Source organism: Litchfieldella anticariensis FP35 = DSM 16096 (genome assembly GCF_000409775.1).
Classification (GTDB): Bacteria; Pseudomonadota; Gammaproteobacteria; order Pseudomonadales; family Halomonadaceae; genus Litchfieldella; species Litchfieldella anticariensis.
In genome coordinates, this window is record NZ_KE332377.1 from 344,125 (window position 1) to 459,467 (window position 115,343).

Consider the following 115,343-nt stretch of genomic DNA (forward strand, 5'->3'; position numbering starts at 1 on the left):
CATCGATGGCATGAATTCTCAATCCGAACGAGGGGAGTCGCAATGTCCTTCATCCACACCATTCCGCCTGAGCAAGCCTCGGGTGAGTTGCTCGAGATGTACCAGCGTCAGCAGGCTCACTTCGGGTACTTGCCCAACTACGCCAGGATCTTCTGCCATCGGCCCGAAGTCTTGGCAAGATGGGCGGCCTTGCTGGCAGCCATTCGACGCCATGTCGAACCCCGGCGTTTTGAATTGGTGACGCTTGCCGCTGCCCAGGCTCTGGGAAACGCCTATTGCTCACTAGCCCATGGCAAGGCACTGGCGGAGTTGCTCGGCACGGAAAGTGTTCAGGCCATCGTCGATGATACCGAGCCAAACCCACTGACCGCAGCGGAGCGGGCAATGATGGCGTTTGCGCGTCAGGTGGCACACGATGCCAGCAACGTGACTGCCAGCGACGTCGACCGGCTGCACTCGCACGGCTTCGCTGACGACGAGATATTCGATATCGTCGCGGTGGCAGCGGGACGAGCCTTCTTGACCAAGATACTGGATGGCCTGGGCGCCGAAGTGGATTCTGCTCTGTTGGAGATGGATGCCGAGCTGCGCGAAGTCCTGATATGGGGCAGGTCGGTATCATGAACGGTTAGCGTTGGTATGGCATCCGGGATAGCATCGGCACCATAAACCCAAGCCCGAGGGTGCCGATGGCGGTATTACTGTTCAAGCTCAGCGATGTGCCGGAGGAAGAGGCCGAAGACGTCCGGCAGTTGCTGCGCGACCACCACTTCGATTTCTACGAGACCAGTGCCGGGCGCTGGCGATTGTCGGTTGCCGCCATTTGGCTCTCGGACGAGTCCCAGGCGGCGGCTGCCAGGGCAGTGCTGGATGAATACCAAACCGAACTCTCTGCCCGCGTTCGCCGGGAGTTCGCCGAATTGGAGGCACAGGGCAGGGCGCCGACACTATGGCGCTCATTGACGCGACACCCGATACGTTTTCTTTTCTTCACCGTGGCCGCCGTCCTGGTGTTGGCGTTATCGATCCTGCCGTTTCTCAGCTTGTACTGACCACGGGACTCGTCCATGACGCAACATCGATACGATTCCCTGCGCCACGAGTACGCGAAACTGGCACCGCATTACGACATCCGCTGGAAAACTTATATCGACGCGTCGGTCAGAGAGGCACGTCGTAGTCTGCTGCTGGCCGCAGGCGATAGCGTGCTTGACATCGGCTGTGGAACCGGGGTGCTGCTGGCCGAGTTGGCACGTGAAATACCAGGAGTACGGTTGGCCGGTATCGACCTCTCCAACGAAATGCTGGCGATCGCCCGTCGCCGTCTCGGCACGGATGTCGAACTGAAAGAAGCGTCCGCCGAAGACTTGCCCTTTGGTGACGCGACGTTCGATGCCGTGGTATCGACTAGTGTCTTCCACTACATCCGTGAGCCTCAGCGTGCCTTGCAGGAGATGCGCCGGGTCCTGAAATCAGGAGGACGTTTGGTTATCGTCGACTGGTGCGACGACTACCTGACGTGCCGCGTTTGCGATGCGTTTCTGCGAATCTTCGATGCTGGGCATTTCCGCACCTATCGCAGCGATGAACTTTGCGAACTGCTTGTCGATGCGGAGTTTTCAGACGTCAAGGTCGAGCGTTACAAGGTTAGTTGGCTATGGGGAATGATGACCGCCGTGGCCAACCGTCCCGATCATTTGTGAACACCCTCCAAGGAAGCGCTGTATAAATCGACGGGCAGCGTGAAGCATAGGCGTATCAGCACCTCGCACACAGCGCCGTGTTATGCGTCATTAGCCATTGCGTTGTAGGAAATTGGCTATTGTCCAGAGCGTGGGAAAAGATAAGCTAATAAAGATTATTCAAAAGCACGCTGCACATAAGTACGTCAGGGATGATCATGGATCTCAAGCGACGCTGGGACGTCAAGGACGTCGACTTGCCCTTCATCGAATCGCCTGTCTTTGCCAAAAGCAAGGTCGAGCGTGAGCTGTCGGGGATGCGTTACATCAGCAGGGAAGCGCTCAGCCAACTCTATGAAAAGGCTGGCGGTAGCCGCTACTCTTATGTGGACGACCGCACGATGATCAAACGCATCATCGAGGCGGTGGCCGATGGAGACTTGTACCTCGTCCTCAACAACGGTTTCGAACGCCTCTCCAGCCCCTTGGTCGAATGGGACGGCCAGCAGTGGCGGGCGCGCTCCTTTGGGTTGACAGAGATGGGCGCCCAACACCTAGTGGAATCGAAACTCCCACGCCTCAATGCGCGCGGCCTGGGCCCGGGCGAAGTGGCGGCTCAGCGCGTCGGCAGCTGGGGGGTGACCCGCCCGGCATCTGCACCACTCCCCAAGCGCACGCCGGAGCCAGTGGTTCCCGAACCTTCTGAGGAGACGCGCACCTTGCAAATCGGGGTGTTCTTCGATGGTACCGGCAACAATATGGCCAACGACCGGCGCCTGACCGATCGCGATATCACCAATGTGGCCAAGCTGCGTGACCTGTACCGCTACGACGGCGACGATGGCGATTACCATCGCGTTTATATTCACGGCGTGGGCACCATCACCGGCCTTGAGGGCGAGGATGGCTTCGTGGCTCCCGAAAGCACCATCGGCCTGGCGCTTGGCCTCGGCGCGGAAGGTGGCCATGCGCGGATCGAGCTGGCCTTGCAGCGTGTTCGCCGGATACTCAAGGCCAACGAGGGCGCCGAGGTGGTGTTCGATGTGTTCGGCTTCAGCCGTGGCGCGGCGCTGGCGCGGCACTTCGTCAATCTGATTCACCGCTGGCCGGACTTTATGTCGATACCGGATGCCTACCCCCGTACGCCAACATCGCATATCCCGGCCCGCCATATCCTGGGCTTCCCAGACATGCCGCTCGCCGACCGGCAGGTGCGCTTCGTGGGGCTGTTCGATACCGTGGGCAGCTTCTACTGGCCCGGCAACGATGACGACGGCGATTTCGACCTGTACATGGCGCCGGGCAGCGCGCGGCGGGTCGTGCATCTGACCGCCCATCACGAGATTCGCCACAACTTCCCGCTCAGCAGCATTGCCGATGCCCTGGGTAATCATCCCGGCAACTTCGCCGAACTCGCCCTGCCCGGCGTGCATGCTGACGTGGGTGGCGGCTACGAGAACCCCGAGGTGGACTTCGCCAATTACGAAGAGTTTATCGTGCGGCGTCGAGGAGGGCTGGGGCTCAACGAACGCACCATCCGCCTGGCCCAGATGGATGCTGAGAAGCGCGGCTTGACCATTCGCGTGGAGTACCCGGACGTGGTCGAGATCGAACGGCGTGCCACACGCAAGGAGCTGGCCATCTACGCCTTGCACCAGATGCATCGGGAAGCGCAGCAAATGCGTGTACCGCTACGAGATATGGATGATGCCGACCCGGACCATGCCATCCCCGCCGAGCTGCAGGCGATCATCGACGCCTGGGAACGGGAAGGCATGCGGCGCAAGCGGCCATGGATGCTCGACGTGTCGCGCGAGCGCTTCGCTGGTTATATCCATACCTCGCACCGCCAAGAGAGCTTGCCGCATGCGCCGGAGCCTTCCGGTGTGCGCCAGGTGTATCCCAACGTGTCGCGCCGTTCGTACCTGCCGGCACGGGAGGTGCAGGATGCTTAAGCCATGGCGATATGTTTTCCGGCTGGGGCTGCTGGCTCTGCTGCTAGTACTCACCGCCTGCGAGGCAGAGCCCCAGCGTTATGAATTCGCGCTCGGTGCCAACGGTGGCCCCACCGGGTGGCCGGTCTGGGTAGAAGAACTGACCTTCGATCACACATGGTCATCGCCAATGGGTAATCTAGGGGGAGGGTTCGATATTCGTCCCCCTCGCAGTGGCTCAGCCAATATATTGGCGCACCCGGTGCCTGCTCCTAAGTCGATGCAGGCGCGCTGGTTCTCCTACCGCACCCAGACGTTTTACGAAATCGACCTGGAACTGCCGGATACGGAGGCCTTGTTACGCCAGTGGTACCGCGAGTATCCGCCGCCGAAGTACGAGCATGACCTGCTTGTCGGCTTCTCCGGCAAGGGGGAGGTCTACGTATGGTGGCAGGCCTGGTGCAGTGAGTGCAGCGATCGCAGCCAGGACTTTCACGCGCCGATCGTCGAGTCGGCGTATGGCGAAGAGGCTGAGGGTGACCCGGTCCGCTATCGCAACCGAACCCAGGAATATATCGATGAGGGCGTGATGCCCTCGCCGTGGCAATGATATGACTGACGCATTGAAGCAAGCCGGCAACACGTCCGTCTCGCACCACCAAGAGAGCCTGGCGCATGCGCCGGAGCCTACCGGTGTTCGCCAGGTGTATCCCAACGTGTCGCGCCATTCGTACCTTCCAGCACGGGAGGTGCAGGATGCTTAAGACATGGCGATATGTTTCCCGGCTGGGGCTGCTGGCTCTGCTGCTGGTGTTCACCGCCTGCGAGGCGGAGCCCAGGCGTTATGAGTTTGTCGTACAGCCGGTTGGTGGGCCACGCGGATGGCCGGTATGGGTTGAGAAACTGACCTTCGATCATACGTGGGAGACGCCAGTGGGAAATTTAAGCGCCGGCTTCGAGCATCGTCCTCCACGCAGCGGATCATTCAACGTATTGGCACACCCTGTAGTCGCCCCCCAGTCGATGCAGGCTCGCTGGTTCTCCTACCGCACCCAGACGTTTTACGAAATCGACCTGGAACTGCCGGATACGGAGGCCTTGTTACGCCAGTGGTACCGCGAGTACCCGCCGCCGAAGTACGAGCATGACTTGATCGTTGGCTTCTCCGGCGAGGGTGAAGTGCTCGTATGGTGGCAGGCCTGGTGCAGCGAGTGCAGCGATCGCAGCCGGGACTTCCACGCGCCAATCGTCGAGTCGGTGTATGGCGAAGAGTCTGAAGGCGATCCATCCACCTTTCGCAGCCAAACTCAGCGGCGGGTGGATGAGGGGATAATTCCCTCGCCGTGGCAATGATATGACTGATGCATTGAAGCAAACTGGCAGCTCGTCCGTCTCGCACCGCAAGGAAAGCCATGCGCCGGAGCCTTCCGGTGTGCGCCAGGTGTATCCCAACGTATCGCACCATTCGTACCTACCGGTACGGGAGGTGCAGGATGCCTAAGCCATGGCGATATGTTTCCCGGCTGGGGCTGCTGGCGCTGCTGCTAGTACTCACCGCTTGCGAGGCGGAGCCCAGGCGCTATAAGTTTTCACTCGGTGCCAACGGCGGCCCTACCGGGTGGCCGGTATGGGTAGAAGAACTGACCTTCGATCACTCATGGTCGTCACCGGTCGGAAATTTGGGAGGAGGGTTCGACATCCGGCCGCCTACCGGTGGAAAAACCGCCATCTTGGCACACCCTGTAGCCGCCCCCCAGTCGATGCAGGCGCGCTGGTTCTCCTACCGCACCCAGACGTTCTACGAGATCGACCTGGAGTTGCCGGACACGGATGCCTTGCTACGCCGGTGGTATCGCGAGTATCCGCCATCGAAGTACGAGCATGACCTGATCGTCGGTTTCTCCGGTCAGGGCGAGGTCTACGTATGGTGGCAGGCCTGGTGCAGCGAGTGCAGCGATCGCAGCCAGGACTTCCACGCGCCAATCGTCGAGTCGGCGTATGGCGAAGAGGCCGAAGGCGATCCGAATTGGTATCTCGAGCAAACCCAAGAGTACATCGATGAGGGCACGATGCCTTCGCCGTGGTAAATAACAAGATGCAGGGAAAACGTTTCCATGATCTCCGTCTATCGACTCAAGCCGCGTTTCCAGAACCTTCTGCGCTCCAGCGTTCGGCGCCTGTTCGAAAAGGGGGTTACGGCCAACCAAGTCACCGTGGGTGCTTGTCTAGGTTCACTTCTGGTCGCGGCTCTCGTTGCAGGCTTTGCCAGTCATCATTGGCTATATGCCCTAATCCCCCTCTGGATGTTGTTGCGCATGGCGTTCAACGCCATCGACGGCATGCTCGCCCGTGAATTCGGTCAGAAGAGCCGATTGGGCGCTTACCTCAATGAGCTCACCGATGTCATCGCCGATAGCGCACTGTATCTGCCGTTCGCCCTGCTACCGGGGGTGAACTCGCTATGGGTGGGGCTGGTGGTAGCGCTCGCGATAATCAGTGAGTATGCCGGAGCGCTCGGGCCGATGATTGGCGCTTCGCGTCGTTACGATGGACCGATGGGCAAGAGCGACCGGGCGCTGTGCTTCGGTGTACTGGGAGCGGGCGTCGCCACCGGCTGGTTACCACTGGACTGGATCGATTGGCTGCTGATTGTGATCGCCGTACTGCTGCTGGCCACCTTGCACAACCGTGTTCGGCAGGGCCTGGCGGAGGTAGAGAAACAATCGGCCAAGGAATAGGGATATGTGGTGAGCCAATCCTTACTCGTATCTACTAGTCAATAAGAAGAGAAGCTCCATGCTAGAAACCCTCGTCGCCTATAGCGTCATTGCCGGCGCCCGAGCCGTCACCGGGATGCGTAGCTTATGGCTGGGCACTACGCCGATAGCAAGACAGCGCATCTATTATGCCAACCATGCCAGCCACGGTGATTTCGTCCTGCTGTGGGCCTCTCTGCCGCCAGCACTGCGCAAACATGCCCGGCCGGTGGCCGGTGCCGACTACTGGGGCAAGGGAACGTTACGCCGCTTCTTGATCGACAAGGTATTCAAGGGTGTCCTGATCGATCGCCAGCGCACTGATCCCAGTCGCAATCCACTGGAGCCGATGTTCGAGGCCTTATCGGCGGGAGACTCGTTGATTCTGTTTCCGGAAGGCACTCGCAATCTCGATGATGAAGTGAAGCTTCTGCCATTCAAGAGCGGCATCTATCACCTGTCCAAGGCCCATCCACAGGTCGAGTTGGTGCCAGTGTGGATCGACAACCTCAAGCGGGTGATGCCCAAGGGAAAGGTCCTGCCACTGCCCTTGCTGTGCACCGTTAGCTTTGGTGCACCGCTGACGGTCGGGGAAGACGAAAGCAAAGAGGCATTTCTCGACCGCCTGAGCCAGGCGTTGCTGGAACTGGCACCAAAGGAGGAAATCTGACATGGACCAGCATACCGTGATGCTCTTCGCCGGCATTGGCGGCTTACTAGTGCTGGCCTCGCTGGTAGGCTTCGTGCTGAAGTGGCGGGCCGGACCCGATTCGAACGCGGTGATCGACAACCTCAATGCGCGAATCAACGCGTGGTGGGTAATGGTGGCGGTCATCGGCTCAGCATTCCTGCTTGGCCAAACGGCGGTGATCCTGCTGTTCTACGGCGTGTCGTTCTATGCCCTGCGCGAGTTCATTACCCTGACACCGACCCGGCACAGCGATTATCCAGCACTGGTTGCTGCGTTCTACGCCGTCCTGCCGGTGCAATACCTGCTGATCGCCTTCAACTGGTACGGCATGTTCTCGATCTTCATTCCGGTATATGTGTTTCTATTGCTGCCGACCCTGGCTTCGCTGGGAGGCGATACCACACGCTTTCTGGAACGGGCGTCAAAAGTTCAGTGGGGATTGATGCTGGCGGTATTCTGCATCTCTTTCGTCCCCGCCTTGATGACCCTCGATATTCCCGGTTTCGAAGGCCGCCACCTGCTGTTGATCGCTTATTTGGTGATCGTCGTGCAGCTTTCCGATGTGCTGCAGTACGTTTGCGGCAAGCTGTTCGGCAAGCGCAAGATCGCACCGAACCTGTCACCCTCGAAAACCGTCGAAGGCTTCGTCGGAGGCCTTGCCTTGGCGACCCTGATTGGAGCAGCACTCTGGTGGATCACCCCGTTCACCCCCTGGCAGGCCGGCCTGATCGCGTTGCTCATCAACCTGCTGGGATTCTTCGGTGGACTTGTGATGTCGGCAATCAAGCGCGATCGTGGCGTGAAGGACTGGGGGCACATGATCGAAGGCCACGGCGGTATGCTCGACCGCTTGGATTCAGTGTGTTTTGCGGCTCCCATTTTCTTCCATGTGGTGCGCTATTGGTGGGTACGCTAGAGCGATGACGACCATGTCTTAGGTACGGAGGACACCTATTCAAGCGCTCAACAGTAAGCAGTCGCTATCTGGAGACATTTTCGCTGAGCCCCCCCATTCGCTAGAATGAATAGACTACCTGCATAGCACGAAAGTCTATAATCAAAGCGAAAAGGATCATTCATGTATAAGCCCCTACTAGTTCTGAGCGTTGCGCTGTTGTCAGCGCTGCTCATCGCTGGCTGCAGCTATCAGCCGGCGCGTATCAAGTCCGAACCGCTGATCGTGATCGATGATGACCGTGGTGGGCATCACGGTGGCGGCTTTTGCCCACCTGGCCAAGCCAAGAAAGGCAATTGCTGAGGTCAAGTTTCATGTGGCCTGACCTGCACGAGGGCATGCCAGTGGCGTGCCCTTGATGGTTAAAGAGGGGGTTTGTCGGAAGGGAAGTGAAATTGCGCAATTATTGCGCATTGTGTGCTGGGTAGTTTTCCAGCATGCGAATATACTGTAAAAAAACACTGTTCGAATTGCCCGGTGCCTTGAGGCACGCTGCCTGACACGGCACATAAGAAGGCAACCGATGGGAAGCGCAGGGGACAGGAGTTATTTCCATGATCCTCGTGAGGCATTCATTGATGAAACGTTCCATACGGCTGATTACCTTACTCGTTGCGTTTAGCAGCGTGCTGTTGATGGCCGGCTGTAGTTACAGTCCCGCCCGGATCACGCCGGAACCGCTGATCGAAATCGATGGTCACGGTGGTCACTCTCACCACAGTCGCCGCTACTACTACGATGATGACGATTGGGACCATGATCATTACTACGAAAGACGCCGCGGTGGATTCTGTCCTCCGGGGCAGGCGAAAAAAGGGCGCTGCTAGCGCCCCAATTGGCATCGGCCGCTGGCTGGCGTATGGTGAAAGGGTACAAAAGATAACAATGACACCGGAAAACTCCATACGCCATGTCATTCTTCCATCTGCGTGCCTGCACCCTGACACGACAGCATATTTCGCATGAGCACGGCTTTCACCAACTGATCCTGGCGACGTCGGGGTGCACGGAGCTAAGTATCGAAGGCCGTGGCGAGTTCGTAACCAGTGAGCGGGGCTGTCTGATCCCGACCACTTATCATCACGAATACAAGGGAGATGACCGCAACCGCACGCTGGTGCTGGATGTGCCGTTGGCCAGCCTGCCGGTCCTCTCCTGTGGCGATGAAATCAACCGGCTTTTCGCGCGACCGTGCTTTTTCAGCGTGTCACCGAAGCTGAATCGGCTCGCCGATTCATTGATGCAGCAAGTCGAGCACTTTCCCGAACTGCAAAGTGAAATTGCCACACTGATCCTGCGTGCGATCTATCTGGGGCTCCATGATGAGCGTCTGCCCGCCGATATGCTCGGTTCGCCGGTTGGTGTGCGGCATCGACGCCGCATCGATCTGTCGCGGATCGATGCGTATATCGATGCTCATCTGGCTGACGAGATTCGTGTCGAGACCCTGGCCAGTCTATGCGCACTGAGCGCTGGTCATTTCCATGCATGCTTTCGCGACGTGACGGGTACGACGCCATTGGGTTACGTGCAGGGCCGCCGGCTCGATCACGCCTTCTCCCTGGTTCGGCACACCGACCTGGCACTGGGGCAGATCGCCTCGCTGGTCGGCTTTCGCGACCAGGGCAGCTTCTCGCGTGCCTACCTCCGACGTTTCAAGATGTCCCCCCTGGCAGATCGCCGTGCTGCGAACTGAACGACCCCCTTCCTGTTGAGTTCCCTGGATACGGCACAGTGCTGAGCCTGGGGCAAATCTTTCGTAGTCATGGGCAAGCAGCTCCGAGACTGGCGTCATAGCCTGATAGGAATAGGCGTAAGTTGTCGTCTGCACTCCCAAAAACAAAAGAAGGGAAGGGATCATGAGCATGAAATCGGTTTTGCCCAAGACACTGGCATTGGCGGCCTTGCCGCTGGCGTTTGCCGCCACCCAGGTCCAGGCACAGTCCTATGAAATGGTCATTGCCACACAGTTGCCGGAAAGCATGAGCAACAACGCGATCTACCCGGCCCTGGTGCATTTCAAGAACCTGGTGGAAACCCGTACCGACGGTGACGTCGAGGTGTCGCTCTTCGGTGGCGGGCAGCTCGGGTCCGAGGTCGAGAACGGTTCCGAAGTGCAGGGTGGGCGCACGCTGCAGTCGACCATCATGTCGGCCGGGGCAATGTCATCCTTCTACGACGACTACCAGCTCGTCACGGCGCCCTTCCTGTTCAACAACTGGCGACAGGCCTGGGCCTTCTTCGATGGGGAATGGTTCGCCGACTTCATGTCCGGGACCATCGAGGAAGCCAACATGCGCTACCTGGGCACCTTCGATGACGGGGGCGGCTTCGTGGCCTTCACCAACAACGAGCATTTGATCCGCACCGTGGAGGATCTGGAAGGGCTCAACATCCGTACCGAGGAAAACCCGGCGCATGTGGCGATCATGCGTTCGCTGGGGGCTTCGGCTACCCCCTTGCCCTGGGGTGAGTTGATCACGGCGCTGGAAACCGGGTTGGCGGATGGCCAGTTCAATGCGCCGGTGCTCAACACCACCTTCAACTTCGATGCGGTCACCAATTACACCACCTTGACCGGGCACGTTTACAACAGCGCCCCGTGGGTAGTCAGCGAGTCCTGGTATCAGGAACTGCCGCAAGAGCACCAGCAGGCCATCGTCACTTCGGCGAGGGAAGCCATTGCCATGAGCCACGGGATGTCCGGTGCCCTGGCCACGGCGAGCTGGGAAGAGTCCTGCGAGCGCTTCGAGGAGTGCTACATCATGCCCCCGAGTGAACGTCAGCAGATGGCGGAAATCGCTCGTCCCGCCTGGCGGGAATGGATCGTCCAGGACTTCGGCATGGACGCGCAGCGTGTCGATGACCTGCTGGCAGAAGTCGAGCGCGTCGGAGAAGAAGTCGCCACCCAAGACTTCCAGCATTATGGCCAATGACTGGGTCAGTCGGTCTATCTGGGGCCAGTAAGCCTCTCTGCCGATGTCACGATCTCGGCGATACGTCAGTAAGGTTGGCGTGTTGCCGAGACATTACACGACCTTCTCCGGTATCTCGCCATGTCGCTTCTCGCCCCCCTGCGTCGCCTGAGCGATGGCATCAATCAGGTAGCCATCGTGCTCTCCGTGGCCTGTATCCTGGCCATGCTGGGCATTTCCTTCACCGGTTTCCTCTACAAGCTGATGACCGGCAGTGCGCTTAGCTGGACCTATTCCCTTGCGCGCATCTTCCTGCCGTGGATCGGCTTCCTTTCCATGACCATTTCCTTGCGCTATGGCGAGCATGTCGCCATGACGCTGTTGGTCAGAAGCCTGCCCAAGGCGCTGATCAAGGTGGCGGCTGCTGTCTGCCTGGCGGTCATCGCCCTGTTTGCGATCATGCTGGTCTGGTATGGCTGGGGCTATTTCCTGAATGCCACCCAGCTGTACATGATCTCGGACAACATCCAGCTCTCCAATCGCTTCACCGCGATCGTGGTGCCGGTCAGTGGCGTGATCATCTTGTTTCATCTCGCGCACGGCTTCGCGCTGCTGGAGCATTTCGTCGACGAGGATGAATTCATCGACGAGATGATCGAGACCACCGACATGGAGGAGGAGCGCTCATGACCTCGGCAATCATCGTCTTCGTGGTGCTGTTGTTGATCGGTGCGCCGGTGGCCGTTGTGATGGCCATGTCGGGGCTGGCGGGTGGCTTCGCCCTTGGCGGCGAACGCATGCTGGGCATCATTGCCGATCGCATGTTCTCTGGTGTATCGGGCTTTCTGTTGATTGCGGTGCCATATTTCATCTTCACCGCGGAATTGATGAACCAGGGCGGGCTGACCCAGAAACTGATCACCTTCAACAATGCCTTGTTCGGTCGGATTCGTGGTGCGCTGTCGCATGTCAACGTGACGGTATCGGTGTTCTTTGCCGGGCTGACCGGCGCGGCGATCACCGATACCGTCGCCATTGGCAAGCTGATGATTCCCGAAATGAAGAGGCAGGGCTACGACGCCGAATATGCCGCTGCCATCACTGCCTGCTCGTCGATCATTGGCCCCATCATTCCGCCCAGTGTGGTGATGGTGGTCTATGCGTCCTTGCTGCGCGACATATCGGTCATCGACCTGTTTGCCGGTGGCATCATTCCGGGGATCCTGATGGCGGCAGCGCTATTGGTCACCAGCATGGTCATCGCCTGGCGCCGAGGCTATCCCAAGCAGGCGCCGATTCCCTTCAAGGTCGCGATCTTCTCCTTCCTGGCGGCACTGCCGGCACTGATCGTACCGCTGATCATCCTCGGCGGTATCCTGTCCGGGCTGACCACCATTACCGAAGCATCCGGTTTCGCGGCGGTCTATGCGCTGCTGATAGGATTCTTCTTCTACCGTAACCTGACGCTCGCCAATGTCTGGCATGCCTTGGTGGTGACGGTGCGCTTCTCGGGGGTGGTGTTCTTTCTGCTCGCGACCTCGGCAGTGCTAGGCTGGTTCGTCACCCGGTCGGGCATCGCCCGTGATGCGGCGTCGATCATCACCACGTTCAGTGATGCGGCGTTCGTGCAACTGATGCTGGTGTGCCTGCTGCTGATTCTCATCGGCACCGTGATGGATGTGCTGCCGGCGCTGGTGGTCGTGGCACCGGTGATCGTGCCGGCGATGATCCAGCTCGGCTTCGACCCCCTGCACTTCGCTATCCTGATGATCGTGGTATTGAACATTTCCAATGTCACGCCACCGGTGGGAATGACCTTGATGACGGCGGCACGTATCGCCCAGGTGCCGTATGAACGCGCGATTCTCGCTTCGCTACCGTTCTACCTGTCGTTCATTGCCGTGATCGTATTGTTGGCAGCGTTTCCGATATTGTCGACCTGGATTCCGTCGCTACTTCACTAACGCTGTAGGAGCCCATTGCCATGAAGCTATTCTATAGCGAATCCCAGGATGCCCATGCCCCGGCGACGTTCCTGTTGAGAGGCGTGCCGGCACCGTCTCCAGAACGCCCGGAGCGCGCCGAGCGTTTGCGTGCCGCCATTCACGGTCTGGGGATGGAACTGAGTGCACCGGCGACGCTCGACACCCCTTTGTTGCGTGAACGCCTGGCACGAATCCATACGCCGCGTTACCTGACCTTCCTCGAGACCATTCACGCACGCTGGCGAGAGTTGCCGGGTGCCTCTGAACTGGTGGCGCCCAATGTACATCCTTGCGGTGGTGGCCATCATTATCCGACACATCCGGTCGGGCAGACCGGCTGGCACCTGCACGACATGGCCTGTCCAATCGGGGCCGACAGCTTCACCGGCATTCTGGCCAGTGCGGCGACGGCTCAGGCGGCGGCGCAAGCGGTGCTGAATGGAGAGAACGTGGCTTACGCATTGTGCCGCCCGCCGGGGCACCATGCCGGACCGGAACGTGCCGGAGGGTTCTGTTTCCTGAACAATTCAGCACTTGCTGCTACGGTGCTGCGTGAAGAACACGAACGGGTCGCTATCGTCGATGTGGACTTGCATCACGGCAACGGCACCCAGGACATCTTCTATGCCCGTGGCGATGTGTGGACCGGCTCGTTGCACGCCGATCCTTCCGAATTTTATCCCTTCTTCTGGGGAGGGGCGGACGAATGCGGTATCGGCCAGGGATTGGGTACCAACGTCAACCTGCCGCTGCCACTGGGCAGTGCCGGGGCCGACTTCATGTCCGCGCTCGAAACCCTGTTGAACCGTCTCGACGATTTCTCCCCCATGGCGGTCGTAGTGGCCTTGGGATTGGATGCCCACAAGGACGATCCGCTGGCCGGCTTGAAACTCGAGACCGAGGATTTCACCCGTGTCGGCGAGCGCCTGGGGCAACTCTCGACCCCCGTGGTGCTGGTACAGGAAGGGGGTTACCCCACTGACAGCCTGGGGCACAACCTGGCGGCGTTCCTCGAAGGGTTTCGCCGCGCTTATTCATTTCCCAACTGAGGAATCGGCCACATGACCATTACCTATACTGACGCCAACAACCGCATGAGTCAGGTCACGGTTCACAACGGTACCGTCTATCTGGCCGGACAAGTTCCGCATGACACCGATGCCGATATGCGTGGTCAGACTGAACAGGTACTTGCCACTATCGATCGCTTACTGGCGGGCGCCGGAACGGCCAAGGACCATCTGCTATCGGCACAGATCTGGGTTAGCGACATGGCCGAATTCAATGACATGAACGCTGCCTGGGACGCGTGGGTGGTGCCGGGGCGACCGCCGGTGCGTGCCGCTGTCGAAGCCAAGCTGGCCAAGCCCGAATGGAAGGTCGAGATCATGGTGGTCGCCGCGCTACCGGGAGTCTGATATGGGCATGCAAGACATCCACATGATCGGTGCCGACCAGGTGGCCGCCGCCTTGCCGTGGACGGCATTGGTGGAGCGCCTGGGGCGCGTTTTTCGCGAGGGTGTGGAAGCGCCACCACGTCATCATCACGCCATGCAGCGCCACGACGGCGAAGCCACCATGCTGCTGATGCCGGCCTGGGAAGCGCGTGGCTATATCGGCGTGAAGATGGTCAACGTGTTCCCGCAGAATGCCGAGCATGGGCTGCCGGCGATTTCTGGGGTCTATCTGCTAAGCGAAGGCGAGCATGGGCGCCCGCTGGCTTGCCTGGAAGGCAGTGAGTTGACCCGGCGCCGCACGGCAGCGGCCTCGGCCCTGGCATCCCGTGAACTGGCCAGGGAAGATTCCAAGACACTGCTGGTGGTGGGTACCGGCAAATTGGCACCGATGTTGATCGAGGCCCATGCCGCTGTGCGTCCGATCAAACGGGTGCGGATCTGGGGGCGCAATCCGGCCAAATCCCAGGAGCTGGCAACCATCTATGCCGATCGCTTCGACTGCGCGTCAGTCGATGACCTGGAAGCCGCGACCCAGGAGGCCGATATCGTCAGTTGTGCCACGCTATCCAGCGAGCCATTGGTCTGTGGCGCCTGGCTCAAGCCCGGAGCACACCTGGACCTGGTGGGGGCGTTTCGTCCCACCATGCGCGAAGCCGATGCTGCCTGCTTCGAGCGTGGCGAGGTATTCGTCGATACCTATGCCGGAGCCAAGGGTGAGGCGGGCGATATCCTGCAGGCCATCGATGAGGGGCGCTTTGCCTTCGACAAGATTCAAGCCGAACTGGCGGAGCTGATGCGCGGCGACAAGCCAGGACGCAGCGGTCCGGAAGCAATCACCGTATTCAAGTCGGTAGGTGCGTCGCTCGAGGACCTGGCCGCTGCCATCGAGGTCTGGGAGCAGCTCGAGGGTCGGCGATGAGCGAACGGGCAGGAAAAACCACCGGGTTTTTCTGGCATGAACGCTGTTTCTGGCATGATCCTGGTGCCATCGGTGTGTTTGCGGCGCCAAACGAATTCCTGCAACCGCAACCCGCGTCGGAGAGTCCGGAAAGCAAGCGGCGCTTGAAGAACCTGCTCGAAGTCTCGGGGCTGATCGACGAACTCGAGGTACGCAAGGCTGCCCCGGCCAACCGTGAGGCGCTGGAACGCTTCCATACTCCGCGCTATCTCGGTGCCTTGGAAGCCGGCAGCCGCTTGGGTATCGGTGATGGCGGCGACTGTGCCCCCTATACTGCGGGCAGCCTGGCGGCAGCCAAGCAGTCGGCAGGGCTAGCCATCGCGGCCGTCGACGCCGTGGCCAAAGGCGAAATGACCAACGCCTATGCATTGTGCCGCCCACCTGGCCATCATGCCGAGGCCGATCGCGGGCGCGGCTTCTGCCTGCTGGGCAATATTCCGCTGGCAGTGATGCAGGCACGTGCCCTGGGCCTGGTGCGGCGAGTGGCGATCCTCGATTGGGACGTGCATCACGGTAACGGTCAACAAGCCGCCTTCTACACCGCCCCCGACGTGCTAACGGTCTCGATCCACCAGGCGGGTAACTATCCACTGGAGACCGGCACGTTCCAGGAACGGGGCGAAGGTGCGGGGCAGGGGACCAATCTCAATCTGCCGTTACCGCCAGGCAGTGGGATCGGGGCCTATCGATATGCCATGCATCAGCTAATATTACCGGCCATCGAGGCCTTTGCCCCGGAACTGATCGTAGTGGCCTGTGGTTTCGATGCCGGCGCCAAGGATCCACTGGGCAAGATGATGCTCAACAGTGCCGCTTTCGCCGAGATGACCGCTCAACTCAAGGCCTTGGCGGAGCGATGCGGCGATGGTCGACTGGTCATGATCCACGAAGGAGGGTATTCCGAAGGTTACGTGCCCTTGTGTGGCCACGCCGTGATCGCCGCTCTGGCAGGCAGCGATAGCGTCGTGCCCGATCCACAGAATGAGGAAATCGCCGCCTGGGGCTATCAGGAACTGCAGCCACATCAGCAGGCGCTGATCGATGGTTGGGTGAAAGAGTCGGGAGTCATGCCATGCATATCGCCGTGATCGGTGCCGGAGTGGTGGGGGTGACCACCGCCTACGCCTTGGCCGAACGCGGTCATGAGGTCACTGTCATCGAGCGCCTGGACGCGGCTGGCATGGAAACCAGCCGCGCCAATGCCGGTCAGCGCAGCTATGGCTATGTGTATCCCTGGGCATCGCCGGCAATGATCAAGAAAGCGCTGCCGTGGTTGTTGCAACAGGATGCACCGCTGAAGATGCGTTTGCCGCCGACACCCGATACATTGCGATTCCTGGTCGCCACCTGGCGCTTTGCCCAGACGCCGGGGCTCTTCGATATCAACAAGCGCGCCATGCTGCGCTTGGGCAGCTATAGCCGGCAATGCTTCCAGGCGCTGGAGGATGAACTGTCGTTGGATTTCGATAGTGGTCATCGCGGCTTGATGGAACTGGCCAGCGATGCGAAGACTGCCAAGCAGTTGCAGGTCAACGCCGGGCTGCTCAACGAGCTGGGAATCGAATACGAGTCGCTGGACGCCGAGGCGACCCTGGAGCGAGAACCGGCACTTACCGAACATGGCCCTCTCGTCGGATCGTTGTGGCTACCCGGCGATGGCACAGGCGATTGCTATCGCTTTACGCAGGCACTGGCCAGGACCTGCGAGGCGCGTGGCGTTCATTTCCAGTATGGTGCCCAGGTCGTCGATTCCATACGCGACAAGGGGCATATCCGCGCGTTGCGCCTCAAGCCCTGCGCCGATGATCAGGCGGTGCCGGAGCGCATCGATGCCGATGCCTTCGTGCTATGTGCCGGAACGCAGTCGCGGCGCTTGGGCGAGTTGTTCGGTGCCAGGTTGCCGATCTATCCGGTCAAGGGCTATTCGCTCACGGCGCCGTTGCTCGATGCCGAGCGGGCACCACGCTCCACGGTCATCGACGACCGTTACAAGGTAGTGGCCACTCGCTTGGGTTCCCGGCTGCGTGCCACCGGCTTCGTCGAACTGGCGGACATGGACCGGCGCATTCCCGGCAGCCGCCTGGCGACGATCCGGCGTGCCATCGAGTCACGCTTTCCCGGGGCGGCGGATTTCGAAGCCGCCGAGTCGTGGACCGGTTTTCGCCCCATGACGCCAGACGGCCCGCCGGTGATCGGTGAAGGCAAGCGCAACAACCTCTATCTCAACACCGGCCACGGCACGTTTGGCTGGACATTATCCGCCGCCAGTGCCCAACTGATTGCGCAATTGATCGATGGTGAAACGCCGGCCGTGCCACTGGAACCGTTCCGTCCCGGCCGTTTTGGGCGTTGATGTCGGATGTTGAAGACAGCAAGCAAGGAGGCCTTTGGATGACACCGATCTGCGATCGCGATGGCTGGCTCTGGAACAACGGTGACTGGCTCCCCTGGCGCGAAGCCAATACCCATTTGCTGACGCATACCTTGCACTATGGCATGGGCTGCTTCGAAGGCGTGCGGGCTTACGATGGCCCGCACGGGGCACACTTGTTCCGCGTTGCCGAACATACGCGGCGGCTGTGCGATAGCGCCCATGCTTTGGACATGCCGCTCGATTGGACGGCGGAGCAGTTGATCGAGGCCCAGCGCGAATGCCTGGCGCGCAACGGCTTGACCAATGCCTACCTGAAGCCGACGGTTTACTTCGGTGCCGAAGGGATGGGGTTGCGCGCCCAGGGCCTGACCACCAACGTGATGATCGCCGCCTGGGACCTGGGCGACTACATCTCGCCCGAGGCCGCCTCTATCGGCCTGCGGGCACTGACTTCTTCCTGGGCACGGCACCACGTCAACATTAGCTTGTGCCGCGCCAAGACCAACGGCCATTACGTCAACTCGATGCTGGCCCTGAATACCGCGGTCAAGGCCGGTTTCGACGAGGCATTGATGCTCGACCCGGAGGGTTATGTCGCCGAAGCTTCGGCAGCCAATGTGTTCCTGCTGCGCGATGGCGTATTGCACACCCCCGAGATCACTTCCTGTTTGCAGGGCATCACCCGCGATAGCGTGATCCAACTGGCGCGCCAGGCACTGGGAATCGAGGTGCAGGAGCGCCGTATCACCCGCGATGAATTGTATACCGCTGACGAGGCCTTCATGACCGGTACCGCGGCCGAGATCCTGCCACTGCGTGAACTCGATGGACGTCATATCGGTGCTCGAGCGGGTGCCCCACGCCCCGGCCAGCCGATTTCCGAGGAATCGGTAACCGCCCGGCTGCAGCGACTCTATCGGCGTGTCACTCGCGGCGATCTTGGCGACGATTTGTGCGAGTTTCGCTACTGGCTTACCCCGGCCTAGGCCAATGAATTGGGAATGTCGCTTCTGATTACCCTGCGCATGACACGAGCCCTCTGAGATGGCTTGGCTTAACGGGCTATTGATGATTCCGATGCTGGCCTGTGCCGGCTGGGGGGCGATGGCACTTTACTTCCGTCTCGCGCTGCCCCATGTGGGTCGATGGCTCGTGGCTGGCCTATGGCTGGCGACTTGGCTGGTGTTGGTGTTCCTGCTCTGGCGGGGTATGCCCTGGTTCGCGCTGGCTGGCATCTCGATACTCATGCTCGGGCTGGCGTGGTGGTGGCGAAGCCTCAAGCCGCTGCATGACCGACCCTGGGCCGACGACGTGGCGCATCTGGCCAGTGGCGAGGTGCAGGGCAATCGCCTGGTGCTGCACCATGTCCGCAATTTTCGCTGGCACACTCGGCATGAATTTACGCCGGCCTGGGAAACCCGAACCTACGAGTTGGACCGGCTCACGTCGCTGGACTTGTTCATCTCCAACTGGGGGCGGCCGGCCATCTCGCATGTCATGCTGTCGTTCGGTTTCGACGATGGGCAGTTCGTGACGTTCTCGGTCGAAGTGCGTCGCGAGAAGGGCGAGCGTTTTTCAGAATTCGGCGGTTTTTTCAAACAGTATGAGCTGGCCATCATTGCCGCCGACGAGCGCGATGCCGTCCAACTGCGCAGCAACGTGCGCGGTGAACAGGTCACGCTCTACCGCGTCGATATCTCTGGTGACGCCATGCGCGAACTCCTGTTGGCGCTGGTCGAGGAGGCCAACCGCCTCGAGTACGAGCCGCGCTTCTATCACACCATTACCGCCAACTGCTCCACGCTGGTGTTCGTCATGATGCGCAACATCATCCATGGCCTGCCGCTGGATTATCGGCTGCTGCTTACCGGGCTGCTGCCAGGTTATGTACATGCCCGGGGCGGGTTGGTCGAGGGGCATGAGTTGGCGGAACTGAGGCGTCTTGGGCGGATCAACGAGCGTGCCAAGCAGGCACATGGCGACCCAGCGTTCTCTCGACATATCCGTCAGGGGGTGCCGGGTTGGGCGATGCAGGACAAGCCTACCTGACCATCAAGATCGGCCTACAAAGAAAAGCGCCACGGAGAAAGACTCCGTGGCGGCTCATGCCCTCCTTGGGGCATCCTTCCCGATACCGTGACTTCCGTCACTCCTTCTGGCACTCCCTGTGCCCTCGCTTCCTTGACGTGTGAATGACAGTATCCCTTGTCTCGCATCGGGATAACGCCAAGCAGGCGATGAACCCGAGCACAATCTTTATAGCGTAGACGGATGACAAAAAAATGGCGACTTCATGACGCTCGGATGACAGCGTTCTTGACGTGTTTCCGTGGGAGATCGCTCCGACACCAAGACGAGAATCTGGTAAGATCGCCGCCTTTTCTTGGCTCTCACATCAGGGTTGACGGTAAAACAGCATGAATGCGGTGATTTTAGCGGTTTTGGTGATGGTCGGCTTGTCCTTGGCCCGGGTGTCGGTGGTATTCGCCCTGGTCGCGGGCGCACTGGTAGGCGGCCTGGTGGGCGGCTTGTCGCTCAGCGAGACACTATCGGCCTTCTTCCTGCACTACAACATTCCGTTGGTCGTGTTCGGCTGGCTGGCGGCAATGACGTTGTAGGGAAATGGGCAAGCGTCGTCACTCCATCTTGCCCCCGGTATATGTCAGCCCCGGTATTCGCGTTTTCCGCTCCAGGAAATCCAGTGATTGCGCGACGATGCCGGTCAGCACCAGGTAGATGATCGCCACCAGGGTAAAGGCTTCCAGGAACTGGAAGGTCTGGTAGCCGACCTGTTCGGCGCGGGCGGTCAGTTCGGTGAGGCCGATGGCGTAGGCGATCGAGGTGTACTTGAGTTCGACGATGGCTTCGTTCGACCACTGCGGGATCACCCGTCGGCCCGCCTGGGGCAGAATGATATCGCGCAGCGCCTGGAAGCGGCTCATGCCCATCGCCCGCGCGGCGACCATCTGCCCAGCCGGCAGCGACTGGATGGCGCCCCGAAAGTACTCCGCCTGATAGGCAGCGGTATTCAACCCAATCGCCACCGCGGCGGCAGTGAACGGGGCGAGCACGATGCCGATCTCCGGCAAGCCCAGATAGATGAAGAACAACTGCACCAGCATCGGCGTGCCGCGAAACACCTCCACATAGGCCGTAGCGAACAGGTAGATGGGCTTAGCCGCATAGACACGCCCCCACACCAACAATAGCGCCAGGCAGAAGCCCAATACCATGGCTACGACCCACAGCCCCAGGGTCACGCCCACGCCTTCGAGCAGGAAGGGCATCCAGGTCTTGCCGAATTCAATGAACTCCAGCATGGTGCGAATCCTTCCTCTCAGGCTTCCTGATGTTCGTGGCTGATCATCCGCAGAAACTGCGACGTTCGTGCATGCTCTGGGCAGGTGAATAGCGTGGAAGGCGGACCTTGCTCGACGATGACTCCGCCTTCCATGAAAATCACCTCGTCGGCGGCGGCCCTCGCAAAGCCCATTTCATGGCTGACCACCAGCATGGTCATGCCAGCATTGGCCAAGTCCTTCATCACCTGCACCACCTCGCCGGTCAGCTCCGGGTCGAGTGCTGAAGTGGGTTCGTCGAACAGAATCAACTTGGGGTCCATGGCCAATGCCCTGGCAATCGATGCACGCTGCTTCTGACCACCGGAAAGCTCGGCAGGGTAGGCTTCCAGCTTGTCGGAAAGGCCCACCCGCTCCAACTCCTCCATGGCCCGCCGCGTGGCTTCTTGCTTGGAACGGCCCAGCACGTTGCGCTGTGCCAGGCGCACGTTATCCAGCACCCTCAAGTGGGTGAACAGGTTGAACTCCTGGAACACGAAGCCGATCTGGGCGCGTATCTGGTTGATGCCCCTTTCCTCCACCGTCACGCCATCGAGGACGACATTTCCGCTATCGGGCGGGCTCAGCAGGTTGATACAGCGCAGCAGGGTCGATTTGCCGGTACCCGAAGGGCCGATCACGATCTTCGACTGGCCGCGCTCCAGGTCGAAACTCACGCCCTTCAGGACCTCCACGCCGCCATAGGTCTTGCGCACATCGCGCACGCTCAGAATCGGGTTGTCGCTCATGACTCGGCCCCACGTCCTTCGAATCCCGGAATGGTCAGCCGGCGTTCCAGTGCATAAAGCCCGGCGTTGCCTAGGCGGTTGACCACGAAATACATCGCCGCCACCACGGCGAACACAGTCAGGGTGTTGCCCTGCAGGTTAGAGACGATATAGCTCGCCTGGCGGGTCAGCTCGACCACCCCGATCACATAAGCCAGTGAGGTCGCTTTCAACTCCGCGGAATACTCATTGGTCCATGGGCCAATCGAACGCCGCAGCGCTTGTGGCAACACGATGTGCCAGATCGCGCCCAACCGTGACATGCCCAACGCACGGGCTGCCATTACCTCGCCACCGGCCACCGATTGTATCGACCCACGAAAGATCTGTGCCTGATACGCCGTGGAACGTAGCCCCAGCGCGAGCACCGCGGCCACGAACGGGGAAAGCGGAAGCAACTCGCCAATACCATAGAAGAACAACAACAGCAGCACGATTTCGGGAATGCCACGGAAGATCCGCTCGAAGACCACCGCGAACAAGCGCAGGCTCCAGTGGCCGTAAACGCTCATCACCGCCAAGGTGATCCCCAGCACGAAGCCCAGGGCGAGTAGGGCGGCCAGCAATTGAATCCCGATCCACAAACCGCGCAGCAAGAACGGGAATTCGGCCACCAAGGTGTCGAAAACCATGTCTTGGACTCCAATCGCATGTCAGGAAGCCCCGCCGGCTGCAGCCGGCGGGGAGGGGAGAAAACCTATTCTCCATTGAGGCCGGGAATCGGCTCCTCATAGGTCCTGACATAATCGGGCATGGTGGCGGGAATCTGTCGAATGGTGGCGTAAGGGGCGTAGGAGTGGACGATCTCCTGCCACTGGCCGGACTCGTACAACTCCATGATGCCCTGGTTCAAGGTGCCCAGAATGTCATTGGGGTCGCCACGGGATACCGCCAGTGCTTGTGGTTGCCCTTGGGTGATGGTGCCCGCGATACGTACCTCGCGGCCCTTATTGATGAAATCCTCGGCGGTATCGGTGCTCACCACCACCGAATCGATACGCCCCACGCGCATGTCCTCGATCGCGGTCACATAGTCCTCGTAGCTGCGCAAGGTCACATCGATGTCGCTATTGTCCACCAGGTTGGCCTGTACCCAACTGTTCTGGGTCGAGCCGCCTTGCACGCCAATGGTGGCCCCGCAGCACAGCGCGGTGACGACATTGAGGTCGGAATCGGCATTGACCAGTACCTCGTCGTCGTTTTCCCACCAGGGAATGGTGAAATCCAGCACCTCGTTGCGCTCTCTGGTCACGTTCAAGCCCGTGACCAGCAGGTCGATACGCTCGTTAGCCAGCGCCGGAATCAGCGACGGCCACGGCATATCGCGAAACTCCACCTCTAGCCCCTGGTTCTCGGCGATGGCGCGCATCGCATCCACCGCGATGCCCTTGTACTCGCCGCCTTCGGCATAGGCCCAAGGCGGGAAGGCCGCCTCGATGCCCGCCACCAGCGGATCGTCCTGGGCATGGCTCAGGGTGAAGGTACCGCCCAGCAGTAGGGCAACGAATAGTCCATATCGATACGCGTTGTTGTACTTGGTCATGGAAGCCCTCGTGATGCTCATGTCGTTGTTATTGGAAACATGCGGTCACAAGGTTCAGCCTAGCGGCGCCCTGCAGGGTCTGCAACTTCATGATTTTTCGGTCAATGTTGGCGTGAGTTTAACAGGCGTTAATTTGATGAAATCGTTGGTTATCTTGCTATCGTTTGCGCGAGGGTGCCTCGGAACGTTGGGCAGATGAGTCAAAACGGTTACAATGCCCCGCAGCGCGACACGAAGAGGTCGCGCTTTTTTTATGGCATAACCAATAAACGAAAACAGCACTGCCGATAGAGCGGTGCAGACCGTGATAGCAGGGAACGACATGACACCTTCATACGCCGCCAGTGACAACGTTTCACTGATCGATCTCACCGTCTTGCTGGTCCGACGTTGGAAAATCATGCTAGCAATATGTCTTGCCGTGATGCTTGCCACGAGCGTTTACGCCTTTGCTCGCCCTACGTTGTACCAGTACACCTCGCTCTACCATATCGCTGAGAAGTACGTTACAGACGAGGAAACGTCAGGAGAGTTGGAGCCACTTAGTGGTGTGATTGCCCAACTTCAGACGCTGGTGTTGCCCACCGCCATTCGCGCCTTTCTTGCTGATCAGGGGCTCGATGCCATGCCTTTTGACGTCAATGTCAGCCAGGTCGGTGACAATGAACAGTTGGTGGTTCTAAAGTCCGAGTCCACCGAAGCGCAGTCTTCTGATGTAGAAACCTTGCACCGTAAGGTACTGGAGGGGATCCAAGCACTCCAGAATGAGCGAGTCGAACGCCTGCAGCACAGTTTGGAGATGCGCTTGGCCGGTACCAAAGACGCCGTGGCCAGTGCGGAAGGTAACGCTGGCCTGGGCGTGACTACCAGTATCATCGAGCTGGAATCTCAACTCGCCGCCCTGGAAAAAGGGCAGATCTCTCAACTTGCCGTCATCTCCTTGGAGCCGGTAGGCGTCAGCAATGGGCTGATTCTGGCATTGGGCATTATCTTTGGCATCATATTCGCCACAACCAGCGTGTTCTTCCTGCACTTCGTTGGTTTAGTCAATCAAAGTATGCAAAAGGATGGTAACTAAATGTCTCGGGATTGCGACAAGATGTGTCTTATTTAAGCGACTGGCATAACACAAAAATCATACGCGGTTAATCTAGTGCCTTGGTGCTGGGTTCTCTAAAATGGCCCTTTTGCGGCAATGGTTTGCTCGCACTCAAATGGCAGTGTGCCCCCCTTTGCTTTGCCGGCAGTGGATGTCGGTAGGGGAACGCTGAATAAATCGACGAGCATGCTCAAGCGCAAGGCGCACGGAGCACAGGAACCGGAGCCTATGGGGTATAGGTGAGGCTTCCGCGCACCGCGCAACGCAGCGATTGATCTGCGCAGGCATTTATTCAGTGTTTCCTTGAGCGTTGGGAGCAACCTGTTACCAACATGGAGCATGGCAAGGGCCTTGAGAACTGCCCGGAACAATCTCTGGGCGGTAGCGTGCCCAATTCCGACCATGCCAGGAATCTAATGCAGACAGGAACGGATACCATGACCCAGCCGTCTTCCCAGCCACCATCCCAGCCAAGCCGGCCCGAGTACGACGACGAAATCTCGTTAGTCGACTTGGCCAAGATCCTGGTGAGGCGCTGGAAGGCCTTGGTAACAATCTTCGTACTGGTGGTGGGGGTGGCGCTTGCCTATGCGCTGCTGATGCCACGTACCTACCAGTATGCTTCGATCTATAATGCTGCTGAACAGGCGCCAGCCCAAGTCTCAACCCTTTCTCCAACCAGAGCTCTGGAAGCACCGTCGTCGTTGGTCGCCAAGGCCAGTAATCTCTACTTAGGGCCGTTGACCCGAGAGCTGATTGCTGAACAAGGCTGGGAGAACCTGCCGTTTGAGGTAACGATCGATAATCCCCCGGATACCCTGTTGATCACGCTTTCCAGTGAAGCTAGCCCTGACTATGTTGAGCAAGTGAAAGCGCTACATGAGCGTTTGCTGGAGCGCTTGCAGCAAGGGCAGCAGCAGTTGGTAGAGCGACGCCGGGAAACGCTGCAAGGCCAGTTGGAAAGTACAAAAGACTCGCTGGAAGTCTTGCGGAATGCCGATAGCCCCAGTGCAGGGGAGCTGATTGCGACCTATACGGCGCGGATTGCCGAACTGGAAGCCAACTTGGCCGATTTGCAGGAGGGCGAGGTTAACCAGGTCGCGGTGCAGAGCCTGGAGCCGGCCGGTACCAGCCGTGCACTGATTGTCGCCTTAGGGCTGGTGTTTGGCGCCATGCTGGCCATCATCGGCGTGTTTGTCATGCAGTTTGCCAGTCTGGTGCGTACTAGCCTGAAAGAAGATAAATCGTAAAGCCAAGGGACCGCTCATGAACGTCACGATATTCGGAACCGGCTATGTAGGGCTGGTGCAAGGCGCGATTCTGGCCGATGTAGGCCACCACGTGGTATGCGTGGATGTGGATGCCGATAAGGTCGAACGCCTGAAGAAAGGCATCATCCCCATTTACGAACCGGGCCTGGAGTCGCTGGTCAAGGAGAACCATGCGGCGGGACGGTTGGATTTCACCACCGACGCCGCCGAAGGGGTGAAACACGGCGAAGTGCAATTCATTGCCGTGGGCACACCGCCGGATGAAGATGGTTCCGCCGATCTCAAGTACGTACTGGCCGTGGCCGAAACCATCGCCCAGCACATGGAAAGCCACCGTATCGTGGTCGACAAATCCACCGTGCCGGTGGGTACCGCCGACAAGGTTCGCGCCAAGATGATGGAAGTGCTGGCCAGTCGCGGGCGCGAGGACCTCGGCTTCGATGTGGTCTCCAACCCGGAATTCCTCAAGGAAGGTTCGGCGGTCGCCGACTGTCAGAAGCCCGACCGCATTATCATCGGTACCGAAAGCGAAGACACCGAAGAAGCGATGCGCGAGCTGTACGCACCGTTCAACCGCAACCGCAACAAGATCATGGTCATGGACGTGCGCAGTGCCGAGCTCACCAAGTACGCCGCCAACTGCATGCTGGCAACCAAGATCAGCTTCATGAACGAGATCGCCAACCTGGCCGAGCGCTTGGGGGCGGATGTCGAACTGGTGCGCCAAGGCATTGGTAGCGACCCACGTATCGGCTATCACTTCATCTATCCTGGTGTGGGCTACGGCGGGTCTTGTTTTCCCAAGGACGTGCAAGCGCTGATTCGTACCGCCGGTGACATCGATTATGACGCCAAGGTCCTCAAGGCCGTGGAAGCGCGTAACTATGAACAGAAAACCACTCTGTTCCAGAAGATGCGTACCCACTTCGGCGACGACCTGGCCGGCAAGACCTTCGCCATATGGGGGCTCTCGTTCAAGCCCAATACCGACGACATGCGTGAAGCGCCCAGCCGGGTACTGATGGAAGCGCTGTGGGAAGCCGGTGCCAAGGTGCAAGCCTATGACCCGGAAGCCATGGAAGAAGCTCAGCGAATCTACGGTACGCGCGACGAGCTGACACTGTGCGGCACCAAGGAAGCTGCCCTGAAGGGTGCCGACGCCTTGGTGATCGTGACCGAGTGGCAAAGCTTCCGCGCGCCGGACTTCGACCTGATCAAGCAGAAACTGAGCGAACCGACTATCTTCGATGGCCGCAACATGTTCGAACCCAAGCGCATGGCCAAGAAGGGGTTCACTTATTATTCAGTTGGCAGAAGTACTCAAGGTCGCTAATGTAGCTAATACAGACATAGCAATATCGATCCGGCTGAATGGCCGGATCACATAATAATTAGACAGAAAATGAAAATGACAGCAGGGAAGCTGAAACTATGACACGCAACCTCGTGGTGTGCTGCGACGGCACGTCCAATCAGTTTGACGCTATCAATACCAATGTCGTGCATCTGTTCTCACGACTGATCAAGGATGACGAAACCCAGCTTACCCATTATGAACCCGGTGTGGGCAGCTTTCCCGCTCCGGGGCGTTGGGGCCCTCGCATGGGGATCACGCTGGGTAAGCTGTTCGGTTATGGCATCACCCAGAACATCGAAAACAGCTACCGTTTTCTGATGAAGCACTACCAGCCAGGCGACCGCATCTTCCTGTTTGGCTTCAGCCGTGGTGCCTACACGGTACGCTGCCTGGCCGGCATGCTGTACAAATGCGGCTTGTTGTACTCCTTCATGAACGACATGGTGCCCTATACCAGCCGGTTGTACCTCGAGAAGAACAACGAGGCGGCGGCGGAGGGTTACAAGAATCTTTACGGTCGCCCGTGCCCAGTGCATCTGGTCGGTATCTGGGACACCGTGGACTCGCTGGGCTATCTCTATACCAAACGGCGTTTCTTCAACGCCAAGCTGAATGAAGAGGTCAGCTTCGGCTATCATGCCCTGGCTATCGACGAACGCCGGCCCAAGTTCGAGCCGTTGCTGTGGGACGAAAGCTTGAAAGCCGACCACCAAACCATCGAACAGGTATGGTTTCCCGGGTCTCATGCCGATGTCGGTGGCGGTTATGCCATGCGGGGGCTGGCTGAAATATCCCTGCAATGGATGGTCGAACGTGCCAAGGCGCAAGGGCTGCGTTTCAATGAAGACATCAAACCCCTGCAACCGGCCGACCCTACGGCGATGCTTCACGATTCGCTCGCCACACCCGGCGGTAGAATGCTCAAGTGGCTACACTTGGGGGCAAGGCCAAGAATGATCCCCGAAGGCGCCCTGATACATGAAGGCGTGGACCAACGTTTGGCCCATTGCGACTACCAGCCCAGCTCACTGCCAGGTCACTACATCACGGTAGCTGCACAAACGCCGGTTTCGACAGCCAGGGTAGAAGCATCGGATACCGTGACATATGGCCATGCCGGATAGCACTTGGCTGGGTAGGGTTAAAAAAACCATTGTAGTCGGGCCGAAAGTGAAAATTTTGTTGGCTGAGTGAAGAAAAAATTGATCCAATGAGGAGTAGTGAACCTCAAGAGGTAGGCGCTACATGACCCCGGTGGGTTACGAGTACCTGCGGCAGACACTGAATCTGAGTGCCTTTCGACCTGAGCTGCCTGCTCAGGTGCGGCCAGTGACGCGGATCACGAGATTGAGTGACTGTCTCGCGGTACCTCCTCATCGGGCACCGCGAGACGAGGCCTTGGCCCATCTGTTGTTCGCGCTGAAGCATGAAGGAATCGACCTAGCCATCCTGGCCGAAGCGCTACCCAAGCTTGACCCAGACAGGCTAATCGAAGCATTGCGTGAAGCGCCAAATGGGGCATATCTACGCAAGCTCGGCTTTCTCTATGAAGCGTTCACCGGGCGACTCTTGGATTATCAGCCCGAGGTTCGTGGCAGAGTGGTGCCGCTGTTCGACCCTCAGCAGTACGTTACCGGGCCCAGTCGGCGCGATTCACGTTGGCGTATCGATTTCAATGGTCTGGGTTCGCTGCGGTGGTGTGCCACGGTGCGGCGAACGGCGGAGGTCAAGCGGCTTTTGGCTGAAGAGGTACTGACCAAGGCAGTCGACTTCATCGACTCGCTGCCTGCCGAGATGCTGGACCGGGCAATGCAGTGGGCCTATCTCAGCGAAACCCAGTCGTCGTTCGCGATCGAGCGCGAAGCTCCTTCGGCCGACAAGCAGCAACGCTTCGTGCAACTACTACATCAGGCTCATGAACCAAGGGAACTGGACGAGCCTTATCTGGTGCAGTTGCAGAACACCACGCTCGATAACCCGTTCGAAAAAGCTTACGGCTTTCGCGGTGAACAGAATTTCCTGCATAACGGGCTACGTGGCGCCATTGGGGTCAGTTATTTGCCACCTCCGCCTGAGCTATGCCGAGAGCTCATGGCAGGGTTGATCGAGTTTGCAAACGATGCACCACGGCATGTGCATCCGCTGGTGGCTGCGGCGGTAACCTCTTTCGGATTCGTATTGCTGCACCCCTTCATGGACGGCAATGGTCGAATATCGCGGTTTCTCGTCCATCAGCAGCTTTGCCAGTCTGGTATGCTGAAGAAGGGCTTGTTGTTGCCTGTCTCGGTGGCCATGAAGCGTCATGAGGCTGAATATCTAGCAGCCTTGGAAACTTTCTCGCAACCTGCCCGTGAGCGCTGGCGCGTGAACTGGATCGATGCCGAGCATCATGACTTCGAATTCATGGGTAGTGAGGCCATCTATCGCTATTGGGACGCAACGCCTGCTGTAGAATTCCTACTACGGATGGCCCAGGCGGCTCTGGAAACCGATCTCAAAGAAGAAACGCGTTACCTTCAGCATTTCGACCAAGTGTATCGGGCCGTGGATGAGCGTTTCGACATCAGAGGAAGCGATCTGGCGAGGCTGGTCATGATGTGTTTAAGCCATGATGGACGGCTATCGCAGAACCGCCGCAAGCAGTTTCGCTACCAAGTGCCCGAAGACGCCATGGACTTTCTCGAGCAACAGGCTCAACAGGTAATGCGCGAAGCATGAATTGCATCGCCAGGCCCGTGGAGTGGTGGGAGCGCAGCTTGCTGCGCGATCCGGCCGTCAGGCCGGCTATCGACACTTAGCAGAGAATTCGTCTCGTTATGAAAATTCTTGTTACCGGCAATGCTGGCTTTATCGGCTTCCATACCGCCAAGAAACTGCTGGAGCGTGGCGATAATGTGGTTGGTTTCGACAACGTCAACGACTATTACGATGTCGACCTGAAGGAAGCGCGCCTCAAGATCCTGAAGGAAACCGCTAAGCGCTTCGGCAGCGACTATCATTTCTTTCGTCACGATCTTGCCGACCGGCAAGCCGTTGAAGACTGCTTTACCGATCACAAGTTCGACCGGGTGATCCATCTGGCTGCCCAAGCCGGGGTACGTTACTCACTGATCAACCCGCACTCCTATGTGCAGAGCAATATCATCGGCTTTACCAATATCATCGAAGCGTGCCGACATGCCTGGACGCCACACCTGACCTATGCCAGCACCAGCAGCGTATACGGCGCCAACACCAGCATGCCATTCAGCGAGCATCAGGGAGTGGACCATCCGCTGCAATTTTATGCTGCCACTAAGCGTGCCAATGAGTTGATGGCGCACAGCTACAGCCACTTGTACAAGCTGCCGACCACCGGGCTGCGCTTTTTCACGGTATACGGTCCGTGGGGCCGGCCGGACATGGCGTTGTTCCGGTTTACCCAGAACATTCTCGAAGGCAAACCGATTCCGGTATTCAACGAGGGTAACCACACCCGCGATTTCACCTATATCGATGACATCGTGGAAGGGGTGATCCGCGCCAGCGATGATATCGTTAGGCCCAACCCGGAATGGAACAGTGACCAACCGGACCCGGCAAGCAGCAACGCCCCTTTCCGTATTTTCAACATCGGAAACAACAACCCAGTGCAGCTAAACGCCTACATAGAAGCGATCGAGGAAGCCGTAGGCAAGAAAGCGCAAAAGGAACTGCTACCGCTGCAACCCGGCGATGTACCGGATACGTACGCCGATAGCACGGCATTGGAACAAGCCGTTGGTTACAAGCCCAATACGCCGGTGACAGAAGGCGTGGCCAAGTTCGTGGAGTGGTACCGCGGGTTTTATGATGTCTGAACAGCCCAGACACTCCCCAGCTTTTGTGGGATCGCAGCTTGCCGCGCGATGACAGCGTTATGCCGGCCGCCAATCGCGCAATGAATTGCGCTCCCACAGTACTTGGCACCATGCCAGCGTCTTTGTGGGAGCGCAGCTTGCTGCGCGATAGCCAACCCCACCCAAGCCAGTCTAATGGAACCTTACAGCCCGCCACTCATCGGGCGGACCTGAGTTAAATGGAATTATCCGCACTCATCACACTTGGTGTCGTTGTCGCTGTCTTGGCGACGTTGGCATCCACACGCATCGCGCCGGATGTCGTGCTCATGGCCGCGCTGGCGTTCCTGGCCATTTCCGGCATTCTCACTCCGGGCGAAGCGTTGTCAGGGTTCTCCAACCCCGGCGTAATGACCATTGCCGTGCTGTACGTAGTGGCGGCGGGGCTGAAGGAAACAGGAGCGATCCAATGGGTCGCTCATAGCTTGTTAGGGCAGCCCAAGCGGCTCAAACATGCTCAACTCCGAGTGTTGCTGCCGGCATCCGGCCTTAGCGCTTTCATGAACAACACCACCGTGGTCGCCATGTTCATTCCCGCCGTGCAGGAATGGGCACAGCGGCTTAGGTTGCCGCCTTCCAAGTTACTTTTACCTTTGAGCTATGCCGCCATCATCGGTGGTACCTGCACCCTGATCGGCACCAGCACCAACCTCGTGGTGGATGGCTTGCTGCAAACCCAACGGGGGGTGTCGCTCGGCATGTTCGACCTTGCCTGGGTCGGGGTGCCGCTGGTGCTGGTGGGGGGGGCTTTCCTGTATTGTTTTGCCGACCGCTTACTGCCTGACCGCCTGGGGGTACTCGAACAGCTCGAGAGTGCTCGCGAATACAGTGTGGAAGTCAGCGTGGAGCCCAAGGGGCCCCTGCCGGGCAAGACGATTCAAGAAGCTGGGCTACGTAGCCTCAGCCATGGCTATCTGGCGGATATCGAACGCGAAGGGCGCTTGATGACGGCCGTACCACCGGACACTCAACTTCTGGCCGGCGACATTTTGGTGTTCATCGGTGCGCCGGAATGTGCACGAGAGCTGCGTCGTATCCATGGTCTGAAGCCCGCCACCGGCGATGTGCACAAGCTGGATATCGCACATCATAACCGCTGTTTGGTGGAGGCAGTGATCGGCCCGGATTTCGCTGGGCTGCGGCAAACCGTCAAGCAGTCGCGCTTCCGTAGCCGCTACCAGGCAGTGATCCTTTCCATTTCGCGGGCTGGGAACCGCTTGCCTGGCAAGGTGGGCAACATCAAATTGCAGGTCGGCGATACGCTGCTGATGGAAACCGGACAGGAGTTCGTTGAGCAGTACCGCTATCGTAAGGACTTCCTGCTGGTTAGCGCGCTCAACGACTCCACGCCGCTTAACTTCCGCAAGGCCCCGTGGGCGTTGGCGATTCTCGGCGCCATGGTCGTCTCCAGCGCCGTGGGGCTGCTAAACATTCTGGAGGCAGCGTTTCTCGCCGGTGGTGCCATGCTGGCCACCCGCTGTGTGACTGCCAGTAAGGCCAGGCGTTATGTCGACCTTACCGTGCTGATTGTGATTGCTGCCTCGTTTTCGTTGGGGGCGGCAATGAACAAGACCGGCGCCGCCGCGCAAATCGCCCAATGGCTGATGTTCGCTGACGATCTTTCGCCCTGGTTGGCGTTGGCACTGGTCTACGTGATGACAGTCATGTTTACTGAACTGATCACCAACAATGCCGCTGCGGTGCTGATGTTCCCCATCGCCACGGCAGTGGCCGACCAGTTGCAAGTCAATTTCATGCCTTTTGCCCTGGCCATCATGTTTGCGGCATCCGCCAGCTTCATGACCCCATTGGGCTACCAGACTAACCTGATGGTGCTGGGGCCTGGCGGTTATCGCTTTACCGACTACATGCGCCTGGGAGCGCCACTCAGTTTGCTCGTGGCGATAACGGTGGTGGGGTTGGTTCCTTTGGTGTGGAGTTTTTGAGACGGAAGATGCCGCTTCGCGGCATGAAGAAGGAAGGTGGAAGATAAACGGTAGCTAACGTATTCCTCCTGCTTCAAGGTGCGAAGCACTGTACTTCTCTCTTCCCACTTCCTTCTTTTTAAAGGAGTCCCCGTGACGGATTTCGTAACCGCCGACATGCAAGAACGTCTGATCCAGGGTGTGCATGACGCCGGCGAACAGGTGCTGAAAGTCTACCAGGAAGATTTCGAGGTCGAGACCAAGGCCGATGAAAGCCCGCTGACAGAGGCGGATATGGCCTCTCATCATGCGCTGGTGGCGTTGCTCGAGGAACTGACGCCTGAGGTACCGGTGTTGTCGGAGGAGTCTGGCGAAATACCTTTCGAAGCACGCAAGCAGTGGCAGCGTTACTGGTTGATCGATCCGTTGGATGGCACCAAGGAATTCATCAGCAAGAACGGCGAATTCACCTTAAACGTGGCGTTGGTGGAAGAGGGTGTGCCGGTATTCGGCATTGTGTATGCACCTGTGCTCGATACCACCTGGTGGGGGCAGCAGGGTTTGGGCGCCTACAAGATCGAAGGTGGCGTCAAACGGGCCATCCAGGTGCGTGAATTACCGGATCCCGAACAAGAACCTTGGAAGGTCGTAGGTAGCCGCCGCCATGGTGCCGCTGAGTTCGAGACATTCTGTGCAGAACTTCCCCATCACGAGCGGGTCTCCATGGGTAGTTCGTTGAAATTGTGCCTGGTAGCGGAAGGCCAAGCAGACCTCTATCCGCGCCTGGCGCCGACCAGCGAATGGGATACCGCCGCCGCTCAGGCCGTGGTGACCGCTGCCGGTGGTGAAGTGCTCGATGCCCAAACGCTCGAGCCACTGCGTTGCAACCAGCAGGATAGTGTTCTCAACCCCTGGTTTATTGTCTGTGGGCAGCGGGATGGACGTTGGGAAAAGGCGTTGAAAGAGGCGCTACGCGCCTAAAGAGGGAAGACGACGCTTCGCGTCTTGAAGAAGGAAGAAAAGTCTAGATACTTCGCATCTTCCATCTATCTTCCCACGAACGATTTTTCTTCAAGGAATGATCGATGACTGAGTTATCGCCCGATCGCCAAACCCACCTGAAACAGCTGGAAGCGGAGTCGATTCATATCATCCGCGAAGTCGCTGCCGAGTTCCGTAATCCCGTCATGCTGTACTCCATCGGCAAGGATTCCTCGGTGATGCTGCACCTGGCGCGCAAGGCCTTCTATCCCGGCACGCCGCCGTTCCCGCTGATGCACGTCAACACCACCTGGAAGTTCCGCGAGATGATCGAGTTCCGCAACCGCATGGCGGCGGAGGTGGGCATGGAACTGATCGAGCACATCAACCAGGAAGGCGTGGCGGCGGGCATCAACCCCTTCGATCACGGCAGCGCCAAGTACACCGACATCATGAAGACCCAGGCGCTCAAGCAAGCACTGGACCAGCACGGCTTCGATGCCGCCTTCGGCGGTGCGCGGCGCGACGAGGAAGCCTCGCGGGCCAAGGAGCGGGTCTACTCGTTCCGCGACAAGTACCACCGCTGGGACCCCAAGAACCAGCGCCCGGAGCTGTGGAACGTCTACAACGCCAAGGTCAACAAGGGCGAGTCGATCCGCGTGTTCCCGCTCTCCAACTGGACCGAGCTGGACATCTGGCAGTACATCTACCTCGAGTCGATCCCCATCGTGCCGCTGTACTACGCCGCGCCGCGCCCGGTGGTCGAGCGTGACGGCATGCAGATCATGGTCGACGACGAGCGCCTGCCGCTCGAACCCGGCGAAGTGCCCGAAGAGAAGTGGGTGCGCTTCCGCACGCTGGGCTGCTACCCGCTGACTGGCGCGGTGGAATCCAAGGCCGCCACGCTGCCCGAGATCATCCAGGAGATGCTGCTCACACGGACCAGCGAACGCTCCGGCCGCGCCATCGACCATGACCAGGCTGGGTCGATGGAGAAGAAGAAGAGGGAAGGGTACTTCTGAGCAACGAGCTACGAGCTACGAGCTACGAGCTACGGGTTGATTGTTGACGGTTGGTGCAACGGATGCGAAGCACCCCACAATGGATGTCAAGGAAGGACAAAATGCGTCATGAGCAGCTTGAGGTCTGGCAGCGAAGCAAGCAACTCAGCGTTGAGGTGTATCAGGAGCTTATGACTTTGCGGGACTTTGGCTTCAAGGATCAGATAACCCGATCTGCTCTTTCCATACCGAGCAATATTGCAGAAGGGTTCGAGCGTTTTACGGAGAAGGAAAAATTCCGGTATGTATCCATCGCCAAAGGGTCTTGCGGTGAGTTTGCGACCCAGGCACTTATCGGTATTGAAGTCGGCTACATACCCGAAGCTATTGGCCAGCACTGGCGACAGGAAGCCATGAGCTTGTCTCGTATGCTGGGGGCTTTGCTCAAGTCTCTGACAACGTGTTCTCGGATCTAGACACCAAACATGAAGAGAGCACAGCCTGCTCGTAGCCCGCAGCTCGGAGCTCGCAGCGCTCGTGTTCTTCACCAGGATGGAGAAACCCCGTGTCCCATACATCAGCGATGATTTCGGAAGATATCGAAGCCTACCTGCGCGAACACGAGCAAAAAGACCTGTTGCGTTTCATCACCTGTGGCAGTGTCGACGACGGCAAATCGACCCTGATCGGGCGGCTCTTGCACGATTCGAAGATGATCTACGAGGATCAGCTCGCCGCGATCACCCAGGCGTCGAAGACCAGTGGTACCACTGGCGATGCCGTGGACCTGGCGCTGTTGGTCGATGGGCTGCAGTCGGAGCGTGAGCAGGGCATCACCATTGATGTCGCCTACCGCTTCTTCTCCACCGACAAGCGCAAGTTCATCATCGCCGACACCCCAGGGCATGAGCAGTACACCCGCAACATGGCTACCGGGGCCTCGACGGCGAGCCTGGCGGTGATCCTGATCGACGCGCGCTACGGGGTACAGACCCAGACCCGGCGGCACAGCTTCATCGCCGACCTGCTGGGTATCCAGCATTTGGTGATCGCGGTCAACAAGATGGACTTGGTCGATTTCTCGCAAGAGCGTTTCGACGAGATCGTCGCCGACTACCGGGAATTCGCTGACAAGCTCAATGCCCGCGACCTTCGCTTTGTGCCGATGTCGGCGCTGGAAGGCGACAACGTGGTCAATCCGAGCGAGCGGACCCCCTGGTACTTCGACGGTGGCTATGAAGGCGTGCCCTTGCTCGAACTGCTGGAGACGGCGGAAATCGCCCACGACAGCAACCTCAGCGACCTGCGCCTGCCGGTGCAGTACGTCAACCGGCCCAACCTGGACTTCCGCGGCTACTGCGGCACGCTGGCGGCCGGTATCCTGCGCCCAGGCCAGGCGGTCAAGGCCTTGCCGTCAGGCAAGACCTCGACGGTCGAGCGCATCGTCACCTTCGATGGCGACCTGGAAGTGGCCTATCCAGGGCAAGCGATCACCGTGACGCTCGCTGACGAGATCGACATCTCGCGTGGCGACTGGCTGGTCGAAGACGAGGCCAACATCCCCTTATCCAACGTGTTCGAAGCCGACATCGTATGGATGCACGACACGGCCCTGGAAACCGGCAAGCTTTACGACTTCAAGCTGGCGACCCGTGACGCGGCAGGGCAGATCAGTGCCATCGACTACCAGATCGACGTCAACACCCTCGAGCACCGGGTGGCCGATCACCTGGACCTCAACGCCATCGGGCGTTGCCGGGTGGAACTGACTACGTCGGTCCCATTGGATGACTACCGCCGTAGCCCCGGTACCGGCAGTTTCATCGTCATCGACCGCCTGACCAATGTGACGGTGGGGGCGGGGATGGTCCACCAGATGCTGGAAACCGAACTGCCCTACGAATTCCGTGCCCACGACAGCAAAGCCGACGTGGTATGGAACCGCAGCAGCGTCACCCCAGCGATGCGCGCCCAGATCAAGGGCCACCGTGGCAAGTGCGTGTGGTTCACCGGGCTTTCTGGTTCGGGCAAATCGTCGCTGGGCAATGCGCTGGAAGTCGAGCTCAACCGGCGTGGCTACCACACCATGCTGCTGGATGGTGACAACATCCGCCATGGGCTGTGCAAGGACCTGGGCATGAGTGAGGCGGATCGTACCGAGAACATCCGCCGCGTGGGCGAGATCGCCAAGCTGTTCGCCGATGCCGGGATCATCGTGATCACCGCCTTCATTTCCCCGTTCCGCGCTGACCGCGATGCCGCCCGCAAACTGTTCAATGACGGCGATTTCATCGAGGTGCATGTCGATACGCCAATGGATATCTGCGAACAGCGTGACCCGAAAGGCCTGTATCAGAAGGCGCGCGAAGGCAAGATCAAGGACTTCACCGGCATCAATAGCCCCTATGAGGTGCCGAAGGCCGCTGAGCTAACGCTCAAGACGATGGATCATGATCAGAAGGAACTCGTGAACCAGGTTATCAAACGGCTTTCTTTGTGATGAATAGCACTCAAAGAAAGATCCTTGGTTAAAGCTTGGTAGTTGAACTTTTTGATTTCTGAATTTTGCGGCGGAACCTATTATGCCCGAAGAGTAGTTGTAAATATTTTTTTAGTCAGCAGTGTATGGCTATTTTAATATAAAATAATCTGATGCATTGTGTGAGGATAAGGTTTTTGTATTATATTAAGCGTAATATTTTGACCTGATTCCTTGTCTTTAGTAAGGGCTGGGGATTGGCTGCAGCTACAATGTTAATGAGAAATACGGAGCTCAATTTCTTGAGAGAATCAAATATTTCATTACGTTGACATCATAATGATGCTAAGAAGCTGGACTTCAACATTGTCAGCTTTAACAATAGCAAACCATGGTTCAATATCAGTAGAATCCTTCGGAACGTAACCGGCATCTACTTACATTCTTATCGCTCCCTGTGCTATGGCTGGGTTGCAAGGACCAGTTTAGAAAAAGCAGTGTTTTGCGATTTCAAATTTTTCGTCTTCATTGCCAAATAGTATTTGGGATTACATTTTTTCAACCACCACCCAGGAACACATATGTGACCTTGAGTAGCAACAGTAGATGCCATGTTTAGGCGGTACACTGAGATAAGATAAGTCATGAAAAAATAACACTCCGCTGAGAAAAGGTTTTTGTCTGCAATGGCTAGTTTCGAACGTGTTCACTCTCTTGATTATCTTCGTGGTGTCATGGCTATATCAGTCATGCTGTACCACTTCATGGGTTGGAGTGTAGGTGTTCCAGAGAGTGAGACGCTTATCGGGCGTCTAGGTGTGTATGCAGTTTCTAGCTTTTATATAATTAGTGGCGCTTCTCTATATTTGGTTTACCGCCGAAAGACATGGAATGTAGGGGAGGTTGGGTTTTACATTGCTAAGCGCTATCTTCGCATAGCTCCAGTGTTTTGGCTTGCTACTTTATTGATGATTGTTTTTTATATAATAAAGACAGGAGCGTTTGATCCTGATTGGCCAAGATATTTTTCGAATTTTTCGCTAACTTTTGGTTTTTATAGCCCTCGTGACTATATCCCTGGTGGTGGATGGTCGATTGGCAATGAAATGACATTTTATGCAATCTTTCCACTGATGATTATGGCTACTGTGAAACCAAGAGTTTTTCTTAGTGTCTTGGCGTTTTCTTTTTTAATTTATTGCTACTTTGCTTTCTTTGTGCTTTCTAATGAGTTTACGCTGGCCGAGCAATGGAATATTTATATTAATCCTCTGAATCAATCTTTTTTGTTTGCTTCTGGGATCGCTATTGGCTGGTTTCGTGATAATTCAAGAAACCCTTCACAGGTAGGCGTTTGGGTTATAGGAGCAGTATCTCTTTTATTTATGATGTTCTACCCGGCCAGTGGAAATCAGATAAATATTGTGGCAGGTATAAATCGGATTCTTTTTACTGTGTTTTGTATTGGGCTGTGCTATTCGGCTATTAATTGTAATATTGAGAAAGATTTAGTGTTGACAAAGATTTTAAAGTTCTTTGGCGACATTTCATATTCTCTTTACTTGCTTCATAGTGTTGTGGGTGTTTATTTTTTGCAGTTGGTGCTGCCTAAAATTGGTCAGTTTTCTCCCATGGCAAAGCTTTATATATTGTTTTTAGTGGTGCTGCCAAGCATTATTTTTATATCTTTTTTGATATATAGATTTATCGAGATTCCATTTATGAAAATGGGAAAGCGACTTGCAGTAGTAAGAGGTGATAAAACGGCTGGAGTGTATAATTTAGGGAAGTTGCGTGATGGGTATTAGAGTTAGACTTAAGACTGGTGCTGGCAGTCTGTGAATGTATCTGGATTTGACAGCAGGAGTTGTAGTGACTGTTGCGTAATTTGTTTCACCTTGACTTCTAGAGTTCTTTTCTGTGTGGTTAAGGATAAGACTTTGGGAATTGGTAGAAATGTGCTTCTACTAAATAATGAAATATAGGGAAAGTTATGTTTGATAATTCATCAATCTTGGTCACTGGCGGTACTGGCTCTTTTGGCCACACTTTCATTCCGATGTTGCTGGAGCGCTACAATCCCAAGCGGGTCATCATCTTCTCGCGCGATGAGATGAAGCAGTGGGAAATGGCCAAGAAGTTTGATGGCGATTCGCGTGTTCGCTTCTTCATCGGTGATGTGCGCGACCGTGAGAGACTCTATCGCGCCCTGGATGGGGTGGACTATGTGGTGCATGCGGCGGCGACCAAGATCGTGCCCACCGCGGAGTACAACCCCTTCGAGTGCGTTAAAACCAATATCAACGGCGCCATGAACTTGATCGATGCCTGTATCGACAAGGGTGTCAAGCGAGTGGTGGCACTTTCTACCGACAAGGCCAGTAGTCCGATCAACCTCTATGGTGCCACTAAGCTGGCCTCGGACAAATTGTTCGTATCCGGCAACTCCTATGCTGCTAGCCACAACACGCGCTTCGCCGTGGTGCGTTACGGGAACGTCATGGGTTCGCGAGGATCGGTGATCCCGTTCTTCATGTCCATCAAGGACAAGGGTGTACTACCAATCACCGACGAGCGCATGACGCGCTTTATGATCTCGCTGGAAGAGGGTGTGGAACTCGTCTGGCACGCCTTCGAGGACATGGAAGGCGGCGAGATTTACGTGAAGAAAATCCCATCGATGAAGGTGACTGACTTGGGGCGTGTGGTTGCACCTGACGCCAAACAGGAGGTTGTGGGGATACGCCCTGGCGAGAAACTCCACGAGCAGATGATCGGTGCCGAGGACTCGCACTACACCTACGAGTATCCCGAGCACTTCAAGATCCTGCCGGCGATCCATAATTGGAGTGCCGATGCCAACCGCATCAAGGACGGCAAGAAGGTAGCGGAAGGCTTCGTCTATTCCAGTGATACTAACGACGAATGGATGAGCGAGGAAGCACTGCAGGCGTGGATCGACGCTAACCGCGAAAAAATTGGGAGTATCTAATTTTATGATTCCCTATGGTCGCCAGGACATTCAGCAATCGGATATTGACGCTGTTCTTCAGGTGTTGCAGTCCGATTTTCTGACTCAGGGGCCAGTGGTGCCACGCTTCGAACAGGCGGTAGCAAACCACGTGGGAGCTAAGTACGCTGTCGCGGTCAATAGTGCTACCTCTGCATTACATATCGCGTGCCTATCGCTTGGTCTAGGGGCTGATGACTGGTTGTGGACCAGCCCGATTACCTTCGTTGCTTCGGCGAACTGCGGCCTCTACTGTGGGGCTAAAGTTGATTTTGTGGATATCGACTCTCGCACATACAACCTTTGCCCTAAGGCGCTTGAAGCTAAGCTGGAGCAAGCCGAGCGAGAAGGAAAATTGCCCAAGGTCGTCGTGGCCGTGCATCTGTGCGGACAGCCCTGCGATATGCAAGCGATCCATGCTTTATCGCAACGTTATGGGTTTCACATCATCGAAGATGCGTCGCATGCCATAGGTGGCAAGTATCAAGATGAGTTCATCGGCAATGGTCGCTACAGTGACATTACTGTGTTCAGCTTTCACCCGGTGAAGATCATCACTACTGCGGAAGGCGGCATGGCATTGACCAATGACGAGCAACTGGCCAATCGCATGAACTTGCTGCGCAGCCATGGTGTAACCCGTGATCCGGCGCTGATGACTCAAGATCCTGATGGTCCTTGGTACTACCAGCAAGTTGACCTGGGCTTCAACTACCGTATGACCGAGCTACAGGCGGCGCTCGGGCTGTCCCAACTGGAACGCCTGGATGGTTATGTAGCAAGCCGTCATCGCTTGGCGAGGCGCTACGACGATCTTTTGGCTGAGTTGCCCATTACAACGCCTTGGCAGCATCCTGAGAGCCATTCGGGGTTGCACCTATATGTGATTCGCCTGCGACTGGACAAGATTAGTCAAACGCATCGGCAGGTGTTCGAAGCGTTGCGTGAGCAGGGGGTCGGCGTCAATTTGCATTATATCCCTGTGCATACACAACCCTACTATCAGCGGATGGGTTTTGTCGCAGGCGCCTTCCCCAATGCGGAGCAATATTACGCGGAAGCTATTAGCCTGCCGATGTTTCCCACTATGACAGAGGCTCAGCAGGATGAAGTCGTCGAGGTAGTGAGACAGGCTGTGGGGGCTGCATGAACGTTGCCATCATACCCGCCCGAGGCGGGAGTAAGCGCATTCCCCGTAAGAACATCAAGGTGTTCTGCGGCAAGCCAATGATTGCCTGGTCAATTGAGGCCGCGCGTGACAGTGGCTGTTTTGAGCGGATCATTGTGTCGACGGATGATGAGGAAATTGCCGGCATTGCGCATCAGTGGGGTGCGGAGGTTCCCTTCGTGAGGCCCGCTGAACTGGCCAATGACTACGCGGGAACACTTCCTGTGATCCGGCATGCCGTAACCTGGATTCAAGACCAAGGGCAGACGTTCGAGGCGGTCTGCTGTCTATACGCCACTGCCCCGTTTGTCCAACCGGAAGATCTGCGACACGGGCTGGAATGTCTTGAGACTAGCGACGCCGATTACGCCTTCTCGGTGACTAGCTATGCTTTCCCCATTCAGCGTGCGATTCGCCTTACTCCAGACGGACGGGTGGCCATGTTCCATCCTGAGCACTACCACACGCGTTCACAGGACTTGGAAGAAGCTTTTCATGATGCCGGCCAATTTTATTGGGGCCGTGCCGACGCCTGGTTGGCGGAGAAGCCAGTTTTTGGTCATGATTCGACACCAGTTGTTATACCCCGCCACCGGGTCCAGGACATTGATACTTTGGAAGATTGGCAACGGGCCGAGTGGTTGTTCCGTGCCCTGCAAGAAGATAATGCATGAGCAACGCCATGTCAGAATCTAGGACAATTGCCTTTCGCACTGATGCCTCACTTGCCATCGGTAGTGGTCACGTCATGCGATGCCTGACGCTGGCCGAAGCGCTGAAAGCCCAGGGTGCCGAGTGCCAGTTTCTGTGCCGTGAACATCCGGGTCACCTGATTGATCTGATCGAAGCGCGGGGATTTCGCGTGCACCGCCTAGCGGCGAGCGCCTGGCCCGCCAGCGATTCGATTCGGAGCCAAACGCCAAATGCCAAGCCCTGCCATACCGACCCCCCCCATGCCCACTGGCTTGGCGCCTCATGGGCTCAGGACGCCGAGGCCTGCCAATCGCTGCTGGCCGCCTTGGCGCCGGACTGGCTAGTGGTAGACCACTACGCTCTCGACGCGCGCTGGGAGCATGAGGTTGCCAGAGTAGTGGGGCGAATCATGGTAGTTGATGATCTGTCTGATCGAGATCATCAGGCAGATATCCTTTTGGACCAGAATGTGTTGAATCATGAGGGAGAAGATCGCTATAGAGTGCGGGTTAATTCTGAATGCAAACTTCTCCTGGGGCCTAATTATGCATTGCTAGGGCAGGAATATACTTTTTTGGCACAGGCTCTGCCGGAACGCGATGGTCATGTATCTCGGATACTAATATTTGTGGGTGGTAGTGATCCTCATCACCTTACAGAGCAATATTTGAAAGCTCTCAGCGCCCCAGAATTTCAGCAGCTTCAGGTTGATGTCGTCATTGGGAAGAACCACCCAAATCCAGATTCCGTCGCAGAAATAGTCTCTCAAAGAGATACTACAAGACTCTATTCAGGATTACCCAGCTTGGCTGCACTTATGGTAAGGGCGGATCTAATGTTGGGTGCAGGTGGCACCACAAACTGGGAGCGCATGTGCCTAGGCTTGAATTCGATTGTGGTAAGCGTGGCTCGTAACCAGGACGAAATCAACCGTGAGCTGGCAGACCAAGCGTTAATACACTTTCTCGGGAAAGCTGAAAGTATCTCTGTTGACAATATTCAAGCCACCGTTCGGTTTGTATTGGACAACTCTAGTTACAATTGTACGCAATCCAAAGCGATACGGAAGGTTGTAGATGGCTGTGGAACAAAGCGTGTTGCCCAACTGTTGATGGAAGAAGCAAACTATGCCATTGCGTAAGATCCAAGAAGAAGACCTCGAGCTAATGCTGAGTTGGCGCAACCATCCTTCAGTCCGTGCCAGCATGTTTTCTCAATCGATTATCGAACCGGATCAGCACCGAGCTTGGTTCTGGCGTGAATCTCAGAAAGAAAACTCATTATGGTTGTTATTCGTGGATTCAGTGAAAAAACCGACTGGCGTTGTGTATTTCACCGATATTGATCGACTTGCTCGTAATGCCTTCTGGGGATTTTACACTGCGCCAGGGTCAAAACGGGGAATAGGCACACAGATGGGTGTGGAGGCGCTGGACCACTTTTTCTCTGAGCAAGGCCTTCATAAATTGAATGCCGAAGTTCTGGAGAACAATGAACGCAGCCATAGATTTCACCGAAAACTCGGGTTTCTGAAAGAGGGAATTTTCCGGGATCAGTATTTAGGAAAAGACGGTTATCAAAGCGTAACGCGTTTTGGATTACTCGAATCCGAATGGGCTGAGCACCGTAAGATCCTTAAAGATATTTAGATTCACCAGATTTGTTATTCCGGATCAACACATTGCAAAAAGCTACCTATATCCTCGCCACATCCAAGCCTTGGCATAAGCCCATGTTAGCCAAGTATCTGACCAATGAGTCGCAATTTCTGTGGGCTAATGATCCTGAGCAACTCAACGACCTGGTCAGTAAAGAAAAGAATATTCGTTACATCTTCTTCCTGCATTGGAACTGGCTGGTGCCCGAAATTTTATGGAAAAAAATCGAATGCGTTTGTTTCCACATGACAGACGTGCCCTATGGAAGGGGAGGCAGCCCATTACAGAACTTGATAGTCCGAGGCCACAAAGAGACCAAACTGTCAGCGCTCAGGATGGTGCAGGAAATGGATGCCGGCCCGGTTTACACAAAGCGACCATTGCCACTTGAAGGAACCGCACAAGAGATATATCTGCGTGCAGGGAAACTGAGTTTCGAGATTATTCAGTGGATGATAGATAACCATCCGGAGCCTGTGCCCCAGCAAGGCGAGCCTGTGATATTCAAACGACGTCGGCCGGAACAAAGTGAATTGCCTGAGACCGGAGATATCGGTACTTTGTATGACCATATCCGAATGCTGGATGCGCCAACCTATCCACTCGCTTTTATAGAGTACGGTGAGTTTATTGTTGAGTTTTCTGATGCCGATGTTCAGGGAGACGAACTGAGCGCATCCGTACGTATTCGCAAGAAACAGAATCAGGGGGAGATATGACAAACGTTACGATTGATGGAGTCCAGGTTGGGCCGGAGCATCCGCCATACATCATTGCAGAGCTGTCGGCCAACCATAACGGCTCGCTGGAGCGGGCGTTGGAAACCATCAATGAAGCAAAACAACGGGGTGCTTCTGCCATCAAATTGCAGACGTACACGGCAGATACCATGACCATAGATAGTGACCGTCCCGAGTTTCTGATCAAGGGGGGGCCTTGGGACGGATACAAATTATATGACCTTTACAAATGGGCTCAAACCCCGTTTGAGTGGCATAAAGCCATGTTTGAGCATGCCCGTAAAATCGGTATCACCGTATTCTCAACTCCGTTCGATGAAACCGCTGTTGATCTGCTTGAGGAACTGAATGCGCCAGCCTACAAAATTGCGTCTTTTGAGGTAACAGACCTCCCGCTCATTGAATATGTGGCGAAAACCGGAAAACCGATGATCATGTCGACCGGCATGGCGAGCGAACAGGAAATTGAAGAAGCAGTAACTACAGCAAGAAATGCCGGTTGCAAGGAACTGGTATTGCTCCATTGCATCAGCAGCTATCCGGCGCCTATAGAACAGGCAAACCTGGCTCAGGTGAGGGAACTGGGACAGAAGTTCGCTGCTGTCCCTGGTTTGTCTGACCACACCTTGGGAACGACAGCTTCTGTGGCAGCGGTTGCACTAGGCGCATGCCTTATCGAGAAGCACTTCATCCTGAACCGGGAAGACGGTGGGCCTGACAGTGGCTTCTCAATAGAACCGGAAGAACTGGAGCGCCTGTGCCAAGATTCCAAGGATGCTTGGGCCGCGGTTGGCAAAGTGGGTTACATGCGGCAGCAAGCCGAGAAACCCAACCGAATATTCCGAAGGTCAATCTACTTTATGCGAGATATGAAAGCGGGAGAAACAGTAAGAGAGCAAGATATCCGCCGTATTCGGCCTGGGGTTGGTATTGAGCCAAAATACTTCAACACACTTATCGGCAAAAAATTGAGTGTTGATGTGACTAAGGGTACCCCCACAAGCTGGGAGCAGTTCAATGAGTAAAATTGTTCTCGTAGTTGCAGCTCACACGGACGACGAAGCGCTTGGCTGTGGTGGCACCATTGCTCGGCACGTCGCTGAGGGCGATACAGTGTACGCGTTATTCTTGGCCGATGGTGTAACTTCCCGCCCAGGTGCAACAAGCGCGGAGCTGGAGCAGCGCAATTCGGCCGCAGCCAGGGCCCATGAGATACTTGGCATCGAGGAAACCTATATGCTGGGTTTTCCCGATAACCGGACAGACAGCGTTCCGTTACTGGATATCGTTCAAAAACTAGAAAGCGTACTGAATGAAGTACAGCCCCAGATAGTATATACGCATCACTCCGGTGATCTTAACGTCGACCATCGGATCACTCACCGGGCAGTGCTCACTGCCTGTAGGCCAGTGCCTGAGGCCTCGGTAAAGAAAATTTATGCATTCGAAGTGCTCTCCAGTACTGAATGGAATACTCCTGGTGCTGTTCCATTCATCCCGAATGTTTTTGTTGATATTTCATGTTATCTGGATACAAAGCTTGAAGCTTTAAAAGCTTATGAGTTGGAGATGCGAGAAGAGCCTCATTCGCGCTCGATCAGTAACGCGAAGAGGCTAGCTGAGCTCAGAGGAAACTATCTAGGTGTGAAAGCAGCAGAAAGTTTCAGTTTAGTTAGAGCTTTGATATGATAGCGATTGATGATTTGTAACTATTATCAGGATTGGCTAAAAAATGTAGCAGTGTTGCAATGCAATGATTATTTTTACTGGTATGCTCGATGAAGAAGAGGAAGTTAAAACAATAAGTGCAGCGACTAGGGAAGGGTGACGCAAAGAGCTAGCTATCCTTCACAGTGTTAGTGGTTATCCTGCACTTATAGATATGCAGGATGTGAGATATCTGCGGTGGATGCGATACGTAGTGTTTGGTCATGTATGGGTTGTTTCCAAAATATTTAGGTGAGATGTTTGAAAAGAAGGTCGTGTCTGATGTTAAAAAGTGCTCACATGTGGAAATGAGCCACGTTGGATAAAATTAAAATCTTAAGGTTAAGATAGCCGTGCTTGGAAGAAAGGTTTTTTTCATTTATTTTTCATTTTTTTACTTTATCCCAGCAGTGCTCTCTTTCTGGATTGGGTGGCATAGAAATTTTATAAATCCTGATGATGTATGGTTAAAAATTACTTTGATTTTGTCATTGTATCTTGGTTTTATTTTCATCTTTTACAAAGCAATGAATGTCAATGTTAAGGAGATAGTTTTTCTTTCAGAACTTTGTCACAAATTCTTTTACCAAAGAAAGGTGTTTCTAATAATTTCGGTTATATTTCTAGTGGTGGCGATATTTTTCAAAATAAACTATGGTTTATCTTATAGACAGACGGGCCCAAGAATTTCAGACTCAGGCTTTGTCGCATGGCTTATGCTGATAGTAAAACCACTTTGCTTCTCATTTGTGGTTTTTCATGGCCTGTCAATGAAGTGTCCAAGTCGGCTGGATCGATTTTCATTATTGGTTACGTCGTTCGCTACCTTGTTAGCATTGGTTGGAGCAATAGAAGTCGTTATTTTAATGGTTTCAAGCCTTCTTTCATTATTCCCTAGGCTATACATGATGCTATCTAAAGTTGATAATAAAAGAGGAAGAAGGATAGTAAATGTGATCATTAGGTGTGTATTGATAGCTATTGCTTTTGTTGGTTTGGTTTTTGTTGGGTTGGCTAATAAAATAGGAATAGAAGAAGCCTTTCATAGAATGACTACTCAGGATGGGATTTTTGAGATTATATACTATCTCTATTTTAGAATTTCTGTCCATGTTATTTCTCTTGCCTATGTTGCCCAAGATGTCGTGTTTTCTCTAACTGAGCAAGCTAAAAGTATGCTAATTTCTGCAGATGCCATCTTCTATAGGTGGGGTATATTGACTTTGTCAGGAGTTGAACGGCCGGAAATTACTAGTCTTAATGTTTTAAATTATTTTAACACTTACGCCAATCCTCATCCTACAAAGGAAATTGGATCATCTCCTGGTCCGCTAGCTTCGTTTCTATATATACCTATTTTTCCCATATCACTCATTGCTGCATCCTTATATACGGCAATATTTATATCAATGTTGGATAGAGTGGGTAGAATGCAGGTAAGTGTATTAAGTCCAAAAATGGCATTGGCTTTCTTTCTTCTGATGGTTTTTCTCTACAGTCCAATAGACACGCTGACACTAATTGGCCCTGCTCTTATATCTTTTATATTATATGGTCTTGCTATTTTGGGAGCTACTGTCGTGCCAAGGAATAGATAAATGCAAGCAGTATCTTGGTTTGGGAAAGAAAAGACAACAAGGCTAGTGTCATTTTTATTTGTCCTAGGGTCATCTATCGGATTTTCATTGTTACTGCTGTCAGTGCGCTATTATGGAGTGACAAGCCAAGTATCAGAGATTATTGATTATCAAAGTAAAGTTGTTTTTTTTAGTTTTTTATTTCAGGCAGGCCTCAGGAGCGCAGTACGTAATCTTATACATTTTGGTAAAATAAAGTCTGCAGACTTGTCCGTATCTGTTTTGATCACACTCTTATCCTTAATAATGGTTTTCTATTTTCTTTCTTTGCCATTTAACAGCAGTCATTTATATTTAACTACAGCAGGTCTGGTGGCTGTAACAACATTAACTATGAGTGTGTCAATAGCAAAGTCTGATAATAAAAAAATCGTTATATCTTCTGTCTTTAATATTCTTGCTATTGTTGTGCCGGGGTTGATGGTTATAATTTTTGATGCTAAAGAAGAGTTATTTTCCGAGCTGGCTTCTATTTTTCTGGCAATTGTTTTTTTGCTATTTATTGGTTTTTTCCCTAGTTTAAAACTAAAAAGGGCTAACCCTGTTTTTAAGTATGGTTTCCCTATGCAGTTAGGTAGCTTTTTTATTTATTCTTCAATTTTTTTATTTGCACAAATTGTAGTCAATTTTTCTAAAGAAAATCAAGTGCTGCCATTAGTTTATGCGGATGCGCAAATAGTTTCAGGGGTTATTTTGCTTCTATTAAGCAAGAGCTTATTGTTTCTAGAAGGGCGCATCTATAAAAATAATAATTTTTCTTTTATATACGGTTGTTCTATTGTATTACTTCTCTTTGTGTCTCTTGTTTTTTCTATAGTTGAAACCACCTTAATAGAAAATGATAGTGCATTGATGATGGCCTTTATGGTGTTTTTGATTTTATCATCTCGACTGCCAGCAGGATATTTAGTACAGTACCTTAAGTCCACTACAAGAAATGTCTCACTAATATTTCTTTCACTTAGCTCTTTGGTTTTTCTTTCCATATATATTTCTCGGCTGAGATTTGATAGCTCTATTCTTGTAATATGTTTTGTATTTTCCTTGTATACCGTATGCGTTGGCTATCTGTTTTATAGTTTAACTAAAAAAGAGATTTTTATCTCCAAGGCTAGTCATGAATAAATTTTTGCTGGATAACTATTTTAAGTCGAAAAGTCTTAATTATGATATAAGCAATCCATATTGGAAACAGGTTGATATTTATGAAAAAGGTCAAGAGGGAGTAATCTATTGGCTTTTTTTAACAATGAAAGGCTTGTCTAGATTTTTCTACAAATTGTTAAAGACCACCCGATATGGAAGGGAAGATGGTGTAAGAGAAAGTGGGAATCAAGTATGGTTTCTCTTGGGAAGTGATAATAATAGAGAGGCAATAAGAAAGGTCTATGACGAGTTAAAGAGAGTAGGTATAAGCTCTTCCCTCGTTTCATATAATGGTTATAAGTCGGATGGCGTAATTTCACTTCCTGAGATGAGTCTGTATATACGTGCCATCTTTTATTTGCCAATATTTTTATGCTTGGCCTATTCTAGAAATGTATCTAATTATAAGAGGAAGTCATTCCTATCAAGGGTCGATAGGTGGGCCATTGGTGCTGTTAGTGTTGAATACTGGATAAATATTTTTAGTAAGTTTCGGCCGACAATGATAGTGATTTCTAATGATCATTCCGTCTGGCCAAGAGCCGCTCTTGTTGCGGCTAACAAGCTAAATATTAAGTCGGTTTTTATACCGCATGCCCCAACTGGAAAAAATCCGGCTGATCCTTTATATGACTTGGCTTTTTTAGATGGGGTTGTCCAATATCATATGTATAAGCATAAAGATGATGTAACGTTCCTGACAGGGGCGATTAGATACGAAGACTCAATTTTAACATATGCCGATCAAGAAAATAGTAGTACTGGTGGAGTGTTGATTTGTTTTAATAGAGCCGACTCTTTAGAGAGGGTGCGAGATATTCTTGTTAAGTCATCGGCCCTTGTCTCTCATGGCTATAAAGTGTATGTGAAGCCGCATCCAGCAGATACAGGTAGATACGGAAAGATAAAGTCAATATGTGACAAGAATAATATTTTCTTTGTTGATGGTAAAGTCAGAGTAAGTGATCTTCTGGAAGTGATTGATGTGGTTGTGGCTGGGTTTTCCGGAGTTCATCTGGATGCGACACTAGCTGGAAAAACGTCTTTGACATATGAAACTTGGTACGGAGAAGAGGATTATTATGGTTTTATTGAAAATGAATTGATAAAATGCTTCTCAGACTATGGCAGTCTTGTTGGTCATATAATAAGCACTGTTGATTTGTCTTCTGATAAAGTTAGAATATCGACTTCATCTATAAAGTATAATATACATAAGAAAAGCCCCAGCGTTACTCCAAGTGATTTGGCCTCAAGAATATTACTTCATATTTTATGCAATAGCAGTGAGGCCACCATGGAAGAAATATTATTTACATATCAAGATGCTTGTCGTTTACCTGAGGTTGGTGTGAATTGCTTTACCAGTAAATTCTACTTGGGGGAAGTGAAAAATGATGCTAGTTGATTTTTTGAAAGAAGCATGGGCATCTACTGATTATTCATATCATAAGATTTTCGGTCACACAAAAGAAGAAATCGTTAATTTAATCCAAAAATACGGGGCCGTGTCGCAGTCGAAAGCTTTAGGGAACGATGAGTGCAAGATAATTAGAGAGGCGATTGATGATCATATAGGGAACAATACACACCACAATACAAGAGTGTGGCAAGACGAAGTTTGTTCTGATTCTCGTATTTATGGATTTGAGGCCGTATACCCTGATGTCCTAAAGCTGGTTGATTATAAGCGATTCGTGGAGTTGGGGGAAAAATATCTTGGAAAGAAAATAGATAGTTTTTTTATTCTTGCTGCACGGCTAGACTATAAAGAAGGAAATATTGGTTCTGGAGGTGGTTGGCATAGAGACTCTCCCTTTCGTCATCAATTCAAGTCTATTGTTTATTTAAATGATGTTGATGTGGTTAATGGACCCTTTGAATATCTTATTGGAAGCCACCTGTCTTCTCATAAGCTTTCTAATTTTGGTTTGTCCTCTTTGAGAAAGATGAGATTTGATGAAGATGAGTTAAAAGGCTTTAGTGATAGAAAGCTGTTCTCTGGAAAAGAAGGGGATGCAATTCTAGTCGATACTAGAGGTATACATCGTGGCAACCCTATCGCATCGGGTACAAGGTATGCGCTGACATTTTATTTTTGGACAACAGCGATGCCTTCTCACTTTGATAATGTGATAAACGGTCAGGGTGTTAAGTTGTAATTCCCGAAAGGAGATAGTAGTGAAGGTTAGTATTGTCATGCCGGCGTATAACGCTGCTTCCTTCATTGGGAAATCCATTGAGAGTGTTCTTTCTCAGACCTATGAAGATTGGGAGCTTCTTATAATAGATGATGCTTCTAGTGATGGGACATCAGAGATTATAAAAGAATATTCGGAAAGCGATTCACGTGTTTTTAGCTTTTCTCAGGTGAAAAATATGGGGGCCGCTGAAGCTAGAAATTTAGGCATAAGGCATGCTTCTGGAAAGTATATTGCTTTTTTGGATAGTGATGATTTTTGGTATCCGGATAAACTGGAAAAGCAAGTGAGCTTCATAAGGAAAAGTGGTTCTCCCTTTGTTTTTTCAGCCTATCAAAAGGTAGATGAGCATGGGAATAAGCTTGGCGTGATAGGGGTTCCTGAGAAAGTAAGTTACAATGAATTGTTAAAAAGTTGTGTGATAGGGTGTTTGACTGTTATTTATGATGTTGACGCTCTTGGAAAAGTTTATATGCCACTCATACGAAAGAGGCAAGACTTTGGATTGTGGCTCAGAATACTTAAGCTAACGCCCTATGCTTATGGGCAAAACATTATTCTTGCTGAGTATACTGTCAGAGAGAATTCTATTTCTTCGAGAAAAAATAGTGCGGCGGCATATCAGTGGAAGCTATACCGTGATGTAGAAAAGCTTTCAGTTTTGAAATCTGCTTATTATTTCTCTCATTATGCTGTTAGAGGTGTGCTGAGACAGCGTTATCCAGATATTGCTCGGGCGTTAGGTGTCCTAAAGTAATATTTTATTTAATATTGAATTTAATGAAAAGGTAGGCTTACGTGAGTCTCTATGAACGCCGCCATTCACGTTGGTACGAAAGAATATTACTAGGGCTTCCATTCCAGATTTTGGTGGGCTTAACGATAGTTGTAGGCTTTCCTTCTCTAGAGCGTTGGGGATGGGGGTTTTGGCGCTACCTCCCTGACTATAGAGGCAATACAATATTGGCTATTGCTATAGCTTTCATTGTCATATCTTTGACTTTGCGTAGACTAAATCGCTTTCCTGGCTCTCAAGTATCGGCATATATAGTACCTACTGTTACCACAGTGTTTCTTGTAGTAGTGGCCATACTGTTTTTTACTCGTGAAGAGTACACTCGACAAGTTCTATTTGGCGGTTATTTTCTTAGCCTTACATGGTTTTATATTGCTTATTTTTTGGGGAGGCGTTATCGACGCTTAAAGTTGGCGTTGGTTCCACTAGGAGAGGCAAAGAAGCTGAAGGAGACTTCGCGAATTGAAATGCGTGAGCTAAGCAGTCCTGATTTTTGTGGGGTTCGCTATGATGGCATTGTTGCCGATTTATATGCAGATGAGTTGAGTGCTGAGTGGGAGAAATTTCTTGCCAAGTGCACGTTGGCCCATATTCCTGTGTTTCATGTCAAGCAGATCCGTGAGTCTGTTACCGGTCGAGTACGTATTGAACATCTATCGGAGAATGAGTTCGGAAGTTTGTTGCCTTCTTCGCTCTATCGTGGTTTCAAGCGTGTAGTGGATTTTTTTGGTGCCCTTGTGCTGGTTCCGGTGCTTGCGCCAGTGATGTTGGCTACAGCGATTGCCATCAAGCGCGATAGCCCGGGGCCGGTGCTGTTTGTGCAGGAGCGTATGGGCTACCGGGGTGTACCTTTCAAGGTTTACAAGTTCCGTAGTATGTATTGCGATCGGAAGGGCAATGGCTATACCGAAGGAGAGGACGACCCACGTATTACAAGGGTGGGACGAGTCATTCGTAAGTATCGGTTGGACGAGTTGCCGCAGCTCTTCAATGTATTGAAAGGGGAAATGAGCTTTATCGGTCCACGGCCCGAGTCGCTTGAGCTCTCCGCGTGGTACGAGAAGGATGTGCCGTTCTTCAGCTATCGCCATGTGGTTCGACCGGGAATCTCCGGCTGGGCACAGGTGGAGCAGGGCTATGCGGCGGAGGTCGATGGCATGACAACCAAGCTTCAATACGACTTCTACTATATCAAGCACTTCTCGCTGTGGCTCGATGTGTTGATCATTTTCAAGACGCTGAAGACAATCATTACCGGCTTTGGAGCAAGATAGCTTTTCACACGACAGGCTAGCTTGCTTTGAAGCATGATATACTACCGCACGGGCGCCCTAAGGGGCGCCCGTGGTGTTTCTGGATGAGCACGATCGATAGTCAGGGAGGCATGACTACCCTTGCCTTTCACCTTATGGCACTACGCACTAATGAAGAAAGTGATTGATATGCAGCAATGGATATCTGGGCTATCGGAAACACCGTGGCATTCTCCCAGGTGGCTCTGGTGGGTAGGTATTACGAGCCTTGCTATTTACGCCGCCTTACGCTTGCTCTGGCCAGAACTAGGGGAGCTAGGTGGTACTGTCATGGGCCTGTTGGGCCTGGGCTGCGTGCTTGCCTGCGGGAAGGGGCCTCGTTCCTCTGCGGCGCTTTGGCTGCTTCTGGCCGCCGTTGTTATCCAATTGATTACTTGGACCCTCGGTTTTTGGCACCATCCGGAGTGGGTGCCAGATAACCCGCAGTTAGATCGCATGGCAAAGTGGTTCTTGTTCATCGGCGTGGCTTGGTGGTTGGGTGGCAGTACGCGTGCCACCTTGGCAATATGGGGACTGGCTCTGTTCGGGTTCTTGCTGACGACATTGCTCACGGGTGGAGGGGGGGCTCAATGGCTTGCAGGCTTCCAAGGATATCGAATCGATTTCGACCTACAGAATGCCCAGCATACCGCCATGTTTTTCGGGACGGCTCTGCTCGGTGTTCTGGCATTTTCCCGCCGTCTGCTGATACCGGGGGCATGGGCGGCGGCTCGCCGCATCATCTGGGTGGCGGCACTGGGGATGTGTACGAGTGGTGTGGCTATCACTCAAACTCGTGCAGTGTGGTTGGCTGTGTTGCTAGTGTTGCCTTGCATGGCAGCCATCTACCTGTTTTGGAATTATTCTCAACGGCACTCCAACTCGGCGAGGAAAGTGACGGTTGCGCTCCTGCTGGGGGGAGCCATCGTACTATCTCTGATAGGCGTTACGTTTCATGATGGGATAGAGCGTCGAATTGTTAAAGAAAAAGAAACTCTTGTTGAACTACTTGAAGGAAACATCGATGCGGTTCCTTACACCAGCAGCATTGGGAACCGTGTATACACCTGGATTGCGGCAGCGGAGTGGATTCATGAGCGCCCCTTGATCGGGTGGGGAGAGAATGGCCGTAGTCTGGTAATACAGGAAACCGAATGGCTGCCAGAGTATACCCGTGAACATTACGGTCATTTGCACAATACCTTTCTGGAAGTGTTCGTTTCTTATGGTTTGATGGGCGTGGGGCTGTTGGCGGCGTTGGCCTGGTGGATTGGCTGGGGAACCTGGCGAGCCTGGCGGGGTGGGGTAATGCCGGGTGATATGGCGCTGTTTGGGTTTTCGTTTTTCATTTTCTGGGTAGTGGTCAACCAGTTCGAGGCCTACCTGTCGTTCTGGTCCGGAGTTTACGTGCACAACCTGATCGTCGGTGGATTGGTGACGCATATATGGCGGTGGCAGAGGGAGCAGTGTCTAATTAGGAGTGGCTAGCTTCTGAAAGGCCTCTCCGGACAGCATGGCGAAGGTTTCATGGGCCTTGATATGGGTCTGGAAATAGTCGTGGTGGCCGTAATCCTGGTAGGCGTTGCGGGGTAGTCCGCTGAGCCGCCGTTGCAGTGCGCGTTTCAGGCGTTTCTCCAGCCGCAGGTTGGCCCGTAGGTCATGCATGCTGTCCATGGCCACGGCCTTATCGCGTTGGGCGTCGAGTGGCAGGTATTGGCTGAAGAAGTGCCATGGTCCCAGCCGTGATTCGGCCTGGTTGAGTGGCCATGGGCCGGCGGCAGCATGGGCGGGGCCATAGGGAAAGCCACGTTGGCCGCGCAGGTGGTTGGCGTACAGTAATACTTGGTGTGGGCAATGCTTGGCGTTTTGCATGGCCAGGGCACAAGCATGGGCAGCGGCAATATGATCCGCATGCGGGTCGACTTCGGGGTGCGTGACGACCAGCGTGGTGGGGCGAATCTCGGCGAACAATGCCGCCAGGTCGCCGATCAGCTTGTCTCCCTGGTTGCCTGGGTTGGTGTCGCTGGGTAGCGGTCGCCGGTTCCAGGATCGGAACGTGGCAGGCGTGATGTCGGCGTTGGCTGCCGAGCAGATGCGTTGTTGGGGTTTTTCGAGTAGTTTCGACAAGGTGTCATTGAAATAGCCGAGCATCACCAGGCGCTCCGCGGAGATACCGGCCAGCATGGGGGTGGTGGCGCTATTCCAGGCGCGTATCCAGCCCTTGCGATGGGTAGCGGAGGCCAGGTCGTTATCTAGATTTGGCAGATACTGACGGTCCAGGCGCTTTTGTCGTTCGCCGGCGCTGAGTGTCACGATCCACGTTTGGCTGGAATAGTGCCGATAGAGCCCGAAGGCAGCCAACTCGGCATCATCAGGGTGTGGCGCGACGATGAGTAGCGGGCCGTCGTCCAAAGAGGGTACGCGAAAGCCTTGCAATACGGCTTGCTGCCCCAGCCGGCAGCGCTTGGTGTCCAGCTTTAGTTCATCAAGGCCTTGGATGCCGGTGAGATTGAGCCAGCGTTTGCCTTGTTGTCCCGCTTCCAGGTACTGGGTAAAGCGTTCGCTATTGCGTTCACTCAGTGTCACGCTGGGCTGCCCCCAGCGGCCGTTGGCGCGGTACTCGACACACAGCAACCAGCTATAGCGTTCGGCATCGAGCGCCTGCGGCATCGGCTCGACGTTCAATCGGCCCTCGCTATCGAGACTCGTGGCGAGCTCGATATCCGCCTGGAAGGGGTAGCGGTGGTCATGGGGTTTCATGGCATCTCCATTGCCGTGTCTGACGTGACGCGTGCCGGTGCGATCAGGTCCAGGAAGCGCTGACAGATGTTAACTTCATCGAAGCGTTCGGCCCAGGCGGGCTGGACCTTGACGGGGTCGTTCACGGCTTCCAGCATCTTCGCCGCAAGGCTTTCCGGTGTCTGGTCGGCAATCAGTCGTTGTTGTTCTTCGATGAGCACTTCGCGGATACCGCCTGGCGCATCAGTGGCTACACAAGCCGTGCTCAACGCCAGGGCTTCGATGAGTACCAGCCCCAACCCCTCGCATCGCGAACTGAGCACGAGCGCAGTGGCCTGGGCCATCCAAGGGTAAGGGTTCTCTTGCTGGCCAAGGAAGTGAACCTGGTGGTCGATTCCCAGTTGCTTGGCTTGGGCTTCCAGTTGTGTTCGTTCCGAACCGCCGCCAATCATGACCAGTGGCATGTCCAGCCCTGCCTGGCGTGCCTGATGATACGCCTCGAGCAAGAGTGACTGCTGTTTGACCGGCACCAGCCGTGCCACATGCACCAGATAGGGGGACAAGATCTCCGGCATCACGTTGGCTTTGCTGAGCTGCCGAACGTGATCAATGGGCACGGCGTTGTGAATGACTTCTTGGCGTTGCAGTGAAACCCCACACCCCCCCAGGTAAGTGCTGAGTTCATTGGCCACGCCCTGCGAGACACAAATGACTTGCTTGCCGGAGTAGAGGGTACGGGTTAGCCAGTGACACAGTAAGCGATGATGAAAGCGTCCGGTAACGGCTTCCACGACACGCCAGCAGCGCGGGTCGTCCACTTTCCATAGCATTTCGAAGGCGCCTTGGCCTCGAATCAAGATCTGGTCGAACTTCCCATGCTCGGTTTCCAGGTTGCCCAGGAAGTCCTGAAAGTAGCGGCTGACGAGCCGGCCTTGCCAGACGAATCCCGAACCGGGCAGCAGGGCCTTGAGCAGGGTGCGTGACAAAAGGAGATACGCCAACCCTGGCAGAGTGCGGCTAGCGTGACGTTCGAAGTCCCGACAGTGAACGGTCACGTTGGAAGCGGGTGTCTGCTTCGGCTGGCCCTTGAGTACCAGCAAGTGCACATCGTGGCCTTGACCAGCCAATGCATTGGCGAGGGTGAGGGTGGCCTGTTCGATCCCTCCTATTCCCAGTCGGCGGATGACGATCAGGATTCGGCGAGTCGCCGTGGATGTGTGGTTACGCATGAGCCCGCTTTGTTTCTATAGGTAAAAAAAGAGCGCGAAATGTTACAGGGAAAGGCAGGGTTTTTCCTGCTCGATATCGGAAAAACGAATAAGTGCTTGCACGGGCTCGGCATTCCCACCCCAACGCTACGCGGCGTGACGCATGTAATGAAAAACCGTTCTTCTGAGCACTGCATCGCCAGGCGCTTGGTCGCTTGTGGCTCATCTGGTTTTGATGCATGCTTGCCCGCATGAAACACACCCCATATTTTCCCTGTGCCAAGCGTGGCGATGATGGCTTCATGCCGAGGCGTTGCCAGCCATCGTCGACCTTTTCGTTATCGGCCGATGTATGTAATAACTTGAACGCGATGTCTGGCTCATATCGCGATGATGTGGGCAGCCGGTTCTCCAGCAGGTGGGATAACGCGAATCAATGAGAACCTTGGTGGTCGTGCGCTCGCTGAAGATGGGGGGAATGGAACGTGTCGCGGTTAACTTGGCAGATGCGTTCGCGGAAGTAGGTCACGAAAGCCATCTACTGACGTTTCGTAAGGTCAGGCGTTCCTTGTCTCCTTCTCGTTCCGATGTGAAGGTTCATCATTTCCCCTTGCATTGGGCATTGCGCCTGTCGTTGGTGGGCGCCGTCGCCGAGGCGCTATCACGCTGGTTTCTCAATCCGCTGATTCGACGTTCCTATTTTGTGTGTCCGGGCTTCCTGGGAGGGTATCTGTTCAGGGCTTGGCTGTGGTGGTTCGAGCGTCGACATGGCCGGGTCGACCGTATCATCTTCCGTGGGGTTGGCACGTTCGAGCAGGTATGGAGCTATCGCGACCCACGTGCGCGCTTTGTGCTCGAGAACCTGGTTTACCGGCGTATGACGAATTGGAGGCGGCGGCTGTTTGCCCGTTGTCTTTTTCAGGGCAAGCATTTGGTGGCGGTATCGCGGGGGGTGGCGAAAAATGTTGAGGACGCGCAGCGTGCGCTTGGCTTCACGCCGGCTTCGCTGTCGGTGATCGTCAATCCCTGCCCGCTGGCGTCGATACGTCACCTGATGCAAGAGCCCGTACCCGAAATTCCCGATCAGCCCTATATCGTCAATGTGGCGCGTCTGGTACCCGCCAAGGATCAGGCCCTGCTGTTGCGTGCCTACGCCATTGCCGCGCCTGAAGAGCTTCTGGTATTGGTCGGTGCCGGCCAAGAACGTAAGCGGCTCGAGGCATTGGCGGAAGAACTGGGTATCCGTGACCGGGTGATCTTCGCTGGCCAGCAGGCCAACCCTTACCCCTGGATGCGCCACGCTCGGTTGTTCGTGCTCAGCTCGCGCTTCGAGGGTATGGGTATCGTGTTGTTCGAAGCTCTGGCCTGTGGAACCCCGGTACTTTCCGTCAATTGCCCGGGTGGTGTCCGCGAGATTCTCAAGGGGCCATTGGAGAGTGCCTTGGTGCCCCACGATGCCGAGTCGTTGGCCGAGGGGATACGCGTTGCCTTGCGAGGTGAAGATCCGTCCATCAACGACGCCTGGCTGGAGGATTTTCAGCCACGGACCGTCGTCGCGCGTTTTCTTGAGGGAGTTAGCAGTCGTCCGTCAAGCCAAGTGTAGTTGGATTGAGTATTATCGCGTGATGCTGATATCAATCTTGGACTTACCCAAGTTGTTATCGATAATAGTCACATGGTGGTAATGGATTGTTGGCTGATCGCAAGCAGCCTATGTCAGGCTGGGAATAAGTAGACATTAATGAAAAATGAATAACGATTTTTTATTGTTGCCACTTCCCTCGGAGCATTCCCCCACTTCTAGCGCCTGTTGGGGGGCTGTCTTGCGGGCTCTCAGAGAGCTCGAGGCGTAGGTCGAATGAGGGATATCAAGAACCAAAAGGCGTGGCTGCCTGTGTCAATAGGCGCGTTCCACGCCTTTGACTTTGCGCCTCTTCACGACCCGCGTATGCGCTGGCAGATTCTTCGTGCTTGGTTGCAGGTGGTGACCCGTGAAACGTTCCAGACCAAGATCGGGATTCCATTGGAAATGGCCCTATTGTCGCTCTGGGAGCAAGGTTTGCCTGGTGCTCGGGTCGTTGAACGTCTGGGGTTGCCACGGCGTGCGGTTGAGAGCCTTCTGGGTGATGCTCTGGTCGTTCATGTCGATCCTCGACAACTTATCCGTAGTGCCGATTGGCGAGGTTACCCTGACCGTAAACGACCCTCATCGTCCGCTTTCATTTGGGATGGTGACTGGGATCAGCGGCGGAGAGACCTACGCCATGGCTCGCGCTACCGCTTTATCAGTGATATCGATGCTCACCGCGACAACCTGAGGCAAACCGAGCGTTTTCGTAGTTTATCCAAGCGGCTTGAGGCCGGCCGTCCGTGGTCGTCACATCAGCAGGGGGTACTGCTTGATTCCGAAGAGCGGATTTTGGTTTATCTTCGGATTTACCTGGGGTTTCTCGATGACATGGCAACACATGGCTTCGATGCCTCACGAGGTAAGGATGACCTGGGGGTGGCGATCACGCGAGAAGGGCGTGTGCTCAAGATCAACCGTGGCCTGCATCGCTTGGCCATGGCTCAGCATATCGGACTTCGCTCGGTGCCAGTGCGCGTGAAGGCTGTACATCGGATGTGGTGGCAGCGGGTGACTAACGGCTCGAGCGGGGCTGCGGCACTGGCTAGAGTCCAGATGGCGCTAGCGCATTGCCACCCTGAGGACAAGCCGGGTAGCCAGGATCCTGCAACCACCCCTGAAGCCTTTGATTGGCCAGTTCCCCGGTTGCCAACGAATCATTCCGTAGAGGCGGAATAGGCAAAGAAGAGAGCTTGTGCTGAAGGAACACCACGTTAGCGTGACGGTCTACCCGTTTCGGCGGGTCGTATTGAATTCCTTTCAGCACGAGGGCGTATGGGTTGGCGCGATTTCCAAAGCTGTTGCGAAAAGGAAGTACTGAAAGGTAGCACCTCCTGGCAAGTGCTCCGGCTACTGAAGGTCAGGCTGTTTGGTGCACCGAACCGGCAAGCTATCGTCATGCTTCGTTGGGCACAACTGCTATATGCGACCGGACATAAGCACTTGGCTAACGTGGCGTTTGCCCGGTTGGCGAAACGCTATGGCGTTTATGTGGGGCAATACACCGAAATTGGCCCAGGCCTCAAGCTGCCTCATCCCACCTCGATCGTGATCGGAGAAGGTGTGACCCTGGGGCGTAGGGTTCGCCTGTTCCAGCAAACGACAATTGCCGGTGCTCCCAAGGAGGGTTCGGGCTTGGTGCCCCGTGTAGGGGATGACGTCACGATATATCCCGGTGCCAAGATCGTGGGTGATGGGTGTGTGGGCAACAATGTCGTCATTGGGGCCAATGCGGTCGTCACCGAGGCGTTCGGCGATAACCTGGTAGTTGCCGGGGTGCCGGCCAGGGTCATTTCACGGCGCGATACAAACGCCGAGACACGCGCAAAAGCGGCTTTGCATATGGCGTAAGACGGCCGATATCTGCCTCGCGGGGTCTGATGGCCCGGTTTTTGGTTGACACTGAGACAGACTTGTATATAAACGTAACGAGGTGAATTATGCATAACTAATAGAAAAATGAGCATGTTGCTCATAGTACGCAGGGATAAGAGGCTGTTGTGGTAAATACGGATATCAACCCGGTTGTAATACCTGAGGGTATTGCGATCTCTCGTGCCCCTAATGGAAATGACAACGTCGATCGTAAGGGCTTGACGCGCTTCGACAAGAAAACGATTTTTTATGATGTGTTCATTGACCGCTCAAAAGCCAAGCTGATTGCTATCGGCCCCCCGGCGCTCAACCTGGCCGATTATGTGGCAGCGATGACGCTCACTGTCAATGGAGAGCGAGTTGCCTACGATTTCAAGGATCTCCCTGAGTACAAGCTTTCCTTCCTCGAAGTGACGCTGAAGCCTGCCGATGTCTACGCGCTGCGCTTTTCGTTCGAGGACTTTACCCAGGAGCTATGTCTTTCCTCAGGCAAGTTGCCTCATGGGCTTAGGGTCTTGGCAGCCATATCGAAAGACAATGAAATCGAATGGATTTCCGATTGGGTGGATTTCTATAGGAAAAACTATTCGATAGATGAAGTGTTGGTTTATGACAATGGCAGTCGGAATGTCGACGAGTTGGAGGCAGCCTTGGAGGGGCGGGCACATGTCATTCGCTGGCACTTCCCTTATGGGCCGCCAAAGAAACGGTTCAATAAGTTTGCACAGCCTGGTGCCCTTAATCATTGCTTGTTGAAATACACAAAGCATGGTGTGCTTTTCAATTTCGATATTGACGAGCTACTGATTGCTGATCGCGAGAAACTGGATGAGGAGCTGGATTCGAGTGGGACGTTATATGTGAGTAGCTATAACGTGCCATTCGTTGACCCAGGGAAGCCACGATATAGCTATTATGATTTTTCACATAGGCTGGAGAACATAAGGACCTCTGCGAGAAAATTCATTTGCAAGGCTGATGCCGTCGATATTATTTCCCAGCACAATACGTGGGTGTATAAGGGACGTAGTTTCTGGAAGCGCCTCAAGAGGAACAAGCCTGAAGCCAAACAGAGTCGTGATGCCTATTTCCTCCATTTCCTTGGCATTACCACCAACTGGCAGCCTGACCTCGACAAGTTAAAGCCGGCCTCCAAGGACGGCCTGGTATTTGATGATAGCCATTGCCTCATGAAACCGGTGACACCAGTGGCGGCTTTCGATAAGAGGGGAGCCGCTCATGTCGAAACCGTTGGCAGTGAGAGATAGCGTGAAGCCACTGCTTCCGGGGTGTAGGCGGCAATGGCTTCAGAGGTGATGGTTGGCGGGGCTTCGAGCATTTCACGAATGGCTTGGCCATATCGGTCGATATCGTTCAGCGGTACCAGGCCCCGTACCAGGTCGCCGGTGAGGATATCGCTTGGCCCCGATAGGCAGTCGGTACTGACTACCGGGGTACCGCAGGCCAGGGCTTCCAGCAGGACATTGGGCAGCCCTTCATAGTCGGAAGCCAGTAGCAACACGCTGGCCTGGCGCATATAGGGGTAGGGGTTATCCCGTGCCCCCAATAGCGTCACTCGCTGTTGCAGGCCGAGTGATTCGATTTCCTTCTCGACGGCGTCGCGGTCGCCATCGCCAATGAGTACCAGCGGTAGTTCGGTGCCGCTGGCTTGGTAGCCGCGCAACAGCCTGTCCAGGCGTTTCTGGCGCATGTTGAGGCGGCCGACGTAGACGCAAAAGTGGGTATCGCGTAGTTCCGGCTCGGGGATCGGCTCGAGCATTCGAGCCTGGATGTGTGAGACTTCCAGCACATTAGGGATTACGAGGGTCTTGGCCGGCCGCACCCCGAGTTGTTCCAGCGACCTAAGATTGGTGCTCGAGAGTGCGATGATGCGCTTGTTGCCATACAGGCGACGTATTTTCCTGAGCTTGATGCTCCTGCGCCAACCGTGCTTGTTGGAAAGCAGTTCCTGCAGTGGGTCGGAACGAATGCACATCCAGGCACTGTCGGCCAGTTTCGAGCGCCGCGCGACTTGGTGAGCGTGGTGTAGGTGAGATACCACCAAGTCGAATTCGAGGCGATTGTTGTCGAGGAATTCATTGAGGATATTGGCATGTAATTGATAGCGATGTAGCTTCTGCCAACGGCCTTTCGGCGTGAAAGGCACGACATGCGCTTCGGCGTCTTCGGGAATGGGTAATCCCAGCCGGTCGGATAACGAGATCAGCGTGACGTGGCTTCCTGCCGCCAGCAAGGCCCGAGTGATTTTCAGGACAGAGCGTGGGGCCCCGCCACTGGCAATTTGGTCAATGAGAAATAATACGCGAGCCATGCGCAAATGCCGTCCTGAGTGGTTGACTTATTGACGATCGCCAAGGTTGACGGAGGTAACGCCAACAGGCAAGTGTTGCTGATGATATCAATGGTCCAGTGCTGCTTTTGGAAACGCAGACGAGGGGGTGGAGAGATTCGCCAACCTGGCTAGCGCCTCACGTACGGCTTGCATATCCAGATCCTTCAGGTGATCGCCGCTTATCAAGGTTTCCCGTTGCGGGGAAAGAGGCCGCCAGCGATCCTGGCGCTTGGCAAACAGCGCCAATACGGGGCGATCGAAGGCACTGGCCATATGCAATACGGAGGTATCGGGCGTCACTACCAGAGCCGAGTGTTTCACAATGGCCGCGCTATGATGGATGCTCATCGGGACATCGAGTCGCCTGGCCTTGTTTACTCTATCGGCCAGGGCATTGGCTTTTTTCTCGCCGGCAGGACTACATACGGCCACGATAGGAAGACCGTATGTTTCTTCGATATACCCGCAGATTTCCTGGGCTTGATCGAGTGTCAGGCTACGAGCTGCCTTGCTGCCATCCATGTTCAGGGCGATATAGGGGCCGATATCGCCTAACGCCTGGCAGACGTCGGCATCCACAGATGCTTCGATAGGAATTTCATAGTTGCCAGGAACATTGGCAATCCCGGCGTCACGCATGAGCAGTGCCCAGCAGGTAGGATATGGGGCGAACTCGCGGTGCAGCTTCTGTGCTTGCCGGCAAATCGAGGAGAAGCAACGCATCCGGCTCTTGCTAATGTGCAGGTTGCTGCGGGCTTTGAGGGTACCGACAAAGGCTCTGGTCCTGGTGTCGTTACGGGTGGTGCCTTCTACGCAAAGGTCGATGGTACCGTAGAGGTCGCTAATTTCCCGTGCGACCGCTTTATGATTGCTGACGTTGCGTTCATCACGAATCATGATGGTGGTGATGTCTCCCTCCGCTACCAAGGGGGAAAAAACGCCATCATTATGACGGGAAGTCACCACGATCAAATGACGAGTGCCCCCCTGTAGTGCTCGAATGACCGGAAACACGGCCATGGCATCGCCGATACGCTTGGGTACGTAAAGGACCGCAACGTTAACCGCCCCAGGCTGCCAAGGCTGAGGATCATAGTCGTAATATATTTCCTCGAGTGCGACGCGTGCGTATCGAATGGGGTGCTTAAGAAATTTCTTCATAACTCCGTGTCAATGAGTCAAGGTTCATTAAGTTTCATTTCTGTCATTTGTATTCCCGCCTACCGGTTCTCATTCGTGACTTATTGTGTGTGACTTCGTAGTAAGGAGTAGCGCCTGCATTTTAGGTTGCTCTCGTCATCAAGGCCAGATAGTGCCCGCAGCCCAGTTAGCTGGTCGCTTGTGAGGTGTGCGACCACTGCTCACGTAGTCGTTGCTCGGCATAGCGGCGGTATGTCTCGCCACGCAGCTTGTTGACGGTCAGCGAGCGGCTCAGGGCCTGCCATTTGGCGTCGGTGTTTCTTGGCAATGTCCGCACATGCGCGTCGATCCACACGATGTCGTCACTGGCAGTGACCAGCAGATTGTTGTAATGCAGGTCGCGGTGCACGAAGCCTGCTTTGGCCAGTTGGACGACCTCACCAACGAAGCGTTCCAGAAAGCGGTGCTTGCCGGCTTCGTCCAAGGCGTCGAAATACTCGCCCCCTGGCCTTGCTGTGGGTAGATACTCCATCAACAGTAGTGAGGCATTGCGATTGCGAGGGTTCAGTGATACGCCCCACCCGTGACAGGTTGGGGTTTGCAGACCGGCCTTGCGCAGGATGCGTAGACTAAGGAATTCCTTGCGAGCGTCGGTTTGCAGTAGCCAGCGTTTCTCCAGATAGTCACGACCGAACCACTGGAACGGATGATGGCGCTTGTCGAACTTATCGGGAACGACCTTGGCCAGCACTGTCTGGTCGTCGGAGACGTAGAAGCGGCTGCTGGCGTGTTGCTCGAATTCCTGAGTGGTGGTGGTACTTGCCAGGTGCAGCCGATCGGGCATGTGCCAGGGGTGGAACACCAGATAGCGGCGGCGCGCATCGTTGAAGGGGATGTCGAGTAGCTGCATGTCGTGCTTCCTTGCGCTTGTCGCTATGCAGACTACAGCGCTTCGAACTGTGGAATGACATTTTCCGCCAGGAATTGCTCATAATGCCTGGCTTCTATCTTGACCGGAGCCTGGTCCATGCGTTTTATCGCATCGGCCAGGCTCTTTTCGTTTTCGGGCGCCACCAGGAAATCGGCAAGTTCTTGGGTCAGAATTTCCCTCGGGCCACTGGGGCAGTCGACGCTGACCACCGGAGTGTTGAGCATTAACGCTTCGATCAATACCCGCGGTAGCCCTTCGGAATCCGAGGTCAGGATCAGGGCCTTGGCAGCTTGAATGTAAGGGTAAGGGTTGGTGCGGTAGCCGAGCACGGTGACTTGGTCCTGCAGGCCTAGCTCGTCGATGAGCGCCCGAATTCGCGTTTCCTGGCCGCCCTTGCCCAATAGAACGAGCGGGGTGGTCACGCCACTGGCTTTATACGCCCGTAATAGACGGTCGTGGCGCTTGACCGGGGTAAAGGCGCCAATGTGGATGAAGTAATCTTCATGCGGCAGTTCGGCTTCTTCCTGGGCCATCTTGACGAACGGTGCACGATCGTAAGGGTTGTAGATGGTGCGGATCTCCGCCGGCTTCAGGCCGACGACTTCCAGCAAGCTCTTTTCCACGCCATGCGAAACGGCCACCACCTTGCGGTGATCGTATTGGCGGCGCTGGCGGGCAAACACCTTGTCTCGCTTCGGTGAATTCTGAAAGCGTGCCGAGATGTCGCTCTTGATCCAGAAGTACAGATTGGGATGCTTCAGGTGCTGGGTGATCTTGTCGCAGGAGCAGGACAGCACCACATCTGGCTGAAATTGGTCGAGTGCCTTGGCAATGCGGCTGGCTTGCCATTTCTCGATCAATACGCTGTTCAGTGCCTTGGTGGTCTTGGTGATCACCGCCAGGTTGATCACTTCTAGCCCTTCGGGAATCTGCTGCTCGATACGGTCGCGCAGGATGAAGACCTTGACGTCATTGCCGTGCTGGCGAAGCCCATCGGCCGTGTACAGAAGCGATTTCTCGGCGCCGCCGCCATAAAGATCCGATATCACGAAGGCGAAGCGTTTCCTGCTCATAGGGGACCTTGGTTGATTCTGAACGGACAAGAGGGAAGGGAAACCGAGAGTCCCCGATTGCCAAGCATGGCAGTGTACTGGATTTGGGCTGTCAGGCGAAATATGGCTGCTCGGTCGTGAACGGACTAAGCCGGCCGGGTGGCCGGATCGCGCAGAAAATCTGCGCTCCCACCAGGGCTGCGATTGGCATGGGTGAGGTGGGAGCGAAGCTCTGCTTCGCGATGATGGTGGTTTGCCACCAATGCCGGCCTGGCGGCCGGATCGCGCAGAAAATCTGCGCTCCCACAGGGGCTGGAGGTGGCATGGGGTTATTGTGGGAGCGAAGCTCCGCTTCGCGATGACGGTGGCTTTGCCACCAATGCCGGCCTGGCGGCCGGATCGTGCAGCAAGCTGCACTCCCACGAGGGCTGCGGTTGGCATGGGTGAGAAGGGAGCGAAGCTCTGCTTCGCGATGACGGTGGCTTTGCCACCAATGCCGGCCTGGCGGCCGGATCGCGCAGAAAATCTGCGCTCCCACCAGGGCTGCGATTGGCATGAGTGAGGTGGGAGCGAAGCTCTGCTTCGCGATGACGGTGGCTTTGCCACCAATGCCGGCCTGGCGGCCGGATCGTGCAGCAAGCTGCGCTCCCACGAGGGCTGCGGTTGGCATGGGTGAGGTGGGAGCGAAGCTCCGCTTCGCGATGATGGTGGCTTCGCCTCCAATGCCGGCCTGGCGGCCGGATGACTGCCAAGGTGTCTTACTAGGAGAGGGACTCCCACCAATCAGGGGCAATTCCGGTCAGGATGCATGAGTTAGATCATGGAAGTGGATGCCGGTTGCCTTAATGACAGCGGTCATGGTTTTCAGCGTGGGGTTGCCCTTGGGAGATAACGCACGATACAAGCTTTCACGTGAAAGCTTGGCGCGTTCAGCCACGGCTGCCATGCCGCCTTGCGCCTCGACTACGTGGCGCAGAGCCATCAGGAAGGCCGCTTCTCCTTCTTCTTCATCCAGTTCGTCGAAGGCGGTTCGGAGATAATCTATCGCCATGGAAGGGTCACTGCGCAACATCTCGATGACTGCATCGTCGTGTCGTTTCATGTCTTGGTTCTCCTCCGGTGGTCTGCCAGAAACGACTTGGCTTGTTCGATGTCGCTTTGCTGACGTTTCTTCGTTCCACCGATCAGTAGCATAACCAGGCGCTTGCCTACTTGTGCGTAATACACACGGTAGCCAGGCCCGTAATCAATTCGCAGCTCAAACACACCATCTCCCACAGCCTTGGAATCACCTGCATTTCCTGCTGCCAGCCGGTTGAGGCGAGTCAATACTCGCATCGTTGCTTGACGGTCTCGGTATTTGGTTGAGTCCAACCAGGCCTGGAAAGGGTCGTATCCGTCGGCTGTCAGGTAATGAGTGAGCTCTATCATGAGAGCCACTGTAGCCTATAAGCTACATCAGGGAAAGGCTTGCTTCTTGAGGAGTAGGGAAGTGAACCTATATTGCCTTGGTCCCAAACCGGCCTGGCGGCCGGATCGTGCAGAAAATCTGCGCTCCCACAGGGACTGGAGGTGGCATGGGGTTATTGTGGGAGCGAAGCTCCGCTTCGCGATGAAGCTGGCTTGCCACCAATGCCGGCCTGTCGGCCGGATCGCGCAGAAAATCTGCGCTCCCACGGGGGCTGCGGTTGGGATGGGTGAGGTGGGAGCGCATGGCCTGGCGCTCCGGTTCATTGCTAGATGGAGAGGCTGGCACGCAGGCGAGGAATCATATCCAGTGTGTTACCCAAAGGATAATCTCCGGGAAGGCCGTGAACAGCCCTACGGCGCCCAGCAGGATCATCCAGTAGGGCAGTGATGCCTTCGCCGCGGCGGTCAAGTCGACATCGTTATTCGAAATCGACGACAGCACGAATAGGTTGAGTCCCACGGGTGGCGTGATCATGCCGATTTCGATCAGCAGTGTGACAATGATACCGAACCAGATGGGATCGAAGCCCAGGCTGGTAATCATCGGGAAGGTGATGGGCAGTGTCATCAGCAATAGCGAGATGCCGTCGAAAAAGCACCCGAGCACGATATAGACGATGACAATCATGAATAGAATGCCGTAGGGGCCCAGGCCGAAGCCTCCGATCGCGTCAACGGCAGCACGCGGGATACCTAGCAGGCTGACAGCCTGCGACAGGATCACTGTGCCTATCAGGATCATGCCGATAGCGGCGAACATCAGCGAAGCATGCTTGAAGGCTTGCCACAGGCGTTGCAGGGTCAGGTCTCCCCATGTCATCCCGAGTACGATACTGGCGACTACGCCGAGTGCGGCGGACTCGGTGGGAGTGGCGATGCCCAGGTAGATGGTGCCGAGTACGAAGAAGATGAGGATGGGGAGCGGCCAGATTTCCAATACCCCATGACGGATGTCAGCCCAGATGATTCTGTCTTTCGATGCTGGTGTCACTGACTCGCCGATGTTGGAGCGGATCATGATCCATATCGAGAATGCGGCAGCGATCAACAGGCCTGGCAGCATGCCGGCAATGAATAGCTTGCCAATGGATACGTTCTGGGTGGCGCCATAGATGATCAGTGCCAGGCTGGGAGGAATGAGCAGCCCCAGCGTACCTCCGGCGGCCAGAGTGCCCACCACTACGCTGGGTTTGTAACCGCGCCTCTTGAGCTCGGGATAACCTACTGAACCTATCGCTGCCGCGGTGGAGGTGCTGGAGCCACTGACGGCACCGAAGAGGGTACACACGGCAATATTGGTATGCAGCAGTTGTCCGGGAATGCGCGCGAAAAGTGGTGTCAGCCCGTTATAGACTCGCCTGGACACACCGCTGGCCAGGAGGATCTCACCGAGGAAGATGAACAACGGCACAGCGCTGAGCGTGAAGTCGGTGAGCATGTTCCAGGTGGCGTTGATGGCGAGCGGTGTGGCACCGTTGGCCTGGAAGTGAAGCATAAACATGCCGGTGAGACCGAGGGCTGCGCCCAGAATCGCGCCGCTCGAGAGAAAAACGATCAGGCTTCCACTGAGTAGTAACCAGCTCATTAGATTGCATCCTCTGTCGGGGATTTTTTCGCAAGCGGTGGGCGTATCCCGTGCCGTAGCTGCACCAGCAAGCACAACAGCATGGAGAATGGCATGATCGCCATCCACGGCCACAAGAGGATGCTGCTGATGTCGGTCCGTGAGTCGATGGAGTATGAGAATCCCATGAAATCCCAGGCCTCATAGGCAAAGATCAGGCAGAACGCTATCAACGTCATCGTGCCGACGAGATCCATGATCCGAGCCATCGGCGCAGGTGCGAGGTTCATGAGTATTTCGATACGAATGTGTCTGCCTTTATCGAGTACATGAGGCAGGCATAGAAAGGTCAGCGATAGAAAGAGCAGGCCAGCGAGTTCGTCTGAAAAACGCAAGGGGCGGCCACCGAGATAGCGCATCAGCGTACTGATGAAAATGAGTGCTGTCATGATCACGCCACCGATCACGCCTAGAATGAAGGATCCGTATGCCGTTCTCGCAATCAGGAGATTGATTTTTTGTATCATTGAGAATGCCTACCCCACAAAAGAGGAAGGAGTCGGCTACTGTTGCCGACTCCTTTCGTGTTGCTATTCGGAAAGTGCCTGTGTGACGGTGTTGTAATAGTGCATTCCATCTTCTCCAGCGTTTTCGGCCATGGTTTTCCAGGTCCCCCACGCTGCCGTGACGAAGGTGTCGACGTCTGCTTCGGAGAATGGTGGCAGGATGGTAATGCCTAGCGATTCACGCTCTTCCCGTGCCTGAGCTTCGCGTTCGGGACTGACGGCAATCTCGCGTGTCTCTTCCCAAATCTCTTGACCCGCTTCCTCGAGTGCCTGCCGCTGGTTGTCATCGAGTCGTCCCAAGCTTCTCTCACTGATCCCGAAAATCCACGGGGAGGCAGCCCAGGGATGTAGATAGGACTCATATTCCGTGACTTCTTGCAGAGAGACGGTCTTGGCTACGGTGGAAAGGTAGTAGGCGCAGTCCACGACTCCTGTTTGCAGCGCCATGTACATGTCGTTTTGGGGAATCACTTGTGCGGAGATGCCTAGTGCATCAAAGGTATCGACCAAATGTCGTGACCAGACACGTACCTTCTTGCCCTTCAGGTCTTCGAGGGAATTGACTGGCTCTTTGCAATGGAGGCCGACATCGAAAATGGGGGCGACTACACCGCCAACCGTTTGGATGTTCCACTTTGCAAAGCCGTCGTCGTACATTTCCTTGATGACGGGAAGGATATCGAGGTGCTGCTCCGCATCGGTAATCGCTCCCTGGGCATATACCGATGCCAGGGCAGGCGCGTCACGTGTATAATATTCGCCATATAGCAGCGCCATATCTACCATGCCGCGTTGCAGCGTTCGCAGAATATCGGCTTCTTTAAGGCCCAAAGCTCCTGCATGGTAGACTTCGATTTTCAGTTCCCCACCAGATTTTTCATCGACCAGCTTGGCGAATCTTTCGATATGCTCGGCTTCTGGACGAGTTTGCGAGAGCCCACTATGAAAATTGAGGGTGATGGCATCTGCCTGGGCACTCCCAGCCGTTGCTATCATGCCAAGCATGGCCACGCTTAATGCCAATTTCTTGCTATTGTAATTCTTCATTTCATGCCTCTATCAGCAGGATGGGTGCATTCATCATGCTGTAGAGCCATCCCATCACAAGGGACGGTTTGCGACACCAAAGTGCCGGCAAGCGACATTGAGAAAAATAGCGGATTACCGACTTTATACCTGCGAAACTTAGTCAATTCTAAAACAGTATGCTTGTATGTTGTTTTGCGATCTGTCGATAGACATCCTGCTCCCGGATTGATAGGCATCAATGACAGGGAAAGAGATATTCACTTGATCGGGTGTTGGAGCTGCCGCATGATGGAACGTCATACAAAGGTAGCGATCGTCTAGACTCGAAATAATATTTCAAATGCGATCGACTATCAAACATAAAATTTGACCTCTCCATGATATAAAAAGGAGGTGGCTGTGGGGGCACATTTCTCAAGTTTGTTGAAAAACAAGAATATGGTGTATATCGAACCCGATGGTCCTTTTCAGCCGGCTTCGGAAGTGAGGCGTGTGGCCTTTCTGTTGTTGGAGAACTTCTCGATGATGGCTTTCACCGGGGCGCTCGATGCACTTGTGACCGCCAATCTGATGCGACCGGCCACTGTCTATGAAGTATTGGTGGTGGGTAGTAATGGAGGCGATACGGTGCTTTCCGATCTGGGCATCGATATCTCGGTTGATTGCCAGCTATCGCAGCTCGACGAGAGGCAGTTGGACATCCTCGTTCTGTGTGGTGGCCTGCGAGTGCAGCCACGTGCCACTCCTGCCATACGTTCCAAGCTGAGAACCGCCGGTAACGCGGGAGTGGTGCTCGGCGGGCTATGGAATGGTGCCTACTTCCTTGCCGAAGCCGGGCTGCTGGATGGTTACGAGTGCGCCTTCCATCCGGATGGCCGAGCGATGATGATGGAAGAATTTCCCAATGTGGTGGTTTCCAATCGTAGTTTTGTACTGGACAGGGATCGGGTCAGCTGCGCAGGCGCCAGCAGTTCCTTGAACATGATGCTCGAGGTGGTCAAGAACGATTGCGGCCTGGAATTCGCCAGCGCCATCGAGGAGGTGCTGAGTTGCGACAAGATGGCGGAAGTCATCGACGTCTCGGTCTGCAGTGTCGACCGTAATCCTACCCTGCCGGAACCTTTGAAAACCGCGCTGCAATTGATGCGAAACAATATCGAGGAGCCATTGTCGATGGTGGAGATCACCGAGTGTGCGGAGATCTCCAGACGCCAACTCGAGCGGCTGTTCTGTCACCATGTCAATGCCAGCCCTTCGCGCTATTACCTGGAATTACGCTTGACCCACGCTCGGCAGTTACTGCAACAAACCAACAAGTCCATTGCCGAAATCGCGGTTGCCACGGGCTTTGTCAGCATCTCTCACTTCCGTCGCTCTTTTCACCAGCTGTTCGATATTTCCGCAGGACGTTTTCGCAAGATGTTTCAGGAATTGGACAGGGCTTCAGCGTAATACACCATTACACGGCTGACCGTGCAATGGCGGTACGTTTTTCAGCTGGCAAGCAGTGTGGGCAGCCATAGGGCAAGGCTTGGCCACACGCTGATCAGCGCAGCGGCCAGACACATCAGCAGGAAGAAGGGGGCCGATGCCCAGGCCACTCGTCCAATGCTCTCACCGGTCATGCCCTGGAGCACGAACAGGTTGAAGCCGACGGGTGGGGTGATCTGCCCAAGCTCTACCATGATCACCAGGAAGACGCCGAACCACAGCGGGTCGAAGCCTGCGAGTATGACGATGGGAAGGGTGATGGGTAGGCTCATCACGGTGATCGAAATGCCGTCGAGAAATAGTCCCAACACGATGTAGAACACCGCTAATGCCATGAGCAGGGCCATGGGTGAGAACTGTTGCGCGGCGATCCAGGCTGCCAGTTCCCGGGGCAGGTGCAGGTAGCCCATGGCGGTGGAGAGCAGCATGGCGGTGACCAGCAAGCTACATACCATGGTGGCACTGATCAGGGTGCCTTTGAGGGCATCGAGCAGCATGGGGAAGGTGAGCTGACGCTCCAGGGCGAGCAAACCCAGGGTGGCGGCCACGCCGACGGCGGCGGCTTCCGATGGCGTGGCGATACCTGAATAGATCGAACCGATGACGATGGTAATCAGGACCACTACCGGGGTCAGTAGCGTAATGGCTTGCCAGGTTCCCACTTCGTTTCCCGTTTGTCGGGGGGCGAGTTGTGGTTTCATCATGCTGCGCAGGACGATGAAGCCGCTATACAGCAGGGCGATCAACAGGCCAGGTACCACGCCGGCCATGAACAGTTTGCTGATCGAGACTTCTGCCTGTACGCCGTAGACGATCATCACGATGGATGGCGGAATCAACAGCCCCAGGCTACCCGCGCCGGCCAGGGAACCGATCGACAGGTTGCGGTCGTAGCCGCGGGTGGCGAGTTCGCGGGTGGTGATCTTGCCGATGGTAGCCGTGGTAGCGGCACTGGAGCCGCTGACGGCGGCAAATAATGCACAGCCGAACACATTGGTGTGCAGCACGCCACCGGGTAAGGGACGCGTGAGTGGTGTAAGCCCCTTGAACAACCGCTCGGACACATTGGAGCGGAAGATCAGTTCACCCATCAGGATGAAGAGTGGAATCGCGGACAGTTCCCAACTGTTGCCGGCGCGGTAGAGAATCCGCGAGAAGATCAGCCCGATGCGGTCGAGGTCGAAATCTCCCAGCCACCATAGCGACCCCATGGCGGCGATCACTAGGGCGGCGAAGACCCAGGTTCCCATGGCCAGCACTGTGATCAGCAGTGCCGCCACACCAATGGCGATCCATACCATGTCCATAGTCGATGATCCTCAGTCTTGTTGTGTCGCCGGGTGGGTATGGTGTGAGCGCTTGGTGACAAGCTGCAGGCTGCGAACTACCAGTGTGAAGCACAGCAGCCACAGGCCGAGCAGCACGATGCCCTCGGGAATCCATAACGGCGTTTCGGACAGGGTGTCGCTGGTGATGCCACGCTGATAGCTGCGAACCACGTTCTGACACCAGAACAGCGATAGCCAGCCAAAGGCCCCGAAGCTGGTCACGGCGATCAGCAGTTCTAGCGGCCAGTGCCATTTCTTGGGCAATCGGTCGAGAACCAGTGCAACACGGATCAGTCCGTTCTTCTCCAGGACATAGGGCAGACCGAGAAAGGTCATGGCGGCGACGGCATAGCCGATGTATTCATCGAGGATGAATGTCGAGTGCCCGAACAGCCGCAATACGATCTCGAGGATGATGTGCCCGAACATGTACAGGATCAGCAGAATCGCGACCCCTGCCGCGAGGCGGTTCAAGCCTCGCGACAAGGTAACCAGCCAACCGATCATTGGGTTTGCCCGTTATGGAAGGCGTCGAGGATCTCCTGGCCGCGCTCGCCCATGGTGTCTTGCCAACCACTGACGACCGGGCTTGCGGCATCCGCCAACGACTGTTGGAAGTCGGCAGGGATGGGATCATGGATCGTTACACCGTGCTCGTCGAGGGTGGCGTAGTTGCTCTGGGTGCGTTCGCGCACCACTTGCCAATTGTGTTCGTCGGTACGGCGAGCCGCTTCGCGCAGGGCTTCCTGCTGATCCTCCGGGAGGGATTCGAAGGTATCGCGGTTCATGTGCACCATGTTCAACGGGATCGCGTACTGGATACCGCTGAAGTGCTGCTGGTGCTCCCAGAAACTGGCATTGGCGCCAGCTTCGGCGGAAGTGAGTACGGCATTGATGCCCCCGGTGGCTAGCTGTGGAACCACATCGGCCCAGGAGAGGCTGACTGGGGCTGCTCCCGCATTGAGCAGGGTTTCGGTGCCACTGCGGTCGAAGGTGCGGATCTTAAGATTCTGGAGATCTTCGCCGGAGGTGACGGCGTCACGTGACCAGATGCCGCTTGCCGGCCAGGGCGAGGCATAGAGCAGGACCTGGTCGTTGTCCTCGAACACTTCGTCGTAGTAGGGGCGTGCGATCTCGTACAAGCGATGGGCTTCATCGACGCCATTGACCAGGAAGGGGAGCGAGGAAAGCAGGAAGAGGGGGTCGATACCGCTCATGGTGCCCGAGAGAGTGTCGGCGATTTGCACAGCGTTGTCGGCTACGGCATAGAAGTGGTCACCGGATTTGAAGCCTAGCGCACCTCCGGTATGCAGCGTAATGTCGACTTCGCCGTCGGTCAGTTCGCTGACCTGCTCGATAAAATAGGCATCACCCTGGGCGTGGATCGAGTTGGCATTGTATTCGTTGGAAAAATCCAGGCGTGTGGCCGCTTGGGCGGAGACGGTGATACCAAGGCACAGAGCGAGTCCGAATCCAGGCAGTGCAAGTGGGGAGCGCATGGAGCGAATCGCTGAGGCGAGGTTAGAAGTAGGCATTGAGGGACTCCGGTTATTGTTAGCTCTTTAACAGTCCCTCATTTCCTTTCGTCTGCGGCTGCCCATTTGCGACCTATCGGGCATTGTTTGCGTCTAGGGGCTCGAACCATGCCCCTGACACGACCAAGTCGACCTGGCGGCCGGATCGTGCAGAAAATCTGCACTCCCACGGGGGGTGGGTGGCTCGGGCGAGATGGGAGCGAAGCTCCGCTTCGCGATGACGGTGGCTTGCTTCCAATGCCGGCCTGGCGGCCGGATCGTGCAGCAAGCTGCACTCCCACAAGGGCTGGAGGTGGCACGGGGTTATGGTGGGAGCGAAGCTCCGCTTCGCGATGATGGTGGCTTGCTTTCAATGCCGGCCTGGCGGCCGGATCGTGCAGCAAGCTGCACTCCCACAAGGGCTGGAGGTGGCACGGGGTTATGGTGGGAGCGAAGCTCCGCTTCGCGATGATGGTGGCATGCCTCCAATGCCGGCCTGGCGGCCGGATCGTGCAGAAAATCTGCGCTCCCACGGGGGCTGAGGTTGGCACGGGCGAGGTGGGAGCGAAGCTCTGCTTCGCGATGACAGTGGCTTGCTTCCCATGCCGGCCTGGCGGCCGGATCGTGCAGCAAGCTGCACTCCCACAAGGGCTGGAGGTGGCACGGGGTTATGGTGGGAGCGAAGCTCCGCTTCGCGATGATGGTGGCATGCTTCCATACCGGCCTGACGGCCGGATCGCGCAGAAAATCTGCGCTCCCACGGGGGCTGAGGTTGGCACGGGCGAGGTGGGAGCGAAGCTCTGCTTCGCGATGACAGTGGCTTGCTTCTCATGCCGGCCTGACGGCCGGATCGTGCAGCAAGCTGCACTCCCACGGGGGCTGGGGGTGGCACGGGGTTATGGTGGGAGCGAAGCTCCGCTTCGCGATGATGGTGGCATGCCTCCAATGCCGGCCTAGCGGCCGGATCGCGCAGAAAATCTGCGCTCCCACGGGGGCTGAGGTTGGCACGGGCGAGGTGGGAGCGAAGCTCTGCTTCGCGATGACAGTGGCTTGCTTCCCATGCCGGCCTGACGGCCGGATCGTGCAGCAAGCTGCACTCCCACGGGGGCTGGGTGGCTCGGGCGAGATGGGAGCGAAGCTCTGCTTCGCGATGACAGTGGCTTGCTTCTCATGCCGGCCTGACGGCCGGATCGTGCAGCAAGCTGCACTCCCACGGGGGCTGGGTGGCTCGGGCGAGATGGGAGCGAAGCTCCGCTTCGCGATGAGGGTGGCTTGCTTCCATACCGGCCTGACGGCCGGATCGCGCAGAAAATCTGCGCTCCCACGGGGGCTGAGGTGGCGCGGGGTATTGTGGAAGCGAAGCTCTGCTTCGCGATGACGGTGGCTTTGCCTCCATACCGGCCTGCGCCGGATCGTGCAGCAAGCTGCACTCCCACAGGGGCTGGAGGTGGCACAGGGTTATTGTGGGAGCGAAGCTCCGCTTCGCGATGAGGGTGGCTTTGTTTCCAATGCCGGCCTGGCGGCCGGATCGTGCAGCAAGCTGCACTCCCACAAGAAGGTGGCATGGGGTTATGGTGGGAGCGAAGCTCCGCTTCGCAATGAAGAATGATTCTCAACACGTACTGGCAGCTTATAGCCACACAGCATTCCAGTATGGGTATTGGCCAATATCGTTAACCAAACCAGCCCTTAGAGGATTGGCCACTATGTACCTGGCGGTAGCCTTTAGTTCGCTTTCCTGCCTGATAGCATGATCGTGAAATCCTTGCTGCCAGAATGTGGTGCCGATATCCAATGACACTTTGGCTTTATAGATTCTGACTAGCTTCGATATCTCGCCAGACAGTTGTATCAACCAATGTACATGGTCTGGCATAACGACATAGCTGAGGGTTTCGCCAAGTTGGCTTACCGCAGGGGAGTAGAGGTGTCGGCAGGCAATGCGAGCGTTTCTCGCTGGGAGAAACCAAGGATGGCGGTTTTGTGTGGCCATCGTTATCAGGTAGTAATGTCCCTTTATCGAACGTCGCCCATTTCTAAGTGCATGACTGCGAGGATATGGCATATCGGCTTCCTTACCGAGAATTAATTAGGTTAACGCAGATTGATCGCGCAGAAAATCTGCATTCCCACAGGGGCTGGAGGTGGCAGGGGGTTATTGTGGGAGCGAAGCTCTGCTTCGCGATGACGGTGGCTTGCTTCCATACCGGCCTGACGGCCGGATCGTGCAGCAAGCTGCACTCCCACAGCGGCTGAGGTGGCGCGGGGCTATTGTGGAAGCGAAGCTCTGCTTCGCGATGACGGTGGCTTTGCCTCCATACCGGCCTGCGGCCGGATCGTGCAGCAAGCTGCACTCCCACAGGGGCTGGAGGTGGCACAGGGTTATTGTGGGAGCGAAGCTCCGCTTCGCGATGAGGGTGGCTTTGCTTCCAATGCCGTCCTGTTGGCCGGATCGCGCAGCGGTGGGGGTATTACATTTCCTATTCCGGGGCAGTATCAATGCGCCATTCTGGAGGTAACTGCCGCCAGTGGGCTTTCAATAGTGCCTGATGTTCGGGCAGCATGGGGCTTTCTACTAGGAGCTTTGGCCAGAGGTCTCGGGCGCGCCGCATGGTGTCGTTCAGCGCTACGCGAATCGATGCCCAAGGAATGCCAACGGTTTTGGCCCAGTCTTTGAAGTCCTCCTCTCCAATTCGATACCAGTTCTTGTGCCCATTGAGGTTGAGGGCGATTTCCTGCTCATCGTCGATATAGGCTTTGGTCATGACGATGTCGTAGGCAGGGGAAAGCACGGGCGTACGCTGGTCAGGGTAAAGGAAGCTCCAGTTCTTGAGATGGGCATCGCCATTGGCCAGGAGAACATTCACCAACAAGCGACGAGCGAATTGCTGGATGTTAGCCAATCCATCTTGGGTATAGGCCCTGAGCAGTTTGCCGATCTGCTCGTAGTTGGTGGCTCCGTACTTGTCGTGTGGGTAGTGAAACAGGACTTGCGCCAAGTCTTCGGTGTGCTGACGCACTCCATTCAACCGGTCGAATCGCTTGATGGCATAGACCCATTCTTCCTCAGGTAAGCTGATGGGGGGGAGTCCCTCCAAGTCGCCCAAGGTGGCGAGTCGAACCTCGGGAATCTCGATGCCGCCGGCTTCGGCCAATTGCATGGCGGTAAACTCATTGACGGGTACGCCGCGATGGCGTGTTGATGGCGTCTTGATGATCCAGTCGCCCAAGGTGTCGGCATGGTTGAAATGAAAGCGCCCCTCTCGCTCTCGCACCGAGAATTTCATCTGAATGCCGGCCAGGGAGAATCCTTGCCCTGGCCGGTGAGTTCGTTTGACTGGTGTGATATGGGTTCTGTGGGCGAGTACATGATCGGGAATATCTTCAGCGGCCAAAGGAGTTGCCACCACGGCACCCGGAAGATCCTGACCGAGCTGCGATAAGAGTGGAAACTCGTTGTCGGGGTGTACTTTCAGTGTTTGTGCCAGCCAGTCGCGTAACGCACCTTCTGGTAGTAGATTCGAAAAGTAGGGGTGAAGTCTTTGCTGGCGGATCCACGGGGATGCCATGACTTGGCTGGCACGCGGAAAAGCCGGATGGGTGGTTAGTGTCAGGGTTGGTCGTTGGGGATCTTGGCGATAATGCTCATTGAAGACCATGACATTGCGGCCGCTCTGGTATCCCGCTAAATAGCCGACATGGGTATCGTGCAAGCGGATCTCCAGAACTTCCACTGTTTCGGTCTTCATTGCTCATGCCCCGGTGTGTCGTCGGTATCATCCAATAGACCGTGCCAGGGATCGACATCAGGGGATGGGGCCTGGCGTGATATCTCCGTGGCTTCTTCGAGCAGCCGTTGCACGATGTGTACTTTGTCACGTGGGATCAGCATGAGTTCGGCATTGAGGCCTTCGGCAACGAGGGACAGGTTGTCCAGCCTTGGATTGCCATGGGCTTCCAGGCGCTGATATTGCTGGCGTGACATGCCGATACGGGACTGCATGTCGTGCTGCGTCAAGCCTAGTTGACGCCGTCTTCGCTTGATCTGGGTATAAAGGTCCATGAGCGATGGCAACATATCCGTTTCTTTATTGGCAGAATAGAAACTTTTATGTTGCCCATCAAGGTGGTTAGCAACTTTTTTGTTGCTGTTTGCTAAACCGGCCTGACGGCCGGATCGCGCAGCAAGCTGCACTCCATAGAGGAGTGCAGCCTTGGATGAGCTTGCCTGCCTGGTAGCGGTGTTTTCTTTTACTCCCAGGCGTCGTTGGTTTGGTCCCAGTAGTGGCCCATCTGCCGCTCTCCGGTAAGGTCGTAGAGTTCGTAACGGCGGTGCAGTTTGGCGCCACCGTCGCGGGTCAGTGGTTGCCAGGCCAGCCGCATCCGGCTTCGGCTAGAGGTGGTGAAGAAGGCGTCGACGGGCAGTGACAGGTAAACCCCTTTGTCGAAGCTGCCTTCACCGTAGTCGTCGCCGGCATCGGTGAAGGTAGCCCAGGCGCCCATCCGTACCCCGGAGTCGAATTCTCGCGAGAGGTCGAAGGTGGTGCCGATGTCCTTGGCCAGGTAGCGGCCGATGCTGACCTTGGCCAGCACATCCTGGATACCTGTCTCCATGTAGGCAGTGAGGTGGCCGGTCCAGGTGCTGTAGTCGCGTAGGTCGAAGCGTTGGTCGAACTCGCGCTGCCGCACGTAGTTGAGGTCGGCGCCCAGGGCGAAGGGGCTGTTGAACGGGCGATAGAGCACTTCGCCGCCAACGCCGGCGTACATCATTTCCAGCAGGCCGCCATATCCCATGGCGTACCAGTTGTCGTCTAGCTTGGCGGTGCGTGTGTATTGCAGGTTGATCAGCCCCAGGTCGGCTTCGTTCAGGTAGTCGCCGATATGGGTTCGCACCCGCGGCAGTTCGGAAGGGCCGATATATTCGTATCTGTCGAGATTGTCGTCGAAGGTCCAGGTCAAGGTGCCGGCAAGCCAGCCGTTGCGATCGGTATGGTATTCGGCATCCGCTTGCAGGTAGAGCCGATACAAGTATCCATCCGGCCCGCCGAAGTTTTGGTCCAGCCCTGGCCCCAGGCTGTAGCGGAAGCGATTCAGCGGTTCCTCATATAATACCTTGCCACCGCGCTGGGTGTCCGCTTGGGAATAAACGCTGTAGCGGTAGTCGTTCTCGTCTTCCGCGGACTGGACGGCGGCAACGAATTTGTCGCGCTGTTGCACGTCTTCGCGTAGCGACATGCCTGCTGCCTGCCAGCGGTAGCGGAAGGTTTCGATGTCGTCATCGGTGTAGTTGTGCAGGATACGGTTGGCGCGACCGGTGGTCTTGGGCATCGAACGGAAGCGCGTGGGTTCTCCTTCGATCAGAAGGGTGTCGTCCTGCTCGATGATGCGTGCTACGCGTACACCGGCGTTGGCTTGGAGTTCGCGGCTGGCGGCCTGCCAATCGCCGGTATGTTCGCTGGGGGCCGATTGAAGTTCCACCGGGGCTGGGTCGCGTTTGATCTGGCTGAGTCCGGAGAGGTTGGTGCCGAAGCTGATGCTGGCCATGGCGGTGTTGCCGCGTTGCCAGCCCAGCCCAAGCGTGAAATTGTCGTTCAGTTGGTAACGGGCACCGAAGTTGAAGGGGGAATCCTGCGTCAAGGGCGATGCGGCCGGTTCGTTAGCATAGTCATTACCTTCGTATTCCAACTGCAGGATCAGTGGTTCCCAAGGAGTCTGGTATTCGACACCACCAAACACGCTGATAGGGCCGCGAAACAGCTGATTCAGTCCAAACTCCCCGGTTTGATCTATCCCCTGTTGATCGGGCCGATTCTTGAATCTGTCACCCAATAACGACAGGGGGTTGTCGATGTCTCCGCGTTTGCCGAGGTAACCCCAGCCTAGCCCCAGGCTGAAATCGAAGTCACGCCAGCGTTTGCTGGCGACCAGGTATTCACCACCGAACAACGAAGTACCACCGGCGTCACGCAACCCCAAGGCAACTTGCGGCAGGTAGCGACTCTCCTTCCATAGGCGAAATTTGGCATCCATCCCTTTGTCGAGGTAATTGCGATCGGAGGATGCCGTGAGGAAGGGGCGACCTTCTATCGCTACATAGCGAAAGCCGGCTTCCAGCCAGTCGAAGGGCTGAAGGCTGACGTTGTAGCGGCGATAGGGAGCGGTGCGGCTATAGGAGAGCGAGAACTGGCCTGCAGGGGCCATGCGGGCGGTCGGCGTCTGCATCAGGCCCACACCACCGAAATCGCTTTGCTCTTGCATGAAACCGTTCGCTCTCGTCTGAGGCGAAGATAACAGGCCGATCAGCAGCAAACTGGTAAGCAACGTGCCGGGAAATGCCGTCGAACCGTCAATAATGCCGAACGTGACTTGTGAAAGCCTATTGGACGTCGTCATGTGCGGTATTCTGATCCGGGGTGTAAAGGGTGCAGTCGTTTCCGGGCAGTCGAGCCGCCAGGTAAAGAGGCAGATGCTCGTTGATCCAATGCGTCGAGTGATTATCGGTAGGTAGCTCGATGACGATACGACTGCCTGGCGTCAGGGGAATGTCTTCTTCGTTCCAGGCGGCGATGCCTTGAGTCTGTATGGTGCCGCCGGGCGTGATGACCTTGGCGTTATCGGCGCGGCGATAAGCTTCATTGGGTATACGCTCGAGGGATTCGATCAGGCGGCTGCCGGCCTGCCAGTCGAGTTGGGTCACCCCCATGAAACTCCAGATCTCGATCCCGTCAGGAGTACGACAGGCACCATAGGAGTCCAGCGACGATAACCGTGGTGCAAGCCGTGGGTTGGCGGTCAGCAATACCAAGTCGGCGCGTGCCGGCGTACGCATGGTGGCGGGCTGCTCGAGGCGTTCTTTCCATTTGGCCAAGCCCTTGGCGAGGTCGTGGGTACCGGCTTGATGCTGGTGATTGATCTGGAAGGCCAATTCCTTTTGCAAACGCAAGCCCTGCCATTCCAAGGCATCGATATCGGAACGGCGTAGATAGAAGGCTTGACCTTCGGGAAGCGTCTCGAGAGACAGCCAGGCATCCAGCAGGGTAGGGGCGTCTTGCTGGGGCGCCTCGGCGGCCAGCGGTCCTGATATCGCCAAGGCGCATAGACAAGGCAACCATTTGGCGAGCTTGAAACAAGGGATGGGGAAGAGCGTCCTGCTCAGCATTGTTTCCACGAAGTCGTACTCTTGTCTGGGTTTCGACCTACCACCAGGGTCGAGCGACTTGCCACTCGAGGCGGGCAGCGCCTGGCCAGGCTTCGATATCACCTGCCCATAAGCGTTGGTCGTTTGGATCGCGCCAAGTGATATTGCGGCTGCTGTCACCGTTGGACCATTCCACCCGCTCTTCACAGCGCTGTAGTTCGAGAGTCGCCAAGGGAAGCTCCTCCGCCTGTGCTGCTTCACAACGGCGGCTGACCTGGCCTGACAGATAGTGTTCATTACCGTCGCTGTCACGCCAATGACTACTGACAGGATGGCCGCTGTCGCTAGCGGCCCACTGTTCTGTCGATGGATAGGTCAGGCTCAACAACTCGGCATCGAAGCCTGCCGTGCTATAGGGAAACCCTTGGCGCAGTTGCAGTGTGGCGCGGTCTTGTGCTTGCCACATCGTGTCCGTGCCCACTTGGTAGGCCATGACCATCAATGCTTCATTGCCGTTCATGCCGGCAGTCAATGAGGCATAAGGTAGGGCTTCGGCGTGAGCGCTAAGCTCTTCGCTTTGACCAGGCAACAGGGCAAGTAGCTGGGGGGCCATAGGGGCGCTGCCAATGCCATGCGTGGAGCATCCGGCCAACCACCAGGTCAGGCACGACAAGACCGCCAATTGGCGGCCTTGTCGATTTGGTTTGCCAAACAGCATCAGTTGGCGGCAGCGCCGGTGCCCGTGCCAGTACCGGTGCCGGTACCAGCCCCAACACCAATGCCGGCAGCGATCGCCCCAGCCAGGGCAGTACCGGTCAACGGCCCGGTAGCGATGGTCGCCGCGGTACCGCCAGCGGCGCCGCCTGATGCTACGACACCTGTCGCCGACTGGGCCAATGCCAGCGGAGACAACAGCATCGAAGCGATTCCAATGGAAGCAAGAATCTTCTTCATTGGATTTATCCCTCCCTCAATGAATGTTCTGAGTTAGTCGGATTTACTGAACGCCAAGCATAAAAGACACAAGACGCCAGTGATGATCATATGGACATGAATGTTTATATGCCAAGACTAAAGAGTTATCCGTTTGTTAAATTTTAGTGAATAACGGTAGTCATATGAGTGCTATCTATTGTGCAAAAAAAGCGACACAAAAGTGTGGCATCGCCTTCGGCCACCAGGCGCCTCGTGACAGCATTAGAGGGATGGAATCTCTGTCCCGTTAGCTGGTTTACCGGTCTATTCGATAGCTCTCGCTGGCTGGTTCGCAGTCGTTATATTCGACTGGGTATCTAGAATTGGATGGTGGAGCCGACCAATACATCTTGCAGTATCGGTGAGAACACTGCAGTGCACAATAAGAATGAGATTTCATCCCCAGTTGGCTTCGGATCCTCTTGTATTTTGAATACATTCCTCTCGGCGATCGTGATGGTTGTCTCTGAGGGTGCTGCCGGTGTGAGGGGCATTGAAGGCAGGCGAGCGCCGATATGAGCGCTCCACCTACCGTTTAAATGTCTTTACTGATGTTCCTTCCAGTGCGTCTGACGAAGGGCCTCCCGTCGAGCACATTCTGCGCAGCATGGCTTCTTCAGCCCAGCATCGTGACCTTTCATCGGTATATTAAGAAATGTAGTTGTTCGTATATAAGTTTTTTCGTTTGTTTTTTATTGCATCGCAGCATAGAGTCTTTTGACGTTGTGAGGTATACCATTAAGAAAAGAGATGAAGTGATTGAGAGGTGACTGGTGGTGCGATGAGCATCTGTAAAATTCATCATGCCATGTGTGTGCTAGGTAAGGAGGAATGATGAGCTATCTAAACGTTGCTATATGGCAACACTGATGCTTGAAAAATTTCGAAAATCACCCTTGAAAGATGCATGGTTGGTATGTTTATGCCGTTTTCTGTATTTTGTAAGTATATGATATTAAATAATATTGTTTCCTCATTGTGTTGATTTTGCTGTATGAGATCTTCAAAATGAACGAATGTTTCCTTTTGGAGACACTGAGGATTATTCAGTCATGATCATGTAACAAATTCTCGCAAAAGTGAGTATTCGTTATCTTGATTGGCATGGTTTTGCGTGTAAGGTATGACGAAATTAATGTACCTTAATGAAATGGTTTGAGTTGCAATTTTCCCTGTCGATGTTGGGGGAAGTTGTCGATCCGTGTCGTGCATAGATGGATCGCGGATAGGTTCATATTGCGTATTGTGCTGACGGGATGTCTTGAAAAGGATGGCTGCCCGTTGGCTGAAATTTAGAAAATACAAATCGTTGACTGGGCCTCAGGGATCGAGCCGTGACACCCTGGGGCGGTAGCGTGCCCGGATTTTTCAGCATGGATGTGCCAATGACCCTACGACTCCGTCGCCGCTGGTTGCCTGTTTTCATGCTGGCAGCCAGCACATTGACTGGCTGCTCTCTGGCGCCAGGTGGCCATATCGACTATCAGACCGATAGCGCTCCTATCGATGATCTGGTCGATATCGAGCCCATCACCCCAGGCCTGGTGGCCTCCTATCGTGAAATGCTTGGGAAGGATGACGCTTCAACCGACATGTCGCCCGAGCTTCGGCAGCAAATCGAGGAGTACGAGTATTTGGTCGGTGCCGGCGATGTGCTCACCATTACGGTCTATGATCATCCCGAATTGACTATTCCTGCCGGTGGCGAGCGTAGTGCCGAGGAGGCAGGCAATCGAGTGCGCAGCGATGGCACTATCTTCTACCCCTATATCGGAAGGGTGAGCGTTGCCGGAAAGACGCTCGACGAGATCCGCCGTGATTTGACTCAACGACTCACCGCTGTGATTGCCAAGCCTCAGGTGGATGTCGATGTGGCTGCCTTCTACTCCAAGCGGGTTTATGTGAGCGGTGCCGTTGCTGAGCCTGGTTCATTGCCGATTACCAACGTGCCCATGACCATCATGGACGCCATCAGCCAAGCCGGTGGGCCCGAAGAGCATGCCAACTGGAATAACGCCATATTGACTCGCAATGGTGTCGAATCGTCCGTGTCGCTGTATGCTTTGATGCGAGAGGGCGACCAGAGCCAGAACCGCTTGCTCCAGGATGGTGATGTGTTGCATGTGCCGACGGCGGAAGATCAGAGTGTAGCGGTCATGGGGCAGGTGAATTCCCCGGGCAACATAACGCTGGGTAACGAGCCGGTCTCATTGACGGATGCCTTGGCTCGTGCCGGTGGAATTCAAGAAGAGACTGCCGAGCCTTCGGGAATCTTCGTGGTTCGTGGTCAGGCACCGGATAGTGGCAAGTTGGCGACCGTCTACCAACTGGACATCAGGAATGCGGCGGCCTTGACACTAGGTAACGGCTTCATACTGCAGCCTCAGGATGTGGTCTATGTTACCGCCGCTCCGCTGGCTCGCTGGAATCGCGTGATCAGCCTGCTGCTGCCCTCGGCCCGCCTGCCCGGTTATGCAACTGATGCAGCTAATGATTTGAATGGTCAGTAAACACGATGTTTGATCACATCCTGGTGGTATGTACTGGCAATATTTGCCGCAGCCCGGTTGGTGAGGCCTTGCTCAAGCGACTTTGCCCTGGCAAGCGGGTGGCGTCGGCCGGCTTAGGCGCTCTTGTAGGAAAAGGCGTCGATCCCAACGCCTTACGCCTGGGGGAAGCCGATGGTCTGGAACTTGGTGCTCACCGGGCACGACAAGTCACCTTGGAAATGTTGCAAGACGCCGATCTGATTCTGGTGATGAGCGAAGGCCAGCGCCGGGCCATTGGTGAACTGTTGCCAGCCGCCATGGGCAAGACCATGTTGTACGGCCGTTGGCTGGAAGGAGAGCAGCGTCAGGGAGTGGAAATCCCCGATCCCTACCGCAAGAGCCCGGAAGTCTTTGCCCATGTTCATCAATTGCTGACTCGAGCCGCCGACGCATGGGCGCAGAAACTGCAGTAGGCCGGCATCCCTAGCCTGGCCACTGAGGAGATCAGCCAGAATGTCTTCGAACATACTGGCTGATCGCTGCACAAATCTCATCGAGCCTGAATACATCCCCATAGGGTCGGATATCGACCTCTTTCTTGTTTTCTTTAGGTACTCGTATGTCTCAATCTCCTGCCGCACCATCTTCCTCTGACGATCAAATCGATATTGGCCGTCTGGTAGGTCTTTTAATAGACCACAAATGGCTGATTGCGGTGATCACCGGAATATTTGTCGTCATGGGCGGGATCTATGCGCTCCTGGCTACACCGATCTACCATGCCGAGGCTCTGGTGCAGGTCGAGGAAGAGTCGCCGTCGAACCCACTCGAGGACGTATCCAGCCTGCTCGGGGTCGAGCCTCCGTCACAGGCTGAGATCGAAATCATCCGCTCACGCATGGTGTTGGGACAGGCGGTGGACTTGCTCAACATGGATATCGTGGTTGAGCCCAAGCGGTTGCCGCTGATCGGTGACTTCTTGGCGCGCCGTGGGGTCGAACGTCCCGGCTTCCTGAATGGCTGGGGCAGTACCTGGGCGGGGGAGAGCCTCGAAATCAACGAGATGCCGGTAATCGACGACTATCGCGGTGAGACTTTTACGCTGGAAGTACTGGATAGTCAGCGTTATGCCCTGTTCTATGATGGTGAGCGCGTGGGTGAAGGCCGTGTTGGAGAACTGGTGGACTTCCTCGATGGCGCTGTGGCATTGCGGGTCAAATCGCTGTCGGCGGCGCCCGGTGCCCGATTCGACATTACCCGCAAGAGTCGGATGCAGGCGTTTATCGAACTACGCCAGGCTTTGGTAATTAAAGAGCAAGGGACGGAAACCGGGATTCTTAACTTGTCACTGACCGGCCCTGATCGTCAGGCGATTAAAGAGACCCTCAACACCATTGCCGATATTTACCTGTCTCAGAATATACGCCGTCAGTCGGCGGAGGCGCGCAGGAGCCTCGAGTTTCTCGACGAGCAGGTGCCGAAGGTGCGTGGTGAGTTGCAGGCGGCGGAGAACAAGTTCAACCGCTATCGCACTCAGCAGGAAAGCGTCGACATGACGTTGGAAACCGAGTCGGTGTTGGAACGGTTGGTCAATCTGGAAGGGAAGCTCAATGAGTTGGAGTTCGCCGAGTCCGATCTCGCTCAGCGATTTACTCCGGGGCACCCCACTTATGCGGCGTTGCTGGACAAGAAAAGGCAGTTGGAGCGCGAGCGTGACAAGCTCGATGAGCGGATCAGTGCCATGCCCGAGACTCAGCAAGAGATTCTACGCCTGAAGCGCGATGTCGAGGTCAATCAGCAAATCTATATCCAGTTGCTCAACAAAGTGCAGGAGATGGAGATCGCTGAAGCCAGTACTGTCGGTAATGTTCGCATCCTTGATGAGGCTGACATTATCCCAGCCCCTGTCTCTCCCAATAAGCCGCTAATCGTGATGGTGTCGCTGCTGCTGGGAGGGCTGCTGGCTGTCGGTTGGGTATTGGTTCGTGCCGCTTTCAACCGTGGTGTGGAGAGCCCTGAGCAACTCGAGGAACTGGGCATACCGGTGTATGCCACGGTGCCGCTTTCCGAGGAGCAGCAGAAACTGGTCAAGCGCGTCAAGCGGCGCCACGATGCAACGGCGAAGGATGTACCTAACGGTGTGCTGGCGCACAGCAATCCTTCCGATACGGCTATCGAAGCATTACGTGGCCTGCGTACCAGCCTGCATTTTGCGATGCTGGAATCTAGCAATAACCGTATGATGATCACAGGCCCTAGCCCGGGCATCGGCAAGAGCTTCGTTAGTGTCAACCTGGCGGCAGTATGTGCCCAAGGTGGGCAGAGGGTGCTGGTGATTGATGCCGATATGCGCAAGGGGCATGTCCATACCGCTTTTGGTGGTAAATCCGAACACGGCCTCTCTGAACTGCTGTCGGGCAAGATCGATCGGGGAAGTGCCATAAGAACTAGCGAGATCGATGGGCTGCACTATATATCGCGTGGCATGGCGCCACCCAATCCCTCGGAACTGTTGATGCATGAGAGCTTTACTCGCTTGCTGGATGAACTCAGTCCGAGTTATGACCTTGTCATCATTGATACGCCTCCGATCCTGGCGGTGACTGATGCCGCCATTGTCGGCAAACAGGTGGGAACCACCTTGATGATTGCTCGCTTCCAACTCAATCCTCCCAAAGAGATCGGTATTGCCCAGCGCCGATTGGGAAATGCCGGTGTGGAAGTGAAGGGCTGCATCCTCAATGCCATGGAGCACAAGGCAGCTACCAGTTATGGCTATGGGTATTACAGCTACTCGTACAAATAGAAGGAAGAGGAAGAAAGAAGAAAGATAAAAAGAAAGAAGATGAAAGAAAGAGGATGGGAGAAAGAGCGCCTGGATCGGTGCTTTTCTCTTCCAGCCCAGGTCTAGACGCCCTAGAGCGTCAAAGAGTCGGGTTGGTTTGGCACGCCTGCCGAAAGCATATCTTCGACTGTGACAAGACGGTGAGACATCCTTGGTTGCTTTCACCTGTTTTCATCAATTCACGAACCTCACCAACCTATAGGCCCCCAATGGACTGGGATGCTTACTTCTCCATAACCGTCGTAGCGGCGGTACTCGCTGGTCTGGTGCTGACACGCATTGCACCGGACGTGGTGTTGATGGCGGCGTTGACCGCCTTGGTCATCGCTGGTGTATTGACGCCGGGGGAAGCCCTGCAAGGCTTCTCCAATCCTGGGGTGATGACCATTGCCACCCTCTATGTGGTCGCTGCCGGTCTCAAGGAGACGGGTGCAGTGCAGTGGATCGCTCACCGCTTGCTTGGGCAGCCACGTAGTCTCAAGCGAGCCCAGTTGCGAATGCTGCTGCCGACAGGTGGCCTCAGTGCTTTCATGAACAATACCACCGTGGTGGCAATGTTCATCCCCGCTGTTCAGGAGTGGGCCAACCGGCTCAGACTCCCTCCCTCCAAGTTACTGCTTCCCTTGAGTTATGCCGCCATTCTGGGTGGCACCTGTACCTTGATCGGCACCAGTACCAATTTGGTGGTCGATGGTTTGCTGCAAAGCCAGATGGATATTGCCCTGGGCATGTTCGAATTGGCCTGGGTGGGTGTGCCGCTGCTGTTCGTGGGTGGTGCTTTCCTGTGGCTGTTCGCCGATCGTCTGCTACCCAACCGCGATAGCGTGATCGAGCAGTTCGACCAGGCACGTGAATATTGTGTCGAGGTGTTGGTCGAGTCCGGAGGGCCATTGGTGGGCAAGACGATCCAGGAAGCTGGGCTTCGTCACCTGCGCCACGGCTATCTGGCTGAGATCCAGCGTGGTGAGCGATTATTGACCGTGGTGGCGCCGGAAACCGAGTTGCAGGCTCGCGATATCCTGGTATTCATCGGGGCGCCGGAATGTGCTCGCGAGTTGCGTAGGATCCATGGCCTGAAACCGGCCAATGGCGATGTACATAAGCTGGATATTGCACATCATCGCCGCTGTTTGGTGGAAGCCGTAATAGGGCCTGACTTCGCGGGGCTGGGGCAGAGTATCCGTGAGTCGCGTTTTCGTTCGCGTTTTCAGGCAGTGATCTTATCGATTTCCCGTGAGGGGCGGCGTCTGCCGGGCAAGGTCGGTGATATCAAGCTGCGCGTAGGCGATACCCTATTGTTGGAAACTGCCCAGGATTTCGTCGATCAATATCGCTACCGCAAGGACTTCCTGTTGGTCAGTGCACTCAACGACTCCACTCCCCCTGATTACCGCAAGGCCCCCTTGGCGTTGGTGATACTTGGCGCCATGGTGTCGCTAAGTGCTTTTGGTGTGTTGAGCATCCTCAAAGCAGCGTTTCTGGCTGCTGGCGTGATGCTGGTTACTCGCAGTATCACGGCCAGTAAGGCACGTCGCTATATCAACCTGCAGGTGTTGATCGTGATTGCCGCCTCCTTCGCATTAGGGGCCGCAATGACGAAGACCGGCGCCGCCCAGGCCATTGCCGGCTTGCTGGTGGGAGGCGTCGCCTCTCCCTGGGTGGCGCTGGCGTTGGTCTATGCCTTGACGGTGCTATTTACCGAACTCATCACCAACAACGCGGCGGCAGTATTGATGTTTCCCGTTGCCACGGCGGTGGCGGATCAACTCGGAGTCAATGCGATACCGTTTGCCATCGCGATCATGATGGCGGCTTCCGCCAGTTTCATGACTCCCCTGGGCTACCAGACCAACCTGATGGTCTACGGTCCGGGAGGGTATCGCATGGTCGATTATTTCCGCATTGGTCTGCCGCTTAGCTTGCTGGTCGGCGGTACGGCGGTGGCATTGATTCCCATGATTTGGTCATTCTGACGATAAGGCTATGTAGCCTTTGTGGCGGCCTGATGACTCAGCAGTCGTGAGCATGGACCGTTCCTGGAGTACTTGATGCAATTGGTCAAACGCCTGAAAGGCGAACTGGCAATCTCTCTGGCACGTACCTTCATCGCCCGTGGTATCGCCGCCTTGGGTGGCCTATTGCTGGCGATGATATTGGGCCGTTTATATGGCCCTGCCGGGGTGGGGGTCTTTGCACTGGCGCAGAGTCTGTATGTGGGTGCAGCAATCCTTGCACGCTACGGCATGAATAATGCCCTGATGCGTTATGTCGGCCAGGATCATCAGTCCAAAGAGATTGTTGTTTACTTGAGATGGGCAATACGCAAGGCAGGTCTACTCAGCCTTGTGGCAGCGGCAACGATCTTCCTGTTGCGAGGCCATTTAGGGGATTGGTTCGACGCTGGGGCACTTCCTGGTGTGCTCGTTGGAATTTCTCTCGTCATTCCCGCCGTTACCCTGGCATTCGTGGTGGGTGGTTTCATGAAGGGGATTCGTAAACCCGCGACGGCTTGTTTGCTGGAGAATGGCAGTATCGCGCTGGTCGCTTGTCTCCCGGTGCTGGGGTTGAATGCCATATGGCCGACGGAGGGGGTTGCCAATGCTGGTTGGGCTTTGGCACTGGCAAGTTGGCTCGTGTTGGCCCAAGGCGCCTGGCAGGCTTGGCGTTGGCTGAAGTCGCAACAGCTTCACACAGCGGAAGTACCGGCAACGAAGCAGGAATTCTCCGCGAGCTCGCATGCATTCTTCGTATTGAGCCTGGCGCTATTGATGCAACAGGTAGTGAGCATATTGATTGCCGGTTGGTTGCTTGATAGCGCCCAGCTTGGCTTATTCAAGGCAGCCGAGCGTACGGCACTGCTGATCAACTTCATCCTGTTAGTCATCAATGCGGTGCTGCCACCACGTTTTGCCGCTCTCTATCGCCAGCGTGACATGGCAGGGCTTAGCGCGCTTGCGCGTAAAGGCGTGTTGATAGGCTTGGGCCTTGCCACTCCTATGCTACTGCTCTGTCTACTGGTTCCCCAGTGGGTATTGAGTCTCTTTGGGCCGGAGTTTACTCAGGCGGAAAATCTTTTGAGAATCATTGCATTAGCTCAATTGATCAATGTGGCGACTGGACCGGTGGGTTTCTTGCTGAATATGACCGGTCACGAAAAGCTGATGCGCAATATCGCCCTGGTGTCTAACGCCATTGGGCTATCGATGTTCTTTATCTTGATTCCGCCTTTTGGTGCCTTGGGAGCCGCTTGGGCCCTTGCACTGGTGCTTGTATTGCAGAACCTGACGGCATTGATGTTCGCCTGGCGCAAGTTGGGGATCTGGATGCTGCCGACACCCAATCTACTTAAATGGATGCGAACCGATATGCAGGAGGCAAGCTGATGCAACGAAGCGACTTTTACCGCCCTGATCATGAACAGTGCCAAGCGTTATTGAATGGCGTGGAAGCAGCTGGTAGGCGGGTGCTCGATATCTATCAGCGTGACTTTGAGGTGGAGACGAAGGCCGACCAGAGTCCTCTGACGGAAGCCGATATGGCCTCGCACCACGCCTTGGTGGCATTGCTCGAGGAACTGACTCCACAGATTCCGATTCTTTCCGAGGAGTCTGGTGAGATACCTTTCGAGACACGCCAAGGTTGGAAACGCTATTGGCTTCTTGATCCCTTGGATGGCACCAAGGAGTTCATCAAGAAAAACGGTGAGTTCACCTTGAATGTGGCATTGATAGAAGAAGGCGTGCCGGTATTCGGTATCGTTCACGCACCGGTACTTGGGATTAGCTGGTGGGGGCAGGAGGGTGTAGGTGCCTGGAAAGTTCAGGATGGCCAGGCGGCGCCTATCAATGTGCGCGGCTTGCCCAATCCTGAACAGGCGGCTTGGAAAGTCGTGGGTAGCCGCTCCCATGGCTCAGCCGAATTCGAGGCCTTCTGTGCTCAGTTGCCTCGACATGAGCGTGTTTCCATGGGCAGTTCCCTCAAGCTTTGCTTGGTGGCCGAAGGCGCTGCCGACCTGTATCCGCGTCTGGCCCCTACATCTGAATGGGATACCGCTGCTGCACAAGCTGTCGTCATGGCCGCCGGTGGAGAAGTATTCAATGCCCATACGCTCGAGCCACTGCGTTGCAACCAGCAGGACAGCTTGCTCAATCCTTTCTTTATCGCCTGTGGCCAACGCAGCCCCCAATGGGAAGAGGCGTTGTCGTATGCGCTAAACGCCGTCCCAACTTCCTGATTGACGCTCATAAGCCGGGGCTCATGGAGTGAACAACGACGTCCCCATGTGAATCTCCCGGCGTCTGAATGATTGCTCATAAAAAGGACCATCATCATGTCCAATCAAGCGACTGTACTCAGTGATACACCAACTATTTCGCCCGAACGTGCGACCCACCTGAAACAGCTGGAAGCGGAGTCGATTCATATCATCCGCGAAGTGGCTGCCGAGTTCCGTAATCCCGTCATGCTGTACTCCATCGGCAAGGATTCCTCGGTGATGCTGCACCTGGCGCGCAAGGCCTTCTATCCCGGCACGCCGCCGTTCCCGCTGATGCACGTCAACACCACCTGGAAGTTCCGCGAGATGATCGAGTTCCGCAACCGCATGGCGGCGGAGGTGGGCATGGAACTGATCGAGCACATCAACCAGGAAGGCGTGGCGGCGGGCATCAACCCCTTCGATCACGGCAGCGCCAAGTACACCGACATCATGAAGACCCAGGCGCTCAAGCAGGCACTGGACCAGCACGGCTTCGATGCCGCCTTCGGCGGGGCGCGGCGCGACGAGGAAGCCTCGCGGGCCAAGGAGCGGGTCTACTCGTTCCGCGACAAGTACCACCGCTGGGACCCCAAGAACCAGCGCCCGGAGCTGTGGAACGTCTACAACGCCAAGGTCAACAAGGGCGAGTCGATCCGCGTGTTCCCGCTCTCCAACTGGACCGAGCTGGATATCTGGCAGTACATCTACCTCGAGTCGATCCCCATCGTGCCGCTGTACTACGCCGCGCCGCGCCCGGTGGTCGAGCGCGACGGCATGCAGATCATGGTCGACGACGAGCGCCTGCCGCTCGAACCCGGCGAAGTGCCCGAAGAGAAGTGGGTGCGCTTCCGCACGCTGGGCTGCTACCCGCTGACCGGGGCGGTGGAATCCAAGGCTGCCACGCTGCCCGAGATCATCCAGGAGATGCTGCTCACACGGACCAGCGAACGCTCCGGCCGCGCCATCGACCATGACCAGGCTGGGTCGATGGAGAAGAAGAAGAGGGAAGGGTACTTCTGAGCAACGAGCTACGAGCTACGAGCTACGAGCTATGAGCTATGAGCTATGAGCTGGATATTGAGACTCGTAGCCTCCGAGAAGCACTCGCCATTAACGATACCCGCCAAACATGAAGAGAGCACGGCCTGCTCGTAGCCCGCCGCTCGGAGCTCGCAGCGCTCGTGTTCTTCACCAGGATGGAGAAAACCTGTGTCACACCAATCAGCCCTTATCTCGGAAAACATCGAAGCCTACCTCCAGGAACACGAGAACAAGGACCTGCTGCGCTTCATCACCTGTGGCAGTGACTTTCATTTTTTATCTTAAGGTTTTCTCATGTCACACCAATCAGCCCTTATCTCGGAAAACATCGAAGCCTACCTCCAGGAACACGAGAACAAGGACCTGCTGCGCTTCATCACCTGCGGCAGCGTCGACGACGGCAAGTCAACGCTGATCGGGCGGCTCTTGCACGATTCGAAGATGATCTACGAGGATCAGCTCGCCGCCATCACCCAGGCGTCGAAGACCAGCGGCACCACCGGCGATGCCGTGGACCTGGCGCTGTTGGTCGATGGGCTGCAGTCCGAGCGTGAGCAGGGCATCACCATCGACGTCGCCTACCGCTTCTTCTCCACCGACAAGCGCAAGTTCATCATCGCCGACACCCCGGGGCACGAGCAGTACACGCGTAACATGGCCACTGGGGCCTCGACGGCGAGCCTGGCGGTGATCCTGATCGACGCGCGCTACGGGGTACAGACCCAGACCCGGCGGCACAGCTTCATCGCCGACCTGCTGGGTATCCAGCACCTGGTGATCGCGGTCAACAAGATGGACCTGGTCGACTTCTCGCACGACCGTTTCGACGAGATCGTCGCCGACTACCGGGCCTTTGCCGAGAACCTCAATGCCCGCGATATCCGCTTCGTGCCGATGTCGGCGCTGGAAGGCGACAACGTGGTCAACCCGAGCGAGCGTACCCCTTGGTATGAGGGCCCGGCGTTGCTCGAACTGCTGGAAACGGTGGAGATCGCTCACGACAGCAACCTTCGCGACTTGCGTTTGCCGGTGCAGTACGTCAACCGGCCCAATCTGGACTTCCGCGGCTACTGCGGCACGCTGGCCGCCGGTATCCTGCGCCCGGGCCAGGCGGTCAAGGCCTTGCCGTCGGGCAAGCGTTCGACGGTCGAACGCATCGTCACCTACGACGGTGACCTGGAAGCCGCCTATCCGGGGCAGGCGATCACCGTGACATTGCACGATGAGATCGACATCTCGCGTGGCGACTGGCTGGTCGCGGCCAATGCCGAGGTGCCGCTATCCAATGCCTTCACGGCCGATATCGTGTGGATGCACGACACGGCCCTGGAACCTGGCAAGCTCTATGACTTCAAGCTGGCGACCCGCGACCTGTCCGGCGAGATCCGTGCCATCGACTACCAGATCGATGTCAACACCCTGGAGCGGCATCCCACGGATTCGCTGGCGCTGAATGCCATCGCCCATTGCGAGGTCGAGCTGACCGCCGAGATCCCGCTAGACGATTACCGCAAAAGCCCGGGGACCGGCAGTTTCATCGTCGTCGACCGCCTGACCAACGTGACGGTGGGGGCGGGGATGATCCGCGGTGCGACCCAGGCCTCAGACGGCAAGCGTGAGCAGGTCGACTGGCAAGCCTTCGAGGTCGAGCTGAACGCCCTGATTCGCAAGCACTTCCCGCACTGGGAAGCCAAGGATGCTAGCAAGTGGATCAAACAGTGATATCTATACCGATATTGTCTTGAATAGACTGCTATTTGGAAGAGGATAGAATGTTACTGAAGGACTTGAACTTATTCATTGTTGGCGCTCCTAAAAGTGGCACGACTGCACTTTATGAATACTTGAAAGAGAGTCCGGACGTGTTTTTCCCGGACTTCAAGGAGCCAAACTACTTTTCAAATAATCCTGAGGGTATCAAAGATGAAGAAGAGTATTTGAAAATTTTTGATGGACATGCGGGCGAAGCTATAGTTGGAGAGTGCTCAACTTCATATTTATATGATGGCGATGCGCCGAAGAGGATAAAAAATAGCTGTGCCGAAAATACAAAAATAATAATTTCTCTAAGAAACCCTGTGAATATGTCATTCTCTCTTTGGCAGCACAACGTGAGAAATGGAAGAGAGAAACTGAGCTACCAAGATGCGGTCAAGTCGATTAAAGAAAGAAGGCATGACAGCAAGTATATAAAGCAAGGAATACATAGGTTTGAATATATAGAAAGAGCAAGATATGCAAGTCAGGTAGAGCAATATATTAATGAGTTCGGAGAAAGTAACGTAAAAATATTCATATATGAAGAGTTATTTGACAATATTGACAGTGGGTATGTCGATATTTGCAATTGGCTAGGAGTTACGGCCGCCAATGTTGAGTTTTCAAAACATAATGAAGCAAGAGTCGTAAAAAACCAAGCGATACAGAGTCTCGTAAGACCCAGTGGGTTTTTATCCTCGGTTTCGAAGAAAATACTCACAAGAAATATGAGGAAAAAAGTTAGAGAAAAGATCAGTAGTCTGAATTCAAAGCCTGGGAAATACGAAGTTCCAGATAAGTTCAAAAACGAGCTTGTCACTTATTTCGAAAATGATGTCGATAGCTTGATAAACTTGGCTGGAGTCGATGTCAAGAAATACTGGAAACACTTCAATTGAATTTCTAACGGGGCTAAGCATGAAGGGACAATATAATCACTCCAGGATGTTGAGAAATAATTGGTTAATTTACGGAGCGTTGAGTGGAATTAATAAAAGGCCCTTCGATGGGAGTAGAAAATTTCTCTTCTCTAATGACTTCATTATCGATGGTTATCCGAGGACTGCGAACACTTTCTTGACTCACTATTTTATGGAAACGTTTGATTTCCCCCAAAATCGGATTGGTCATCATTTTCATGCTCCAGCAGCTGTATATTATGCAAGTTTTTTCAATAAAAAAGCTGTTTTTACATTACGAGAACCCTATGGCTCGATCTCTTCCTATGTACTTCATCGCTATGGCCATGAATATGAGAAAATAGACGCCTTAGGCAACATTCAGCTCTGCATCCTGAAATATGAAGATTATCTGGATGCCATTAATAATATAAAATCGAGTAATGTTTTAGTATTTAATTTCAGTGATATCGTTAGCAACCCTGAAAGAATCATGGAGGTCATACAGAAAAAATATAACCTGAAGACGCACTCTTCTAAAGTTGGAGAGGAAGACAAGACGGCAGTGGTACAGGAAAAAATAAAGAAAATTGAAACTAATACTGGAAATGATAAAGACGTTAGTCTTCGTGTTCCTAACCCGAATGAACAAAGGAATGAGCATAAAAAGAAAGTGAAAGAGATTATTGATGAAAACTTTAAAGACAGTATGAATTCTGTGCTGGGAAAATACGAGATTGCGTTGCGGGGCAGCTTTAGAATATGAAGATGCCAAGGTATAGATTTTATTTATCAATATTGATTGTTCTTTATTTTGCCGCAGGAGCCTGGGTAACTTTCTCATCAACAATGAGGCCTGAAATTTACTTTCTGCTATGTTTATTGATGATCGTAATCTCTATACCTTTTTACTATGGAAGTTCATCGGGTGATATCTTCTCTCCTCACTCGTTTATCTGGATATCTGTCTTTCTTGGAACTTCGCTTAAATTATACTATGTGTATGCAAATTATAACCTTGATGAAGTGATTTCATTTGCTGATGGGGTCAGCGAAGCACAGTTGGCTACTGCGCTTGTCTTTTTAACGGCATGTGGGTTTTTTTATGTTTCTGGTTTCCTGATGGCAGGAAATAAGTATATAAATCTTCCTGAGTATGAATTCAGCAAGATTGGCTCAATTCCCCAAAAAGTGTATGTTTTTGCTTTTGCAATTTTAGGAATAGTGGCGTCAGCTTATTTGTATAAGGTTTTTAATATCAGCCTTAGTGACTTTGCAAGCTTGTCGAGAAAAAGAAATGCGGATGATCTTGAAGGTGGGGGAGGGTTAGTAGGGATTTTTCGTACCCTCTCACAGTTCTGTTTTTATATCGCAATTATTTTAATGATGGCCTATTATAAAAAGAATGACATCATAAATAGGCAAAAGTGGTTGGTTGTAATAGCCTTGGTGTTCATTTCTTCAATCTTTCCGTTCATGATTAGTAGCAGAAGTCTCATAGTTTATAATCTCATAACGCTAATGATGTTGCGGCATTATTTCTATAAGCCGCTAAAATTTGAAGAAATCCTGAAAGTGGTCGTTCCTATTGTCGTTGTTATTGGCGTGATGGGAGGCCTGAGAGGATTTGCACATGGTCAATCGGAAGATCTTGAGTTCTCGATTGTTGATCAGTTTTTAAGTTCAATCTTCTTGAAACACAATATGGTAGATATTTACAAAATATCTCTCATGCTGGAGATTTTTCCAAGAGAGCACCCATTTTTATATGGCAAAACCGTATTCGCATGGTTCTTTTACCTGCTCCCTGACTGGATGGTTGATAATGTCGTACTAAGACCAGGCCCTTTTTACGGTCAAGTGCTGTTTGGCTTAGGCGAAAATGTCAGAACGGGGTCTCCACCAAGCTTGTTCGGAGAAATGTACTCTAATTTTGGCTTGGCTTTGTCACTGTTGTCTTCATTCATTTATGGAGTGGCGATAAAGATTTTTTATAATACCTTCGTGAATAACAACAATGCCGTTTTTTCTCTAATATATATGATGTGCATAATATGGGTTTCTTTCTTCCTCGTCGGTGGCGATGTCAGTGGTACAATGCTCAAAATAGCTGTGCTATCAGTGACAGCGATTGTGCTATCAGTTTCTTATAAGCGCCTCGGTGGGATAAGGTTTAATCTGTAATAATTGGGGTAAGATAATTTCTAGTGATCTGGCGAACGTATTCTGAGATATTTCATGGAAATCAAAACCTTCTTCGCTCAGAATGCAGATGGCAATGTCGTGCCCCGGGCACTCGTATACCTCTATTATCCCGGCACCACGGATTTGGTTTCCGGCCTGGAAGATGTCGACGGAAATCCTTTGGGTAATCCTTTCAAAGCCGATGTTGATGGGCAAATAAAGGTAGCGGCACCAAATGGGAAGTATGACATTCGCGTGTCTAGCGCTGAGCTTGACCACAGGGTTAGAGTGCAATTCTTTGATCCTGAAAATATCAAGGCTACCGATACAGAAGATTCTCGACCGATTGGAGATTTTGCACGCACGATAGCATTCAAGCCTGAAGCTAAAATTGCTACTTACGATAGAGCATTGACGGAAGGTGAAAATACAGTTGATTTAGCATCGTTTTCCGGTGCGCTTGTCAATCCCAACCATTTAGGATTTTCTTTATTTGCCAAGCGACATGGGAAGATTGTGGAGCTGGAAAGAAAAACCGAATGGGATTATGACGAGAATACAAAAAAAATCAAAGTATTTGTTCATGCTGGAGATACACTAAAGGCAGTACAAGAAATAGTAGGAAATAGGGATGTAGGAAAAATTGGCGTTGAGATAACTGGTGCGCCAGCCATTCGAAAAATTAGTGACAAGTTTTCAGAGTCTGCCTCGACAACAGACTTCAATGCGTATGGCAACAATGAAAATGATGAATACACCGAACTCAAAGCTTTTTTCGAATGTGAAGCATCAAATAAATTAATGTTGCCGAAAGTTTTTCTGACCAGCCAGGCACTATATGTACGCAGCAATAATCAAATAGTTTCCAAGGGAGCCACTATACGCAACGTTGCTTCTGACACAGCGGAGCATTTTGATAGCAGTTGCCTAATATTTGGAAGGTGTTCACGAAGCGATTTTGCCCGTGTAAAGGGAGAGACCCAGTCGGCGCACTATATTGGGAAGCTCTCAAGAGGTGATAGCAAGATAACGATATCGGGTCGATGGAATAATACGCTGAAAGACTGGTCCAATCCAATAACCTATATTCCTGAAGCTGGTGATCTCGTTACCGTCTTGACAACGGATAATACGCAACCGGCTGAAGGCACGAGACCATTGCCAAGTGCAGTCTGTCATCGAAGGATCATTTCGGTTACAAATGCTGGCGTTGTTATCAAGCTAGATTCCGGTGTCTCGAAAAATGGCGACTATATGCTAGTGCCAATGTCGAGAGATCTTGGATATGACGTTACTTCTTACGGCGAATCCTGCAGGATGCATGCCGTCGAAAACATCGAAATGCGCGGAATCAAAACAGTATCGGATAATGGCCATGCCTTTATAACGCAAGCCATTCTAGACAGCGATATACAGATAATTGCCGATGGCTTATCACTAATATATGGAAACGGAATCGTAAGGACGCGGATAGTATCGACTGGAGTCTTTTCACGAGGTGCCGTTGAGACAGCTGTCGGTACGGAAGATGCTAATCTGGAATTTTATGGAACTTATGAGGATCGTGGAATTCATCTGAAGACAGCATGTGTTTCGTTGGGTGAAAACCCTATTCGACCTAGAATTAAGAAAGGACGAATATTTGGCAAATGGGATGGTGACATCGCATTGAACGCTTCAGGAGAAGAGCTGACAATCACTGACCTGGAAATTGAAGCTGCACCGTCACGTGTGTTGGCGTATCTCGGAAACTCTCACATTACAACAACCCGACCTGTGGTCAATAGACTAAAAATTACAGGATCATCTAGCATTGATGGAAAGTTGTTTTCCACAACTGCATTAGAAAATGCTGACCTGAAAAATTTAGAATTTAATTGTTCTCAAACGGTAGGAGTCAATACGGGCGTAGAGTTTCGTGGCAGTGGGGTCGTGGATGGGTTAAGAATGTCTGCACCCAACACTATACGTGCTGATGCGACATGGTTGCTGAAAGATATTCAAGATCCAATGCATCTTGAGTCTGAAACTCATGCTCAAATGATGACGAAAAAGGATTCTACGCTTCGGCGCATCGTACCTTTCACTAGATACTCAGATTCAAGAGTGACGCCAAAAGATAATGTTCGTATTGACGTCGTCACGGATACCATAATAGAAAATCCAGCCGTGGAGGATGTTAGGGTTGGGCGTTGCATAATGATACTGCTCCGCAATGTCAATGGCGGTGGTTGGTCTGTAAATCTAGGATCCGATTATAAGGGCATCAGTCACCCAGGAGTCGGAAATAATCATGAATTCTGGACCGGGGAGTTCATGTGGGATGGGACATTCTGGGTATTCATCGGTGGGAATGGTACTTGGACATAAGGGTAATAAACGCTGAGGTGTTTTTTACATGGTTCTTACAACTTGGTTTTTATAGGTTATTTACATATGAAATATTTATTTATAATAGGAGCTCCAAAAGCTGGAACTACAGCATTGGCCCAGCAACTTGATCAGCATAAGAATATTTCATGTAGCATACCTAAAGAGCCATTTTTCTTCTCAAATGAATTTAAAGATCTCTCAGGGAATACTCCTATAAAAAGTTATAATGAATATTTGAAGTGCTTTCCAAAATCCCAAGAAAAATGTGATTGCCTTTATAGGCTTGATGCTTCGAGCTTGTATCTTTATTCAGATGATGCCTTGAATAGAATATGGGAGTTGAAGAAAAATAAAGATGAGGTAAAAATAGTTATATTGACAAGAGATTTGGTTGATATTGCGTATGGGTTCTATATGCAAAACGTTAATCATTTTAGAGAAGAACGAAAGAATTTTTATGATGCCTTTTTCGAAGGGCCCGATGAAAGAGAAAATACATTATTAACAGACTATAAGAAAATAGCTTCTATAGGGAGTGAAATAAAGAAATGGATGGCAAGGTACCCAATAGAAGATATTTTGGTTATAGATAATAAAGAGTTGAGAGAAGATAACGAAAAAGTCATAGAGAAAGTTTTGAATTTTCTTGAAATAGAAAATGTGAATCTTCCTAGCGTTGTTGCAAACGAATCCTTTAGTGTTAAAACAAAGCTCATTGCCAGCATAATGAGGTCAAGATATTCCGTCGTTGTTGGAAATCAGCTAAAAAAAATATTCGGAAGGAATAATTTAGAATGGGCAATATCACTTAAAAAGAGTCTATACCTCAAGAAAAGCAAAAGAAAAGATCTGAGCGACTTTGAAAGAAATAAAATAAGAACCGAATTGCAAAGTGAGTATTTGATTCTAGATGAAATAAGGTCCGTATATGAGTGACATCATTTTCTGGGGTGTCACCCCCCCACCAACAACGGGGATGACCATAGTTAATGAGTTTTATAGAGAATTCTTGAGTCAAAAGGGCGGAGCATCAATAGTAATAAAAAGAAAGAAGTGGCACAATAATATTGTGTGGAGGATAAACAAGTATCTCTATTATTTTCTTTTTATTCCCAAACTCTATTTTTATAGATTAAAGGGGTATAAAAAAATATACATGGCTCCTGACTCGAGCCTCGGTTTTTACCCGTTCTCTCTTTCATTGATTTTTCTAAGGCCTTTTTTCAAATTCATTTTCCATCATCATGTTAGGGTTTATATAGAATCACCCACAAAACTCAATAAAGCGTTTTTCAATCATTTTTTAAGCTCGGGTGATTGTAATATATTCTTGTCAAGAGAAATGCAAGAAGCCTTCTCCAGCGCATATACATGCAAAGCTGGTAGTTGCTCTCTAGGAAATATTTTGCTTTTTCCTCCTGTGGAACCTGGAGAATATTTAGAAGATAGCACTTTGAAAGTCAATATCGGTTTTATTTCTAATATAACAAAAGAAAAAGGGGGGCTTGATTTCTTCGAAATAATAGAGAGTTTGTCGCAGATAAGCGATGATTTTAATTTTCACCTGGCTGGACCTTGCAATGATAAAGAAATAATTGAACTGATAGAGCAGGCGAAGAAAAAATATGGTGGTCGATTTAAATATTACGGTGCGCTTTATGACGATGCCAAATGGGGATTTTACAGGGGGGTCGATATATTGTTATTCCCTTCAAGATATAAAAAAGAGGCTCAGCCATTAGTCATTTATGAAGCAATGGCCAGTGGATGTCATGTTGTAGCAAGAGATATTGGATATATTAGAGGGCAAGTTGAGAACCTGGGAACTTTGTTTAATGAAAATGATGAAGCGATAGAATTTATAAACGATTTAAAATCTCAAGGCATTAGTAAGAATGCCATGCTCGAAGCGTATAATGAAATTTATACTAATGAATTCGTGGGTTTGGAAAATATTTACGAAGATCTAAAGGGGAGTGAGTAAGAATGAAAGTGGCTCTGGTAAGTGGATTTTGGGCGCAAAATATAGGGAATGCTTTTTTTAATATCGGCGGCAAGTGGGCTTTAGAGCAAGTATTTGGAGAGAATAACGTCCAATTCGTTCAAGATAGGCCTCCTTATAGAACCTTTTATGACCAGATGAAAGGAGATCCTGAAAATTATGTGAAACTTCATGAAATGCTGGATGTGGAATATCTTGTACTTCAGGGGCCAATGCTAACCAAGACATTTCCTCATATATGGGGAGAGGCTTTCAAGAAGCTGAAAGAGCGAGGCGTCAAGATAATGCTTCATGGCGCTGCTTTCTTTAAATACAATGACGAGGAAGTGGCAGCTGTTCGCGCCTTTTTAGAAAAATATCCTCCTCACTTGATATCTACACGTGATGAAGATACATATAATGTAATAAAAGATTGGCCTATTCTTACATATAATGGACTGGATAGTGCCTTCTTCGTCCCCAAAGTTTTCAAACCGTTAAAGTTTAACGAACCATATTATGCATTCAATTTTGACAGATTTCCTGAGCCGACTGTCTACTTGGGGAATCATGATCAAAAGAAAGATGCTTCCTTTACATTTGAAAATGAAGTTTGGAATTTAAAGACACCAAAAGTTCAACAATACTTTTCGTTAAAAGGTAAGTCGCAAGCTTATTTGGGACACCTGCTTGATAGAAGGAAGTTGCCTAGTTCATTGCTTGGGAAAAAAATTATCAGGCCCGAACATCGTTATGTCCCGCATATGACGCATAAAATTTATCAGCACCCAAACTCATTTGTATCAGATGAGGTGTTCACCTATCTGAGCGTATATGCAAATAGCACAATGACATTGGCCGATCGTGTTCATGCCTGCGTAATGACATTGGCTTATGGGAATCCAGCCATGTTGTTCACCATTTCCCCAAGACAAGCGCTTTTCAAAAGAGTCGGTGCCCATGATATCAGGAACAGACCGGTAACTATTGATCTTGATTACTTGGAGTCGGAAAGAGTAAAACAAATTGAATTCCTGAAGGCAAATGTCTGATGAAGAAGGTGCTATATATCAGTCCTTTTTTCTATCCTGAGCCAATATCAACCGGGAAATGGAATAGCATTTTGTGTCAAGCTATCTCAAAGAGAGCTGACTGCACGGTAGATGTGTTTTGCATGTACCCGTTTTATCCGCAATGGAAAATTGATTTATCTGATCAGCAGTTGCCAGGAATAAAGATCAAGAGAGTGGGAAAAGGGGTCAGATTTTTTCGATCTCAGGCTATAAATAGAATGATTCTTGAGATCTATTTCTCTGTACGTGTGCTCTTTGAGATGGTGAGAAATAGAAAGAAATACGACTATTTTGTGTGTGTTTTACCTCCAAGCCTTTTTGCTTTTTTCGTATCTCTTTTCAATACGAAAAAAGGCAAGGTCATCTCGATTGTTCATGACTTGCAGAGTATTTATGCGTCTCAAAAGACAGGATTTGTTTGGGGGGTTATTAAAAAACTAATAGACAGTGTAGAGTCGTATCACTTCAGAAGAGCGGATAAGATAATTTCACTATCTTCAGAAATGAAAGAGGAAGTGGCCAGGAATGGCGGCGACTTGGCAAAGTCCAGCGTTTGCTACCCCTTCGTAACGCTAGCCAAGAACTCGTCGGGTCCCGAAGTAAGCGCTGCAAAGCATGATAGCCAGTGGGGGAGTTTGGATGTCGTCTACTCAGGTGCCTTGGGCGAGAAACAAAATCCTAAAGCTCTTTTAGAAATATTCTCGCAAGTTAATAAAGAAGGGCAGAAGGTTAATGCTCATGTTTTCTCTTGCGGACATTACTATGAAAGTTTGAAGGCTGAGTATCATGAAGCTGTGAGATTTCATGACTTGGTTCCTGAAGAACAATTGCCTGATTTGCTGGCCGCATCCTATCTGCATGTCGTGCCGCAGGCGGAGGGGACCTCTTCAGGCTCGCTGCCTTCAAAACTACCTAATTTGTTAGCTGCTGGAGTTCCAATCCTTCTTATCACTGACCCTGACTCAGAGGTGGCAAGTTTATTATCGGGAGTGGCGGGTGTTGAGATCTGCCAGTCATGGGACAAGTCTCTCATCACTGAAAAAATAGCCGAGATGATTGATAGCGATTTCAATAAATCTGAGTTGATAGCTTCAAGGACAGAAACCTTGAAGAATTTTGAAATAGATAACCTTGTTGAAAATATCCTGGAGGTTTAGATGAAAAGGGCACTCATTACCGGAGTTACGGGTCAGGATGGTTCTTACTTGGCAGAATTTTTGCTCGAAAAGGGGTATGAGGTTCACGGAATCAAGCGACGGGCATCGTCTTTCAACACTGAGCGTGTTGATCACCTTTATCAGGGGCCGCATGTCTCGGATCGTAACTTTGTTCTGCATTATGGCGATTTGACGGATTCATCCAATCTGACACGTATTATTTCTGAAGTGCAGCCGGATGAAGTATACAATTTGGCGGCACAATCTCATGTGGCGGTAAGCTTTGAGTCACCAGAATATACGGCAGACGTTGATGCAATGGGTACCTTGCGTTTGCTTGAAGCTATCCGCTTTCTGGGGCTTGAGAAAAAAACCCGTTTTTATCAAGCATCCACTTCAGAGTTGTATGGCTTGGTTCAAGAAACCCCTCAAAAGGAAACCACACCCTTTTATCCTCGCTCCCCCTATGCTGTTGCCAAGCTTTACGCCTACTGGATTACAGTGAATTATCGTGAATCCTATGGTATGTATGCCTGTAATGGCATATTGTTCAACCACGAATCACCACGTCGTGGAGAAACTTTTGTCACTCGCAAGGTAACTCGAGGGATGTCGAATATTGCTCAAGGTCTGGAAGAGTGCCTTTATATGGGCAATATGGATGCACTGCGTGACTGGGGGCATGCGCGCGATTACGTCAAAATGCAATGGCTGATGTTGCAGCAAGAAGAAGCGCAAGACTTTGTCATTGCGACGGGTAAGCAGATTTCCGTGCGTGAATTCATCCGCCTGACAGCGGCTGAGTTGGGGGTCACGCTTAAATTCGTAGGTGAAGGAGTAGAAGAAAAGGCTGTCGTCGAGAGGGTATTCGGTGATAAAGCCCCTGCGGTGAAAGAAGGCGATACGATCGTTGCTGTTGATCCTCGTTATTTCCGACCGGCAGAAGTGGAAACCCTCTTGGGAGATCCAAGTCAGGCCAAGGAACTCTTGGGCTGGGAGCCAGAGATTGCCGTCGAGCAGATGATCAAGGAAATGGTCGCCAATGATTTGGACGCCGCTCGTCAGCATGCTCTGCTGAAGTCTCATGGCTATGATGTGCAAGTGGCTAGGGAGGGCTGATTACATGACCTTGGAGAAGAAGCGAGTCTTTGTTGCTGGCCATAAGGGTATGGTGGGTTCGGCTATTGTCCGTCAGTTGAAAGAACGCGCCGATGTCGAGCTTGTAACACGTTCTCGCCAAGAGCTGGATTTGATGTCGCAAGCCGCCGTTGATGATTTCTTCAGCACGCAACGACTGGATGAAGTCTATTTGGCTGCTGCCAAGGTCGGTGGTATCCATGCTAACAATACGTATCCGGCTGACTTTATCCACGACAATTTGCTCATGGAGAGCAACATCATTGGATCGGCGCACCGGCATGGAGTGCAAAAGCTGCTGTTCCTTGGTTCCTCATGTATCTACCCAAAGTATGCTGATCAACCTATGCGGGAAGATTCTCTGCTGACTGGTGAGCTGGAACCAACCAACGAACCATACGCCATTGCCAAGATTGCTGGCATCAAACTATGTGAGAGTTTCAACAGGCAGCATGGACGTGATTACCGTAGTGTGATGCCTACGAACCTATATGGACCCAACGATAATTTTCATCCCGAAAATTCTCATGTCATTCCAGCACTTCTGCGCCGTTTCCATGAGGCTAAGATCAACTCCGACGATCAGGTTGCAGTCTGGGGAAGTGGTAAGCCGATGCGTGAGTTTTTGCACGTGAATGATATGGCGTCAGCCTCGATATATGTGATGGAACTGGATGATGACTCTTACGCTGAGCATACTCAGACCATGCTGTCACATATCAACGTGGGAACCGGGGTGGACTGTACAATACGGGAATTGGCAGAAACCGTAGCTAAGGTGGTGGGATACCAGGGAGAGGTGGCATTCGATACCAGTAAGCCAGATGGCACTCCTCGAAAATTGCTGGATGTTTCTCGACTAACGGCTCTGGGGTGGCAAGCCAGTATTTCACTGGAAGACGGCTTGAGAAACACTTATGAATGGTTTCTTGAAAACCAAGCTCAGCTACGTGGCTAAACCTTTGGCTTCATCACTATGACAATACAGGGATGATATGTGGTTAAGTGATAAGGCTTTTCAAGATGTGGTCCACTGCACTCCTTTGATCTCATTGGACTTTGTTGTTGTTAACCCTAATGGAGAATGGTTGCTGGGAAAGAGGGTCAACCGCCCCGCTCAGGGCAAATGGTTCGTTCCTGGTGGACGAGTACTCAAGGGTGAACGCTTGGATAACGCCTTTTGCCGTTTGATGCAGGGTGAATTGGGTATTGATACGAATCGAGAGAATGCACACTTTCTTGGTGTTTATGAGCATTTTTACGAAGATAGTGTTTTCGGAGAGTTCCTGTCTACGCACTACGTTGTGTTGGGTTACATGGTAGAACTTTCTCTAGATTTGAAAACATTACCTGATACTCAGCATGCTTCCTTTCGTTGGTGGCCGCTTTCCGAATTACTCGCATCGCAAGATGTGCATGCCAATACCCAGGCATATGCTCAGGCTGTGCAGTCAATATATGCCTAGGCCGTCATTTCGCCGATTTTTTGCCTTGTCTGACCATCGCTCGATGCCTTTTCAGACAAAGCATAGGAACCAGTTAGACATACATATCTAACATGAGTTGAAAGGAGGTCTAAAATGTTAACGCCTGTCATTATGGCTGGTGGTACTGGCTCCCGACTATGGCCGCTCTCGAGGCAGCTCCGCCCCAAGCAGTTTCTTGCATTCAATAACGATGCCACTATGTTGCAGCAGACACTCTCCCGCTTGGAAGGGTTGGAGCAACAGGCGCCGATCGTGATTTGTAATGAAGAGCACCGCTTTCTAGTTGCCGAACAGCTTCGTCAGATCGGATGTGGGGGTAGTCACATTCTGCTTGAGCCGGTGGGACGTAATACCGCACCTGCCATTGCATTGGCTGCTATCGCCGCCACCGGGCAAGACAAAGATCCTTTGCTATTGGTCCTCGCTGCTGACCATCTGATTCAGGATGTTGAGCGCTTTCAAGCCAGCATCGAACAGGCTGTACCTCTGGCGGAACAAGGCAATTTGGTTACGTTTGGTGTGGTGCCGACCCATGCTGAAACCGGTTATGGCTATATCCACCAAGGCGAAGAGCTGGGTCATGGATTCAAGGTCAAGCGTTTTGTCGAGAAGCCGGATGCCGATACGGCGGCGACGTATCTCGCTAGCGGGGAATACCTGTGGAATAGCGGTATGTTCCTGTTTCGGGCCAGCCGTTATCTGGAAGAGTTGAGTCTGCATCAGCCGGCAATGATGGAGGCCTGTCTAAATGCCATGGCTAATACCGCTACGGATCTAGAGTTCACGCGCCTGGATGCGGACGCCTTTGCCCAGTGTCCGGATGATTCCGTTGATTATGCCGTAATGGAAAAGACCGATAGGGTTGCTGTGGTGCCGCTGGATGCCCGCTGGAGCGATATCGGCTCGTGGTCTTCGCTGTGGGATGTCAGTGATAAATGTGAATCGGGTAATAGCTGTCATGGTGATGTGCTGTTGGAAGATAGCCATGACATTCTTGCGCGGGCCGACAGTCGGTTGGTGGCCGCCGTTGGTGTCGAGAACTTGGTGATCGTCGAGACCAAGGATGCGGTACTGGTAGCACACAAGGATAAGACTCAAGAAGTCAAGAAGATCGTACAGCGCTTGAAGGACGAGCAGCGATTCGAATTCGAGAACCATCGGGAAGTCTATCGTCCTTGGGGTATCTACGACTCGATAGACAATGGTCACCGCTATCAGGTCAAAAGGATTACCGTCAAACCGGGTGCCAAGCTTTCGGTGCAGATGCACCACCATCGGGCCGAGCATTGGATCGTGGTTTCGGGTACCGCGGAAGTCACTAATGGTGATGACACGTACCTGGTGACTGAGAACGAATCGACTTATATCCCTATTGGCCAGGTACATGCTTTGAAAAACCCTGGTGTCATTCCACTTGAGCTGATCGAAGTGCAATCCGGTTCCTACCTGGGTGAAGACGATATCGTGCGTTTGAAAGATAACTACGGTCGTATTTGATTCTGATTTTTTCTCTTTTTTGATTTCAAATTGCAATCCTATTTCTCGTTCAGAGGGATGAACCATGTCTTCCAATACTGTTTGGCATGCGCACAAGGTGTGCCGGGTAAATCGTGAAAAGCTGAATGATCATAAGTCTTGCCTGCTGTGGTTCACAGGGTTGAGTGGCTCCGGAAAGTCGACTATTGCGGGCCTGGTCGAAGAAAAACTTCATGTTTTGGGTAAGAGAACCTATCTACTGGATGGTGACAACGTTCGTAAAGGAATGAATCGCGATTTAGGTTTTTCCGACCAAGATCGCATCGAGAACATTCGTCGTATCGGTGAGATGTCACGCTTATTCGTCGATGCTGGTGTCATTACATTGTCGGCTTTTATCTCGCCATTTCGTTCGGAACGTCAAAGCGTGCGCAATTTGATGTCTGTCGGGGACTTTATCGAGGTATTCATTGATGCACCGATTTCGACCTGTGAGAAGCGGGATCCGAAAGGACTTTACCAGCGAGCGCGTGATGGGTTGATCAAGAACTTCACTGGAATCGATTCTCCCTATGAGGAGCCAACCAATCCCGAGATTCATCTTGTGAATGATGGAATTGAGCCAAACGAGACGGCTGAACAGGTGATCGCTTACCTGAAAGAGCATGATTACATCTAAGAACCCATGATAAGAATTCACGACAAGAGCGACCTAGCGTTGCAAGGGGGTTTGCTATGGAAATGACAGTAACGAGAGGGAGAGCGCGTAGTCTCTCACACAATCGTTGGTTGATTAGCTTTACGGCTCGGCTAACGGATATCTTGCTGACTCTACTGGCTGGGTATGTTGCCTACGTTGGCTACTATTCTCGCTGGCAAATGGAAGAGCCATACCTTTGGGGGATCGTTGTTGGGGCACTGCTGGTAGCTGCGGTATTGCCTAACTTGGGAGTATATCGCACCTGGCGAGGTCGCTTGCTAAGCCCATTGCTTTTCAAGTTGATGATGGGGTATGTCATCGTTGCTGTTATCTGTACCAGCCTGTTGTATTTGACTGGCCTGAGCGAAAACTTCTCTCGGATATGGATGGCCTCCTTGTTTTTAGTGGCCTTTGTGGGTTCTGTGTCTGTGCGGGCCATTACTTATCCCGTTATCAATCGTTTTCGTCTGCAAGGGCGTAACCGTCGTCAAGTGGTCTTGATCGGTGATGCTCACTCATGCGCAACGGCAGCCCAGCACTTACAAGCAGAACCCACCGCGGGTTTTGACATCAACCGGATCTATCTAGTGGGCAAGGACACGATGAGTGAGCTTGCCGATATGCAGCTACGTTGGGCAGCGTATGATGCGAATAATGTACATGATATCGATACCGATGAGGTATGGATTTGCCTGCCTATCTCACGTGGTAATCAAGTCAAGGAAGTGATTGCGGATTTGGGCCTGACGGCGGCTAATGTGCGCTTCATGCCGGATATGCGCGATTTCCGTTTGATCAATCACGATATCTCCAACGTGGCCAACCTTTATCTATTGGATATGAGCTGTACGCCGATCTCCGGCCTTTCCCGTTTCTTGAAGAATGCCGAAGATCGCATCATATCCGCATTGATTCTACTGATGATATCACCCGTCATGCTGGCACTTGCCATAGGGGTCAAGCTTTCATCGCCGGGGCCCGTATTCTATCGCCAGGAACGGGTGAGCTGGAATGGCAAGTCGTTCGGTATGCTGAAGTTCCGTTCCATGCCAGTGGACTCTGAAAAGGATGGTGTGCAGTGGGGGGGCGCCCAAAAGAAGAAGACTACCAAGTTTGGTGCCTTTATCCGCAAGACCAGCCTGGATGAGTTGCCGCAGTTCATCAACGTGCTGAAAGGCGATATGTCGATCGTTGGACCTCGTCCCGAACGTACGATATTCGTGGATCGCTTCAAGCATGAGATTCCTGGCTATATGCAAAAGCATTTGATGAAGGCTGGGATCACCGGCTGGGCGCAGATCAATGGCTGGCGTGGCGATACCGATCTGGAAAAACGTATCGAATGTGACCTCTGGTATATCGAGAATTGGTCACTCATGTTGGATATGAAGATCATCTTTCTGACGATCTTCAAGGGATTCATCAGCAAGAATGCGTATTAACTCGTCGTTGATACGATGGCCGCTGGTGATTCTCGGCCTCTCACTGTTGGCCTTCCTGATCGGTGGGCTGATGCCTAGCCCAGTTCGTGCTGCTATCGAGCAGCGTATGAATCTGCCGTTCTCCGTGCCTCCCGTGGCGCATCTGGTGCTATGTGCGGTGATGACCGCAACTCTCCGCTGGTGGTTATCGGCCTGGCATGCCGGTGTCATTTTGATGATTGTGCTGTTGATTGGCGGAGTAGCCGAGATCGGGCAGCACTGGATTCCCAACCGTACACCTGATTTACGTGACATGGGCCTAAATCTGGCCGGGGGACTATTAGGGCTACTGGTAATGTCGGCAGGCCGTCGTTATTCCGCACGTTGACTCGCCATTCCCACCATAACTCGCCGCGCCAGTTATCGAGCAAGGGAAGAACCTCGCTCTCATGCCGTCTTGCGCTGCACGGGCGGGGTGGCGTCTAAAACATAGGAGTCAGAACATGTCGATCCTGGTTACTGGTGGAGCGGGCTATATCGGCTCGCATACCGTACTTGAGTTGCTGGAAGCAGGGCATGATGTGGTGGTAGTGGATAATCTCTGTAATGGCTCTCGGGAAGCATTGCATCGAATTGAGGCCATTACCGGTAAGTCGGCACGCTTCATTGAAGGGGACGTGCGTGATCGCGTACTGCTGGATGAGGTCTTTGCCTCGTACTCGGTGGAGGCGGTGATCCACTTTGCCGGGTTGAAGGCCGTGGGCGAGAGTGTGAATCAGCCACTGGCCTACTACGACAATAATGTGCATGGCAGCTTGGTACTGTGCCAGGCCATGGCGGCGGCAGGGGTGTTCAAGTTCGTATTCAGTTCTTCGGCTACCGTCTATGGGCCCGATGCGCCGGTGCCTTATGTCGAGAGCATGCCGAGGGGCCGTACCTCCAATCCCTATGGCACTTCGAAGGCCATGATCGAGCAGGTGCTTACCGACCTGTGTCGAGCGGATGATCGCTGGTCGGTGGCACTATTGCGCTATTTCAATCCCATCGGCGCGCATCCTTCCGGCCTGATCGGCGAGGACCCACAAGGCATACCCAATAATCTGATGCCCTTCATTGCGCAGGTGGCCGTTGGCCGTCTGCCCGAGTTGTCCGTTTTCGGCAATGACTACCCCACGGAGGATGGCACCTGCGTGCGCGATTACCTGCATGTCGTTGACTTGGCCCTCGGCCATGTGCAGTCGTTGGCAAGCCTGGCGACTCCAGGGGTGCATACCTACAACTTGGGAACTGGTCAGGGATATTCGGTTCTAGAGATGGTCGAAACTTTCGAAGAGGTCACCGATCAAAAGGTGCCGTATCGGTTCGCCCCTCGCCGTGATGGCGACCTGGCAGCATTCTGGGCCGACGCCAGTAAAGCGGAGAGGGAGCTGGGTTGGCACGCGGAGCGGGGGCTCCGCGAGATGCTGCGTGATACTTGGCACTGGCAGAGAAAGAACCCCAACGGCTACCGCGAATGAAGCGGGCTAGGTAGCCACCAGTGAGGGTAGGGGAACGTTTTTATGCCATTAAGGAGATTATGACATGGAGTCATCCACAGTAACTTCCAGCGAGAAATCAGATCCCCGGGAGCAGGCGACCGCACGGCTATCGCAAATGCTCGAGCATAGCGCCGATGAGGTCATGTCGTGTTCCTTGCATCAGTTGATGCAGGATGACGGGGGGCGTTTCAGTCAACTGAGTCGACGTGTGGGGCCATTTCTCGTTGATTTCAGCAAGCAGCGTGTCACCAGGCAGACCATGGATTTGCTCGTCTGGCTGGCCAGCAACAGCGGCTTGGCGGCGAAGCGCAAGGCATTGCTTGAGGGCGAGATCGTCAATGCCTCGGAGAGGCGGCCAGCTTTGCACCCCTTGCTGCGTTGGCCTCACGATAAACGACCACCAGCAGGTTGTGAGTCGGTGGTCAAAGCGATTCATGGCGAATTGCAACGCATGGAGGAACTGGTAGAGCGTATCCGCAGTGGCGGTTGGCGTGGTGCGACCGGCGAGACGATTAGCGATGTGGTCAATATCGGGGTTGGTGGGTCTGACCTCGGCCCACGTATGGCATGTCAAGCTCTGAGCGAGTTTGCCCCGCAGTCCGAGCGAAAGATGGCAGTGCATTTCGTCTCGACGATGGACGGTGCTCAGTTGGCTCCTTTGTTGCGACGCCTGGACCCGAAAAGAACGCTGTTCATCCTGTCGTCCAAGTCCTTCACCACTGTCGATACCCAGTTCAACATGCGCACCGCGTTGTCGTGGTTGATGCGTGAATTGGGGCAGTCAGAGTCTTCCATCAAGCGTCATCACATCCTGGGGGTTTCCTCGCGGGAAGATCGCATGACCCAGTGGGGGCTGCCGACCGACAACCAACTGCATTTCGCGGAAGGGGTAGGAGGTCGCTTCTCACTGTGGTCGCCGATCGGGATCAGTGTCGGCTTGGCGCTGGGAATGCCGACGTTCCATGAATTGTTGGCGGGGGCACATTGGATGGACCGGCATTTTGCCGAGGCGCCAATGATCAAGAATTTGCCCGTGCTGCTGGCCATGCTGGGGGTATGGAATAGCGACTTCCTGCATATCCCCAGTCATGCCGTGCTGCCCTATGACGGTCGCTTGGCTCTGTTGCCAAGTTATTTGCAGCAGTTGGAGATGGAATCCAATGGCAAGTCCACCACGGCTGAGGGAATACCGATCGATGGAACGACGTGTCCCATTCTTTGGGGGGAAGTCGGCCCGAATGCTCAACACGCCTTTTTCCAGTTGCTGCATCAGGGCACGCATGACGTGAGCTGCGAGTTCATTGCCCCTGTGCAGCGTTACACCGAAGCTCACCATGATCGGGAGGCGCTGGAGCTACAGGCCCAGCATCGACTTACGCTGGCCAACTGTTTGGCACAGTCTCAATTGTTGGCATTGGGAGATGATGCGCTCGATACATCACTTGGCGATGACACCATCTCTGGATACCGAGGCAATCAGCCGAGTACCACCCTGCTATTGGATGCCTTGACGCCTTGGTCTTTGGGGGCGCTGCTAGCGCTTTATGAGCACAAGGTCTTCGTCCAGTCAGTGATATGGAAGATCAACCCGTTCGATCAACCGGGCGTGGAGTTGGGCAAACGCCTTGCGACGGGGTTGCACGACATCCTGGAGGAGCGGGCACCAATGAACGACGAGCTGGATGCCTCGACACGCGATCTCTTGGCGCATATCCATATGGCGGTTCCACGAGATGCTGATCTGGCCTTCTCTTCCCCTTACAAGGAGTATTCCCAATGCAAAGCATGACAATGGCTGACCAAGGCTCACAAGAGATTCCCGCTTCGATTTTTCGGGCTTATGACATACGCGGCATCGTTGGGGATACCTTGCGCCCCGGATGGGTGGCTTTGATCGGTCGTGCCATCGGTTCGGAGGCAATCGCACGTGGCGAGTCGACAGTCGTCGTGGCTCGCGATGGCCGCTTGTCGGGTGAAGAGATGAGCCAGGCACTGGTTTATGGCTTGAAGACGGCCGGATGCAATGTCGTGGATATCGGAATGGTACCGACTCCTACACTGTATTTTGCTGCCCAGCAGATCGAGGGCACCAGTTCCGGGGTGATGGTGAC

At 54.0% G+C, this 115,343-nt stretch carries 108 protein-coding genes (1 of these 108 running past the window's edge); 83 read left to right on the forward strand and 25 right to left on the reverse strand.

Annotated elements, in window-relative coordinates:
- Window positions 1-42 precede the first annotated feature (42 nt).
- From L861_RS01630 to L861_RS01745, 25 genes are all read left to right on the forward strand, one after another.
- Entirely contained in the window at window positions 43-624 is a 582-nt protein-coding gene (locus tag L861_RS01630) for a carboxymuconolactone decarboxylase family protein (RefSeq protein WP_016414789.1), read from the forward strand.
- Window positions 625-689: 65 nt separating this feature from the next.
- Complete coding sequence (locus tag L861_RS01635; RefSeq protein ID WP_016414790.1) at window positions 690-1,052, forward strand: DUF6164 family protein; 363 nt, start codon at window positions 690-692, stop codon at window positions 1,050-1,052.
- A 15-nt stretch (window positions 1,053-1,067) separates the two neighbouring features.
- Entirely contained in the window at window positions 1,068-1,703 is a 636-nt protein-coding gene (locus L861_RS01640) for a class I SAM-dependent methyltransferase (RefSeq protein WP_016414791.1), read from the forward strand.
- Window positions 1,704-1,900: 197 nt separating this feature from the next.
- Complete coding sequence (locus L861_RS23445) at window positions 1,901-3,637, forward strand: T6SS phospholipase effector Tle1-like catalytic domain-containing protein (protein WP_016414792.1); 1,737 nt, start codon at window positions 1,901-1,903, stop codon at window positions 3,635-3,637.
- Window positions 3,630-4,226, forward strand: coding sequence for a DUF2931 family protein (locus L861_RS01650; RefSeq protein ID WP_016414793.1), 597 nt, complete (start codon window positions 3,630-3,632; stop codon window positions 4,224-4,226). The genes L861_RS23445 and L861_RS01650 overlap by 8 nt, the downstream gene beginning before the upstream one ends.
- A gap of 146 nt (window positions 4,227-4,372) precedes the next feature.
- Entirely contained in the window at window positions 4,373-4,969 is a 597-nt protein-coding gene (locus L861_RS01655; protein ID WP_016414794.1) for a DUF2931 family protein, read from the forward strand.
- 1 nt (window position 4,970) lies between these two features.
- Window positions 4,971-5,117, forward strand: coding sequence for a hypothetical protein (locus L861_RS24655; protein ID WP_016414795.1), 147 nt, complete (start codon window positions 4,971-4,973; stop codon window positions 5,115-5,117).
- The gene (locus L861_RS01660; protein ID WP_016414796.1) at window positions 5,110-5,703 is read left to right on the forward strand and encodes a DUF2931 family protein; all 594 of its coding nucleotides are present in this window, start codon (window positions 5,110-5,112) and stop codon (window positions 5,701-5,703) included. The genes L861_RS24655 and L861_RS01660 overlap by 8 nt, the downstream gene beginning before the upstream one ends.
- Before the next feature lie 27 nt (window positions 5,704-5,730).
- Complete coding sequence (locus tag L861_RS01665; RefSeq protein WP_016414797.1) at window positions 5,731-6,354, forward strand: CDP-alcohol phosphatidyltransferase family protein; 624 nt, start codon at window positions 5,731-5,733, stop codon at window positions 6,352-6,354.
- Between the two features lie 58 nt (window positions 6,355-6,412).
- Window positions 6,413-7,042, forward strand: a complete 630-nt coding sequence (locus L861_RS01670) for a lysophospholipid acyltransferase family protein (RefSeq protein WP_016414798.1) — start codon at window positions 6,413-6,415, stop codon at window positions 7,040-7,042.
- Between the two features lies 1 nt (window position 7,043).
- The gene (locus L861_RS01675; RefSeq protein ID WP_016414799.1) at window positions 7,044-7,979 is read left to right on the forward strand and encodes a phosphatidate cytidylyltransferase; all 936 of its coding nucleotides are present in this window, start codon (window positions 7,044-7,046) and stop codon (window positions 7,977-7,979) included.
- Window positions 7,980-8,141: 162 nt separating this feature from the next.
- Window positions 8,142-8,321, forward strand: coding sequence for a hypothetical protein (locus L861_RS01680; RefSeq protein ID WP_016414800.1), 180 nt, complete (start codon window positions 8,142-8,144; stop codon window positions 8,319-8,321).
- Window positions 8,322-8,596: 275 nt separating this feature from the next.
- A complete protein-coding gene (locus L861_RS01685; RefSeq protein ID WP_051149282.1) occupies window positions 8,597-8,845 on the forward strand; it encodes a hypothetical protein in 249 nt (82 codons plus the stop codon).
- An 83-nt stretch (window positions 8,846-8,928) separates the two neighbouring features.
- Window positions 8,929-9,714, forward strand: a complete 786-nt coding sequence (locus tag L861_RS01690) for an AraC family transcriptional regulator (protein WP_016414802.1) — start codon at window positions 8,929-8,931, stop codon at window positions 9,712-9,714.
- A 163-nt stretch (window positions 9,715-9,877) separates the two neighbouring features.
- A complete protein-coding gene (gene dctP / locus L861_RS01695; protein ID WP_016414803.1) occupies window positions 9,878-10,954 on the forward strand; it encodes a TRAP transporter substrate-binding protein DctP in 1,077 nt (358 codons plus the stop codon).
- A gap of 120 nt (window positions 10,955-11,074) precedes the next feature.
- Complete coding sequence (locus L861_RS01700; RefSeq protein ID WP_016414804.1) at window positions 11,075-11,623, forward strand: TRAP transporter small permease; 549 nt, start codon at window positions 11,075-11,077, stop codon at window positions 11,621-11,623.
- Window positions 11,620-12,897, forward strand: a complete 1,278-nt coding sequence (locus L861_RS01705) for a TRAP transporter large permease (protein ID WP_016414805.1) — start codon at window positions 11,620-11,622, stop codon at window positions 12,895-12,897. Before L861_RS01700 ends, L861_RS01705 begins: the two co-directional genes overlap by 4 nt.
- Before the next feature lie 20 nt (window positions 12,898-12,917).
- On the forward strand, window positions 12,918-13,967 hold the full coding sequence (locus L861_RS01710) for a histone deacetylase family protein (RefSeq protein WP_016414806.1): 1,050 nt from the start codon (window positions 12,918-12,920) through the stop codon (window positions 13,965-13,967).
- A gap of 12 nt (window positions 13,968-13,979) precedes the next feature.
- Window positions 13,980-14,336 (forward strand): RidA family protein, encoded by a 357-nt coding sequence (locus L861_RS01715; RefSeq protein ID WP_016414807.1) that lies wholly within the window; start codon window positions 13,980-13,982, stop codon window positions 14,334-14,336.
- Window position 14,337: 1 nt separating this feature from the next.
- The gene (gene lhpI / locus L861_RS01720; protein WP_016414808.1) at window positions 14,338-15,294 is read left to right on the forward strand and encodes a bifunctional Delta(1)-pyrroline-2-carboxylate/Delta(1)-piperideine-2-carboxylate reductase; all 957 of its coding nucleotides are present in this window, start codon (window positions 14,338-14,340) and stop codon (window positions 15,292-15,294) included.
- Window positions 15,291-16,421: a histone deacetylase-like amidohydrolase gene (locus L861_RS01725; protein WP_016414809.1), complete on the forward strand. Its 1,131-nt coding sequence runs from the start codon at window positions 15,291-15,293 to the stop codon at window positions 16,419-16,421. The genes lhpI and L861_RS01725 overlap by 4 nt, the downstream gene beginning before the upstream one ends.
- A complete protein-coding gene (locus L861_RS01730; RefSeq protein ID WP_016414810.1) occupies window positions 16,406-17,686 on the forward strand; it encodes a D-amino acid dehydrogenase in 1,281 nt (426 codons plus the stop codon). Before L861_RS01725 ends, L861_RS01730 begins: the two co-directional genes overlap by 16 nt.
- A 38-nt stretch (window positions 17,687-17,724) precedes the next feature.
- Window positions 17,725-18,693: a branched-chain amino acid transaminase gene (locus L861_RS01735; RefSeq protein ID WP_016414811.1), complete on the forward strand. Its 969-nt coding sequence runs from the start codon at window positions 17,725-17,727 to the stop codon at window positions 18,691-18,693.
- A gap of 58 nt (window positions 18,694-18,751) precedes the next feature.
- Complete coding sequence (locus L861_RS01740; RefSeq protein WP_016414812.1) at window positions 18,752-19,756, forward strand: Lnb N-terminal periplasmic domain-containing protein; 1,005 nt, start codon at window positions 18,752-18,754, stop codon at window positions 19,754-19,756.
- Between the two features lie 368 nt (window positions 19,757-20,124).
- Window positions 20,125-20,325, forward strand: a complete 201-nt coding sequence (locus L861_RS01745) for a hypothetical protein (RefSeq protein ID WP_016414813.1) — start codon at window positions 20,125-20,127, stop codon at window positions 20,323-20,325.
- 18 nt (window positions 20,326-20,343) lie between these two features.
- Here L861_RS01745 and L861_RS01750 read toward each other — a convergent pair whose 3' ends face one another.
- The 4 genes from L861_RS01750 to L861_RS01765 all read right to left on the reverse strand — a co-directional run bounded on the left by L861_RS01750 (window position 20,344) and on the right by L861_RS01765 (window position 23,376).
- On the reverse strand, window positions 20,344-21,027 hold the full coding sequence (locus L861_RS01750; protein WP_016414814.1) for an amino acid ABC transporter permease: 684 nt from the start codon (window positions 21,025-21,027) through the stop codon (window positions 20,344-20,346).
- Window positions 21,028-21,044: 17 nt separating this feature from the next.
- Window positions 21,045-21,794: an amino acid ABC transporter ATP-binding protein gene (locus tag L861_RS01755; protein WP_016414815.1), complete on the reverse strand. Its 750-nt coding sequence runs from the start codon at window positions 21,792-21,794 to the stop codon at window positions 21,045-21,047.
- Window positions 21,791-22,465, reverse strand: coding sequence for an amino acid ABC transporter permease (locus L861_RS01760; RefSeq protein ID WP_016414816.1), 675 nt, complete (start codon window positions 22,463-22,465; stop codon window positions 21,791-21,793). Before L861_RS01760 ends, L861_RS01755 begins: the two co-directional genes overlap by 4 nt.
- Before the next feature lie 65 nt (window positions 22,466-22,530).
- The gene (locus L861_RS01765) at window positions 22,531-23,376 is read right to left on the reverse strand and encodes a transporter substrate-binding domain-containing protein (RefSeq protein ID WP_016414817.1); all 846 of its coding nucleotides are present in this window, start codon (window positions 23,374-23,376) and stop codon (window positions 22,531-22,533) included.
- A gap of 322 nt (window positions 23,377-23,698) precedes the next feature.
- On the opposite strand from L861_RS01765, the gene L861_RS01775 reads away from it, so the two are divergent.
- The 27 genes from L861_RS01775 (at window position 23,699) to L861_RS01890 (ending at window position 54,903) form a co-directional block, all read left to right on the forward strand.
- Window positions 23,699-24,454: a hypothetical protein gene (locus L861_RS01775; protein WP_016414819.1), complete on the forward strand. Its 756-nt coding sequence runs from the start codon at window positions 23,699-23,701 to the stop codon at window positions 24,452-24,454.
- Between the two features lie 458 nt (window positions 24,455-24,912).
- Window positions 24,913-25,725 carry a Wzz/FepE/Etk N-terminal domain-containing protein gene (locus L861_RS01780; RefSeq protein ID WP_016414820.1) on the forward strand — a complete coding sequence of 271 codons (813 nt, stop codon included), beginning with the start codon at window positions 24,913-24,915 and terminating at the stop codon, window positions 25,723-25,725.
- Window positions 25,726-25,741: 16 nt separating this feature from the next.
- Complete coding sequence (locus L861_RS01785) at window positions 25,742-27,079, forward strand: UDP-glucose dehydrogenase family protein (RefSeq protein WP_016414821.1); 1,338 nt, start codon at window positions 25,742-25,744, stop codon at window positions 27,077-27,079.
- A 98-nt stretch (window positions 27,080-27,177) separates the two neighbouring features.
- Window positions 27,178-28,227, forward strand: a complete 1,050-nt coding sequence (locus L861_RS01790; protein WP_016414822.1) for a T6SS phospholipase effector Tle1-like catalytic domain-containing protein — start codon at window positions 27,178-27,180, stop codon at window positions 28,225-28,227.
- Between the two features lie 121 nt (window positions 28,228-28,348).
- A complete protein-coding gene (locus L861_RS01795; protein WP_016414823.1) occupies window positions 28,349-29,821 on the forward strand; it encodes a Fic family protein in 1,473 nt (490 codons plus the stop codon).
- 98 nt (window positions 29,822-29,919) lie between these two features.
- Entirely contained in the window at window positions 29,920-30,942 is a 1,023-nt protein-coding gene (locus tag L861_RS01800; protein WP_016414824.1) for an NAD-dependent epimerase, read from the forward strand.
- Between the two features lie 218 nt (window positions 30,943-31,160).
- Window positions 31,161-32,927 carry an SLC13 family permease gene (locus L861_RS01805; RefSeq protein WP_016414825.1) on the forward strand — a complete coding sequence of 589 codons (1,767 nt, stop codon included), beginning with the start codon at window positions 31,161-31,163 and terminating at the stop codon, window positions 32,925-32,927.
- Window positions 32,928-33,083: 156 nt separating this feature from the next.
- Window positions 33,084-33,887 carry a 3'(2'),5'-bisphosphate nucleotidase CysQ gene (gene cysQ, locus L861_RS01810; RefSeq protein WP_035567632.1) on the forward strand — a complete coding sequence of 268 codons (804 nt, stop codon included), beginning with the start codon at window positions 33,084-33,086 and terminating at the stop codon, window positions 33,885-33,887.
- A gap of 104 nt (window positions 33,888-33,991) precedes the next feature.
- Window positions 33,992-34,909, forward strand: a complete 918-nt coding sequence (cysD, locus tag L861_RS01815) for a sulfate adenylyltransferase subunit CysD (RefSeq protein ID WP_016414827.1) — start codon at window positions 33,992-33,994, stop codon at window positions 34,907-34,909.
- 101 nt (window positions 34,910-35,010) lie between these two features.
- A complete protein-coding gene (locus L861_RS01820) occupies window positions 35,011-35,364 on the forward strand; it encodes a four helix bundle protein (protein ID WP_016414828.1) in 354 nt (117 codons plus the stop codon).
- Window positions 35,365-35,471: 107 nt separating this feature from the next.
- The gene (gene cysN, locus L861_RS01825; protein WP_016414829.1) at window positions 35,472-37,388 is read left to right on the forward strand and encodes a sulfate adenylyltransferase subunit CysN; all 1,917 of its coding nucleotides are present in this window, start codon (window positions 35,472-35,474) and stop codon (window positions 37,386-37,388) included.
- Between the two features lie 665 nt (window positions 37,389-38,053).
- Entirely contained in the window at window positions 38,054-39,175 is a 1,122-nt protein-coding gene (locus L861_RS23935; protein WP_021029079.1) for an acyltransferase family protein, read from the forward strand.
- A gap of 185 nt (window positions 39,176-39,360) precedes the next feature.
- A complete protein-coding gene (pseB, locus tag L861_RS01835) occupies window positions 39,361-40,359 on the forward strand; it encodes a UDP-N-acetylglucosamine 4,6-dehydratase (inverting) (RefSeq protein ID WP_016414831.1) in 999 nt (332 codons plus the stop codon).
- Between the two features lie 4 nt (window positions 40,360-40,363).
- Window positions 40,364-41,527, forward strand: coding sequence for a UDP-4-amino-4,6-dideoxy-N-acetyl-beta-L-altrosamine transaminase (gene pseC / locus L861_RS01840; protein ID WP_016414832.1), 1,164 nt, complete (start codon window positions 40,364-40,366; stop codon window positions 41,525-41,527).
- Complete coding sequence (gene pseF, locus L861_RS01845) at window positions 41,524-42,219, forward strand: pseudaminic acid cytidylyltransferase (protein WP_016414833.1); 696 nt, start codon at window positions 41,524-41,526, stop codon at window positions 42,217-42,219. The genes pseC and pseF overlap by 4 nt, the downstream gene beginning before the upstream one ends.
- Window positions 42,216-43,379 (forward strand): UDP-2,4-diacetamido-2,4,6-trideoxy-beta-L-altropyranose hydrolase, encoded by a 1,164-nt coding sequence (gene pseG / locus L861_RS01850; RefSeq protein WP_016414834.1) that lies wholly within the window; start codon window positions 42,216-42,218, stop codon window positions 43,377-43,379. The genes pseF and pseG overlap by 4 nt, the downstream gene beginning before the upstream one ends.
- A complete protein-coding gene (gene pseH / locus L861_RS01855; RefSeq protein ID WP_016414835.1) occupies window positions 43,366-43,887 on the forward strand; it encodes a UDP-4-amino-4,6-dideoxy-N-acetyl-beta-L-altrosamine N-acetyltransferase in 522 nt (173 codons plus the stop codon). The genes pseG and pseH overlap by 14 nt, the downstream gene beginning before the upstream one ends.
- A gap of 32 nt (window positions 43,888-43,919) precedes the next feature.
- Window positions 43,920-44,615 carry a formyl transferase gene (locus L861_RS01860; RefSeq protein ID WP_021029080.1) on the forward strand — a complete coding sequence of 232 codons (696 nt, stop codon included), beginning with the start codon at window positions 43,920-43,922 and terminating at the stop codon, window positions 44,613-44,615.
- Window positions 44,612-45,661 (forward strand): pseudaminic acid synthase, encoded by a 1,050-nt coding sequence (gene pseI / locus L861_RS01865; RefSeq protein ID WP_016414837.1) that lies wholly within the window; start codon window positions 44,612-44,614, stop codon window positions 45,659-45,661. The genes L861_RS01860 and pseI overlap by 4 nt, the downstream gene beginning before the upstream one ends.
- On the forward strand, window positions 45,654-46,325 hold the full coding sequence (locus L861_RS01870) for a PIG-L deacetylase family protein (RefSeq protein WP_016414838.1): 672 nt from the start codon (window positions 45,654-45,656) through the stop codon (window positions 46,323-46,325). Before pseI ends, L861_RS01870 begins: the two co-directional genes overlap by 8 nt.
- Window positions 46,326-46,696: 371 nt before the next feature.
- Complete coding sequence (locus L861_RS24400; RefSeq protein WP_144062933.1) at window positions 46,697-47,941, forward strand: hypothetical protein; 1,245 nt, start codon at window positions 46,697-46,699, stop codon at window positions 47,939-47,941.
- Window positions 47,942-49,105, forward strand: coding sequence for a hypothetical protein (locus tag L861_RS24405; protein WP_144062934.1), 1,164 nt, complete (start codon window positions 47,942-47,944; stop codon window positions 49,103-49,105).
- Window positions 49,098-50,534 (forward strand): hypothetical protein, encoded by a 1,437-nt coding sequence (locus L861_RS24410; protein WP_144062935.1) that lies wholly within the window; start codon window positions 49,098-49,100, stop codon window positions 50,532-50,534. The genes L861_RS24405 and L861_RS24410 overlap by 8 nt, the downstream gene beginning before the upstream one ends.
- Window positions 50,521-51,288, forward strand: coding sequence for a phytanoyl-CoA dioxygenase family protein (locus tag L861_RS01875; protein ID WP_016414839.1), 768 nt, complete (start codon window positions 50,521-50,523; stop codon window positions 51,286-51,288). Before L861_RS24410 ends, L861_RS01875 begins: the two co-directional genes overlap by 14 nt.
- 19 nt (window positions 51,289-51,307) lie before the next feature.
- Window positions 51,308-52,084, forward strand: a complete 777-nt coding sequence (locus L861_RS01880) for a glycosyltransferase family 2 protein (protein ID WP_016414840.1) — start codon at window positions 51,308-51,310, stop codon at window positions 52,082-52,084.
- A gap of 41 nt (window positions 52,085-52,125) precedes the next feature.
- Window positions 52,126-53,397 carry a sugar transferase gene (locus tag L861_RS01885; protein WP_027947972.1) on the forward strand — a complete coding sequence of 424 codons (1,272 nt, stop codon included), beginning with the start codon at window positions 52,126-52,128 and terminating at the stop codon, window positions 53,395-53,397.
- 309 nt (window positions 53,398-53,706) lie between these two features.
- Window positions 53,707-54,903 (forward strand): O-antigen ligase family protein, encoded by a 1,197-nt coding sequence (locus L861_RS01890; RefSeq protein WP_236617034.1) that lies wholly within the window; start codon window positions 53,707-53,709, stop codon window positions 54,901-54,903.
- On the opposite strand, the gene L861_RS01895 is transcribed toward L861_RS01890, so the two are convergent.
- On the reverse strand, window positions 54,886-56,175 hold the full coding sequence (locus tag L861_RS01895; RefSeq protein ID WP_016414843.1) for a PIG-L family deacetylase: 1,290 nt from the start codon (window positions 56,173-56,175) through the stop codon (window positions 54,886-54,888). The genes L861_RS01890 and L861_RS01895 overlap by 18 nt on opposite strands.
- Entirely contained in the window at window positions 56,172-57,383 is a 1,212-nt protein-coding gene (locus L861_RS01900; protein ID WP_016414844.1) for a glycosyltransferase, read from the reverse strand. The genes L861_RS01895 and L861_RS01900 overlap by 4 nt, the downstream gene beginning before the upstream one ends.
- 415 nt (window positions 57,384-57,798) lie before the next feature.
- Here L861_RS01900 and L861_RS01905 point away from each other — a divergent pair, with 415 nt between their 5' ends.
- From L861_RS01905 to L861_RS01920, 4 genes are all read left to right on the forward strand, one after another.
- Window positions 57,799-58,965, forward strand: coding sequence for a glycosyltransferase (locus tag L861_RS01905; protein WP_021029082.1), 1,167 nt, complete (start codon window positions 57,799-57,801; stop codon window positions 58,963-58,965).
- A 345-nt stretch (window positions 58,966-59,310) separates the two neighbouring features.
- A complete protein-coding gene (locus tag L861_RS01910; RefSeq protein ID WP_016414846.1) occupies window positions 59,311-60,168 on the forward strand; it encodes a hypothetical protein in 858 nt (285 codons plus the stop codon).
- 96 nt (window positions 60,169-60,264) lie between these two features.
- The gene (locus L861_RS23455) at window positions 60,265-60,840 is read left to right on the forward strand and encodes a serine O-acetyltransferase (RefSeq protein WP_016414847.1); all 576 of its coding nucleotides are present in this window, start codon (window positions 60,265-60,267) and stop codon (window positions 60,838-60,840) included.
- A gap of 149 nt (window positions 60,841-60,989) precedes the next feature.
- Window positions 60,990-62,132, forward strand: a complete 1,143-nt coding sequence (locus tag L861_RS01920; protein WP_016414848.1) for a glycosyltransferase family 92 protein — start codon at window positions 60,990-60,992, stop codon at window positions 62,130-62,132.
- On the opposite strand, the gene L861_RS01925 is transcribed toward L861_RS01920, so the two are convergent.
- From L861_RS01925 to dctP (L861_RS01965), 9 genes are all read right to left on the reverse strand, one after another.
- On the reverse strand, window positions 62,102-63,196 hold the full coding sequence (locus L861_RS01925) for a glycosyltransferase (protein WP_016414849.1): 1,095 nt from the start codon (window positions 63,194-63,196) through the stop codon (window positions 62,102-62,104). The two genes, L861_RS01920 and L861_RS01925, sit on opposite strands and share 31 nt — an antisense overlap.
- An 87-nt stretch (window positions 63,197-63,283) precedes the next feature.
- Window positions 63,284-64,378 carry a glycosyltransferase family 9 protein gene (locus tag L861_RS01930; RefSeq protein WP_016414850.1) on the reverse strand — a complete coding sequence of 365 codons (1,095 nt, stop codon included), beginning with the start codon at window positions 64,376-64,378 and terminating at the stop codon, window positions 63,284-63,286.
- A 166-nt stretch (window positions 64,379-64,544) separates the two neighbouring features.
- Complete coding sequence (locus tag L861_RS01935) at window positions 64,545-65,267, reverse strand: lipopolysaccharide kinase InaA family protein (protein WP_016414851.1); 723 nt, start codon at window positions 65,265-65,267, stop codon at window positions 64,545-64,547.
- A 32-nt stretch (window positions 65,268-65,299) separates the two neighbouring features.
- Window positions 65,300-66,337 carry a glycosyltransferase gene (locus L861_RS01940; RefSeq protein ID WP_236617035.1) on the reverse strand — a complete coding sequence of 346 codons (1,038 nt, stop codon included), beginning with the start codon at window positions 66,335-66,337 and terminating at the stop codon, window positions 65,300-65,302.
- An 802-nt stretch (window positions 66,338-67,139) separates the two neighbouring features.
- Window positions 67,140-67,442, reverse strand: coding sequence for an addiction module antidote protein (locus L861_RS01945; protein ID WP_016414853.1), 303 nt, complete (start codon window positions 67,440-67,442; stop codon window positions 67,140-67,142).
- A complete protein-coding gene (locus L861_RS01950; RefSeq protein WP_027947970.1) occupies window positions 67,439-67,771 on the reverse strand; it encodes a type II toxin-antitoxin system RelE/ParE family toxin in 333 nt (110 codons plus the stop codon). The genes L861_RS01945 and L861_RS01950 overlap by 4 nt, the downstream gene beginning before the upstream one ends.
- A gap of 337 nt (window positions 67,772-68,108) precedes the next feature.
- On the reverse strand, window positions 68,109-69,395 hold the full coding sequence (locus tag L861_RS01955) for a TRAP transporter large permease (protein ID WP_016414855.1): 1,287 nt from the start codon (window positions 69,393-69,395) through the stop codon (window positions 68,109-68,111).
- Window positions 69,395-69,901 (reverse strand): TRAP transporter small permease, encoded by a 507-nt coding sequence (locus L861_RS01960; protein ID WP_016414856.1) that lies wholly within the window; start codon window positions 69,899-69,901, stop codon window positions 69,395-69,397. Before L861_RS01960 ends, L861_RS01955 begins: the two co-directional genes overlap by 1 nt.
- 63 nt (window positions 69,902-69,964) lie before the next feature.
- Window positions 69,965-70,987 (reverse strand): TRAP transporter substrate-binding protein DctP, encoded by a 1,023-nt coding sequence (gene dctP / locus L861_RS01965; RefSeq protein ID WP_016414857.1) that lies wholly within the window; start codon window positions 70,985-70,987, stop codon window positions 69,965-69,967.
- A 420-nt stretch (window positions 70,988-71,407) separates the two neighbouring features.
- On the opposite strand from dctP (L861_RS01965), the gene L861_RS01970 reads away from it, so the two are divergent.
- The gene (locus L861_RS01970; RefSeq protein ID WP_081645786.1) at window positions 71,408-72,421 is read left to right on the forward strand and encodes a GlxA family transcriptional regulator; all 1,014 of its coding nucleotides are present in this window, start codon (window positions 71,408-71,410) and stop codon (window positions 72,419-72,421) included.
- Window positions 72,422-72,462: 41 nt separating this feature from the next.
- Here L861_RS01970 and L861_RS01975 read toward each other — a convergent pair whose 3' ends face one another.
- From L861_RS01975 to L861_RS02025, 10 genes are all read right to left on the reverse strand, one after another.
- Entirely contained in the window at window positions 72,463-73,767 is a 1,305-nt protein-coding gene (locus L861_RS01975) for a TRAP transporter large permease (RefSeq protein ID WP_016414859.1), read from the reverse strand.
- A 12-nt stretch (window positions 73,768-73,779) separates the two neighbouring features.
- Window positions 73,780-74,295, reverse strand: coding sequence for a TRAP transporter small permease (locus tag L861_RS01980; protein ID WP_016414860.1), 516 nt, complete (start codon window positions 74,293-74,295; stop codon window positions 73,780-73,782).
- A complete protein-coding gene (locus L861_RS01985) occupies window positions 74,292-75,323 on the reverse strand; it encodes a TRAP transporter substrate-binding protein (RefSeq protein WP_027947969.1) in 1,032 nt (343 codons plus the stop codon). Before L861_RS01985 ends, L861_RS01980 begins: the two co-directional genes overlap by 4 nt.
- A 1,609-nt stretch (window positions 75,324-76,932) precedes the next feature.
- Entirely contained in the window at window positions 76,933-77,367 is a 435-nt protein-coding gene (locus L861_RS01995) for an REP-associated tyrosine transposase (RefSeq protein ID WP_016414864.1), read from the reverse strand.
- 415 nt (window positions 77,368-77,782) lie between these two features.
- Window positions 77,783-79,051 carry a type II toxin-antitoxin system HipA family toxin gene (locus tag L861_RS02000; protein WP_016414865.1) on the reverse strand — a complete coding sequence of 423 codons (1,269 nt, stop codon included), beginning with the start codon at window positions 79,049-79,051 and terminating at the stop codon, window positions 77,783-77,785.
- The gene (locus tag L861_RS02005) at window positions 79,048-79,380 is read right to left on the reverse strand and encodes a helix-turn-helix domain-containing protein (RefSeq protein ID WP_016414866.1); all 333 of its coding nucleotides are present in this window, start codon (window positions 79,378-79,380) and stop codon (window positions 79,048-79,050) included. The genes L861_RS02000 and L861_RS02005 overlap by 4 nt, the downstream gene beginning before the upstream one ends.
- A 173-nt stretch (window positions 79,381-79,553) precedes the next feature.
- Window positions 79,554-81,560, reverse strand: coding sequence for a YjbH domain-containing protein (locus L861_RS02010; RefSeq protein ID WP_016414867.1), 2,007 nt, complete (start codon window positions 81,558-81,560; stop codon window positions 79,554-79,556).
- 118 nt (window positions 81,561-81,678) lie between these two features.
- Window positions 81,679-82,461, reverse strand: coding sequence for a capsule biosynthesis GfcC family protein (locus L861_RS02015; RefSeq protein ID WP_016414868.1), 783 nt, complete (start codon window positions 82,459-82,461; stop codon window positions 81,679-81,681).
- A 37-nt stretch (window positions 82,462-82,498) separates the two neighbouring features.
- Window positions 82,499-83,053: a YjbF family lipoprotein gene (locus L861_RS02020; protein ID WP_161629075.1), complete on the reverse strand. Its 555-nt coding sequence runs from the start codon at window positions 83,051-83,053 to the stop codon at window positions 82,499-82,501.
- 104 nt (window positions 83,054-83,157) lie between these two features.
- Window positions 83,158-83,394, reverse strand: coding sequence for a hypothetical protein (locus L861_RS02025; RefSeq protein WP_016414870.1), 237 nt, complete (start codon window positions 83,392-83,394; stop codon window positions 83,158-83,160).
- A gap of 1,406 nt (window positions 83,395-84,800) precedes the next feature.
- Between L861_RS02025 and L861_RS02030 the strand changes: the two genes are divergently transcribed.
- The 26 genes from L861_RS02030 to L861_RS02155 form a co-directional block, all read left to right on the forward strand.
- Window positions 84,801-85,925, forward strand: coding sequence for a polysaccharide export protein (locus L861_RS02030; protein ID WP_016414871.1), 1,125 nt, complete (start codon window positions 84,801-84,803; stop codon window positions 85,923-85,925).
- A gap of 5 nt (window positions 85,926-85,930) precedes the next feature.
- Window positions 85,931-86,377 carry a low molecular weight protein-tyrosine-phosphatase gene (locus L861_RS02035; RefSeq protein WP_016414872.1) on the forward strand — a complete coding sequence of 149 codons (447 nt, stop codon included), beginning with the start codon at window positions 85,931-85,933 and terminating at the stop codon, window positions 86,375-86,377.
- Window positions 86,378-86,523: 146 nt separating this feature from the next.
- Window positions 86,524-88,710 (forward strand): polysaccharide biosynthesis tyrosine autokinase, encoded by a 2,187-nt coding sequence (locus tag L861_RS02040; RefSeq protein WP_021029083.1) that lies wholly within the window; start codon window positions 86,524-86,526, stop codon window positions 88,708-88,710.
- Between the two features lie 248 nt (window positions 88,711-88,958).
- Window positions 88,959-90,722: an SLC13 family permease gene (locus tag L861_RS02045; protein WP_016414875.1), complete on the forward strand. Its 1,764-nt coding sequence runs from the start codon at window positions 88,959-88,961 to the stop codon at window positions 90,720-90,722.
- 75 nt (window positions 90,723-90,797) lie between these two features.
- Window positions 90,798-92,132, forward strand: coding sequence for a lipopolysaccharide biosynthesis protein (locus L861_RS02050; protein WP_016414876.1), 1,335 nt, complete (start codon window positions 90,798-90,800; stop codon window positions 92,130-92,132).
- On the forward strand, window positions 92,132-92,983 hold the full coding sequence (cysQ, locus tag L861_RS02055; RefSeq protein WP_016414877.1) for a 3'(2'),5'-bisphosphate nucleotidase CysQ: 852 nt from the start codon (window positions 92,132-92,134) through the stop codon (window positions 92,981-92,983). Before L861_RS02050 ends, cysQ (L861_RS02055) begins: the two co-directional genes overlap by 1 nt.
- Window positions 92,984-93,079: 96 nt before the next feature.
- Window positions 93,080-94,027, forward strand: a complete 948-nt coding sequence (gene cysD / locus L861_RS02060; protein ID WP_016414878.1) for a sulfate adenylyltransferase subunit CysD — start codon at window positions 93,080-93,082, stop codon at window positions 94,025-94,027.
- 315 nt (window positions 94,028-94,342) lie between these two features.
- Window positions 94,343-95,770 carry a sulfate adenylyltransferase subunit CysN gene (cysN, locus tag L861_RS02065; RefSeq protein WP_016414880.1) on the forward strand — a complete coding sequence of 476 codons (1,428 nt, stop codon included), beginning with the start codon at window positions 94,343-94,345 and terminating at the stop codon, window positions 95,768-95,770.
- A 50-nt stretch (window positions 95,771-95,820) separates the two neighbouring features.
- Window positions 95,821-96,705 carry a sulfotransferase domain-containing protein gene (locus L861_RS02070; protein WP_016414881.1) on the forward strand — a complete coding sequence of 295 codons (885 nt, stop codon included), beginning with the start codon at window positions 95,821-95,823 and terminating at the stop codon, window positions 96,703-96,705.
- 19 nt (window positions 96,706-96,724) lie between these two features.
- Entirely contained in the window at window positions 96,725-97,471 is a 747-nt protein-coding gene (locus tag L861_RS02075; RefSeq protein ID WP_016414882.1) for a sulfotransferase family protein, read from the forward strand.
- A 2-nt stretch (window positions 97,472-97,473) separates the two neighbouring features.
- The gene (locus tag L861_RS02080) at window positions 97,474-98,889 is read left to right on the forward strand and encodes an O-antigen polymerase (RefSeq protein ID WP_161629067.1); all 1,416 of its coding nucleotides are present in this window, start codon (window positions 97,474-97,476) and stop codon (window positions 98,887-98,889) included.
- A 54-nt stretch (window positions 98,890-98,943) separates the two neighbouring features.
- Window positions 98,944-101,259: a hypothetical protein gene (locus tag L861_RS02085; protein ID WP_016414884.1), complete on the forward strand. Its 2,316-nt coding sequence runs from the start codon at window positions 98,944-98,946 to the stop codon at window positions 101,257-101,259.
- A gap of 66 nt (window positions 101,260-101,325) precedes the next feature.
- Window positions 101,326-102,198, forward strand: a complete 873-nt coding sequence (locus L861_RS02090) for a sulfotransferase domain-containing protein (protein WP_081645746.1) — start codon at window positions 101,326-101,328, stop codon at window positions 102,196-102,198.
- Entirely contained in the window at window positions 102,191-103,246 is a 1,056-nt protein-coding gene (locus L861_RS23460) for a glycosyltransferase family 4 protein (RefSeq protein ID WP_016414886.1), read from the forward strand. Before L861_RS02090 ends, L861_RS23460 begins: the two co-directional genes overlap by 8 nt.
- 2 nt (window positions 103,247-103,248) lie before the next feature.
- The gene (locus L861_RS02100; protein WP_016414887.1) at window positions 103,249-104,295 is read left to right on the forward strand and encodes a polysaccharide pyruvyl transferase family protein; all 1,047 of its coding nucleotides are present in this window, start codon (window positions 103,249-103,251) and stop codon (window positions 104,293-104,295) included.
- Window positions 104,295-105,473 carry a glycosyltransferase gene (locus L861_RS02105; protein ID WP_016414888.1) on the forward strand — a complete coding sequence of 393 codons (1,179 nt, stop codon included), beginning with the start codon at window positions 104,295-104,297 and terminating at the stop codon, window positions 105,471-105,473. Before L861_RS02100 ends, L861_RS02105 begins: the two co-directional genes overlap by 1 nt.
- Window positions 105,474-106,592: a GDP-mannose 4,6-dehydratase gene (gene gmd, locus L861_RS02110; protein WP_016414889.1), complete on the forward strand. Its 1,119-nt coding sequence runs from the start codon at window positions 105,474-105,476 to the stop codon at window positions 106,590-106,592.
- Window positions 106,593-106,596: 4 nt separating this feature from the next.
- Window positions 106,597-107,568, forward strand: a complete 972-nt coding sequence (gene fcl / locus L861_RS02115) for a GDP-L-fucose synthase (protein WP_016414890.1) — start codon at window positions 106,597-106,599, stop codon at window positions 107,566-107,568.
- A 37-nt stretch (window positions 107,569-107,605) separates the two neighbouring features.
- Window positions 107,606-108,076, forward strand: coding sequence for a GDP-mannose mannosyl hydrolase (locus tag L861_RS23940; RefSeq protein ID WP_081645747.1), 471 nt, complete (start codon window positions 107,606-107,608; stop codon window positions 108,074-108,076).
- Window positions 108,077-108,190: 114 nt separating this feature from the next.
- Complete coding sequence (locus L861_RS02125) at window positions 108,191-109,594, forward strand: mannose-1-phosphate guanylyltransferase/mannose-6-phosphate isomerase (protein ID WP_016414892.1); 1,404 nt, start codon at window positions 108,191-108,193, stop codon at window positions 109,592-109,594.
- A gap of 64 nt (window positions 109,595-109,658) precedes the next feature.
- The gene (gene cysC, locus L861_RS02130) at window positions 109,659-110,252 is read left to right on the forward strand and encodes an adenylyl-sulfate kinase (RefSeq protein ID WP_016414893.1); all 594 of its coding nucleotides are present in this window, start codon (window positions 109,659-109,661) and stop codon (window positions 110,250-110,252) included.
- 56 nt (window positions 110,253-110,308) lie between these two features.
- Complete coding sequence (locus L861_RS23945; RefSeq protein WP_144062937.1) at window positions 110,309-111,715, forward strand: undecaprenyl-phosphate glucose phosphotransferase; 1,407 nt, start codon at window positions 110,309-110,311, stop codon at window positions 111,713-111,715.
- Complete coding sequence (locus tag L861_RS02140) at window positions 111,705-112,082, forward strand: VanZ family protein (RefSeq protein WP_016414895.1); 378 nt, start codon at window positions 111,705-111,707, stop codon at window positions 112,080-112,082. The genes L861_RS23945 and L861_RS02140 overlap by 11 nt, the downstream gene beginning before the upstream one ends.
- A gap of 115 nt (window positions 112,083-112,197) precedes the next feature.
- Complete coding sequence (gene galE, locus L861_RS02145; protein ID WP_016414896.1) at window positions 112,198-113,211, forward strand: UDP-glucose 4-epimerase GalE; 1,014 nt, start codon at window positions 112,198-112,200, stop codon at window positions 113,209-113,211.
- 64 nt (window positions 113,212-113,275) lie between these two features.
- A complete protein-coding gene (gene pgi / locus L861_RS02150) occupies window positions 113,276-115,021 on the forward strand; it encodes a glucose-6-phosphate isomerase (protein WP_016414897.1) in 1,746 nt (581 codons plus the stop codon).
- Window positions 115,009-115,343: the 5' portion of a phosphomannomutase/phosphoglucomutase gene (locus L861_RS02155; protein ID WP_016414898.1), read on the forward strand. It continues 1,087 nt past the right edge of the window; 335 of the gene's 1,422 nt are visible here — the first part of the coding sequence; its start codon is at window positions 115,009-115,011; the stop codon falls past the right edge of the window. Before pgi ends, L861_RS02155 begins: the two co-directional genes overlap by 13 nt.

Excerpts from the sequence above, each read along its gene's own strand:
- L861_RS01630 (WP_016414789.1), top strand. The coding sequence starts at position 43 with ATGTCCTTCATCCACACCATTCCGCCTGAGCAAGCCTCGGGTGAGTTG.
- L861_RS01635 (WP_016414790.1), top strand. The coding sequence starts at position 690 with ATGGCGGTATTACTGTTCAAGCTCAGCGATGTGCCGGAGGAAGAGGCC.
- L861_RS01640 (WP_016414791.1), top strand. The coding sequence starts at position 1,068 with ATGACGCAACATCGATACGATTCCCTGCGCCACGAGTACGCGAAACTG.
- L861_RS23445 (WP_016414792.1), top strand. The coding sequence starts at position 1,901 with ATGGATCTCAAGCGACGCTGGGACGTCAAGGACGTCGACTTGCCCTTC.
- L861_RS01650 (WP_016414793.1), top strand. The coding sequence starts at position 3,630 with ATGCTTAAGCCATGGCGATATGTTTTCCGGCTGGGGCTGCTGGCTCTG.
- L861_RS01655 (WP_016414794.1), top strand. The coding sequence starts at position 4,373 with ATGCTTAAGACATGGCGATATGTTTCCCGGCTGGGGCTGCTGGCTCTG.
- L861_RS24655 (WP_016414795.1), top strand. The coding sequence starts at position 4,971 with ATGACTGATGCATTGAAGCAAACTGGCAGCTCGTCCGTCTCGCACCGC.
- L861_RS01660 (WP_016414796.1), top strand. The coding sequence starts at position 5,110 with ATGCCTAAGCCATGGCGATATGTTTCCCGGCTGGGGCTGCTGGCGCTG.
- L861_RS01665 (WP_016414797.1), top strand. The coding sequence starts at position 5,731 with ATGATCTCCGTCTATCGACTCAAGCCGCGTTTCCAGAACCTTCTGCGC.
- L861_RS01670 (WP_016414798.1), top strand. The coding sequence starts at position 6,413 with ATGCTAGAAACCCTCGTCGCCTATAGCGTCATTGCCGGCGCCCGAGCC.
- L861_RS01675 (WP_016414799.1), top strand. The coding sequence starts at position 7,044 with ATGGACCAGCATACCGTGATGCTCTTCGCCGGCATTGGCGGCTTACTA.
- L861_RS01680 (WP_016414800.1), top strand. The coding sequence starts at position 8,142 with ATGTATAAGCCCCTACTAGTTCTGAGCGTTGCGCTGTTGTCAGCGCTG.
- L861_RS01685 (WP_051149282.1), top strand. The coding sequence starts at position 8,597 with ATGAAACGTTCCATACGGCTGATTACCTTACTCGTTGCGTTTAGCAGC.
- L861_RS01690 (WP_016414802.1), top strand. The coding sequence starts at position 8,929 with ATGTCATTCTTCCATCTGCGTGCCTGCACCCTGACACGACAGCATATT.
- dctP (WP_016414803.1), top strand. The coding sequence starts at position 9,878 with ATGAGCATGAAATCGGTTTTGCCCAAGACACTGGCATTGGCGGCCTTG.
- L861_RS01700 (WP_016414804.1), top strand. The coding sequence starts at position 11,075 with ATGTCGCTTCTCGCCCCCCTGCGTCGCCTGAGCGATGGCATCAATCAG.
- L861_RS01705 (WP_016414805.1), top strand. The coding sequence starts at position 11,620 with ATGACCTCGGCAATCATCGTCTTCGTGGTGCTGTTGTTGATCGGTGCG.
- L861_RS01710 (WP_016414806.1), top strand. The coding sequence starts at position 12,918 with ATGAAGCTATTCTATAGCGAATCCCAGGATGCCCATGCCCCGGCGACG.
- L861_RS01715 (WP_016414807.1), top strand. The coding sequence starts at position 13,980 with ATGACCATTACCTATACTGACGCCAACAACCGCATGAGTCAGGTCACG.
- lhpI (WP_016414808.1), top strand. The coding sequence starts at position 14,338 with ATGGGCATGCAAGACATCCACATGATCGGTGCCGACCAGGTGGCCGCC.
- L861_RS01725 (WP_016414809.1), top strand. The coding sequence starts at position 15,291 with ATGAGCGAACGGGCAGGAAAAACCACCGGGTTTTTCTGGCATGAACGC.
- L861_RS01730 (WP_016414810.1), top strand. The coding sequence starts at position 16,406 with ATGCATATCGCCGTGATCGGTGCCGGAGTGGTGGGGGTGACCACCGCC.
- L861_RS01735 (WP_016414811.1), top strand. The coding sequence starts at position 17,725 with ATGACACCGATCTGCGATCGCGATGGCTGGCTCTGGAACAACGGTGAC.
- L861_RS01740 (WP_016414812.1), top strand. The coding sequence starts at position 18,752 with ATGGCTTGGCTTAACGGGCTATTGATGATTCCGATGCTGGCCTGTGCC.
- L861_RS01745 (WP_016414813.1), top strand. The coding sequence starts at position 20,125 with ATGAATGCGGTGATTTTAGCGGTTTTGGTGATGGTCGGCTTGTCCTTG.
- L861_RS01750 (WP_016414814.1), bottom strand. The coding sequence starts at position 21,027 with ATGCTGGAGTTCATTGAATTCGGCAAGACCTGGATGCCCTTCCTGCTC.
- L861_RS01755 (WP_016414815.1), bottom strand. The coding sequence starts at position 21,794 with ATGAGCGACAACCCGATTCTGAGCGTGCGCGATGTGCGCAAGACCTAT.
- L861_RS01760 (WP_016414816.1), bottom strand. The coding sequence starts at position 22,465 with ATGGTTTTCGACACCTTGGTGGCCGAATTCCCGTTCTTGCTGCGCGGT.
- L861_RS01765 (WP_016414817.1), bottom strand. The coding sequence starts at position 23,376 with ATGACCAAGTACAACAACGCGTATCGATATGGACTATTCGTTGCCCTA.
- L861_RS01775 (WP_016414819.1), top strand. The coding sequence starts at position 23,699 with ATGACACCTTCATACGCCGCCAGTGACAACGTTTCACTGATCGATCTC.
- L861_RS01780 (WP_016414820.1), top strand. The coding sequence starts at position 24,913 with ATGACCCAGCCGTCTTCCCAGCCACCATCCCAGCCAAGCCGGCCCGAG.
- L861_RS01785 (WP_016414821.1), top strand. The coding sequence starts at position 25,742 with ATGAACGTCACGATATTCGGAACCGGCTATGTAGGGCTGGTGCAAGGC.
- L861_RS01790 (WP_016414822.1), top strand. The coding sequence starts at position 27,178 with ATGACACGCAACCTCGTGGTGTGCTGCGACGGCACGTCCAATCAGTTT.
- L861_RS01795 (WP_016414823.1), top strand. The coding sequence starts at position 28,349 with ATGACCCCGGTGGGTTACGAGTACCTGCGGCAGACACTGAATCTGAGT.
- L861_RS01800 (WP_016414824.1), top strand. The coding sequence starts at position 29,920 with ATGAAAATTCTTGTTACCGGCAATGCTGGCTTTATCGGCTTCCATACC.
- L861_RS01805 (WP_016414825.1), top strand. The coding sequence starts at position 31,161 with ATGGAATTATCCGCACTCATCACACTTGGTGTCGTTGTCGCTGTCTTG.
- cysQ (WP_035567632.1), top strand. The coding sequence starts at position 33,084 with ATGCAAGAACGTCTGATCCAGGGTGTGCATGACGCCGGCGAACAGGTG.
- cysD (WP_016414827.1), top strand. The coding sequence starts at position 33,992 with ATGACTGAGTTATCGCCCGATCGCCAAACCCACCTGAAACAGCTGGAA.
- L861_RS01820 (WP_016414828.1), top strand. The coding sequence starts at position 35,011 with ATGCGTCATGAGCAGCTTGAGGTCTGGCAGCGAAGCAAGCAACTCAGC.
- cysN (WP_016414829.1), top strand. The coding sequence starts at position 35,472 with ATGATTTCGGAAGATATCGAAGCCTACCTGCGCGAACACGAGCAAAAA.
- L861_RS23935 (WP_021029079.1), top strand. The coding sequence starts at position 38,054 with ATGGCTAGTTTCGAACGTGTTCACTCTCTTGATTATCTTCGTGGTGTC.
- pseB (WP_016414831.1), top strand. The coding sequence starts at position 39,361 with ATGTTTGATAATTCATCAATCTTGGTCACTGGCGGTACTGGCTCTTTT.
- pseC (WP_016414832.1), top strand. The coding sequence starts at position 40,364 with ATGATTCCCTATGGTCGCCAGGACATTCAGCAATCGGATATTGACGCT.
- pseF (WP_016414833.1), top strand. The coding sequence starts at position 41,524 with ATGAACGTTGCCATCATACCCGCCCGAGGCGGGAGTAAGCGCATTCCC.
- pseG (WP_016414834.1), top strand. The coding sequence starts at position 42,216 with ATGAGCAACGCCATGTCAGAATCTAGGACAATTGCCTTTCGCACTGAT.
- pseH (WP_016414835.1), top strand. The coding sequence starts at position 43,366 with ATGCCATTGCGTAAGATCCAAGAAGAAGACCTCGAGCTAATGCTGAGT.
- pseI (WP_016414837.1), top strand. The coding sequence starts at position 44,612 with ATGACAAACGTTACGATTGATGGAGTCCAGGTTGGGCCGGAGCATCCG.
- L861_RS01870 (WP_016414838.1), top strand. The coding sequence starts at position 45,654 with ATGAGTAAAATTGTTCTCGTAGTTGCAGCTCACACGGACGACGAAGCG.
- L861_RS24405 (WP_144062934.1), top strand. The coding sequence starts at position 47,942 with ATGCAAGCAGTATCTTGGTTTGGGAAAGAAAAGACAACAAGGCTAGTG.
- L861_RS24410 (WP_144062935.1), top strand. The coding sequence starts at position 49,098 with ATGAATAAATTTTTGCTGGATAACTATTTTAAGTCGAAAAGTCTTAAT.
- L861_RS01875 (WP_016414839.1), top strand. The coding sequence starts at position 50,521 with ATGATGCTAGTTGATTTTTTGAAAGAAGCATGGGCATCTACTGATTAT.
- L861_RS01890 (WP_236617034.1), top strand. The coding sequence starts at position 53,707 with ATGGGCCTGTTGGGCCTGGGCTGCGTGCTTGCCTGCGGGAAGGGGCCT.
- L861_RS01895 (WP_016414843.1), bottom strand. The coding sequence starts at position 56,175 with ATGAAACCCCATGACCACCGCTACCCCTTCCAGGCGGATATCGAGCTC.
- L861_RS01900 (WP_016414844.1), bottom strand. The coding sequence starts at position 57,383 with ATGCGTAACCACACATCCACGGCGACTCGCCGAATCCTGATCGTCATC.
- L861_RS01905 (WP_021029082.1), top strand. The coding sequence starts at position 57,799 with ATGAGAACCTTGGTGGTCGTGCGCTCGCTGAAGATGGGGGGAATGGAA.
- L861_RS01910 (WP_016414846.1), top strand. The coding sequence starts at position 59,311 with ATGCGCTGGCAGATTCTTCGTGCTTGGTTGCAGGTGGTGACCCGTGAA.
- L861_RS23455 (WP_016414847.1), top strand. The coding sequence starts at position 60,265 with ATGGGTTGGCGCGATTTCCAAAGCTGTTGCGAAAAGGAAGTACTGAAA.
- L861_RS01925 (WP_016414849.1), bottom strand. The coding sequence starts at position 63,196 with ATGGCTCGCGTATTATTTCTCATTGACCAAATTGCCAGTGGCGGGGCC.
- L861_RS01930 (WP_016414850.1), bottom strand. The coding sequence starts at position 64,378 with ATGAAGAAATTTCTTAAGCACCCCATTCGATACGCACGCGTCGCACTC.
- L861_RS01935 (WP_016414851.1), bottom strand. The coding sequence starts at position 65,267 with ATGCAGCTACTCGACATCCCCTTCAACGATGCGCGCCGCCGCTATCTG.
- L861_RS01945 (WP_016414853.1), bottom strand. The coding sequence starts at position 67,442 with ATGAAACGACACGACGATGCAGTCATCGAGATGTTGCGCAGTGACCCT.
- L861_RS01950 (WP_027947970.1), bottom strand. The coding sequence starts at position 67,771 with ATGATAGAGCTCACTCATTACCTGACAGCCGACGGATACGACCCTTTC.
- L861_RS01955 (WP_016414855.1), bottom strand. The coding sequence starts at position 69,395 with ATGAGCTGGTTACTACTCAGTGGAAGCCTGATCGTTTTTCTCTCGAGC.
- L861_RS01960 (WP_016414856.1), bottom strand. The coding sequence starts at position 69,901 with ATGATACAAAAAATCAATCTCCTGATTGCGAGAACGGCATACGGATCC.
- dctP (WP_016414857.1), bottom strand. The coding sequence starts at position 70,987 with ATGAAGAATTACAATAGCAAGAAATTGGCATTAAGCGTGGCCATGCTT.
- L861_RS01970 (WP_081645786.1), top strand. The coding sequence starts at position 71,408 with ATGGTGTATATCGAACCCGATGGTCCTTTTCAGCCGGCTTCGGAAGTG.
- L861_RS01975 (WP_016414859.1), bottom strand. The coding sequence starts at position 73,767 with ATGGACATGGTATGGATCGCCATTGGTGTGGCGGCACTGCTGATCACA.
- L861_RS01980 (WP_016414860.1), bottom strand. The coding sequence starts at position 74,295 with ATGATCGGTTGGCTGGTTACCTTGTCGCGAGGCTTGAACCGCCTCGCG.
- L861_RS01985 (WP_027947969.1), bottom strand. The coding sequence starts at position 75,323 with ATGCCTACTTCTAACCTCGCCTCAGCGATTCGCTCCATGCGCTCCCCA.
- L861_RS01995 (WP_016414864.1), bottom strand. The coding sequence starts at position 77,367 with ATGCCATATCCTCGCAGTCATGCACTTAGAAATGGGCGACGTTCGATA.
- L861_RS02000 (WP_016414865.1), bottom strand. The coding sequence starts at position 79,051 with ATGAAGACCGAAACAGTGGAAGTTCTGGAGATCCGCTTGCACGATACC.
- L861_RS02005 (WP_016414866.1), bottom strand. The coding sequence starts at position 79,380 with ATGTTGCCATCGCTCATGGACCTTTATACCCAGATCAAGCGAAGACGG.
- L861_RS02010 (WP_016414867.1), bottom strand. The coding sequence starts at position 81,560 with ATGCAAGAGCAAAGCGATTTCGGTGGTGTGGGCCTGATGCAGACGCCG.
- L861_RS02015 (WP_016414868.1), bottom strand. The coding sequence starts at position 82,461 with ATGCTGAGCAGGACGCTCTTCCCCATCCCTTGTTTCAAGCTCGCCAAA.
- L861_RS02020 (WP_161629075.1), bottom strand. The coding sequence starts at position 83,053 with ATGGCCCCCCAGCTACTTGCCCTGTTGCCTGGTCAAAGCGAAGAGCTT.
- L861_RS02025 (WP_016414870.1), bottom strand. The coding sequence starts at position 83,394 with ATGAAGAAGATTCTTGCTTCCATTGGAATCGCTTCGATGCTGTTGTCT.
- L861_RS02030 (WP_016414871.1), top strand. The coding sequence starts at position 84,801 with ATGACCCTACGACTCCGTCGCCGCTGGTTGCCTGTTTTCATGCTGGCA.
- L861_RS02035 (WP_016414872.1), top strand. The coding sequence starts at position 85,931 with ATGTTTGATCACATCCTGGTGGTATGTACTGGCAATATTTGCCGCAGC.
- L861_RS02040 (WP_021029083.1), top strand. The coding sequence starts at position 86,524 with ATGTCTCAATCTCCTGCCGCACCATCTTCCTCTGACGATCAAATCGAT.
- L861_RS02045 (WP_016414875.1), top strand. The coding sequence starts at position 88,959 with ATGGACTGGGATGCTTACTTCTCCATAACCGTCGTAGCGGCGGTACTC.
- L861_RS02050 (WP_016414876.1), top strand. The coding sequence starts at position 90,798 with ATGCAATTGGTCAAACGCCTGAAAGGCGAACTGGCAATCTCTCTGGCA.
- cysQ (WP_016414877.1), top strand. The coding sequence starts at position 92,132 with ATGCAACGAAGCGACTTTTACCGCCCTGATCATGAACAGTGCCAAGCG.
- cysD (WP_016414878.1), top strand. The coding sequence starts at position 93,080 with ATGTCCAATCAAGCGACTGTACTCAGTGATACACCAACTATTTCGCCC.
- cysN (WP_016414880.1), top strand. The coding sequence starts at position 94,343 with ATGTCACACCAATCAGCCCTTATCTCGGAAAACATCGAAGCCTACCTC.
- L861_RS02070 (WP_016414881.1), top strand. The coding sequence starts at position 95,821 with ATGTTACTGAAGGACTTGAACTTATTCATTGTTGGCGCTCCTAAAAGT.
- L861_RS02075 (WP_016414882.1), top strand. The coding sequence starts at position 96,725 with ATGAAGGGACAATATAATCACTCCAGGATGTTGAGAAATAATTGGTTA.
- L861_RS02080 (WP_161629067.1), top strand. The coding sequence starts at position 97,474 with ATGCCAAGGTATAGATTTTATTTATCAATATTGATTGTTCTTTATTTT.
- L861_RS02085 (WP_016414884.1), top strand. The coding sequence starts at position 98,944 with ATGGAAATCAAAACCTTCTTCGCTCAGAATGCAGATGGCAATGTCGTG.
- L861_RS02090 (WP_081645746.1), top strand. The coding sequence starts at position 101,326 with ATGAAATATTTATTTATAATAGGAGCTCCAAAAGCTGGAACTACAGCA.
- L861_RS23460 (WP_016414886.1), top strand. The coding sequence starts at position 102,191 with ATGAGTGACATCATTTTCTGGGGTGTCACCCCCCCACCAACAACGGGG.
- L861_RS02100 (WP_016414887.1), top strand. The coding sequence starts at position 103,249 with ATGAAAGTGGCTCTGGTAAGTGGATTTTGGGCGCAAAATATAGGGAAT.
- L861_RS02105 (WP_016414888.1), top strand. The coding sequence starts at position 104,295 with ATGAAGAAGGTGCTATATATCAGTCCTTTTTTCTATCCTGAGCCAATA.
- gmd (WP_016414889.1), top strand. The coding sequence starts at position 105,474 with ATGAAAAGGGCACTCATTACCGGAGTTACGGGTCAGGATGGTTCTTAC.
- fcl (WP_016414890.1), top strand. The coding sequence starts at position 106,597 with ATGACCTTGGAGAAGAAGCGAGTCTTTGTTGCTGGCCATAAGGGTATG.
- L861_RS23940 (WP_081645747.1), top strand. The coding sequence starts at position 107,606 with ATGTGGTTAAGTGATAAGGCTTTTCAAGATGTGGTCCACTGCACTCCT.
- L861_RS02125 (WP_016414892.1), top strand. The coding sequence starts at position 108,191 with ATGTTAACGCCTGTCATTATGGCTGGTGGTACTGGCTCCCGACTATGG.
- cysC (WP_016414893.1), top strand. The coding sequence starts at position 109,659 with ATGTCTTCCAATACTGTTTGGCATGCGCACAAGGTGTGCCGGGTAAAT.
- L861_RS23945 (WP_144062937.1), top strand. The coding sequence starts at position 110,309 with ATGGAAATGACAGTAACGAGAGGGAGAGCGCGTAGTCTCTCACACAAT.
- L861_RS02140 (WP_016414895.1), top strand. The coding sequence starts at position 111,705 with ATGCGTATTAACTCGTCGTTGATACGATGGCCGCTGGTGATTCTCGGC.
- galE (WP_016414896.1), top strand. The coding sequence starts at position 112,198 with ATGTCGATCCTGGTTACTGGTGGAGCGGGCTATATCGGCTCGCATACC.
- pgi (WP_016414897.1), top strand. The coding sequence starts at position 113,276 with ATGGAGTCATCCACAGTAACTTCCAGCGAGAAATCAGATCCCCGGGAG.